This window comes from Nocardia speluncae NBRC 108251, assembly GCF_001613245.1.
GTDB classification, from domain to species: domain Bacteria; phylum Actinomycetota; class Actinomycetes; order Mycobacteriales; family Mycobacteriaceae; genus Nocardia; species Nocardia speluncae.
The window spans coordinates 403,250-518,592 of the sequence record NZ_BDBZ01000007.1; the positions used below are offsets into that span (position 1 = coordinate 403,250).

Sequence of the window (115,343 nt, forward strand, 5' to 3'; positions counted from 1 at the left end):
CCCTGATGCACCACCTGGAGAACGTCCATGTCGCTTCCGACCGCGATCTGGTGACCTCGAGGTTCCCGGTGCAGTACGTGATCCGCCCCAAGTCGGACGACTTCCACGACTACCGTGGCTATGCCGGACAGCTGGCGGGCGGGGTGCTGAAAAAGGGCGATGACGTGATCGTCCTACCCAGTGGCATGACATCGAAGGTTGCTTCGATCGACCTGTACGACAACGAGATCGACCAGGCTTTCCCGCCTATGTCGGTCACCGTGCGCCTCACCGACGACGTGGATGTCTCCCGTGGCGACATGATTGCACGGGCGAACAATGCGCCGAAGCCTTCCCAGGACATCGACGCAATGATCTGCTGGATGACCAACGAGCCACTGCGCGCGCGCCGGAAGTTGGCGATCAAGCATACGACCCGCACGGGCCGGGCCGTAATCAAGGAGATCGGCTATCGCCTCGACGTGAACAGCCTGCACCGTGACCTGGACACCGGCGAACTGGGGCTGAACGAGATCGGCCGGGTGAAGCTGCGCACGACGGTTCCGCTGCTGTGTGACCCGTACTCGAAGAACCGGACCACGGGGTCGTTCATCCTGGTAGACGAGGCCACCGGGGTCACCGTCGGTGCCGGGATGATCAACGACGCCGACTGAATGACGAGCGAGGAAGTGGCGATGGGAAAGCTCGACGGAAGGGTCGCGATCGTTAGCGGCGGAGCCCGAGGCATGGGCGCGTCCCATGTACGCGGGTTGCTGCGTGAGGGCGCCCAGGTTGTCTTCGGCGATGTATTGGAGGACGAGGGGCGGCTGCTGGAGAAGGAGCTGGGGCAGGATTGCCGGTTCCTGCCGCACGATGCCACCTCGGAGGACGGCTGGTCGGCGATCGTCGACCTCACCGTGACGACGTTCGGTAAAGTCGACATCTTGGTCAACAATGCCGGGATCCTCGGTTTCGGCGCCCTGGATACGATGACCCTCGCGGATTTCCGCCGGATAATCGAGGTCAACCTGGTCTCTCAGTGGCTCGGGCTGAAGTATGTGAGTGCGGTGATGGCACGGGGTGGGTCGATCGTCAATATCTCCTCACTGAACGGGCTTGTCGGGGGGATGAATCTGACCGGCTACAGTGCCAGTAAGTTCGGTGTCACCGGACTGACCAAATCGGCGGCGATCGAATTGGGGCCCAAGGGAATCCGGGTCAACTCCGTGCACCCGGGCGGCGTCGCGACACCCATGCTCGGCAAGGGCGAGGACGAGGTCGAAGCCCCCGACGGCCCGATGTCGAAGATCGCGATTCCACGCCTTGCGAAGGCGAGCGAGGTCACCGAGATGGTGCTGTTCCTGGCGAGCGACAGTTCGAGTTTCTCGACCGGTTCGGAGTTCGTGATCGACGGCGGCATGAGCGCCGGCGCGGGGTTCTGAGCCACTCGGATTCCCGCCGATCGGGAAGATCTCCAAGCCCCGTGGCAACCCGCAAGACCGGAAAGGGCCCGAAATCCCGATCATCAGGATTTCGGGCCCTGGTTCTGTCTACGGCATTTATCGTTCCCGGACGAGTAGCAGGAGCACGACGAGAGTCGTTGCCCGCGAACACAGGAGGATAGCCGACATGTCGGTTGCCGAGATCAATCCGGACGAAGTTCGCAACATCGAAGCTGCGGATATCGAGACCCGTTTCGCGCGAGGCTGGCACTGCCTGGGCCTGGCGAAGAAATTCCGCGACGGTGAACCCCATTCGATCCAGGCCTTCGGCCAGAAACTGGTGGTCTTCACCGGCATGGACGCCACGATCAACGTGCTCGACGCGTACTGCCGCCATATGGGCGGTGACCTGTCCCAGGGCACCGTCAAGGGCAACGAGATCGCGTGCCCGTTCCACGACTGGCGCTGGGGCGGCGACGGTCGCTGCAAGCAGATCCCCTACGCCCGACGTGTTCCCTTGCTTGCCCGTACGGCCACCTGGCCGACCCTGGAGCAGGACGGCATGCTCTTCGTGTGGAACGACCCCGAGGGCAACCCACCGCCTGCGGAGGTGACCATCCCGGTCATCGGCAAATTCGATGACGGCGAGTGGACCGACTGGGTGTGGAACGAGATGGTCGTGCACACCAACGCCCGCGAGGTGATCGACAACGTCGTGGACATGGCGCATTTCTTCTACGTCCACAAGAGCTTCCCGACGTACTTCAAGAACATTTTCGAGGGACACGTCGCGACGCAGTATTTCGACGGCGTGCAGCGTGCGGACGTCCTGCACCAGGTGGACGAGGCGCGGGACCCCGACGCGCCGAAGTTCATCGGCTCCACGTCCGAGGCCGCCTACTTCGGGCCTTCGTTCATGATCGACTACCTCGACCACGAATTCGAGGACGGGTCCAACCCCTCGGTCCTGATCAACGCCCACTATCCGATCGACAACAACAGCTTCATGCTGCACTTCGGGTTGCGGGTGAAACGTCGTCCGGGCATGTCGGCGGAAGCCGCGGAGGCCGGTGCGCAGAAGACCGGACAGGGCATCCTGGCCGGATTCATGCAGGACGTCGAGATCTGGCGCAACAAGACCCGGATCGACAACCCGCTGCTGTGCGAGGAGGACGGGCCGGTCTATCAGCTGCGTCGCTGGTATCAGCAGTTCTACGTCGACGTCGCCGATATCACCCCCGAGATGACCGACCGGTTCGAGTTCGAGATCGACACCACGATGCCGGTCGAGGCCTGGCGCGCCGAGGTCGCTGCGAACATCGCCCAGCGGGAGACCGCGATCTCGCCCGCGTGAGCAGCCGTCCGGGCGCGGTGTCCGCGCCCGGACAGGGGGCGAATCGAAAGCTTCGAGGTTCAGGATTACTCGGTGAATAGTGTTTCGAGAGCATCATTTTCAACCAGTGGGACAGAGCGGTCCGGTAAATGGTCAGCTCATGACGGTACTGCCGTGGTCAGCGCGCGAACATCCGGAGCGGGTGGTCTGGATGGTCCCGCTGATCGAGAAAGTTCCGGTTTCGCCGCGGGGGCATAACTAGCTTCAACGGCTATGGACGGAACCTGGGATCATGAGGCCGACTTCGTCGTCGTCGGTAGCGGTGGTGGCGGCATGGCAGCTGCCTTGACGGCGGCGGACTCCGGGCTCGACGCCCTGGTGGTGGAGAAGGGTGCCCGCTTCGGTGGCACCACCGGCATCTCGGGCGGCGGCATCTGGATCCCGAACAACCCCACGCTGCGGCGCGCCGGCCACGACGACAGCCGCGAATCGATCCGGACATATCTCGCCGCGATCACCGAAGGCAAGGTTTCGCAGGAGCGGATCGATGCCTTCGTCGATAACGGCCCGGCCGCGATGCAGTTGCTCGAGAAGAGCAGATGGCTGGATTTCTTCTGGGTCAAGGGCTACGCCGACTATCACCCCGAGCTCGAGGGTGGGCGGCCGCTCGGCCGGTCCATCGAGGCCAAGGCCTTCGATACCCGCAAACTCCGTGCCGCCGAGCAACATCTGCCCCCGAACGGGATGGCCGGCCCGCTCGGACTCTGGGTCAGTGCCAAGGACTATCACGACCTCGCGATGGTCAAGCGGACCTGGCGCGGCCGGTGGATGTCGGTTGTCGCCGCCTGGCGGGTCTCCTCGAACCTCGTACGCCGTCGGCATATGGCGACCACCGGTCGAGCCCTCGTGTCGAGGCTCCGGATGGCGCTGGAGGATGCGGGCGTGCCGCTCTGGCTGAACAGCCCGATGATCGAGCTTCTCGCCGAAAACGGGGTTGTCACAGGGCTGGTCGTCGAGCGTGACGGAAAGCCGACGCGGATCCGCGCCAGGCGTGGCGTGCTGCTGGCCACCGGCGGGTTCGACCACAACTCGGCGATGCGTGAGCAGTATCTGCCCGACGGTGGCAAGGAAGACATCAGCGGTGGCGTCGGGGAGAACACCGGCGACGGCATCGTCGCCGGCGAACGGCTCGGCGCGGCAACGGCGTTCATGGACGATGCCTGGTGGATGCCCTCGGTCGCGCACCCATCCGGCGCCGTCATCCCGCTGGTCTCCGAGCGCTCCATCCCGCCGTCGGTGATCGTCTCGGCTCGTACCGGTGAGCGGTTCACCAACGAGGCGGCGCCGTACGTGAACTTCGTGCACGACCAGCTCGATGGCGGGCACGTCCCGGTATGGTTCGTAATGGATGCCAAGGCCCGCGCACGTTACCCGTTCGCCCGGGTCCTGCCCGGCGCCGACTTCCCCGAGGACTGGTACAAGGCAGGAATCGTGCACAGGGCGGAAACACCGACCGGTCTCGCCGGAAAGATCGGTGTCCCGGCCGATGCACTGATCAGGACGATCGAACGGTTCAACGGGTTCGCTCGCCACGGCAAAGACCTCGACTACGACCGCGGTGTCAGCGCCTACGACCGTTACTACGGCGACCCGACGCTGGCGAACCCCGCCATGGACACGCTGGAGAAGGCGCCGTACTACGCGATCCGTGTCGAAGCCGGGGACCTGGGCACCAAGGGCGGCCTGATCTGCGACGAGAACTCCCGAGTGTTGCGCGCGGACGGTTCGGTGATCGAGGGCCTGTACGCGACCGGCAACACCTCGGCCTCGGTGATGGCCAACGAGTACCCGGGTGCGGGCGGCACGATCGGTCCCTCGATCGTCTTCGGCTACATCGCCGCCCGCCATGCCATACGCAGTCCGGCCGCCGTGGCCGACCGCCCCTCATAGGCTCACGGAGTTACCGATGTCAGCACCACATTCCTTCCGGCTCCGGGTGGTCGAGGTGGTCCGGGAAACCGCTGATGCACACTCGCTCGTCCTCGAACCCGACCCGGCCGACGAACTCCACTTCACCCCTCGGCCCGGCCAGTTCCTGACGCTCAATATCCCTACCGAGCGAGCGGGTGGCGCCGCGCGGTGTTACTCGCTGTCGAGCGCGCACCTGCTCGGAGAGAAGCTGAAGATCACGGTCAAGCGCACAACGGGCGGCTACGGATCGAATTGGGTCTGCGACCACCTCGCCGCGGGTGACGAGGTCGAAGTGCTGGCGCCGTCGGGCACGTTCACGCCCAGGTCGCTCGATGTGGACTTTCTGCTGTTCGCCGGCGGCAGCGGAATCACCCCGGTGATGGCGATCCTCAAGTCGGCGCTGCACGCGGGGACCGGCAAGGTGGCGCTGGTGTACGCCAACAGGGACGAACGGTCGGTGATCTTCCGCAATGAGCTGATCACCCTGGAGCAGCAGTACGGCGACCGATTGCACGTGGCCCACCTGCTCGAGTCCGTGCAAGGGCTGCCACGGGCGGAGACGCTGGAGACATTGGCGCGGCCGTGGGCCGACCGGGACGTTTTCATCTGCGGACCCGCTCCCTTCATGGATGCTGTCACCGGTGCGGTCGGCGCGGTGGGTGTGGCACGCGACCGGGTTCACCACGAGAAGTTCCTCTCGCTGGGCAACGACCCGTTCTCGGACGCAGCCGTCGAGCTCGACGGCGAGGGCCCGATGAGCACGCTGGACGTGCTGCTCGACGGCGTCACCACGAGCCTGGCCTGGCCACGGAGCAACACGCTCCTCGACGTCCTGCTCGCCGCGGGCCTGGATGCGCCGTACTCCTGCCGCGAAGGCAATTGCAGTGCGTGCGCCTGCATCGTGCTGGAGGGTGATGTGGAAATGGAGCGCAACGAGATCCTCGAGGCCGAGGATCTCGCCGACGGGATCGTGCTGGGCTGCCAAGCCATCCCACTCAGCGACCGCGTCCGGGTGAGCTATGACGAGTGACGGCCCGTCGGCTCACCGGTCACTCCCGATGGGCGGGAGCGGACACATGCGGGGACGCCGAGTTTGCGACCTTGGTGCACGACCGCGCCGGCCCGCCCACCACATCGAGCAGCCACCGGAATTCCGGCCCAACCGCCAACCTCCTCGACAGGACAGGACAACGCAATGACTGAGCTTCGTGGACTCGGATACCTCAAAGTGCAGGCCACCGATGTGGAGCGCTGGCGCGAACTGGCGGTCGGTGCGCTCGGCTTCGCCGAGGGAACCGGACCCGATCCGGACGGGCTCTACCTGCGTATGGACGAACGCACCTCGCGGGTGATCGTGCTGCCCGGCGACACCGATGAGGTACTCGCCGTCGGCTGGGAGGTACGCGATCAGTTCGCTCTTGCCGCCGTCGGCAGGGCGGTCGAGGCTTCGGGTTTCGCGGTCAAGATGCTCTCGCCCGGCGAGGCGTCGGACCGCTCGGCCGAGCAGGTAATCACGTTCACGGACCCGGCGGGCATGCCCGTGGAAGTGTTCTTCGGTCCTGCGCTCGACCACTCGCCGGTGTTGACCGGTGCTGGTCAGAGGTTCGTTACCGGTCGGTGCGGGCTCGGACACGTGGTGTTACCGACCACGGACGTGGAGGAGACCCTCACGTTCTACACCGAGGTGCTGGGCTTCCTGCCCCGCGGCGCGATGAAGGTCGGTCCGCCGGCCGAGGACGGATCCTCGGCCCGGATCCGCTTCCTGGGCATCAACCAGCGCCATCACAGCCTGGCCATCTGCCCGGCGCCGCGCGGCGGCGCCCCGGGCCTGATCCACCTGATGGTGGAGGTGGATTCTCTCGATGCGGTGGGCCGCGCGCTCGACAACGTCAACAAGGCCGGCTTCTCGCTGTCCTCGACACTGGGCCGCCACACCAACGACAAGATGGTCTCCTTCTACGTCCGCGCGCCGGGCGGCTGGGATATCGAGTACGGCTGCGACGGGATGCTCGTCGACGAGACCTGGTACACGTCCGAGGAGATCACCGCCGACTCCTACTGGGGCCACGACTGGTCCGGGTCCGAGCCCCTGGCCGCCTTCGCGCCCGCACAGTCATGACCGCACACCTTCGCGAACGGAATTGAGCAGATGACTCCGACCGACGGCCCCGGCCTGTCCACCGCATCCGACAGCGCTCCCAACGTTGTACTGGTCCTGCTCGACGATGTCGGCTTCGGGGCGTCCGCATCCTTCGGCGGGCCGGTCGAAACGCCGGCCGTCGCGAAAATGGCAGCGGACGGCTTGCGCTACAACCGATTCCACACCACGGCGATCTGCTCGCCCACCCGGGCTTCGCTACTGACCGGTCGCGACCCGCACGTTACGGGCGTCGGTACGGTGATGAACTCCGCCAACAAACATCCCGGCTACGACGGCATCATGCGCGACAGTACGGCCACGATCGCCACCGTGCTGAAGAAAAACGGCTACAGCACGGCCTGTTTCGGCAAATGGCATCTCGCTCCGGCCTGGGAGACGTCCCAGATCGGTCCGTTCGACCGGTGGCCGACCGGTCGTGGGTTCGATACCTTCTACGGGTTCCTCGGTGGCGAAACCCACCAGTACGAGCCGACGCTCTACTCTGGGACCACGCCGGTGCACCGGCCCGAGGGGGACGACTACCATCTGACCGAAGACCTGGTGGATCGCTCGATCGACTGGATCAGGATGCAGAATGCGGTGGCGCCGGAGCGGCCGTTCTTGATGTACCTCGCACCGGGGGCGACGCATGCGCCGTTACACGTACCGGAGGAATTCTCCGCGAAGTACCGCGGCCGGTTCGCGCAGGGCTGGGACGCCGTACGGGAGGAGATCCTGGCGCGGCAGAAGGACCTCGGAATCGCGCCACCGGACACCGTGCTGACGCCGCGACCGGACGAGTTGCCGGCGTGGGAAACGTTGAGCGACGGCGAGAAGCAGGTCGCCCAGCGGATGATGGAGGTGTACGCGGGTTTCCTCGAGCACACCGATGTACAGATCGCCCGGCTGATCGCAGCGCTCGAGGAGAGCGGCCAATACGACAACACGCTGTTCGTCTATGTGGTCGGAGACAACGGCAGCAGTGCCGAGGGTGGCCTGGCGGGCAGTATCAACTACTTCGGTGCACTCCAGGGGATGCCGGAACCTCTGGAGACGCAGCTCGAGCGGCTCGACGAGATCGGTGGGAAGAAATCCTATCCGCAGTATCCGGCCGGCTGGGCGTGGGCGATGACCTCACCGTTCCAGTGGGTGAAGCAGGTCGCGTCGCACTTCGGCGGCACCCGCAACGCGATGGTTGTCACGTGGCCGGCAGGGATCGAGGATGCCGGCGGTCTGCGTACCCAGTTCGGGCATGTCAACGATATCGTGCCGACGATTCTGGAGGTGGCCGGGATCGAGGCGCCGACGGTGGTCGACGGGGTGGAGCAGGCGCCGATGGACGGGACCAGCCTGGTCTACAGCTTCGCCGATGCCGATGCGCCGGAGCGGCATACGACGCAGTACTTCGAGGTGTTCGGGCATCGGTCGATCTATCACCAGGGTTGGATCGCCTCCGCCTTCCACCGGGCGGGGATGCCGTGGACGGTAGGACTGCCACCGGTCGACGCGCCGTTCGAGGACGATATCTGGGAGCTCTACGACACCACCCGCGACTTCAGCCAGGCCCATGACCTGGCAGCGACCGAACCGGACAAGCTCGCCGAGTTGCAGCAACTGTTCACGGCGGAAGCCGCTCGGGTGGAGATCCTGCCGCTGCGCGACGCCCGGACCAACCGGACGCTGATGCCCAATCTCGCCGGCGACCGGACCGAGTTCACCTATCACCGGGGCGCGATCGGGATCCCGGAGACCAACGGTCCGTCGTTGCGGGGCAGGTCGTGGACTATGCGCGCGTACATCGACGTGCCCGAGCAGGGCAGTCGAGGGGTGCTCGCCACCATGGGCGGGAATACCGGCGGCTGGGCGCTCTTCGTGACCCTGGACGGACGGCCCGAACTCGTCTACCGCGCCTTCGAGGCCGGCACTGTCCACCTTGCCGGAGAGCATCCGCTCACCGCCGGCGGCCGGGTACTCGAGGTGAACCTCGCCTACGACGGTGGCGGAATCGGTAAAGGCGCCACGATCACGCTGTCACTCGACGGCGTCGAACTCGGCAGCGGCCGGACCGAGCGGACCCCGCCCGGATTCTTTTCGATCGACGAGACATTCGACATCGGCGAGACCACCGGTTCGCCGGTGGGGAACTACCCGCATGTGTACCCGTTCGAAGGCGGACTCGACCGTGTCGAGTTCTCCCTTCACTGAGTGGAAGCGGACATCATGGCAACACTGCAAGGCAAGGTCGCGCTGGTCACGGGCGCAGGACAAGGCGTGGGGCAGGGCATCGCGCTCGCCTTGGCCGGCGCCGGTGCGGATATCGCCGTCGTCGGGCGTACAGCCGGCAAGCTCGAGACCACCTGTGCACGCCTGCGCGCGCTCGGAGTGAAGGCGGAGCCGTTCACCTGCGACGTCTCGGACACCGATGCCATCCCCACGGTCGTGGGCCAGGTCGCAGATACTTTCGGTGGGCTCGACATCCTGGTGAACAACGCCTATACCGGTGTCCTCGGGTCACTGTTGTCGATGGATGACGAGAAGTTCCGACGAGGTTTCGAGAGCGGGCCGTTCGCGACCTTCGCCTTCATGAAAGCCGCCCACCCGTTCCTCGCGCAACGTGCGGGATCGAGCATAGTCAACCTGGTGACCTCGGCAATGGTTCGGTGGGACCAGAGCGGGTACGGCGCCTATGCTGCTGCGAAGGTTTCGGTTCAGTCGTTGACCCGTACGGCAGCCTCGGAATGGGGCAAGGACGGGATTCGCGTCAATTGCATTGCGCCGTTGGCGCTTTCGACCGGGCTGGCGGGCTGGATCGAAGCTCGTCCCGAGGAAGCCGCAGCCTTCCTGGACACAGTGCCGCTCGGCCGTGTCGGCGATTGCGAGGACGACATCGGTCGCGGCGTGCTGATGCTGGTCGGCCCGGACGCCCACTACCTCACGGGAGCGACGATCCCGCTCGACGGCGGCCAGGCGCGGTTCTGATGACGGTCGAGAACAGACCGATCGCCCAGATCGGTTGTGTGGTAACTGATCTCGACGCAGCCGAGCGTGTCTACGCGGAAAGCTTCGGAGGGAGCAAGTGGACCAGGTTCACCGAGGTCGCTATCACGCCGGACACAGCCTCGACCTCGCTGTATGGGATCACACCCTCGAGGTGGCCCTGCGTGGCTCCATGCTGACGATTCGAGGCGCCGTGCCCCGCATGCTCGAAAGCGGCGGCGGCAGGATCGTGAATACCAGTTCCGGTGCTGCGTTCGTGGGCGAGGCGCAGCGGCCGGCGTACGCCGTGGCCAAGGCCGGTGTGGGCGCGCTGACCCGCCATGTGGCTTCCCGCTGGGGAAAGCACGGCATCCGGTGCAATGCAGTCGCTCCCGGTTTGGTGGACACGCCCCGGGCACGTGCGAACTCCAAGGACTTCTGGGAAGCGGCTCTGGCCGCCATTCCGAGCGGCCGACTCGGTGACGTCCTCGATATCGCTTCCGCAGTGGCCTTCCTGCTCTCCGAAGAGTCGAGCTGGGTCAACGGGCAGGTGATCAACGTCGACGGTGGCAGTGTGATGCGCTGAGCGTGGCGTCTCGATGATCCACCGGATCGATCGGCGCGCTCAGCCGGATCGCCGCCAACTGTTGGCGCAGCAGGACTTCCTTCTCGCTGCCCGGCGCCACCGACTTCACCGGGGCGCTGCCGGCCGGCAAGACGACCCAGACCACCTGCTGGTCGATGAAATGCACTGCGCCCTTTGTCCAGTGGGCAAGGGAGCATGTGTGCGGGGGGCTGGTCAGCGCAGCTTGATGCTGCCGCCGTCGACCATCAGGGTCCGTCCGGTCATGTCGCTCGCGTCGGCGAGGAACACCGCGACCCCGATATCGGATTCTGGATCGCCGAACCGGTGCAGCGGGGCCTTGGCGAGCAGCACGTTCTCGACCCCGGGGTTCGCCTCGATGCCCTCGGTCGGTGCCGGCGGCGAGATGATGTTGACATTGATGTTGTCGGGCGCCCACTCGTTGGCCGCGACTCGGCTGATGGCGCGGATCGCTTCCTTCGCCGCGGCGTACGCACCCTGGGTCTGCTGGCCTTCGAGACCGGCACCGGAGGCGAAGTCGATTACCGATCCCTGGGCGGTCGGCACCAAGGGCGTCCAAGGTGACCATCAGCGTTTCATCGTCGTTCAGCATGAAGTGACCGCCGGTGGACAACCTGCGGTTGCCGGGCCGGACTCGGGGTGCGAGTACGAGATTCCGGGGACGCGCCCCGGTGCCTGTAGCGGTTGAAATGATCGAGCCAGAACGGCGCGATGGTGTGCAGAATCGCGGCGGCACGTCGGCGAGCTGCCGAATGTCTGCCGCGGAGCGGGTTCCAGCTGGGGCGGACGGTGGTTGGGCGAGTCGGTCGTTTGTCGTGACTCGTCTCGGTGGTCGCCGGACACCGTCGCATTCCGGTACATGTTCTCCGGGCGGACGCTGTGCGCGTAAGCGCAATCGATAATGGTTATCATTATCCAATAGTTGGTACTCGGCGTGTCGGCGGCCTGCCGGCCGCCCGTAATCGGAGGTGGCAATGGCCGCGATGGATGTTCTGGTGGATCGCATGTTGCGGAGGCCGTCCGGGGTGTTGGCGCGCCGCTGGTGGCGGGATATGAAATCTCACCACGACATATTCCGGGATGCGCTCGCGGCGTTACGGCCTGTGTCCGACGATCATGTGATCGAGATCGGGTGCGGTGGGGGAACGTTCGCGAGTTGGATGCTGAGGAGCGGTTGTCGGGTGACGGCGGTCGATCACAGCGCGGACATGGTGGCGCTGACCCGGCGTAACAATGCCGAGGCGGTGGCGGCGGGGCGGCTCGCGGTGGCGACCGCTTCCGCGGGCGAATTGCCTTTTCCGGCAGGGAAGTTCAGTGCTGCGGTGATGACGAACGTCTTCTTCTTTCTCGACGCCGCGCCTGTCGTGGCGGAGTTGGTGCGGGTGCTTGCGCCGGGTGGGCGCGTGGTGGTGCACACCCTGGCGGCGGACCGGCCTGCCGCGGTAGTGCCGCGGCCGGTTGTGCGGCGGATGCGGCTGTACAGCGACGACGAGCTGGCCGGGTTGTTCGAAACTGCGGGATTCACCTCGGTTTCCGTGGGGCGCGTCGGTGGTGGGTCGTTCCAGCTCGTGACGGCGATCCGTGGTGACATCGAGCACTGAGCCGTGGGGCTATTGAAAATGACAACCAATATCAATTAGTCTCGTCGAGGTAACTCTCGGCGGAAGGGCTCGTTGATGGTGGTTGTAGCGGAGGAAGTCCGTCGATGTATCGAGGCGGTACTCTCGGTCGATCCTGCGGAATGTGTGCCGGACAAGCGATTACATGAGCTCGGATTGGAGTCGTTTCTCGCGGTGCGGCTGCACCTGCGGATCGCGGAACGGACCGGGATCCGAGTGCCGCTGGAGTCGTTCGTCGGCGCGACAGTGGGGTCGTTGACCGCCGCCGTCGCCGATCGGATCGCCGATACGGAGCCCGGCGATGCGCCGGGTGAGCCGCCGGTGCACCCGGAGCCCAGGGCCGCGGAGGTGACCGAAGCGGCACTCACGCCGATCCAGGCGTCGTATTGGGTGGGCCGCGAAGCGGGGCTTCCGCTGGGTGGGGTGGCGACTCACTACTATCACGAATACGAGCGCATCCCAGCGCAATTCGTCACCGGCGACCCGGAGGCGGAGATAGCGGCACTCGAATCGGCATGGAACCGGGTCGTCGAGCGGCACGAGATGCTGCGCGCGGTGATCACCGACGAGGGGCGCCAGCGGGTTATCGTGCCGGGTTCGTGGTACTCGATCGGCGTCACCGACCTGCGCGGACACACCGACCCGGACGCGGCCTCCGCCGCCCTGCGGGACGAGAAGTCACATCAGGTGCGCGATACCGGTAGCTGGCCGCTGTTCGATATCCATGCCGCGATCCTGCCGGAGGGCGGACTCCGCCTCTTCGTGGGTTTCGACATCATCGTGCTGGATATGGCGAGCTGGATTCTGCTGATGCGTCAGTGGGGTGCCACGCTCGCCGACCCCACCACCGAATTGCCCCGATCGACCACCACATTCCCGCAATACCTGGTGGGCCGGGAGTCGGCGGAGCAGCGGCGGCGGTGGGAACGGGACCGGGCCTACTGGCTGGAACGGGCTCCGTCGCTGCCACCAGGGCCCGCGCTGCCGTATGCGGTTGCTCCGGAGGCTGTCGGCCGACCACGATTCCGCCGGCACGAGGCGCGGCTGGAGCCGTCGGTCTGGTCGGCGCTCACCGATCGCGCGGCAGCGCACGGACTGAGCCCGACCGCAGTCCTGCTGGCGGCATTCGGGCTCACCCTGACCCGATGGGGCGCCGGCGACCCGTACTGCCTCAACGTCACGCTGTTCGATCGGCCGGACTCCACCGGCGACGAGCACCTCATCGTCGGCGACTTCAGCACCACGGCGCTCGTCGAAGTTCCCGATACGGGGGCGGCATGCACTTTCACCGAATTCGCGACCAGCGTCAATACCAGATTCTGGTCGGATCTCGAGCATCGGTCGTTCAGCGGCGTCGAGGTCCAGCGGAACCACAGCGCCGACCTCGTGCCACGGTACCCGGTGGTCTTCACCAGCGGGGTCGGGTTGGGGCAAGCCGACGGCGCGGCAGCGGCCTGGCTGGGAGATGAGGTTTTCGGCCTGTCACAAACCCCTCAGGTGGTGCTGGACCATATCGTCTGGGACGAGGCCGGCGCGCTCCGCATCGCCTGGGACGTGGTGACGGAAGTCTTCCCGGCCGGTTTCGTCGACGGGATGCTCACCGCCTGTCAACGGCTGCTCACCCGGCTGGCCGAGGACGAGACCAGCTGGAGCCGAGCCGATCTCGGATGGGACCCGTACTTCGTCGAACCGGAACCGCTGCCCGCCGCGGCCGTCCCGATGTGCGGTCCGCTGCTCGACGACCCGCAACGCCGGATCGCCCGCACCCGGGCGCAGGATCCGGCGATCCTGGCCGACGGGGTGACGCTGAGCCACGGCGAACTCTCGGCTGCGGCGGAGGCCGTGGCGACCCGGCTGCGCGCCGCCGGTGTCCGGCCCGGAGACCGGGTCGCGGTGGCGATCGCCAAATCGCCGCGGCAACTCGTCGCGGCCTACGGTGTGCTGCGGGCTGGCGCGACCTTCGTGCCGGTGGAACCGGACTGGCCCGCGCTGCGTATCGCCTCGGTCTGCGCCCGCGCCGAGATCGCGCACGCGCTGGTCGCACCGGATGTGGCGGTGGGTCTGCCCGATACCGTGTCCGTGCACTCACTCGAAGATATTCACACCGGCGCAGCCGATCCTGTCGCTACTGCCGTGCTCGACCCGGCAGAACTGGCCTACATCATCTTCACCTCGGGTTCGACCGGTGAGCCCAAGGGTGTGGCCATCGAGCACCGGGCCGCGCGCATCACCATCGACGACATCAACGATCGATTCGAGGTGGGGCCGGCCGACCGGGTGCTGGCGCTGTCGGCGCTGAGCTTCGATTTGTCCATCTACGACGCGTTCGGTGTACTGGGCGCGGGTGGGGCGCTGGTCCTGCCCGATCCGGCGCGGTTACGCGATCCAGCCCATTGGTGCGACCTGATCTCCCAGCACGGCGTGACGGTCTGGAACACCGCGCCCGCGGTGGCCGAAATGCTGGTGGAATACGCCGAAGCCGACCCGGTGGCCGCCGCCGGGCTTGCATCACTGCGCGTGATGCTGTTGTCGGGCGACTGGATCCCGATCACCCTGGCGCAGCGGTTGCGTGCGGTCATCGGTGCCGTCGACATCATCAGCCTCGGTGGTGCGACAGAGGCCGCGATCTGGTCCATCTGCTATCCCATCGGCACGGTGCCCGCCGAGTGGGCCAGCATTCCGTACGGGCGGGCCCTGCGCGACCAGTACTTCCTCATCCTGGACGAGAACGGTGCACCGTGCCCGGTGGGCGAACCGGGAGAACTGCATATCGGCGGAGCCGGATTGGCCCGTGGGTACGTGGGTGATCCCGCGCAGACCGAACACCGGTTCGCCGTGCACCCGGCGTTGGGACAACGGCTGTACCGGACCGGCGATCTCGGCCGCTGGCGCGTCGACGGCACCATTGAATTCCTCGGCCGCGTCGACCGGCAGGTCAAGATCCGAGGGCATCGGATCGAACTCGGTGAAATCGAGGCCGTTGCCGCACGTCTCCCAGGGGTGCGGCAATGTGTGGTGGCCACCGTACCGGGTGCCGACGACCGCCCACGCCTGGTCGGCTATCTGAGTGTCAGCGGCAACGCGCCCGAACCGGCGGCCCTGTCGACGTCGATCCGCGACCACCTGCCGGAGTACATGGTGCCCGCACGATGGGTGATCCTGGACCGCATCCCGTTGACCGCCAATGGGAAGGTCGATAAAGCACGGTTGCCGAACCCGTTCCGCGCCGAGACCGCCGCAGCCGGCGCCTCGACGGCCGGTCCCGACGCGCTGCGCAATGCATTATCGGATTCGGGCGCGACCACGTCCGCCCCACCCGCCGGCGGAGATGCGCAACCGCTGGATGGTCGGCGGCCCTTCACCGAATCGACATCGGCTGCGGCTCGGCCCGCCGCGATGAGCACCGAAAGGGAGGGGACCGAAGGTGCCGGCGATCGACATTGGCTTCGGGACGCGGCCGCCGACCTCGGGCAGCGCGGGCTGGGACTCACGGTCCGGGTGGATGCGGGCCGATCAGGCGCAGGCGAAGCCCTGTCGCAGGTCGTGACCTGGTTGCGGGATCTACGGCCGCTGCTGGCAGACCAGGGGGTGCGCATCACCGAAACTCTGTGCGACGGAGACGGAATCATCGAACTCGGCGTCGAGGCCGCCGCGCCGCCCGCTCCGTCACCGCCCACTCCGGTACCGGCCGAACCGGAAACCGCTGACCGTCCGCGACCGGAGATCGAACGCGCGGTGGCCGCGGTTTTCGCCGAGTTGCTCGGTACCGAGGTCGCGGTCACCACACCGTTTCACGATCTGGGGGCCACATCGATGACCCTGGTGGTCGCGCATCGCAAACTGCGTGCCCTTGCCCCCGCGCTCACCGTCGTTGATCTGTTCGATCACGGATCGGTGCGGGAGCTGGCACGTTTTCTGACCAGGGCCGCAGGCTCGGCACCGGTGCCCGAGCAGGCGCCGCAGCCGTCGGGACGCCGGCAGCACCACGGCGTCGATCTAGCGGCCGCGGCCGCCCGAGGCCGGCGTCGCGGACGTCGGCTGGCGGAAAGCCAGGTACCGCATGCCGCTTGCTGATACCGTCCGGCGGCTGCATGCCGCCATCCGCGGGCGCGGGGACGGGCGGCAGCCCTTCGCCGCCCGAGCCCGATGGCACCCGGAGACCACCACCCGGGTCGGTGTCCGATTCGACGGCCACACCATGACCGTCGACGAACCCGCCGCGGCGGGGGGAACCGACAGCGGCCCCAACCCGATCGAACTCGCCCTCGCCGCGCTGGGCAGCTGCCAGATCATCACCTATCGATTCCAGGCGGCGCGGCTGGGGATCGCGGTCACCGCTATCGAGGCCGAGGTGCGCGCCCACCTCGACATGAGCCCGGTCTTCGGGCTCACGGACCTGGCCCGATACCCGGAGGCGATCCGCATCCGGATACGGGTCGAGGGCCCGGCTACGGCTGCCGATTATCGCGAACTGCAACGGCTGGTGGACGACTCGTGTCCGGTGCTGGCCATCGCGCACGGGCGCGTTCCCGTGCACAGTGAACTGGAGGTTGGCTCATGAGCGCCGACAATATGATCGCCGTCGTCGGCATGGCCTGCCGCTTTCCCGGCGCGCCCGATGTGGCCGCGTTCTGGGACCTCATCGAGTCCGGCCGTGAGGGCCTGACCCGATTCGACGAGGCCGCGGCCGCCGCGCGCGGCGTACCCGCTGCACTGCGCCGAGACCCGAACTACGTACCGGTGGCCGGAATCATCGACGGTTACGACGAATTCGACGCCGCACACTTCGGTTTCACTGCCGCCGAAGCCGCATTGCTCGACCCACAGCTGCGGGTACTGCTGGAGTGCTGCCGCCATGCCTGCGACGATGCCGGGCACGGCGGCGGCGCAGATCTGGGCGCTGTCGGCGTGTTCACCGGCGCCGCGCACAGCGTGTACCTGGAGCACAATCTGGCCGGCTATCGCAGGCGCGCCGAACTCGACCCGATGGGCCACCTGCAGGCCACGATGGGCGCCCTGACCGATTACTATCCGCAGCAGATCGCCTACCGGCTCGGATTCACCGGGCCCGCGTTCGCGGTACAGGCCACCTGCTCGTCATCGCTGGTAGCGGTCCACCTGGCCGCGCAGTCGCTGCTGCTCGGTGAATGCGATGCGGCGCTGGCGGGCGGTGTGTCGCTGATCGTGCCGCAAGGGCGTGGCTATCTGCACGTGCCGGACGCGGTGTTCGCGGCGGACGGGCACACTCGGTCGTTCGGCGCGAACGCGTCGGGCATGGTGCACACACCAGGCGCCGGTGTCGTCGTACTGCGTCGGCTGGCCGACGCGCTGGCCGATGGCGATCCCGTGTACGCGGTGCTGCGCGGTAGCGCGGCCAACAACGACGGCGCTGCGAAAGCAGGGTTCACTGCCCCTTCGGTCGCGGGACAGGCCCGGGTCGTCATCGAGGCACTCGCCGTCGCCGATATCGACCCCGGTGAGGTCGGTTTGATCGAGGCGCACGGCACTGGCACGGTCCTCGGCGACCGCATCGAATTGACCGCACTGGCCACGGTTTTCGGTGACCGGCGACGCAGGCCGCTTGCCATCGGCTCGGTGAAAAGCAATATCGGGCATACGAATACCGCGGCCGGTATCGCCGCGCTGATCAAGGCGGTGCTCGCGGTACAGCACGGCAAGCTGCCCGCGACACTGCACGCCGATCCGGCCGATCCGGAGCCGGACCGGCATGCCGGGCTCTTCGAGATCGTTGCCCAGACCAGGGACTGGCCGGGCGAACAGGCGCGGATCGCGGGCGTCAGCTCGTTCGGAATCGGCGGCACGAACTGTCACGTCATGGTGGCGCAGGCACCGGCGCCGCCCGCACCTACCGCGCCCGATCCGCGGGCCCAGCTGATACCCGTATCGGCAACCGACGCGGCGGCCTGCCAGGCCCAGGTGGATGCGTATGCCGCGGCCGGTGCACCGGCCGATCTCGCCTACACCGCGGCCGTGGCCCGGCATCCGGACACCGGCTACCGGGCGGCGCTCGTCCGCACGAACGGGGCGGCCGAGGGCGATCACCTGGTTGCGGTGCGGCCCGTGCCACAGCAGCGGCCGCGCATCCTGTTCGCCTTCCCCGGAGCCGGATCGCAGTACCCGGGTATGGGCGCCGAACTGTACCGGGACGAACCAGTATTCGCCGCCGTCGTCGACGAATGCGCGCAGGCAATGCGGCCGGTGCTCGGTGTCGATATCCGCGAGATCATCACCGCGGCGCAGCCACATCGCGACGCCGAGGATCCGCGCCTGCACCAGCCTGCGCTGTTCGCGGTATCGTTGGCGACCGCCGCGACCCTGCGGGCCTGCGGCATCGAACCCGACGGGGTGCTCGGCCACAGCCTGGGGGAGTTCGCCGCGGCGGTGTCGGCGGGAATGCTGGCCGTCTCGGACGCAGCGCGGCTGGTAGCGGTCCGGGCGAGCGCCCTGGCCGAGACCGCGTCCGGAGCCATGCTCGCCGTGACGCTCGACGCCACCGGCAGCGACGCATTGCTGGCCCGCTACTCGGCCCTCACGCTCGCCGCGGTGAACGCTGCGGAGGAACGAGTGCTCGCAGGTCCGGCCAGCGTCGTTGCCGAGGTGGCGGCCGATCTGGCCGCGCGCGGTGTCCGGCACAGCCGGGTGCGGATCGGGCTGGCCCTGCATTCGCCCGCGGTCGAGGCCGCCGTACCGCCGGTGCGGGCCGCTGCCGCCATCGGATACGCGCCCGCCACGATCCCCTTCTACAGCACCCACACCGGCGCCGAGACGACCACGGTCGATGCCGAGTACTGGGCCCGGCAACTGCGTGAGCCGGTGCTCTTCGCGGCGGCGCTGGATGCGGCCACGGCCGCCGGGCCGACGATTCTGATCCAGATCGGACCGGGTGCCGCGGTCGCGGCGGCCGCACGCCGTGACAACCGGGAGAACCTGGTCGCGGCGGTGACGACGTTCCCCGACGCGCGCGAGGCCGCGACCGGCGAACGCGCTGCCCTGCTGACCGCCGTCGGTCACCTGTGGTGTGCGGGTACGCCCTTCGATCCGGCGGCCCTGCACCGCCGACGGCACCGGGTGCGCCTGCCCGGATACCCGTTTCAGCGCAGCCGCTACTGGATCGACCCACCCGCGACCGAGGAACCCGAACCCGACCCGACCTCGGTACTGCAATTGCCCACGTGGACGCGGATCGGGCCGCCGACCACCCCGCTCGAAACATTGCACGGCACCACCTGGATGCTCACCGGACTGTCCGGCCCGAGCGCATCGGTCGCCGTGGCGGCGCTCACCGATGCCGGGGCCACTGTCAGCACGGCGGATTCGGCCGAGCCCACGGAGCCCATCGACGGCGTGGTGGTGTCGCTGGATCCACTGCGGTCCGAGCCGGTGGTCACCGAGGGCACGGTCGACGACCCGGCGGTCGCACGAATCGGGGCCGCCCTGGCGGTGGCCGGTGACGCGGTCCGGCGCGTGAACGGTCTGCGTGCGGCGCCGCGCGCGGTGCTGGTGGTGAACAGCTCTTCGGCGAGCCTGCCGGGCGAGTCGCCACGACCGGAGGATGCGGCCACCAGCGCGCTCGGGCGGGTCATCGCGGATGAGACAACGATCCGCTGTCGCACCGTCGACCTGGCCGCCGAGACCGCGCCGCTCGACCTGCGTGCCCTGGCCGCCGAGGCCGCCGACCTGCTCGGCCGGCCCGCCGACGCGCCCTATGCGGAGATCGCGCACCGAGCGGGTATCCGGTGGCGTTGGAGCTGGACCCGCTGGGAGCCGATGGCCGGGCCCAGGTCCGCACCGCTGCGTCTGGTAGTGATACTCGGCGGGTTCGGGCGGCTCGGCACCCTGCTGGCCGAGCATTTCGCGGCAGCGGGCGCGCAGGTCGTGCGTGCCGGGCGGAGCGCGCCGCAAGGCACCGCCGCTGCCACGACCTCATACACCGATCGGATCGTCGATATCACCGATTGTGGCGCGCTCGGTGCCCTGTTCACCGATATCGCCACCGAACACGGTGGCATCGATCTGGTCGTGCACGCCGCCGGCTCGGTCGGCGCCCAGGCGATCGCCGGGCTGTCCGAATACACCGGAGCCCCGGGCGTGAACCTGCGGGCGAAGGTCGAGGGCACGCGGGCGCTCGCCGAGGCCGTCGCCGCCTGCGCGGACCGGCACCGGCCGCGCCGGGTGCTGCTGATGTCGAGCGTCGCCGGGGCACTGGGCGGTGTCGGACTCGCCGAATACGCTGTCGCGAACCGGTTTCTGGACGAATGGTCGCAGGCAAGCCCGGCCGCTGACGGCACCCGATGGTCGTCGGTGGTGTGGGACACCTGGGACGGCGACGATCGGGTGAACGCGTCCGCGCTCGCCGCGGTACGCGCGGCGATGCTCGCGGTACCGGATGCGCTCACCGCGCTCGACCGCCTGCTCGCACTCGGCGAGCTACCGCAGGCACCGGCGGTGCTCGCGGTGTCACCGCGTTCGCTGGACGAAGCGGCCCGCAGACCGGCTGCCGGTGGGCCGGCGATCACCGATCCGACCACCCCGGCGATCGTGTCGACCGGGGACCTCACCGAGGATCAGCAGGTCGTCGCCGCATTGTGGAGCGAACTGCTCGGCGTCCCGGTGACCGGGCCGGATGCCGATTTCTTCGCCCTCGGTGGGCATTCTGTGCTGGCCACTCGCATGCTCGATCTACTACGTACCCGGGAACAAGCCGAAATACGCCTGCGCGACCTGATCGCCGAACCGACCCTGTTCGCTGTGGCCGATCTGATGCGCCGTCGACGACAGCCGGGCGTGGACACCGCGGCGGAGCCGGCCCGGCAGCCCGCCACGGCAGCCGACGGCACCTTCCCGCTGACCCGCGTGCAGCATGCCTACTGGATCGGCCGCAGCGGCGGCTTCGGTCTCGGCGACGTCGCATGCCACTTCTACTTCGAACACGACTGCGTCGACCTCGATCTGGACCGCTATGAACGCGCATGGAACCGTGTCATCGACCGGCACGACATGCTGCGCACCGTTATCACCGACGACGGCTGCAACCGGGTGCTGGAGGCGGTGCCCGAATATCGCATCCGCCGCCACAACCTGGCTGCGGCCCCGGCCTCCGAACGCGCGGACCGGCTCGCGGAGCTGCGCCGCCAGCTTTCGCATCGGGTGCAGCGCCCCGACCGCTGGCCGCTGTTCGACGTGCGAGCGGTGCGCCTCGACGACACCACGGTGCGGCTGTGTATCGGCATCGACGCGCTGATCTGCGATTCGGCAAGCTACTTCCTACTCGACCGCGACCTGCGCCGGTACTACCGTGAGCCCGAGGCCGAACTACCTACGCCGCGTACCCGGTTTGCCGACTACGTCGCCCATATCGGCTGGCGCGAAGACAGCACCGACTATGCCCGAGCGGCGGCCTACTGGCGTCGACGGCTGCCCGAACTGCCCGGCGCGCCCGCCCTGCCGACGCGCACCCGGGCCCAGGCGCGCCCGTGGTTCGGCCGGCGCCGCGCCGCCCTGCCACCGCAGCGGTGGACTCGGCTGCGGGAACTGGCCGTCGAGCACGGGGTCACTGTCTCGGCGGTCCTGCTCACCGCCTATGCCGACGTGCTGGCCGCCTGGTCGGGTGATGAGCGGTTCGCGGTGATGCTCACCCTCGTCGATCGGCCGGTCGCGCTGCCCGATATCGATCAGGTGGTGGGCGATTTCACGGCGTTGATCGTGCATGAGGTCGACAGTGGCGCGGGCGGTAGTTTCGCCGATCGGGTCAAACGCACCCAGGCCAGGTTGTTCGACGATCTCGATCACCGGGCTTATTCGGCGCTCGACGGGCTGGCCGAGCTCGCCACCGGTACCGGCACGCGCACCTTACTGCCAGTGGTGTTCACCAGCGCGCTCGATGTGGCCGAACTCGTCGGCGGCGAACCCGACCTGGAATGGGCGGGGCGTATCGTGCACGGCGTCAGCCAGACCCCGCAGGTGTGGCTGGATCACCAGGTGTTCGTGCAGGCCGGCGCGCTGCAATTGCAGTGGGACGTGCTCGAGACCGTGCTCGACCCGGCCGCAGCCGACACCGCGTTCGGTACCTACGTCGATTGGGTCGGCCGGCTGTCGGCGGGTCCGCAGGCGTGGACCGCTGTCGAGGACGGGCCGAATGCGGGTACCGATCCACAGGCGGAGATCACCACGACGGTCACCGGTATCTGGTGCCGGGTACTCGGCCTGGAGGCGGGCACGATCGCACCGGAGTCGACGTTCGTGGCGATCGGCGGTGATTCGGTGCTCGCCGTGCGGATGGCCGCCATGGTGCGCACCGAACTCGGTGTGACGGTGCCTGTGACGGATCTGGTCGGCGATCTGACGCTGGCGCAGCTGGTGTCGCGGGTGCTCGAACACCGGTCCGGGCCGGTCGCCGCACCGGCGGCGACCACGGAACTGGTGCACGTCACCGACGCTTATGCGCCGTTCGCGTTGACGCCGCTGCAGCAGGCGTACTGGGTCGGCCAGCATGACGGGTGGGCGCTGAGCTACGAATCCGCCCACATGTACGTCGATTTCTTGCTCACCGGTGTCGACGGTGACGGCGTGCGGACCGCGGTGCAGCGTCTGGTGCAGCGCCAGCCGATGCTGCGTGCGGTCTTCTCGGCCGACGGAAACCAGCAGGTTCTGCCCGTCGACGAGGCACGTCTGGCCCAGCTGCCGGTCACCGAGATCGATCTGCGAACTGCGCCGGTCGGCGACATCGACGCTGCCGTCATCGCGACCCGCACCGAATTGCAGCACAGCGGACCGAATCTGGATCCCTGGCCATTTCGGGTCGTGGCGCTGCGACTGCCCGACGAGGCGCTGCGGCTGCATATCGTCACCAGCCTGCTGGTCGCCGACGGTTGGTCGTTCCAGTTGATCTTCACCGAGCTGTTCACGTACCTGGACGAACCGAACGCGGTGCTGCCACCGCTGACCGCCCAGTTCGGCGACTATGTCGAGACCGTGCGCAGGCAGCGGGGCGAGGCGAGCTGGCTGGCCCAGCGCGACTGGTGGTGGGAACAGATCGACGATCTGCCCGCCGCACCGGCGCTGCCGCTGGCGATGCCGGTGCACGAGGCACGGCCGGAGGCGATGGTGCGCCGTGAGTTGCGCCTGCCGGGCGACCGGATGGACGTGCTGCGGGCGCGGTGCACCGAATTCGGTATCACGCCATCGACGCTGTTCGCCACCTGCTACGCGCTGGCATTGGCCAGGCTGGCCGGGCACCGGCGGTTCCTGCTGAATGTGCTGTACCTGAACCGGCTGCATCTGCCCGCGGATCTCGACCACGCCGTCGGTCCGTACGCCGGCACCGTACTGGTCGATATCGATGTGCCGGCCGACGCCACCTTCGTCGCCGCGGCGCGCCGGGTCCAGGCCGCGATGGGCCGTACCCTCGATCACGGTCAGGTGACCGGTGTCGAGGTGGTGCGCGAGCTGGCGCGTCGGCGGCGCGACCATGCACCGCAGGCTCCGGTGGTGTTCCACAGCACGCTCGGCCTGCATCCGCCGACGGGCACACCTGAGGCAGTGCGGGTCCGAGACTTCTTCCAACGAGTGCGTACCCCACAGGTGGCGTTGGATATGCAGGTGTTCGAATGGGATTGGGACGACGAGGTCGTGGTCAATCTGGATGCCGTTGCGGAATTGTTCGCTCCCGGTGTTCTCGACGAGCTGTTCGCCGATATCACCGGGCGGTTGGCGGTATTGGCCGACTCGACCGCCGGCTGGACCCGCCCGCTCACCCTTCCTGCTGCCGAACAGCCTGCCGCCGCGACGGCCACCGCCGCACCCGCCGCGCTCGCCGGACCACTGCGGACCCCTGTCGAACATGCAGTGGCCGAGATCTGGGCCGACCTGCTCGCCGATACCGGTGTCCTCGACCCGGTGGCAGTGGACCGCGGCACCGACTTCTTCGCCCTCGGTGGTGATTCGGTCCTCGCCATCCGCATGCTCGGTAGGCTGCGGGCCCGCCTCGGTGCCACCGTTGCCCCGCGCGAGTTCCTGCGTGATCCGACCCTCGCCGCCACAGCCGTCGCGCTCGAGGCGCGAATCGAGGTCGAGCCCGCACCCGCACTCGCCGAGGAGACCGATGCTGCGATTACCATTCGCGACGGTGCAGGCGCGCCGCTTTTCCTGATTCACCCGACCGGCGGCGACGTGTCCTGCTACCTCGACTTGTCGAGCCGGTTGGACACCGACCGGCCGGTTATCGCGATCCAGGATCCGGCGCTGGCCGGTCACCCCGGCCCGGAGGGCATCGACGGGCTCGCCACGGTTTATGAGCGCACCATCCGCGCCCAGCAGCCGCACGGCCCCTACCTGCTGGGCGGGTGGTCCATGGGCGGGATCGTCGCCCACGAGGTGGCGCGCCGGCTGCGGGCGGGCGGCAGCGAGATCGCGCTCCTGGTGCTGATCGACTCGAATATCGCCGACCGTATCCACGACGCCGACGGTGCGCGGTTCTGGTCGCGCTATCTCGGCTCGCTGGAGTCATTCCTCGACATCGATCTCGGATCGGCCACGCTCGACAGCGATTTCGCGGCGGCGACCGCGGAACAACAGCGCGCACGGATGGCAGCGGTACTTGCCGAGGCCGGCCTGCTGCGGCAGCCCGACCCGGCCGAACTCGCCCCGCGCGAGGAGGTGTTCCGGCGACACCTGCGGGCGCTCGGCGCGCACCGGACCGGCCGACTGACGCTGGGGCAGGGGCAGGGGCGGCTGGTCATCGTAGCGGCCGGTGCCGAGGCGCCACGGAATTCCGGTGTCGGCATGGGGGTCGACGACTGCGGCGACCTCACCGACCTCGGCTGGAGCGCGTACACCGACGCCCCCCTCGATACCGCGACGGTCGCCGCTCACCACTACGCGCTGCTGCGGGAGCCCGCCGTAGCCGACCTGGCGCGGGTGGTGTCGCGGGCACTGTCCGCTGTGCCCACCGTGCCAACGCTCGAGAGGAGCGCCGATGCCTGAGCAGCCGATGCCTGAGCATACGAATGCCGACACCTATTCCGTCACCGCTGAGTTCTACGACCTGATGGCCACCCCGTACTGGGCGCAGGTCGACCCGCTGCTACCGGACCTGCTGGCCGAGGTCGACACGCTGGCCGGTCCGGTCGTCGATATCGGAGCGGGCACCGGTCTGTCCACTATGGCCGTCGCGGACGCGCTGCCGGATGCCGAGATCATCGCGGTCGAGCCGTCCGGTGCGATGCGTGCGGTGCTGATGTCGCGACTGGCCGCACGGAAGGATCTGCGGGAGCGGATCACCGTGCTGCCCAGCGGGTTCCTCGATGCGGGCCTGGCCGGTCCGTGCGCGGCAGTCGTCGCGCTCGGCGTGCTCGGGCACTTCGACGGCCTCGCCCGGGCCCGGGTGTGGACGGCGATCGCGGATCTGCTCGCACCGGGTGCTCTCGCCGTGGTGGAGGTGCAGCAACCCGGGCAGGTCGTCGAGGTTTCCGAGCGCTGCTATACCCGGGCCCGAGCCGGTGCACTGCGATACGAGGGGTGGAGCCGGGCGCTGCCCGTCGACGACGAATCGCTGATCTGGCGGATGACCTATCGCGCGTACCGGGATACGGAATTACTGCGCGAACACCGCACCGAACACCAGGTCTGGCCGGTGCCCGCCGACCGGGTCGTCGCGGAGGCCGCGGCCGCCGGGTTGACGGCGCGGTCGGCGGAGGTCGGTCCCGGACTGCTGTGTTTCGGTCGGCCGGAGGTGGCTCATGCATACTGAGACACCGCGAATCGCCACCGCGCCCGCACTCGCGCTCATCGTCGCGGCGACCGCGCTCATCGTCATCGACACCACCATCATGGGTGTGGCCATCCCGGCCATCGGCACCGATCTCGAGGTCGAGCTGGTTGCTGCACAGTGGACGATTGTCGGGTACGCCGTCACCTTCGGTGCGTTCATCCTGCCCACCGGCAGCCTGTCCGACCGGATCGGGCACCGCAGGCTGTTCACTGCCGGGGTGTCCGTATTCACGGTGGCTTCGGCAGGCTGCGCGATCGCATCGGATATCAGCATCCTCAACGTATTCCGCACCGTGCAGGGCGCGGGTGCGGGCATGATCTTCGCGACCGCGGTGCCGCTGGTCGTCGCGATCACCGACGACAGCGCGCGGCCCCGCGCCTTGGCGCTGTGGGCGGCGGCAGCCGGTGCGTTCAGTGCGGTCGGCCCACTGCTGGGCGGAGCGCTGATCTCGCTGGGGGACTGGTGGTTGATCTTCGCCGTGAACATACCGGTCGGGCTGGCGGTGCTGGCCGCGACGCCGCGCGTGCTGCCACCGGATCGAGCCCTGCGGCCGGCGACGGTCACCAGCGGTGAAGTGCTGGCCGCTGCCGGGATCACGGCCGGACTGCTCGGCATCTTCTACCTGCTCGACACCGCGCGTCAGGAGTGGACGGCGGGCAGGGTGACACTCGGCGCTGTAGCCCTCGCGATCGTCGCGGGCACACTCGCCACCCAGGGACGATCGGGCGCGCCCTTGGTCGATCTCACTGTGCTGCGCAACCGCTGCTTCAGCGGCGCAGCGGCCCTGTCCATGCTCAGCCGGTTCGTCACCATGGCACCTCCGGTGTTCCTGGTGATCTATCTCCAGCAGCAGCTCAGCGCGAGCCCCTTCGCCGCGGGCGTCGTGCTGGTGCCGATGTTCATAGCCGCGTTCACCGGTGGCTTGGTCGCGCGCCGCGTGACCGGCCGCTATCCGGTGGCGTGGGTCGTCGCGGGCGGATTCGCGCTCGGCGCGCTGGGTGCCGCGACGACCGCGGCGCTGATCGGCCCCGCCACCTCGTTACCAGTGATCGCCGCCGCCCTGATCCCGGCCGGTTTCGGGTTCGGTATCTCCTCCACACCGCTGATAGCGGTGGCCGTATCCACCGTGCCCGCCGCGCGTTCGGGTATGGCGTCGGGCCTGGCCAACTGCTTCATCCCGATGGGCACGGCCGCCGGCACCGCGCTGCTCGGCGTGGTATTCACCGCCACCGATCGGCTGGAAACCGCCGCCGCGGCCGTGCTGGCGACCGCGGCAGGTGCCGGCAGCATCGCCGCCGTGCTCGCCGTCGGCACGCTGCGGCCCAGCTCCCCGCACGCGAACGAGAAACGAAGGCAGGCCTCGTGAACGACTCCGTACTGTCCCTGCTGGCCGAGCATCCGTTCATAGCCGGCGCCACCCGGGACCACGATTCGGGCGATATCACCGTTATCCCGGACACGGCGGCGATCGCTGTCCGACCGGTACCCGGCCCCCTGCTCGCGGAACATCTGCGGCATTGGCAGCAGGTCTATGAATTCGTCTACGCTGGGGCGACTGACCGGCACGCCGACGATCTGGACCTGTCGGGGTGGCGCGCCTCCGATACGGGTGCGCCGCTGCCGCGTGAGCATATGCTCGAGTGGATCGACCACGCGGTTCGGCTGACCCTGAGCTCGCGGCCCCGGTTTGTGCTCGAAGTCGGCTGCGGCAGCGGCCTGCTCGCGCATCGAGTCCGCGACCGGGTCCGCCACTATGTGGGGCTCGATGTGGCGGCACCGGTGGTTGAACGGCTGGCGCGGCAATTGCCGTCGGCGCGGATCGCGCGGGCCGCCGCACACGAACTCGGTACCGCCGCCGTCCGGCAGCTGCTCGACGAGACCGCCCCACCCGATTGCCTCGTCCTCAACAGCGTCACCCAATGCTTCCCGAACGAGGACTATCTCACCGCTGTGGTCGACGCCGCCCTGGACCGGGTCGCGCCCGGCGGCACGGTGGTGGTCGGAGACGTCCGCAACTCGACTGTGCTCGACCACTATGCACGCTGGGTGGAGCGGGCCCGCGACCGCACTGTCGGCGACGCCGAACTAGAACAGCGGGTAGCGCGCCGGGCCGCTGCAGACGAGGAACTGGTGTGCGATCCACGGGTATTCGCGCGTATCGCCGATCGGCATCCCCGCACGGTACATCCGGCATGCTATGCCAAGCCGATGCGGGCCGATACCGAGCTCACCCGCTACCGGTACGACATCGTCTACACCGTCGACGTGCCCGCGCCGCGCCCCTGCCCAGTGGTGACCTGGCCCGAATGGGCCGACGGTGACCTGCGGGTATTGGCCGCGCACCCGCCGCAGGACGAGCTGCTCGTGCGGGACATCCCCAACGCGCTGCTGGCACCTGGGGTAGCCGGCGCGGTCACCCCAGCCACGCTCACCGCTGCGGTCCCGGCCGGATGGTCGGTACTCCTCGACTCCGTCGACGGGCGCAGGCTCGCCGTCGGACCCGCATCGCAAGCCCACCGGCTGCCCGCGGTCGACCCGAACATCGAGACATCCGGCTGTAACGACCCGTTCGCCGGGTTCCTACGTCGCAGACTCCCGGAATTACTCGCCGACCACCTCGAACAGCGACTGCCCGGGACGATACCGCCGCGGATCACTGTCGCTGCGGGGGTGACGGTCCGGTGAACGCCCCCGCAGGCACCCTCGCGGCGGATCTCGCGGCCGCGTGCCGAGGCGAGATCCTCGTGCCCGGTTCCACCGCCTACGATCTCGCTCGCCGCGGCTGGAACGGCGCGGTCGATCATCGTCCGGCGGTGATCGTGCGATGTGCAGGCCGCGCGGATATCGCTGCGGCCGTGCGCATCGCGAGCCGGCAGGGCAGCGCCGTGGCACTCAAAGGCGGCGGGCACGGTATCTCCCGGTTCGCCGCCGCCGACGGGGCGGTACTGCTCGATCTGACCGCCCTCGACGCGGTACACGTGGATCCCGACGGGCGTCGTGCCGTGGTCGGACCCGGTGTCACGTGGGCGCGGCTGGACCGGGCTACCCAGGCGCACGGGCTCGCGGTCACCGGCGCCGACGTGTCCAGTGTCGGCGTCATCGGCTCGGCGTTGGCCGGTGGCAGCGGTTGGTTGCAACGATCGTTCGGGCTCACCTGTGACAACCTCGTATCGGCCCGGATGGTCGTCGCCGACGGACGCGAACTCACGGTGGGCCCGGACCAGCATCCCGATCTGTGGTGGGCGCTGCGTGGTGCCGGCGTGAACTTCGGGGTGGTGGTCGAGGCCGAACTGCGCTTGTACCCGGTCGGCACCGTGCACGCGGGCACGCTGGTGTTTCAGTACCGGCACGCCCGCACAGTCCTCGCCGCCTACCGGCGGCTGTGTGCGAGCGCACCGGACGGCCTCGCGCTCCAGGCGGCACTACTGCACTGGCCACCGGGCGCACCGGAGGGACCCCCGATGGCGGCGATCAGCGCTGTCTACGCCGGTCCGGCCGAACAGAGCCATTCCGTCCTCGCACCACTGCGAGCGATCGCCGAACCCGAACTCGACCTGCTGCGCCCGCTCGACTACCCGAGCGTGCAACGCCAATCCGAGCAGGCCTTCATCGACGGATACGCCACCACCACCGGTAGTAGATGGTTGCATGCCCTCGACGACACCACCATAGATCGCCTGGTGGCGGCCGGCGCCCGGATGCCTACACCGCACACGATGATCTCGCTGCATCAGCAGGGCGGTGCGTTGAGCCGGATTGCACCGGCGGCCACCGCTTTCGGATTCCGTGGCGCCGAACATCACCTCGCCCTGTTCGTCAGTGCGCCGGCGGCGCACCTGCTCGCACCGGGACGCGACTGGATCGCCGCCCTCTGCCGCGCTGTCCGGCCGAGTGCCGCGGGCGGACCGTATATCGGCCTCCTCGACGGGGACGCGCCGGAGCTTGTGCAGACCGCCTACCTGCCGGACAGTTACCGCCGCTTACGGACGCTCAAGACCGTCTATGACCCCGGCAACACCTTCCGGGCCAATCACAACATCGTCCCGGCCCGCACCAGGACGCCACAGGAGCCATCATGGACACCGACACCCTGATCGATGCCACCCAGCATGCGGGCGAGACGGCTGCCGGACCGCTCGACGGCGCCCGTTTCCATTCCGCCCGAGCCGATCTCGATACCTTCGGCCTGCAGGCGATGGCCGATGCTCTCGCCTCGATCTTCACCGAGGGTTCCGTCCGTACCGCCGCCGAGGCCGCCGACCGGCTGGAGGTGGCATCCCGGCACCGCTGGCTGCTGCGACGGTGGCTGCGCACCCTGACCGAACACGCCTGGCTCACCGGTGATCCCGACGGCGGTTACCACACCCTGCACCGCGGGCCCGCGCCCACTCGCGCCGACCTGCGCAGCGTATGTGCCGACCTGGGGTACCCGCCTGCGCTCGCGACCTTCTTCGCGCAGGCCAACGCCCGCTCGCTACCTCTCTTACGCGACCGTGTCCTGGTGCAGGAGTTGCTGTTCCCCGACGGTGATTTCCTCACCGCCGAAGTCGCCTACCGCGACAACACCGTCAACCGATACCTCAACGCCGCCGCGGCGCACCTGGTCGCCGAAACGGTCCGCCATCGCGCATCCGAGGGCACTGTACGCATCCTCGAACTGGGTGCGGGGATCGGCGGGACGACCGCCGATATCGTCGGACAGCTGGACGGTTACGACGTCGACTATCGCTTCACCGATCTGTCGACGTTCTTCCTCACCGCCGCCCGCGAACGTTTCGCGGCCCACCCGTGGCTGCGTTACGACCTGCTGGACCTGAACACCGACCTGCCCGGCCAGGAGCCCAGCGACATCATCGTGGCGGCCAATGTGCTGCACAACGCCCACCACGCCGGGGAAACACTGCGACGGATTCATGATGCGTTGACCCCGGGCGGGCTGCTGGTCTTCCTCGAATCGTGTCAGGAGCACAGTCAGCTGCTGACCTCCATGCATTTTCTGATGTCGGCACGATTCGGGCTACCCCACCCCGGGCGAGCAGATGTGCGGGCCGGTTCGGATCGCATCTTCCTCGATGGCGCTGAATGGCTCGGTGAAATGACGACCGCCGGTTTGCGGCCCCTGCCGGCGATTCCGCGACCGGACCATCCGCTGGCCGCGCTCGGCCAGTTCCTTTTCGCCGCTTTCCGGCCACAATGAGCTGAGATGCCCGCGACGGGGACCGCCGACCTCGACACGACCCTTGAAGCGCTGCTTCCGATGCGGGTCGAACAGGGCTGCGACCTGGTCGCGATCAAGCCGGCCTGTTTCATCGACGATCCAGATGAGATGGCCGGCTTCTGTCGCGCAGTTGTCGACCGAATAGATGCCATGTTCTGAGTCCTGCCGGCTCCCGCGGTGCACGGTACCGCGGATTGCTTGCGTGGGTCGGCGACCCGATATGTATTTGGCGCCAACAGGACTGATGCGCTGGGCCCGCCGGTCTTCAGAGCTTGACGACCTTGCAGGTCGGTAGCGGGTGGCTGTCGGCCTTGACCCAGCGCAGCAGTGCGGTGCCCTCGTTATGGAAGCCTGTGGAGATCCAGTTGCCGTAGCCGGGGTCTTCGGCGGAGACCACGATTGTCAGGGTGCCGTCGTCGTTGAGTTCGGCGGTGTGGTTGTTGATGTAGATGTTCATCCGGTCGTGGTCGAGCGATTCCATCCACCAGTTCTGTAGGACGAAGTTCCAGTATTCGCAGTCGGGGACTTCGGTGTCGATGACCCAGGCTTCGCCGGGTGCGAGCTTCCAGTAGCCGTGGATATAGAAGATCGTCGGGTCGCCACCGGCCTGCTGGAAGAAGTCCTGGCCCCAGTCGGGCAGCTCGTTCGGCCGCTGCATGAACATCTTGGTCCACCGCTGGAACGTGGCGGCCGTGCCCTTGACCAAGTCTGTGGTGGTTTTCAGCTGCCGGGCGAAAACCTCGGGGTCGAGTGGTTGCGGTGCGGGGATCTCGTCGATCAGCTCGATGTGCACCTGTGCCGCGGTTTCGGTGCTGCGATCCTGGAAGGATTGGCGACCGACCAGATTGGTGGTGTCCGGCCCGAGCGGGAGCCAAGCGCCCTCCGCGGGTTTGTCGACGCTGGCGATGATGCTGAACCGGCCGTCGTCGTCGACGGGGATCTCGTCGTTGCCGATCTCACCGGTGGACGCCATGGTGCCGTCGATGTGATACCGGCTGGCCTTCGAGCCGAAGGTCAGTAGTGGAACAGTGCCGCGCGTTCCACTGATCCGGTAGCGGTACTTGGGCGAGATCCGCGCGCCCATATAGATATTGTCCGGATTATCGGCGCCGATCTTGCACTTGAGATGGGGGTCCAGCGCGTTGGTGATCGCGGGGTAGAGGGGGTCGGAGTTCTCGATCGAGTTGAGCGAGGCGTAGCGGAGCAGGCGGATCAGGTAGCGAACCCCTTCGGCCTGATTCAGCGGGTCCTGCGGGGCCGCCTCGTCGATCAGTGACTGCCCTGCTTCCCGTAGCTCGTCGCAGAAGTCGTTCCATGCCTTGTTCACGGTCATCCCGATCCTCCCGGTCGTCGGCGGCTGCTCCGGAAGGTACCGGCTGCGAAGGGAGCATGCGGCCCGGGCATCCCGGTGACCGGGACCACCCGGTGGTCAGGTCAGGTGTGCACAAGCTCTTGCCCAGATTTAGCCACTTGGCTAAAGTGGAATGTGCCGGCCCGTTGCCGAGGATGCAGTTCTACTGCGGCCCTTGTGATCAAAGCCCAGCGAGGCCGTTCAGATCGTGACCTCAGAGAGGTGAACATGAACAATTTTGATCTCGTTGTTCGCAACGGCACTGTTATCGACGGCTCCGGCGGCCTGCCTCGGCAGGCGGATATCGCTGTCCGTGGCGGCGTTATCGCCGCGGTAGGCAACATCAACGGCGCTGGACGTGAAGAGATCGATGCGCACGGCCGGCTCGTAACCCCGGGCTTCATCGATGTCCACACCCACTACGACGGCCAAGTCACGTGGGAGAACAACCTGGTGCCGTCGACCAATCATGGTGTGACAACTGTCGTCATGGGCAACTGCGGTGTGGGATTCGCGCCGTGTAAACCCGAACACCGCGATATGTTGATCGAACTCATGGAGGGTGTGGAGGACATTCCCAATGTTGTGCTGAGCGAGGGTGTGGACTGGCAATGGACCAGCTACCCCGAGTATCTCGACTACCTGGGTCGGCGTCAGTTCGACGCCGATATCTGTAGCTACGTTCCCCACGCCGCCCTGCGCACGTTCGTCATGGGCGAGCGAGCCTTCCACCGGGAACCTGCCACTTCGGAAGAGATCGAGACAATGGCCTCTCTTCTGGAGGAGTCGATTCGAGCCGGCGCCTTCGGTTTCGGCACCTCGCAGACGATGTTCCACCGATCCAGCGACGGCCGGCCGACGCCGACCCTGGCCGCGACAGAAGAAGAGTACGCAGGTCTGGCCGCGGCCCTCGATCGTGCCGGTGCAGGTCTTATCCAGTTCGTCATCGAGTACAACGACGACTGGGAGCAGGTCGTGGACATGGGCCTGCGCCAGGCACGGGCGTTCGGCCGGCCCTTCACCATGTCACTGGTTCAAAGCCACGGTCGCCCCGGCATCTGGCGCTCGATCCTGGACAAGTTCGACGAATTCAACGCCACTGGCGGCGAAGCCACGCTGCAGGCCCTACCGAGGCCGCTGGGGGTCCTGCTGGGGCTCGAGCTGACCCTGAACCCCTTCTATTCCACCCCGGCTTATCTGGCGCTGGCCGATATGGCGCTGGCCGACCGCGTCCGCGAACTGCGGCGACCGGAGGTCAAGGAGCGCATCCTGTCCGAGGCAAACGATCCCGATCCGGACATCCAGATCGGGATGCGGGTGCGCGACTTCGACCAGCTCTATGAGATGGGTGAAGGTTTCGACTACGAGCCTCCCGCAGACAGCAGCATCGGTGCGCAGGCCGAACGCCTCGGGGTTTCTCCCGAAAGTCTGGTCTACGACAAGTTGTTGGATAAGGATGGCCGCAACATTCTCTATCTCGCCTTCTCGAACTATGCCGACTTCTCCCTGGAACCGGCCCGCGAGATGCTGCTCAATCAGCACGCTGTTCCGGGGCTGGGTGACGGCGGGGCACACCTCGGGGTCATCTGCGACGGCAGCATTTACACCCACCTGCTCACGCACTGGGGCCGCGACCGCACGCAGGGCGAGAAAGTTCCCCTGCCTCATCTGATCCATCTGATGACCGAGCGGTGCGCAGAGATGATGGGCTTGCGGGATCGTGGGTTGATCGCACCGGGCTACCGTGCCGACCTGAACGTGATCGATCTGGACAACCTCGCGGTGGAGCTGCCACGCGTCGTCCGCGATCTGCCTGCCGGCGGCCGGCGCCTGATGCAGGCCGCGCGCGGCTACACCGCCACCATCGTCAACGGTGTCACCGTGTCCCGAGACGGAAAGCCGACGGGCGCCTTGCCGGGTCACCTCGTTCGAGGCCCGCAACCAGCGCCTTCACCGTGCCGAACGTGATGTTGCCCGCATGAGGCGCACGAATGGCCCTGTCCTGCGAGAAGAATCCCCGCTCCCTCCCGGAGGAACAATGAACGACATTCGCACACCGGTCGGCGGCCGCTCCGCCTGGCTCGGCAGCACGCTGGACTACCGTCGGGACGGCCTCTGGCAGTTGTCCACGGCAGAGCTCGGCGAGATCGATGCGGCACTGACCACGCTGAAGCGGGGTGGTGATCTCGACCTGCCCGAGATCACACCGGAAAATTTCGCGCTGCCCACCGTCGGGCGGTTCCTGACCCGGCTGCGCGACGAGCTGTGGTCGGGGCGCGGCTTCGTGCTGATCCGGGGACTGTCCCGCGAGCGGTACAGCGACGACGATCTGGCCCGGATCTATTGCGGCCTGGGCGTTCACCTGGGTGACATCATTCCCCAGTCGGGCAACGGCGAGCTCCTGGGACACGTGCTGAACGTGGCCGACCTTGTCGACGAACCGGTTCGCGGCTACCGGTCCGCGCAGGCGCAGAACATGCACAGCGACGGTCACGACGTGGTCTCGCTGCTCTGCCTGCGCGAGGCGAAATCCGGCGGCGCCAGCCGTATCGCCAGCGCGGCCGCGATCCACGACCGCATGATCGAAACGAATCCCGAACTGGCCCGCGTGCTCTACGGCGGCATGCCGGTGATGCGCAGCCGGCTGGACGCCGAACGTGGCGACGGCAAAATCGTGACGCCCCGCAACGTCGCGCTGTTCACCAAGACCGACGGTGTTTTCAGCTCATGCGTCCACGTCGCCCAGACCCGCGACGCCGCCCGAGCCGGTTATTTCGACATCACGCCCGAACAGGAAGCCGCGTTGGACCTGTTCTGTGAACTGTCGTCCTCGCCCGAGTTCTACCTCGATATGGACATCGCGCCCGGCGATATCCAATTCCTCAACAACCGTCTGATCGTGCACGGCCGCACCGCCTACCAGGATCACGAGGATGTCAACCGGCGTCGTCATCTGATGCGGCTCTGGGTGCACGTCCCGTCGTGGCCGCGGCGTCCTACCGACCAGCAGGACATCTATTCGATGGACGACCTGCCGCTCTGGGCCCGGTTCCGCACACCTTTCATGGAGATGCCGCAACGCTACATGGCCAAGATGACGGCCAGACAGTAGCGGGCGCGGCCCGGCTGGAGTGGCGATGGCATTGCGACCGAAGAGAAGATGGATACGGTACCGATGTGACAGAAACAACGACCTCGGCAGCCCGCGAGCGAGTGATCGCCCGTCTCGTTGCGGCCGCCCGCCCACTCTTCGCGGAGAAAGGCACGAGTGCGGTTTCGCTGCGCGAAGTAGCAGCGGCAGCCGGCGTCAACTACGGACTGATCCACCACTACATCGGGACCAAGGGCGATCTTCTCGAGCTCGTTCTGCAACGAGCATCGGCCGAATGGGTCGACTATTTCGTAGAGGCACCGACAGCCGACGATGCGGTCACCCACATCATGAGACCGAAATCTTCCGAATACGCTCGCATCGTCGCACGGTCGATCCTCGCCGGGGAGACACCCGAGGCCCTCCTCGGCCGGTCCCCGGCGTTGGCGGCGCTGAGCCGGCGCATCGCAGACGATATCGACAGCCCGTCCGACTCGGACCACGACGCTCGGATCGCCGTGGCCGCGATAACGGGCATGGCTCTCGGCTGGGGCATATTCGGGCGATACGTTCAGGATATCGCCGGCCTCGGTGATGTGGCCGAGGACGAGGTCACCGAGGCGGTGTACGCGCTGCTGCGCCGAGGTATCGACCACAGGTAGGGATCTGTCCGGGGGTTCGTGCACCGAATTCACGCCGACCGGTCGCCGAATGCGCCCGGATCACGTGGTCGGAGTTTTCGGGTCGGCGGCCGTAGTCGACAGCGAGGACGTCGATCTCGGCGATCGAATCGAGCGGGCCTTCCCGAACGCGGGCCGGTGACGCAGTCCTCACCTGAACGACGCGGTCGCACAACCGAATCCGAACCCCGCGGCTTCCAGCTCCCGGGCCATGGTGCCGAAACGCGCTCGAGGACAGGCATGTCCTCGAGCGGGCATCGTTGTGCCGGTCGTCAGAGCGTGATCACCTTGCAGGTGGGCAGCGGGTGGTGGTCGGCCTTCACCCAGCGCAGCAGCGCGGTTCCTTCGGCGTGGCCCGCGGTGCTCAGCCAGTTGCCGTAGCCGGGATCTTCGGCGGAGACCACGATCGTCAGGGTGCCGTCGTCGTTGAGTGTGGCAGTGTGGTTGTTGATGTAGATGTTCATCCGGTCGTGGTCCAGTGATTCCATCCACCAGTTCTGTAGGACGAAGTTCCAGTATTCGCAGTCGGGGACTTCGGTGTCGATGACCCAGGCTTCGCCGGGTGCGAGCTTCCAGTAGCCGTGGATATAGAAGATTGCCGGGTCCCCACCGGTTTTCGCGAAGACCTCCTGCCCCCAATCGGGCAGCTCGTTGGGCTTCTCCATGAACCACTTGGTCCAGTGCAGGAACGTGGCGGCCGTGCCCTTGACCAAGTTGGTGGTCGTTTTCAGCTGCCGGGCGAAGATTTCGGGGTCGAGTGGTTGCGGTGCGGGGATCTCGTCGATCAGCTCGATGTGCACCTGGGCCGCGGTTTCGGTGCTGCGATCCTGGAAGGATTGTCTCCCGACGATGTTGGTGGTGTCCTCGGCCAGGGGGAGCCAGGCTCCCTCGGCAGGCTTGTCGACGCTGGCGATGATGCTGAACCGGCCGTCTTCGTCGACGGGGATCTCGTCGTTGCCGATCTCACCGGTCGACCTCAAGGTCCCATCGGTGCCGAAGCCGTTGATCTTCGACCCGAACGTCAGCAGTGGCACGGTGCCACGGGTACCACTGATCCGGTAACGGTGCTTTCCGGAAACCGCGGCCCGCATGTAGATATTGTCCGGATTGTCGGCGCCGATCTTGCACTTGAGATGTGGGTCGAGCGCGTTGGTGATTGCGGGGTAGAGGGGGTCGGAGTTCTCGATCGAGTTGAGCGAGGCGTAGCGGAGCAGGCGGATCAGGTAGCGAACCCCTTCGGCCTGATTCATGGCGTCCTGCGGCGCATCGGGGTCCATCAGTGACTGCCCGGCCTCGCGCAGGTCGTCACAGAAGTCGTTCCATGCCTTGTTCACGGTCATCGGATCCTCCACGGTCGATGGGTGCCGGTCCCTTCGTCACAACGTAGGACCGGTGTATCGGGGCGCGGTGAGACATCTCAGTGTGCAGGACGCCGCAGTTCGATCACCTGCACGCTGGTTCTGACCCCGAACCCGGACACCACTTGCGTACGGATTGCGACACCACCTGTTGGAGCGCGATGTTCGTGATCGCGAAATTCGACACCACTGAAAGGCCGGTGGTGGCGCGATGATCGTGCTTCACCGATCGCTTTCCACGCCACCGGCCCCTCACCGGAAAGCGTCGACGTTCTCCTCGGCCCATTGCGCGAAGGTCCTGGCCGCTGAGCCCGTCACCCGCGGGACCGTGTCGCGCACCCGTAACAGAGCGTCGTTGACGTCGCCGCCGGTCACGTCCAGGACGGCGTCGGCGGCGTCTTCACCGAAGACCGCGATCATGCTCGCGCGGGCGTCCTCCCGGGCGACCTCGGCGAACTCTATGTCCCGGTTCAGCAGCCCGGCGATTGTTCCGACCTGCTGACGCGCGCTGACCGGTGCGGGACCGGTCAGCGCATACCGTTGCCCCCGGTGGCCGGGCTCGGTCAGCGCGACCCGGACCACCGACGCAATGTCAGCGGGGTGAATCGTGGGCAGCCCGGTGTCGGCATAAGGCACCTGAACGGGCTGCCCCGCTTGAATAGTCGATGCCCACATCAGGGCATTGGACGCGAACTGCGTCGGCCGCAGGATTGTCCAGTCCATTCCGCTGGCCTCGAGGAGCTTTTCGACCGCCGCATTGTCGGCAGCGGGACCGAGATGGGGATGGGTCTCCACGGTAATCGACGACACCAGCACCATATGCTCGACACCGGCCCGGCGGGCGCGGTCGATGATCTCGGCATCCGGCCCGAGCCGCGGAACGAGGAACATCGACCGCACCCCGTCCAGAGCGGCCGTCAGCGAGGAGATATCGGCCAGATCACCCTCGACAGCGTCGACACCGGCTGGGAAGGCGGCCCCAGCGGCATCACGGGTGAGTGCTTTGATCGGCACTGCGCCGAACGCGCGCAACTCCTTCAGCAACGAGCTTCCGATGTTCCCGGTGGCTCCCGTGACCAGAATCATGAGCATGTCCTCTCGCGTGGGATCAACTGCCGCTCACGCTAAGACCTCAACTTAAGTCGAGGTCAAGGTGGGGCGGAATCGCTGATCCAGCCGTGCAACCCTCGCTGCAATTCGCTCGCGCGGGGGTCGCACACGCGGCTCCGGCGACCCGAGCTTCTCCTCGGTCACAGTGTTGCCCTCCGCGAGGGGCGGGCCCTGGCCGCTGTCGAGGCCGGACAGGCTTGTCCCGAGACGAACTCGGAAAGGGTCACCTCGGCGGTCAGGTGCGCGCCCGCGCACCCACTCTGCGCCCTCGGTGTCAACCGTGTGGGGGAATCTCAGAGGCTCTGATCCGGCCGCCGGGAATGTCGAGACGCGCTGAGGGTGTGGGAGAGAGCGGCTCCGGTGCAGATCGGTGCTCGTGTTCCGTGGGGACGGGCGTGATCACGTAGAACGGCTCGTAGAAGACATGTAGCCCACCCGCGTGGTGATCACGTCGGGACCGCCTGTGGGGCATCGACGGCAAGCGCTATCTCCCGGATGACGCAGGAGTCCGCGAATCGGATCGTGTCACGGCAGGCTCCGCAGAGGGACGTACCGGTCTCGATAACTGCAACTGTGATAGTTTCAGTTCAACGTAGATCGAGGCCGAAGGTGGCAGGCGTGCGGACTGTAGTCGTGCAGGGTGGGGCCGACGGGGTCGGGAATGGCCTGGCCTCGGCGTGCCTGCGGCGAGGTTCGAGTCGAGGAAGGTAGAGCACTGATGGCAGTCAGCACCCGTACCGCGGTCGCCGCCCACGCGTTGACGTTCCTGGCTCGCTGGCGCGATGACGGGTGGCAGTCCTCGGCGAAGATCGCCGAAAGCCTGGAGAGCAACCCGGTCCTGGTCCGCCGCGTCCTGGGGATGCTCCGGGCCAGGGGCCTGGTCGCCTCCGCCGAGGGCAGCGGGGGCGGCTGGCAACTGGCTCGTCCAGCTGAGCAGATCACGCTCTTCGACGCCTACGCCGCCGTCGAGGACGGCACCAGCGTCCTGCCGACCCACGCTCATCCACCCAACCAGAGCTGTGTGATCGGACGTCACATGCAAGCTCTCCTGGAAGACGAATTCACTGCCGCGCAACGCGCGGTGGAGGAGCGCCTGTCCCAAACCAGTGTCGCCGATCTGCTCCGCACCATCCTGGGCCGCGACCACACCACCACCGGCTCGTAGCGCCTCACCACCGCGGCCCCCGGTCGCGGGCTTTTCGCGACCAAAACTGCAACCACGACGATTACAGATTTCGGCATGATCGGAGCTTTCATGAACTCACCTTCGCCCCGGCCCGACGGCGTCGTGTCGCTGGCACGCCTGCTACTCGTGCTGGTCCCGGCGATGCTGCTGGTCCCGGTCGCCAGCGACATGGTCTCCCTTGTCCTGCCGCGCATCGCGGGCCGGTTCGATGCCTCGACGCCTCAGGTGGCCTGGGTGGTGACCGGGTTCTTGCTGGCGTGTGCGATCGGCATCCCGATCTACGGCCGGATGGCCGACAGCTACAGCCTGCGCCGGCTCTTCGTCATCGCGCTGGCCGTGTTCGGGATCGGGAACCTGATCAGTGCCCTCGCACCGAATCTGCTGCTCCTGGTGGCCGCGCGTATCGCGTCCGGCGCAGGGGGCGCCGCGATCCCCGTGCTCGCCATCGTGGCCGCCACCCGGCTTCTGCCCCGGGGCCAGGCCGCGATCGGGGTCGGGTTCATCGCCGCCGCCGGAGGTCTGGGCACCGCGCTCGGCCCAGCCATCGGCGGCGGCCTCGGACAGGCACTCGGCTGGCGGGCATTGTTCTGGCTGCTCGCTGTCTGGGCGGTCGGCCTCATCCCCGCCGTCCTGCGCGTCATCACCGACACACAGCCGGCCGATACCCGCCGTATCGACCTTCTCGGCGGCATCCTGCTCGGCGCCGGCGCAGGCCTGCTGCTGTTCGGCATCACCCGAGCCGAAGGCACCCACGGGTTCACCGCCCCCTCGTCATGGGGCGCACTGCTGGCCGGAGCAGCCACGGCGGCGCTCTTCGCGTGGCGCACTCGTTCCGCTACGGACCCATTCGTGCCACCGTCGCTGTTCACCCACCGCGGCTACCTCGCCGCGGCCTCGGTGATCTTCCTGGCGATGATGGTCAACCTCACCACCCTTGTGCTCGTCCCCCTTCTCCTCATCGACGTCAACGGGCTCACCCTCGGCCAAGGCGCGCTGGTCATGATCCCCGGCGGACTGGCACTGGCCGCCCTCGCACCACTGGCCGGACGCATCGGCGCCAAAGGCGCCAACGAGGGCACCGTCGCACTGGCCGGACTGAGCATCATCGCGGCCTCGATGCTGTTCCTGTCCACCTTCGCCGTCGGAGCCTCCGCCGTGTGGGCCGGTGTGGCGGTGTTCGCGCTCGGTGCCGGATTCGCACTCGTCGTCACGCTCACGACCAGCGCGCTCGGCCACCTCCTCCCACCGGACCAGTTCGGCGCCGGAGTCGGCATCTTCCAGGGTGCCCAGTTCCTCGGCGCAGGCACCGGCCCCGCATTGTTCGGCGTCCTGCTCTCGGTCCGCCAGGCCGGCGACACCGAGCCGATCAATCCGCTCTACACCGGGAACGCGTCCGCCTACTCCGACACCTTCCTCATCCTGACCCTGATCACCGTGCCGGCCGCGGTCGCCGCACTGCGCCTGCGAAACGCGCGAGCGGATCACCCGACCCGACTCGCCGCGGCGCTCAGGACTTCCCGGTGGCCGGGATCACGGCTGCCCGAGCATGCGGGCGCCGATAGCGTGGACCGGTGACGTCGACAGAGCGCACTGTGCCGCAACTGCGGATCGAGCGATGAGACTGGGGCTGTCCACACCCGTGGTCATCAAGGTCCCCGGCCACACTGCGGCCTGGGAGGACACTGCGGGAATCGCGGAGATCACCCGGGTGGCCGAGCTGGCCGACAGGTTGGGCTTCCACTTCCTCACCTGTAGCGAACATATCGCGATGCCACCAGGTATTCCGTCGCCGCAATTGCCACAGGGCCGGGGCACCCGCTACTGGGATCCGCTGGCGACGTTGTCCTGGCTGGCCGCTCGTACGGACAACATTCGGCTGCTGACCAATGTTCTCGTGCTCGGATACCACCATCCGCTCGCCATCGCCAAACGCTACGGAACCCTCGACCGGATGAGTGGCGGCCGGGTCCGGCTCGGCCTCGGTGTCGGCACGGCCGAAGAGGAGTTCCGGACGCTGGGGGCGGAGTTCGAGGACCGAGGTGCCCGGGCCGACGACGCGATCCGGGCGTTGCGGGCGGCGCTGTCTCGAACCGATCCCGAATACCACGGCGAGTTCTACGATTTCGCCGGTCTGGTGGTCGATCCGTGCGCGGTACAGCGCCGGGTGCCACTATGGGTGGGCGGACATTCCGAACGCGCACTCCGCCGGGCCGTTACGCTGGCGGACGGATGGATTCCCGGCGCCCCGAACGCCGATACCGTTCGGACGATGCTGGCCTCCTACCCCGACCGGCCCGCCGGCTTCGAGGTCGTCTCGGGCGCCGGTGGCGCGATGGATCCACTGAAAAGTCCCGGCCGGGTGGCGGATACGCTCGGTGCGCTGGCGCAGGCGGGCGTCACGATGGTGCCTTTCCGGCCGGTGAACCGGTCGCTGGAGCACTACTGTGAACAGCTCGAGGCCGTCGCTGCGCTGGACATCTTCGAGCCGCTCGTTCCGGCATCCCGGTGACCGGGATCCTTGCCGGTTCCGGCGCGACCGGTCCCTAGGTTGAGGACACACACCAGCCCCAGGGGAGAAGTCACCATGCCACGTCAGGTCGTCGTCACCGGAGCTGCTTCGGGGATCGGTGCGGCCACGGCCGCGATGCTCACCGCACAGGGTGACGAGGTGATCCGCGTCGACCAGCGCAACGCCGATATCGTCGCCGATCTTTCGGCCCGTGGTGGGCGTGCGCAGGCAGTGGCGGGAGTACTCGAGCGGACCGGTGGGGTGGTCGATGCCGTGGTCGCCTGTGCGGGGACTTCGTCGCTGTCGCCGCAGGACATCACCGTGAACTTCTTCGGTGTGGTGGAGATCCTCGAAGGCCTGCGGCCGGCGCTGGCCGAAGCGTCCGCGCCCCGGGTGGCGGTCACCGCCTCGATCTCCTCCACTCAGCAGACCGACCCCGATGTGGTCGCGGCCTGCCTCGACCTCGACGAGCAGCGTGCGGTGGCCATCGCGCAGAAGGTACATGCCGAGGGCCGCGGGAACCAGCTGTACGCGAGTTCCAAGAACGCGCTGGCCCGCTGGCTGCGCCGGACGGCGATCACCGACGAATGGGCCGCCGCCGGTATCCCGTTGAACGCCGTCGGTCCCGGTGTGGTCTGCACACCGATGACTGCGGAACTGCGGTCCTCGGCGCAGGGCAGGGCGATGATGAAACGGGCGGTGCCTTCCAAACTCGGTGGCTGGATGGAGCCGGAGGTGATCGCCGACGTACTGGTCTGGCTGGTCCGTCCCGGGAACACTCATACGACCGCCCAGCTGATTTTCATCGACGGCGGCGCCGAGGCCGTCGTACGTGGAGAGGAGGCCTTCTGATGAAGTGGGCATTGTCCGGCGCGATGATCGGTGCGCGTGAGCTGCTCGAACTCGCTCCCGCAGCCGAGGAAGCCGGCTATCACAGCATCGCCCTGCCCGACTCGGTGTTCTACCCGGAAAAGGTCTCGGCGGACTACCCCTACACCCCCGACGGTAAGCGGATGTGGCCCGCAGAGATGCCGATGCCCGACCCGTTCATCACGATGTCGGCGATGGCCGCCGTCACGGAGCGGCTGGAGTTCTCCACGAACGTGCTCAAGCTGCCACTGCGTGACCCGCTGCTCACCGCCAAGCAGATCGCGACGATGGCGGTACTGTCCGGCAACCGGATCGGTATCGGGGTCGGGCTCTCCTGGATTCCGGAAGAGTTCGCCTTTACCCGGACCGAGATGCGTACCCGTGGCGCGCGCACCGACGAGGCCATCGAGATCATCAAAGCCGTATGCGCCGGCAACGGTCCGGAGTGGGTCGAATACCACGGTAAGCACTACGATTTCGACCGGTTGATGATCAGTCCTGCACCCGACCGGCCTGTGCCGGTGTACGTCGGTGGCCACAGCGAGCCCGGCCTCCGGCGTGCTGCGCGGGCCGGTGACGGCTGGATCTCGGTAAATGTTCCGGCCGATCAGCTGAAGGTGGCCATCGGCCGGCTGGCCGAGCTCCGCGCCGGATACGGCCGTTCGGAGCTGCCGTTCGAGATCGACGTGTCACCGACCGACGTCGGCGACGTCGCCGGCTACCGCGAGATCGAGTCGGCCGGCGCGACCATCTGCCGGGTCACACCCTGGCGGATCTTCGACGCGGAGCAGACCACCGCCGGCCGGATCGGCGCACTACGCCGGTTCGCCGACGAGGTGATAGCGAAGTACTGAGGTACAGGCATCGGACGAGGTTGCAGCCCCGGTCGTCACGCGACGACAGGTGTTTCGCGACGTACCCACCTGTCCGATCGGTTCGTCGGCGCGATATGAGGAACGGACGCGCGGCCCACCCCGCCGTCCTGTCGACCGGATCGGTGGGGTCGTGGCTCAGCCCCAGCGGTCGCCCCGGCCCCAGGCATCGGGAGCAGGCGCATCGGGTTCGTTGTTGTCGACGCCGAACTTTCCGCGGAAGAAGATCATCGGCCGGTTCGCCTCGTCGGGTCCATCGATGGCGAGTACCCGTCCGATGACGACATCGTGGTCACCGGCTACGTGGACATCCGCGACCTCGCAGTGCACTCGGAGCAGTCCGTCATCGAACAGTGGGGTTCCCCACACAGATTCGTGCCAGACCAGACCGCCGAACTTCTCTCCTCGGCTGGACCCGAAGCGCGCGCAGATATCGCCCTGGTCCTCACCGAGAACGCTGACATTGAACCGGCCGGACTTACGGATCCGCGGCCATGCCCGGCCGCGATGGTCGGCGCAGAAAAGCACCAGCGGCGGGTCGAGGGAGACGCTGGCGAAGGACTGGCAGGCGAAGCCGACCGGCTCCCCGTCGTCGATTCCCGATACGATCGTGACGCCGCTCGCGAAGGTGCCCATTGCCCGGCGCATCTCGAGGGGAGTCGGTATGCCGCGATCGGTTTGTGCCGGTGCGGTCGTGGTGGTCTGCATCGCGCCTCCTCAGAGGCTCTCGGGCGCCGTCGGGCGCACTGATCGGCAATCGACAATGTAGGTGCGGTCTGCTCCCGGCCTCCGGTATTTCCCGGTCAACGGGATCGTTTCCGGGCGCCCCCGGATGCTCGGTGAACTTCCGTTCGATGACCAGTACCCATTCGTTGCTGCGCAGCTGTGAGCGCCCGTCGGCGCATCCGCCGACATTGTCGCGGCCCGGTCTGTTCATCAACTGGGCGGCGCCGGGTCTCATGGGGAGAGGTTTCTCACTGGCCGAGACATGGTGCACCGATACGGCGCGGAAAAGCCCACGATCCGGGTGTCGCCTGCGGGTCGGTTTGAGGACGGAGAACGATGACCAACGAGATTCTCGACAAGGTTCGGCCGCTGTTACCCAAGATCACCGAACGCGCCAAGGCAACGGATATCGACGGCGCAGTATCGCCCGAGGCCATCGCCGAACTCAAGGAGACGGGGGTCTTCCGGATGCTCCAGCCGCGGCGCTTCGGTGGGCTCGAGTGCGACCCGGTGCAGTTCTACGAGGTCGTCCGGGCGATTTCGGGTGCGTGTGGTTCGACCGGATGGGTGACCTCGGTTCTCGGCGTTCATCCGTGGCAACTGGGTCTGTTCGACGCCCGGGCCCAAACAGAGGTATGGGGCGAGGATCCGGACACACTGATCTCGTCGGCGTACGCGCCCGTGGGGCGCCTCAAACAGGTCGAGGGCGGCTTCGAACTCAGCGGCCACTGGAGCTTTTCTTCGGGCTGCGCTCATGCGTCGTGGGCCGTGCTGGGTGGACTGGTGACCGGCGCCGGGGGTAAACCCGTCGACGTCATCACACTGCTGGTGCCGCAGACGGATTACCGCATCGACGAGGTCTGGGATGTGACCGGCCTACGAGGCACGGCGAGCAACGATATCGTCGTGGACAAAGCGTTCGTACCCGATCATCGCACGATCCGGAATTACGAACAGGCACACCTGCGGGGTCCGGGACAGAAGGTCAATACCGGCCCGCTCTACCGGATGCCGTTCGCCTCGATCTTCACCTCGACGATCACCGCGCCGGTAATCGGTGGGGTCGCCGGTTGTTATACGGCCTATATCGCCGAGATGCGGAACCGGATCCGCCTCAGTTTCGGCGGCGGCCGCTACTCCGAGGATCAGTTCGCTCACGTTGCCGTGGCGCGCGCCGCGTCCGAGATCGATGCCGCAATATTACAAATGGACCGCAACATCAGCGAGCTCTACGCCTATGCCGTCCGGGGTGCCGACATTCCCGCCGAGCTGCGGTTGCGTACGCGTCGTGACCAGGTCCGCGGCACCGAACGGGCCCTGGAGGCGATCGACATTTTGTTCAAGACCGCGGGCGGCAATTCCCTCAAGCGGGGAAATCCGATCGAGCGTTCCTGGCGGGACGCGCATGCCGGAAGTGTGCACGTGGCAAACGATGTGGAGCGGGCTCTGGCGATGTACGGACGAGGCGAATTCGGCTTCACGGTCGAGGACACCTTTGTGTGAGTGCCCGGCCCGGCCACTTGCGCGACTCACCTTGCCGGAGCGGCTGATCGATGATTCTGCCGAAAACCCTCCTGCACGTGTGGTTCGGCTGCTACCGTCACCTTCCAAGCGCTTGTTTGGTGACTTATCCGCCGGAATATCGCCCGTTGGTGGGTTTTTCGGACCGGAATCATCAGGCGCCCAGAAACGCGAGAGGACCTGCGTCCATGAGCGGACCGGACGTGCAGACCGAATCGAAAATCGAGGCCGAGGCCATCGTGCCCGGCCGGGGAGCGGCTGGTCGTGTGGCCGCGACCGCGGCCGGTACCCACCCGCTGGACGCGGGGTCCTACTACACCTGCACCGCGGCTCCGAGGGGTACCCGGAGCGCCCGGGGGACGCAGTGTGACGAGTACTGCCGGGGGCTCGGTCCGCTCGGCGCCACCGAACCAGGGCCGGCCCCAGCGAGGGCCTTCGGCCCCAACAGCAGTCGGCACAAGGACGGCGGTCTGCACATTGCCGAAGCACTCGCCTTCGGTCCGATCGTCGACAAGATCGCAGCAGCGGCGACAACAGGAGGATCCTCATGACAACACTGATCCAGGATGCCGGGTGCGCCACCCCGGCGCCCGCGCCGTCGTCGATGCTCGACCGGATGACGCTGATCATGGAATGCTTCACCTCGGGCCCGGCGCAGCTGGCCCTCGAGGACGTCGTCGCGGCCACCCAACTGCCGAGATCCACCACCCATCGGATCCTCGTGGACCTGGTGCGCTTGGGTTGGCTGGGGCGAACCCGGGACGGCTACGGTCTGGGTATTCGGCCGCTGGCGCTCCAGGGCAACAACGTACACGGACGCCTCCGTGAGGCGACCGCCGAAACCTTGCACGACCTCGCCATCCGCACCGGGATGGTGGTCCACCTGGCCGTCCTGGTCGACACCGAGATCCTCTACCTCGACAAGGTGGGCGGTCGTTTCGCTACCCGGGTTCCCTCCCGGGTCGGTGGACGCGCGCCCGCGCACTCGACCGGCGCCGGGAAGGCGATGCTCGCGTGGCTGCCGCCGGAGCAGGTCGATCGCCAGCTGGAGGGGGCCATCGGGCGGCTCACCGCCCGGACCATCTGCCGTATCTCGACACTGCACCAGGAACTCGCACGTATCCGCAACCGTGTCGGCGGCCTGACTTTCGAACGCGGCGAATGCTTTCCGGAGGTAGCGTGCGTAGCCGCCGCCATCCGCTCGCCCGAAGGACCCGTCGCCGGCATTTCGTTGTGCGGAAATATCGATTCGAATCTGGAGATCGTGGCACCGTTGGTAGCACAGGCGGCACGTGCGGTGTCGGAGGAGCTGTTCCCACGCCGCAAGTCTTCCTGCGGCCCGGCAGCCGCGCCGGTGGCCGAGGGTTGGTCTGCCGAAGCATTGGACTCGTTGCTGACCGTCGGAACGGGCTCGGACTGGATCTGAAGGCGGCAGGCCGAACCTCTGCCGATACTGCGCGACCACACACTCCCGGTCACTGGGAACGTGGAATGTGACCTGTATCGCTCAACTTATATTCGTCCTGCGGAGGCGCCGCCGCAGCTCAGACGCTCGGAACAGGCATCGACGATGGCTGGCCCTGCATAACGATGGTGGAGTGCTATGACCCGATTCATCACCAAACGCCTGCTATTGGCGGTGCCGACGATCATTCTGGTGACCCTGCTGGTGTTCGTACTCATGGAGCTTTCTCCCACGGACCCGGCGGCGGCGTTGGCAGGCGACAACCCGACACCGGAACGTCTCGCGGAGTTGCACCAGATGCTCGGGCTGGATAAGCCGTTCCATACCCGCTACTTCGAATGGGGATGGAACGCACTCCAGGGCGACTTCGGGGTCTCGGCGGTGACGCACCAGTCGGTGGTATCGGACCTGATGTTCCGCCTCCCGATCACCGCTTCGTTGGTGATCCTGGCGCTGATCTTCAGTCTCGTGATGGGCGTCGGCCTGGGCGCGGCCGCAGCCCTGAACAAAGGGGGTGTCATCGACTGGATCATGAACGGGATCGCCAACCTGCTGATGGCGATCCCACCGTTCGTGGCCGCCGTTCTCCTGGTGCTCTTCCTGGCGATCATGTCCCCGGTATTTCCGGCCACCGGTTATGCCAACCTGTCCGAGGGGATCGGTCCGTGGCTTCAATCCAGCACCCTCCCTGCGCTTTCGCTCGCGATCATCCCCGGCGCATTGCTGATGCGACAGGTGCGCGGCGCCCTGGTGGACGCCCTCGAGGAAGACTACGTGCGCACCGCCCGAGCCAAGGGCCTGCAGCGCCGGATGGTGGTCGGCAAGCATGCCGCGAAAAATGCCGCGGTGCCGGTCGTTACGGTTCTCGGCCTGGTGGTCACCAGTATGTTGAGCGGCGCCGTCGTCGTCGAGAAGATCTTCGCTATCCCGGGGCTGGGGTCCTTGAGCGTGGAGTCCGTGCTCAACGGTGACCTGATCACCCTGCAGGGCATGGTCCTGCTCGTCGCGGTGATCGTGACCCTCGTCAATCTGCTGATCGACGCTTCCTACGGCTACTTCAACCCGAGACTGAGGACCCGATGACTACTCGCCGAACTCCAGGTGCCCCCGTGCGGGTCCTGCGTTTCAAGGTGCGCCGGCGGTTGAAGAGCCGAGTGCTGAAACGACTGTTGCACAACAAGATTGCAGTCGCCTCCATGGTGGTCCTGTTCTTGCTGATTGTGGTTGCGGCTGTGGGGCCGCTGCTGGCACCCCACGACCCGAACGCAGTCTCGCTGTCACAGCGGCTCATGGGTCCGTCCGGTGCGCACTGGCTCGGCACCGACGAACTGGGTCGCGATGTGCTGAGCCGGGTGATCGTCGCGACCAGGGTCGACCTGCTCGCCTCCGCCCAGGCTGTCGGTCTGGCGCTGCTGATCGGGGTACCGCTCGGTATCGTCGCGGGGTACGCCGGCGGGGTGGCCGACGCCTTGTTGAGCCGAATCATCGACGCACTCATGACGTTGCCGCCGCTGATTCTCGCGGTCGTCGTCGTCGCCATTCTCGGTCCGGGTCTGCACAATGCGATGCTTGCGATCGCGATTCTCATCGTGCCGAGTTTCTATCGCATCGTCCGGGCCTCCACGGAGGGGGCACGTAGCGAGCTCTACATCGAGAGTGCCCGAGCGAGTGGTTGCAGTAGCTGGCGCATTCTGTGGCGACACATCTTGCCCGCGGTTTCGCCGCCACTGCTGGTGCAGGCGTCGTTCTCTGCGTCGGTGGTGATCGTGGCCGAGGCCAGCCTGTCGTTTCTGGGACTGGGTGCCCGTGCGCCGCAGGCGACGTGGGGGCTGATGCTCAGCGATGCGTCGGCGAACATCACCACGAGCAGTTACCTGATTTATCCGCCGGCCGTCATGGTCGCAATCACGATCCTGGCCTTCTCACTTCTGGGTGACGGCCTCCGCGACGCCCTCGGGCGCCAGACCACGGATGGGCGATGACGATGACTGCGATTGATACTGCGGGTACCGTCGGCACGGGCGAAATCGTCGTACAGGCGAGAGATCTGACGGTCGAGGTCGGCACCGAGCGTGGCCCGGTGACGATCGTCGACGGCGTCGATCTCGCCGTACGCCGCAACGAGGTGGTCGGTGTGGTCGGCGAGTCCGGCTCGGGCAAGACCGTCACTTCGCTCGCGGTGATGGGGCTGCTGCCCAAGAACGGCCGGATCAGCAGGGGGTCGGTGGAGCTGATGGGCCGGCGGATCTCGGACCTCGACGAGCGCGAGCTCGCCGACGTGCGTGGTGTGCAGGTGGCGATGATCTTTCAAGAGCCGCGACGCTGTCTCAACCCGGCCTTCACGGTCGGTGATCAGGTTGCGGAGTCGCTGCGGCGGCACCGAGGCTGGTCCCGCAAGCGGGCTATGGAGCGCACGGTGGAACTGTTCGAACTGGTCGAGATCCCACAGGCACGACATCGGGTGAAGCAGTATCCGCACGAGTTCAGTGGTGGCATGTGCCAGCGAGTGATGCTGGCGATGGCGCTCGCCTGTGACCCGATGATGCTTATCGCCGACGAACCGACCACCGCGCTCGATGTGACCGTACAACGCCAGGTGCTCGAGCTCATCCGCCGGCTTCAGGCCGAGCTCGGGCTGGGGCTGATGCTGATCACCCACGACCTCGGAGTGGTTGCCGAGATGTGTGACCGGGTCTCGGTGATGTACGCCGGACAGGTTGTCGAGGAAGCCGATGTCGACACGTTGTTCCACCACCCTGCGCACCCCTACACCAGCGCGCTTCTGCAATCGATGCTGGAGCCCACCCGTAGGGGCGAGCCGCTCGGCTATATCTCCGGTGTGGTGCCGGCGCCGCACCAGTTCCCGGCCGGCTGCCGATTCCAGGATCGATGTGGGCATGCCGCTGGGGATCCGTGCCGACGGCCCATTGCGCTACAGCCCGCCACCTCCGGTCATCTGAGCCGGTGCGCGCGGGTCGACGAACTCGTCTTGCCGGGGGTGGGAGCATGAACGCCCTCGGCCCCACACTGTCGGTAAAGGGGCTCACGAAGGTGTACGGCCGCCGCCCCACGTTGCTGCGTCGTAATCCGCACCGGCTGACCGCTGTCGACCACGTCGACTTCGACGTCGCCGCGGGTGAGACGCTGGGCCTGGTCGGCGAGAGCGGTGCCGGCAAGTCGACTGTCGGCCGGTTGGTTCTGCGATTGATCGAGGCCGATGAGGGGTCGATCAACCTGCTCGGCACCGATATCGCCGAGCTGTCGCGGATGGGGCTGCGCCGAATGCGATCGCACGCCACGATGATCTTTCAGGACCCGTATACCTCCCTGGATCCGAGAATGCTGATCAAGGACTCGGTGGCCGAGCCACTGATCGTTCACACCGACGATTCCCGGGCCACCAGGTACGAGAAGGCATTCGAGTTGCTCCAGCGCGTGGGGCTCGATCCCGCACATATGGAGCGCTTCCCCTATGAGATGTCGGGCGGCCAGCTGCAACGGGTGGCCATCGCCCGCGCACTGATCACCGATCCGTCGTTCATCGTGTGCGACGAGCCGGTCGCCGCTCTGGACGTCTCCACGCAGGCCCAGGTGATCAACCTACTCAATGAGCTACAGCAGGAGCGGGGCATTTCCTACTTGTTCATCTCCCACGACCTTCGGCTGGTTCGGCTGATCGCCGACGAAGTCGCGGTGATGCGCCACGGCCGGCTGCTGGAGATCGGTTCCGCGGAAAAGGTATTCACCGATCCTGAGGATGCCTACACACGTGAGCTCCTGGCCGCGATTCCCGGCCGTAGTCCGCGGCAACGCCGCTTCACCGCCGCGTCGTTCACCTGACCCGGTGGGCCGGCTCTTCACAGGATCGTGGGGTCGGCGCCGCGTTCGCAGATAGCCTCGGCGCCAAATCGGTTCCGGCGCTGATGATCAGCAACAGACGCCCGTAGCAAATACGGTTCACATTGCTAGGGTGCACGACAGGCTCATCAGGGGTCTGTCGATTCGGATCGATGAGCGGAGATGTCATGTCGCACGATGCGGAGCCGGCAGCCTCGATGCCGGGCCACGGCCTACTGAGCGGATCCTCCGTCCTCGTCACCGGAGCCGCCGGTACCGGAATCGGGATCGCGACCGCCCGACGATGTGCCGAAGAGGGGGCCCGGGTGGCGATCTCCGGACGTCACGAGGGTCGCCTGGCGGCCGCTGCGGACACGATGGAGGCGGCCGTGGGGCAGCGCCCTCTCACTGTGCGCTGCGACGTCACCGTGGAATCGGACGTACGCCGGCTGCTCGACACCGTCGCGGACCGCTTCGACGGACTCGATGTGCTCGTCAACAACGCCGGTGTCGGCGGAGCGGTGCCGGTCGCCCAGATGACCGACGAGCAATGGGACGAGGTCTTCGACAGCACCCTCAAGGGCACTTTCCGATGCACCCGCGCCGCGCTGGCACACATGCTCCCCCGCGGGAAGGGGGTGATTGTCAACAACGCCTCGGTAGTCGGCTGGAAGGCCGCACCGGGCATGGCGCACTACGCGGCGGCGAAGGCCGGCGTGATGGCATTCACCCGGTCCGTGGCGCTCGAGGCGGCTGCCGCCGGTATCCGCGTCAACGCAGTAGCTCCGACGCTGGCAGCCCACGAGGACCTCGGGCGCAAGCTGCCACCGGGGATGATGGAGCAGCTCGGGACCCAGCAGGCTCTCGGCCGGGCTGCAGAACCATGGGAGGTCGCCAATGTGATCGTCTTCCTGGCCAGTGACTACTCGTCGTACATGACCGGTGAGGTCGTGTCCGTGAGCGGACAACACGCCTGATGGGGTATCCGGACCGTCGCCAGGAGATCCTCGACGGAGCTGCCCGGCTGCTCGCCCAGCGCGGAATCACCGGGTGCACGGTCCGCGGCATCGCGGAGGATGTCGGAATCCTCGCCGGCAGCCTCTATTACCACTTCGATTCCAAGGACGCGATCGTCGAAGAGATCGTTGCGGGTTACCTCACCCAGCTCGCGGACAGGTGCGCGGAGGTGGCCACGACCCGCACCGACGGACGCACCAGGTTGCAGGCGTTGGTGGCGGCCTCGCTCGAGGTCTGCCATGCCAATGCGGACGCGAGCGATATCTATCAGGCCAACCGCGGCTACTTCACCCGGGACGAGCGGTTCGCGAAGATCCGTTTACTGGCTGCCCAGGTGCAGCAGTCCTGGAACGACGTCATCGAGGCCGGTATCCGGGAAGGTGCGTTCCGCGGCGATATCGACAAGCGTGTCTTTCATCGTTACCTCAGGGACGCGGTCTTCCTCTCCTCACGCTGGTTCACGCCCACCGCGCAGTACCTCCTGCCCGACCTCGCGGCCGACACTGCGCGGATCTTCCTCGACGGGTTCACACGGGCGCCGGGGGAGCCGGCGCCATGAGCGTTCACGAGATCGCGGTCCCGCTACACGGGATCCGTGCTCGCCGGCAGTGATCGGCGGGCCAGCCTGGACAAGCGCGGCGATCGACGCCGTGGCCGGAAGGGACTGGTGCGCAATGGGTAGGACCGGCAGCGACGCGATTGCGAATGCCCTGGAGGCGCTCGGTGTCACCACAGTCTTCAGTATCCCGAGCGCGCACAACCTGCCGATCTTGCGCGCCATCGAGGCGCGCGCAACGATCCGGATCGTCGGTTGCCGCCACGAGCAGGGCGTCGCGCACGCTGCCGATGCCTATGCCCGTACGACCGGATCGCTCGGGGTGGGTGTCGTCAGTGGCGGTCCGGGCACCGCGAACGCCATGGGCGGGATGTACGAGGCGCACTTCGCCTCGTCGCCGGTACTGCTGATCACCAGCCAGGTCGAGTCGGGACATCTCGGCCGGGGGCGCGGCTACGTGCACGAGGCGGAGAATCAGAGCGCGATGCTCGCCGCCGTCACTCGCGAGGTCGTTACCGAGACTTCGGCGGACGACCTCGCCGACACCGTGGTGCGGTTGGCCGGGCAGGCGCGTAAAGGCCGGCCTCGACCGGTCGCGCTCGAGGTCCCGCTCGACGTCCAGCTCGCGTCGGTGTCCTCCCTCGACTCGAAGGGACTGGGTGTTCGTGCGGGTGTGCCGCTACGGCGAGCCCGGCCACCGGCGGGTCCGCTCGACGAGGCCGCACGGTTGATGGCGACGGCTCGGCGCCCGGTGATCTGGGCCGGCGGTGGCGTGATCCGCTCCGGGGCGACCCGGGAACTACTCGACCTGGCTCGCCGCTGGAACGCGCCGGTGCTGACCAGCCGTGAGGGGCGCGGTGCGATCAGTGAGCTCGATCCGATGAACATCGGCGCATATGCCACTCTGCCTCCAGTCCGTGACTTCCTCGGCGAGTGCGACGTCATGCTGGCTGTCGGCACGCGCTTCCAGATGTATCCGACCGCCCGATGGCAGCTCCCGATCCCCGAAGCGCTTGTGCATCTCGACATCGATCCGACGGTGATAGGCCGCAGCTACCGCGCCGGCGTCGGCCTGGTCGCAGACGCGAAGACCGGTCTGGCCGAGCTTGCCGCAGTGCTCGCCGACGGGTCCGGTGACAGCTGTCGTTCGGCGCATCTCGAGGCCGGGCAACGCGCAGCAGCCGCGGCACGTGAGATCGTCGCGGCCCAGGCCGGACCCGATCATTTGCGGATCAGCCGGGCCGTGGCCAGGCACCGGCCGCCGGACGGTGTGCTGGTCTGCGATGCGACCGTGCCGGCGTACGTCTGGGGCGACCGGCTGGTGCCGATCCACGCGCCGCGCACGTCGATCCGGTCGACGGCCGCCGGGATCGGTCCCGGTATGGCATTGGCACTGGGCGCCGCGGCCGGATCGACCGCTCATACAGTGCTCCTGCAGGGTGACGGCGGCTTCATGCTCGGGCTCGGCGAGCTGGCCAGTGCCGTCCAGGCGAAGTCGAGGATCGTGGTCTGCCTTTTCGACGACGGCGGCTACGGGATGCTGCGAGCGATCGAGTCCGAGAACGGGGGCACCCCCGCAGACTCCTTTGCCCTTGCCACCCCCGATTTCGCTGCGGTCGCGTCCGCGTTCGGTGCGCGGAGTGCGCGGGTCGCCGACCCGGACCAGTTCGAGAAGGCGTTCCGGACCGCGCTCGACCACGACGGTCCGAGCCTGATTCACGTCGATATGAACGCGATGGCTCCGCTCCAGCGCACACTCGGGACCTGATCGGGCCACGTCCCGCTGAGCAGGAGAACCGGTCGCACCGGCTCGGCTGTGCTCGACACTGATTTTTCGATCATCTACAGCCCGTTCACAACCAGGAGTTCGATGTGTGGGACGCCGAAGTCGCCGACCAGCTCGAGGTGCTCGACGTAGGTTTTCCGGAGGTCGAGTCGATGTCAGGAGCCGAGGCGCGCGCGGCCGTGGCCGCGCGCCGGGTTCCCGTCACGAATCCGGATGACGTGGCCGGCGCCGAGGATGTCGATATTCCCGCGCCGCACGGGTCGGTCCGTGCCCGGGTTTACCAACCGCACCGTGCCGGCGGTGTGGCCGGTTCGCGGCCGGTCGTCGTCTTCTTCCACGGCGGCGGATTCGTCTTCTGCGATCTCGAGTCCCATGACGCCTTCTGCCGGGCGATGACCAGGGCGACCGAAGCGATCGTCGTCTCGGTCGACTATCGGCGGGCGCCCGAGCACCGGGCTCCGGCCGCCGCCGAGGATGCGCTGACGGCGACGATGTGGGCGATGGAAAATGCGGCCGATCTCGGCGGTGACCCCAGCCGGGTAGTGACGATGGGAGACAGCGCCGGAGGGAACCTGGCTGCCGTCGTCTGCCTGATGGCGCGCGACGCCGGAGGCCCGCTCCCTGCCGCGCAGGTGTTGATCTACCCGGTGATCGATCCGAGCTGCGACTCCGACAGCGCGCGGGCTTACCGCACCGGCTACTTCAACACCCTTGCCGCGATGAAATGGTATTGGCAGCAGTACCTTCCGGAGGACGGTGTGCTGCCGGTACCCACGGCCCATATCGCGCCACTGACCGCGGCAACCCTGGTGGGGCTTCCGCCGGCGGTAGTCGTGACAGCCGGCCTCGACCCGCTTGCGAGTGAGGGGCGGCACTATGCGCAGGCACTACGAGGTGACGGTGTAGCGGTCCTGCACCGCGAGTACGGCGGGCTGTTCCACGGCTTCCTCACAATCCTTCCACTACGGGCCGCCGAAGCGGCCCGCGAGCTGTTGTGGCATGACCTCGCAGGTCTGCTTCGCTCGACCACCGAGAACCGAGGAGAGATCGCATGACTGCAGCAACCGAACGGGATGTACTCGATGTCCTGGTGATAGGCGCGGGTTTCGCGGGAATGTACGCGGTGCACGCCGCCCGGCAGGCCGGGCTCGAGGTGCTCTGCCTGGAGGCGGGCGCGGGTGTGGGCGGGACCTGGTACTTCAACCGTTATCCCGGCGCACGGTGTGATGTGGAGAGCATCGACTACTCCTATTCCTTCGATGAGGATCTGCAGAACGATTGGGTCTGGAGTGAGCGTTACGCCACCCAGCCCGAGATCCTGGCCTACATCAACCACGTCGCCGAGCGGTTCGACCTGTTGCGCAGCATCCGGCTCGGGACCCGGGTCGCGACCGCAGAATGGGACGAGGCTGCAGCAGTCTGGCGGGTGGCCACCGAAGCCGCGGATGTCCACATTGCGCGTCATGTGATCTGTGCGACGGGGTCGCTGTCGATCCCCAACAAGCCGGCCATCCCGGGGGTGGACGACTTCGAGGGGGAGGTGCTGTTCACAGCCCAATGGCCGGACACGCAACCGTCGTTCGGTGGCAAGCGGGTAGGAGTGGTCGGCACCGGATCCTCCGGCATCCAGTCGATTCCGTTGATCGCACAGGAGGCGGCCGAGTTGACCGTGTTCCAGCGTACTCCGAACTACAGTGTGCCCGCCTTCAATCGGAAGCTGACCGAAGAGGACCAGCGCCGGATCCGGGAGGAATACCCCGAGCGTCGCCGCAAGTCACGGCTGAGTGGGGGCGGTTCGCCGTATGTGGCATACCCGAAGACCGCCGCCGACTGCACCCCCGAGGAACGCGATGCGGCCCTCGAGAACGGTTGGCAGACCGGTGGAGTGCTATTCGGCAAGACCTTCCCGGACCAGTACACCGATATCGCCGCAAACGATTACGCACGCGAGTTCGCCGAGGCCAAGATCGCCTCGATTATCGACGACCCCGAGGTCGCGCGTCATCTGATTCCCCGGAACCAGCCCCTCGGTGCCAAGCGGATCTGTACCGACTCAGGATATTTCGAGACCTTCAACCGCGACAACGTATCGCTGGTCGACCTCAGGGAGGAGCCGATATCGTCGATCGCCACCTGGGGAATCAAAACCGGTTCCGCTTCCTACGAGCTCGATGTCATCGTCTTCGCCACCGGGTTCGACGCCCTGACCGGGGCACTGGCACGTATTGATCTGCGTGGGGTCGGCGGCGTCCGGATCCAGGACGTATGGGCGGACGGGCCGCTCACCTATCTCGGTGTTCAGGTGCCGGGCTTCCCGAATCTCCACCTCGTCAACGGTCCCGGGTCTCCCGGAGTTCTTGCCAACATGGTGATGCACGCGGAGCTCCAGGTCGATTGGATCCTCGGCCTCATCCGTGCCGCCGACGACCGGGGAGCAGACCGGGTGGAACCCCGCACGGATGTGGCGCAGAAGTGGACCGCCGAGGTCGGCGAAGCGGCCGCGGGAACTGTTTTCGTCCGGACCGACTCCTGGTATCTCGGGTCGAACATCGAGGGAAAGCCCCGGCGTTTCATGCTTTACACCCGTGGGCTCGGGACCTACATGAGCATTTGCGAGGAAATCGCTGCCTCCGACTACGAGGGATTCGTTTTCACGAGCCGGTGATCTCCGGGGCCCACTGGCCGAGCAGGTCCGATGGTCGTGCCCACCGCTCGGTACGCTACGACACAGCCGGATCCGCTCGCCAGACAAGGTCTTCAACGTGCCCGACACCGATCGCCGATCTTCGATCATGGAACACGCCGCGGCGTTGTTCGCCGAGAAGGGGATCAACGCCAGCACCGTTCGGGAGATCGCCGGTGCCGCCGGTATTCTCTCGGGCAGCCTGTACCACCATTTCGACTCCAAGGACGCGATAGTCGAGACGATCGTGGCCGAGTACCTGCGGGCCCTCACTCAGCGCTATACCGACGTAGTCCTGGCCCACTCGGACCCGGGGGCGCGGCTGCACGATCTGGTGCTGGTCTCGCTCCAGGTCATGCATGACCATCCGCATGCCAGCGAGATCTACCAGGACAATCGCGACTCCTTCGAGGGCCGGGAACGATTCCGGGCTGTGCGCGAGCTCGCTTCGTCCGTGCACCGCACCTGGGCGGAGGTGATCGACTCCGGTGTCGCGGCAGGTGTCTTCCGGTCCGATGTCAACCCGCGAGTCTTCCACCGTTTCCTCCGCGACGCGGTGTTCCTGGCCGCGCGCTGGCACCTGCCCACCGAGATCTACAGGATCGAGGACCTCGCCGACGACACGGCCCGCATCTTCCTGGACGGGTTCAGCGCCCGGGCGCAACCGGCCGGGCGGCCGCCCGTTGGACGTGGGAACGGTTGAGGTCGGCCACGTCGTCGACGCCCATCAGAGTGAGGGTCCGAACGATCTCCTGACGGAAGATCTCCAGGACATGCTCGACGCCCGCCTGCCCGCGAGCAGCCAGCCCGTAGACGTACGGTCGTCCGATACCGACGGCGGTGGCTCCGAGGGCGAGCGCCTTGACCACGTCGGTGCCCCGGCGCACGCCGCCGTCGAGGAAGACCGGGACACGGCTGCCGACACGGTCGACCACCGCCGGCAGTGCGTCCAGGGCGGCCGGAGCGCCGTCCAGTTGCCGCCCGCCGTGGTTGGAGACCAACACTCCGTCTGCGCCCAGATCGACAGCCCGGCAGGCATCCTCGGCATCGAGGATGCCCTTGATGTACACCGGCCCCGGCCACAGGTCTCGGATTCGGCCGAAGTCGTCCCATACGAGGTCCGGTCGTAACAGGTTCTGCTGGGTCCGGGCCGACGCTACCGCGGCTTTCGTGCCCCGCTCGTCGACCAGCATCCGTGCGGAGATTCGCTGGTGGCGCAGGAAGCCGTAGGCCCAACGCGGGCGGACGGCGGCACTCAGCGCCCGGCCCGGTGTCAGCGTGGGCGGAATCCCCATTCCGTGCTTGCGTTCGCCGATCCGGTTCCCTGCGGTGGGCACGTCCACCGTGACGAACAGTGCCGTGTACCCCGCTGTCCGCGCGCGATCGATGAACTTACCCGAAAGGGGTTCCCCTGTGGTCCGGCTCGTCCACGGGTAGAGCTGGAAGAAGTGGTCGTCCGCGGTTGCCTCGGCCACTTCCTCGACGGTGTAGCTCGATGCGGTGCTGATCACTGCGCGAGTACCGGCCGCCTCGGCTGCGCGTGCAGCCGCCCGCTCGCCCTGCCAGTGGGCCAGCCCGGTCATCCCGGTGGGGGACAAGAACACCGGGAGGGATAGCGCGGTCCCTGCGACGGTGGTGTCCAGTTTCGTGCCGCTGTTGCCGGTGAGGACGCGGGAGCGAAGTGTCCAGCGGTCGAAGGCGGCGCAGTTGTCCGCCATCGTCAGCCCTGTTTCCGCGCCGCCGTCGACGTAGGCCCACACCATTGCGGGCAGAGCGCGCCGTGCGCTCCGGCGGTAATCCGCGATGGTGATCGGACCTTCGCTGCGCGCGGTCAGGGCGAAGCGGAGACCCTCGCTCATGGCGACATCCGGAGGGTGATCTTGTGTATCTGCGTGAATGATCTCGGGGCAGTCAGTGGCTGGGCCCACATCGTGGTCATCGCGCCGCTGCCGAGAAACGGGATCGGCCGGCGCGGGAAAACATGTCGGTCATGGCCGGGTCTGTTCGGTGTCGACGGGAAGCGGGTCTCCGGACTGCACGGTGAGCGTTCCGCTCGCGGCCGCGGCACGTATCGACTCACCCAGGCTCGAGCATCCGGCAAACGTCACGCCGTCCGCTGTGCCACCTGCTTCGCGACGCCGGTGACAGGCCGCGAGTGCCGAGGCGTGCCACTGGATACTGGTCTGTTCCCAGCTGCTCTTGCGGACCTCGACAGTGGCACCGCACGCCGTGCAACCGACCGCCTGCATCGGCCCGTCATCGAGTCGGATATCGGGCCGGATCGCCACGCGCTCGTTCATCGGCACTCCTGAATCGGCCGGGGAGGATGATCCCGGCCAGTCTGGCTGCCGCGATGGCCGGTAGTCCGGCCGTTCTCACTGACTGGAAAGGCTGACCCGACACCGGCCTCAGGAACCTCGGTACTTGCCGGCTCGGTTGCGTCGATGCGCTTTCGGATACGCGCCGGTCCCGTTGGACGGGATCGGCGCGATGAGCAGATGCGCTGCGCCCGACCATGAACACATGTCTCATGACTTGCCTGCCCAGTACTGCCCTGGCGAGCGCACCTTGGCCGACCTGGTGCTGATGGCGGACGGCGTGATAGCGCCGGTGTTCGAACCGCCCGGCGGGTATGTGGTGCTGGACGCCGGTGGGGTCACAGCCACCCAGCTCGAACTCGTCGATCCGGAAGGCGTCCCGGTCGCGCGGGTCGAGATGACGGGAAACGACGGCACACATGTCTGGGGACCGGTTACGCTGCTCGCCCGTCCGGAGCACGGCGCGTTCCGGCACCTGCATCTCGGTCCCGACCGGCTCGACGAGCAGTACCGAGGGTGGCCGACCGTCCCGGTCTCCGGCCCGCTCACCAGTACTGATCTCGCCACGATCCGCGCCCTGAACGGATCCGTCGTGCTGCTGGTCCTCTGCGACCCCGGCGACGTCCGCACCGTGACTACGGTGGGACTGGTCCGGGCCACCCAGGCGGCAGCCGAGCTGCTGGGCAATGCCGTCGTCGTCGCTGTGACCGTCGTTTCGCGCGGCGATCCAGCGGCGGACCGGCTGTTTCGTGAACGGGTGGTCACGGCGTATGCCCCGGGGCAGGTCCATCGAGTCGCGGGGAAAGGCGAACTGCCTCCCGCGATCGCAGAAGTAGTCGAATTCGACCGGCCACCGCCACATCGGCGCGGCCTGGTCCTCTTCCTCACGGGCCTCTCGGGCAGTGGAAAATCGACGCTCGCCCGCGCCCTGCACGACCGTCTTCTCGAACAGGGCCGGCGCACGGTGACCTCGCTCGACGGTGACAGCGTACGGCGCACCCTGTCCGCTGGGCTGACGTTCTCCCGGCGCGACCGCGAGGTCAACATCTCCCGGATCGGCTGGGTGGCGGCAGAGATCAGCCGGCACGGCGGCGTGGCGATCTGCTCGCCGATCGCACCCTTCGAACAGACTCGTCGGCAGGTCCGCGAGATGGTTGCCGAAGCGGGTGGTGCCTTCTTCCTGGTCCACGTCGCCACATCGCTCGAGGAATGCGAGCAGCGCGACCGGAAGGGCCTCTATGCCAAGGCTCGGCGCGGCGAGATCCCCGACTTCACCGGTATCTCCTCACCGTACGAGGAACCGCCGGATCCCGATGTCCGGGTGGATACGGCCGGCCGAACGATCGAAGAGGCTGCGGAAACGGTGCTCGAGGCACTCGAATCGGCGGGATTCCTCGAGCGAGTAACGCCGGCAAGCGCACTCCGGAAGCAGGTATAGACCAGCTTCCGCTGTCCCACTCCGCGGTACGCCGGCCACGACGCAGTGGGGAGTGTGCGGAGATCACAGTGTCCCTGATCCGAGCCGTGGAGGCTTATCGTGTTCCAGCACTGCATATCGTTCGAAAGCCGTACTCCGGGGTGGAGTTCTCCGGGAACCGGGTTGCTCGCCGGTGCAATCTCACCCGGCCGGACACACATCGGGATTGCTCGATGACCGCCCTGCCTGTTTGCCCGGACAGCGTCGCAGGAGGCGACGATACGTTCGCGCGCTGGCTGGCGGAGCGGACCGGTGATCTGCTGTTGCGGGTGCGCGTCACCGGCCTGGAAGGATCCGCCCTCGCGAACGCAGGTGATGCCGCCGCACATGACCTGCTGATCGAGCTGTTTGCGCGGTACCGCCCCCATGACGCAGTGCTCAGCGAGGAGGGGCGCGACGACCGGGCGCGGACAGCGGCGCACCGGGTCTGGATCGTGGATCCGGTCGACGGAACGCGAGAGTTCTCCGAGCCGCCCCGGCAGGACTGGGCGGTCCACGTCGCCCTGTGGGAGGGCGGGAACCTGGTGGCCGGGGCAGTCGCACTGCCGGCTGCCGGAATCACCTACGCGACAGATATTCCGCCGCGAGTCGCCGCCCGCACGCCGGGACCGCTGCGGATAGCGGTCAGCCGCTCACGCCCGCCCGCGTTCGTAGCCGAACTGGCCGGCGAACTCGGTGCAGAACTCGTGCCCATGGGTTCCGCTGGTGTCAAGGCGATCTCGGTCGTCCGCAATCTGACGGACGCCTACGTTCACGCGGGTGGCCAGTACGAGTGGGACTCGGCCGCACCCGTCGCCGTGGCGCGTGCCGCAGGGCTGCACACCAGCCGTGCCGACGGTTCGCCGCTGCGCTACAACCAGGCCGATGTGTTGTTGCCCGACCTGCTGGTCTGCCGGCCCGAAGTCGCGCAACAAATCTCCTCGTTCATCCGTTCGCGCAAAGACCCGATGCCCGCAGACTGAAGGTTCCGGGAGTCGGTGCGGGCCCGCCGCCCTTCGGCAGCATGTGCTGCCGAAGGGCGGCCGTGCTCATACGTGAGGGATCGCCAGCAACCCGGCCGTTCCCCCGTCGACCGGTACGGTTACCCCGTTCACGTAGGCCGAATAGTCACTGGCGAGGAAGCACGCAACCCTGGCAATGTCCTCCGCGGCGCCGAGGCGACCCGACGGTATCTGCTCGAAGTAGTCGCGGTCCGATCCGGGCAGTGTGTCGAGCCAGCCCCGGAATCCCGCAGTGTCCATCGACCCGGGGGAGATGACGTTGGCGCGGATGCCGAGACCGCCGTACTCCGCGGCGATACTGCGAGTCAGCGCGATCATCCCGGCCTTCGCGGCGCCGTACACGGCGAGACCTCGAACGGCACCGAGCCCGGCGCCGGACGTGGTCGAGACGATGGTGCCCCCGCCCTGATCGATCATGACCGGCAATGCTGCGCGGACACCGTAGAACATCGAACCGAGGTTGAGATCGACGATATGCCGGTAACTCTCGACGGACACCTCGTGCAGCGGGCCTACGCGGGATCCGCCGGCATGGTTGAAAAGGATATCGAGCCTGCCATAGGTCTCCTCGGCCGCGCGGACGAGGGCGCCGACCTGCTCCGCGGAGGTGACGTCGCACGGCATCGCGAGAGCCCGCCCACCGGCTGCCGCGATCTCGCCCGCCACACCGGACACCGAATCGCCGTCCACGTCGCCCAGTACCACGGTGGCGCCGGCTGCCGCGAACTCGAGGGCGCTGGCACGTCCGATTCCATGGCCCGCTGCGGTGATGACGGCAATCTTGTTTTCGAGGGTGATCGACATGGCCGGACTGTAGGGTCGGGCCCCGGGCCCCGCGGAAGGATTCCTGGACAGCGGGACAGCCGGGACCCATACCTCGGATCTCGATCACGCGGCACGTCGGGATCGAGTGACTGTCGGCCGTCACTCAGCAGCCGCGCGGTGCCCTCGCGATGACCTGCGGTGCTGAGCCGGTTTCCGAAACCCGGGCCCTCGGCCGCGACCACGATGGTGACCGTGCCGCCGACCGTCTCGCGTTTATGTTGTCCGGCAAGATAGTTCACGGAGTAGTGTGCGAAACGCGCACGCGCGCAATGATGTCTCGCCGACCGGCAACCACACCGGTCCGGGAAAACTGAAGCTCGGCGAGTCGCCTCCGCGCACCGATGAGCTCGTGACATCAACCGAGCTGGAGCGATTTGAGGGAGGGAACAGAAACTTCTGCGGCGTAGTCGTCGGCAGCGTCCGACCGCATCACGCCCAGTCACCCTCGACCAGGCAGCTGCCGGCTCGCCATGTAGTTGAACCGAACCGCTGTGTCCCGTCCGCAGCGTCTCATCGAAAGGCAGATCCCACGATGACAACGACCTCGCAGCATTCCGGAATCCCGACCGGAAAGGAGGCTCGCGAGATCGACGCAGTCGTCGTCGGAGCCGGCCTCGCCGGCCTCCATATGCTGCACAAATTGCGCGAACTCGGACTCTCGGTGCAGGTGTACGAAGCGGGTGGCGGGCTCGGCGGCACGTGGTACTGGAACCGCTACCCGGGCGCACGCGTCGATGTGAAAAGCATGTACTACAACTACTCCTTCGACCCGGAGCTCGAGCAGGAGTGGGAGTGGACGGAGAAGCTGCCGCCGCAGCCGGAGTTGCTTCGCTACATCAACCACGTCGCGGATCGTTTCGATCTGCGTAAGGACGTGCAGTTGCGGACCCGGGTCACCAGCGCGGTCTACGACGACGCCGCCGCGCGGTGGCGGATCACGACCGATCGTGGCGACGCCGTCTCGGCGCGATTCGCGATCATGGCGACGGGCTGCCTGTCGGCGCCGAAGATGGTGGAAATTCCGGGTATCGAGACGTTCCGGGGCCGCAGCTTCCACACCGGCAACTGGCCCGAGCAGGACGTCGACTTCACCGGTCGGCGGGTTGCGGTGATCGGCACGGGTTCCTCCGGGGTACAGGTGATTCCGCTCGTTGCCGAGGCGGCGGCCGCGCTCACCGTGTTCCAGCGGACCGCGAACTATGTCCTGCCCGCCGGCAATCACGCCATCGATCCCGAATTCCAGCGTGACATCAAGTCGCGCTATCGCGAGGTGCGCAAGGCCAACCGGGAATCGTCGTTCGGTATCGCGCGACCCGTTGCCACCACGGGAGCGCTCGAGGTGAGCGAAGACGAGCGAAATGCTTTCTACCGCTCGGTATGGGAAGACAAGGACAGCGAGCTGGTCAGCATGCTGACCGGATACACGGATACGCTCACCGACGAAGTCGCCAACGAGACCGCCGCCCAATTCATCCGGGATCGTATTGCCGAGATCGTGTCGGATCCGGCCGTCGCCCGGCTACTTCAGCCTTCCGGTTTGTTCGGCGTCAAGCGCCCGGTTCTGGGTACGAACTACTACGAAACCTACAATCGTGACGATGTGCGGCTCGTGGACGCCGCCGCGACCCCACTCACCGCGGTCACCGCGTCCGGCCTCGAGACGACACACGAGAGTTTCGAGTTCGACGACATCATCTACGCCACCGGGTACGACGCGATGACCGGTGCGCTGGCGGCGATCGACATTCGCGGCCGGGGTGGTGCGTCACTGCGGGAGAAGTGGGCCGACGGCCCGGTGACCTACCTCGGTCTCGCCGTGGCGGGGTTTCCGAACCTCTTCACGATCACCGGACCGGGGAGCCCCTCGGTCCTGTCCAACATGGCGGTGTCGATCGAGCAGCATGTGGACTGGATCACGGACGCGATCGAAGTGATGCGGTCCGCGGGCGTCACGACCATGGAGGCCGAGAGCGACGCGGAGCAGGAATGGACGCGGCATGTCGGCGAAGCCGGCGATATGACGCTCTATCCGAAGGTGGACTCCTGGTACGTGGGATCGAATGTGCCGGGCAAGCCGAGGGTGATGTACGCATACATCGGTGGCGTCGGAGCATATCGCGAGAAATGCGACCAGGTCGCCGCCGACGGCTACGACGGTTTCACTTTGACGCAGTGACCGAAAACCGGGGGTGGCGGGCGCCGCACCGCGCCCGCCACCCGGGCGGCTCTCCTGTTTCCGGACCCGCCGAGACCCGTGTCCGTGTCCGGATTCAGTGCTGGTCGAGTGGTTTCGATCGGGTGAGGTCTATCAGACGAGACGCATCGGCGGGCACGCCGGAAACCGAACCGGCAGTGCTGCCAATGCGCGGTGGAACTGTCCCTGCCGCCAAGGTAGTTGCTGCGCAGATATTTGCGGGTGGATCTCCGGCAGGGCGTCGAGCAGCAGGTCGATGCCCTGCGCGGCGATTGTCTGGGCAAGGGTCTGGGCCGGGCAGCCGTGCGGGCCGCCTCCCCAGGCGAGGTGCGACCGGTTGCCCTTGCGGTCACCGCCGACAACGGTGGGGTCGTTGTTGCACGCGGCCAAGCTGACGACCACCGGTTGATCGGCAGGCAGCCACGTATCGCCGACGAGTTGCGGCTGCCTGGGATAGCTCACGCACCAGTTTGCCAGCGGCGGATCCTCGAACAGCACCTCATCGATCGCGTCGCGGGTGGATATGGCGCCGCTGAGGAGTTCACCCCCGTATTGATCGTCGGTCATCAACAGCAGCAACGCATTGAGGATGAGATTGCAGGTCGGCTCCGTACCCATCGAAAACAGGAGAGCGGCCTGATTCACCATTTCCATGGCATCGAGCCCATCCGGGTGCTTCAACAGCTCCGAGGTCAGATCGTCGCCCGGTTCGGCCTGCTTCTGCTGGACAACTCCGATCAGTGCCTCGACGAATCGCTGCTGCCCCTCTTCTGCGCCGACTCCCTCCAGCATCGCCGCCATCCCTTCGTAAGCCGCGGCCGCAGCGTCCTCGGGAAATCCCATGAGTTCACTGAGGACGCGGAAGGTCAACGGATACGCGTAGTCCGTTCGAAGGTCCGCAGTGCCGCGTTCGCAGAAGTTGTTGATCAGCGCGTCGGCGGCGCGAGCGACTGTGTCGTGAACCTTGTGCAGGTCGACGGTGTCCAGCGCCGCGATGATGGTGCGCCGGTAACGCTCGTGTTCCACACCGGCGGTTCGCAGGGCATTCTGGCGATAGCCCAGCATCGGCAACATCGGGGAGTCCGAGGGAGCGTTCTTCTCCCATCGGCGTGGGTCGGCAGGGAAATGGAGCTCGTCGTTGAGGATTTGCATTGCCACCTGGTAGCCGATCACGAGCGTCGCCGGCACACCCGGGCAAAGCTCGACCGGCACCAGCGGGCCGTGACGCCGCATCTCTTCGTAGGTGCGGTGCGGATCGGCCGCGAACGAGGGGGTATCCAGTCGAGCGTGCGGGCCGACAGTCACGGGGGGCTTGTGCGCGATCGAGGATTCCCCCGGCGAACCCGAAGCTGTATCGCTCAACGCGTGGCTCCTCCGCGTGGTGCTGCGGTGTATCCCTTTCGGCCTGGCGAGGGGCTGCCTGCCGTTCGTTGTGTGGGCATGCTGGCATGATACCGGGAGTTGTTTCAGGCCAATAGAATTGGTGAATTCGGCATCGTAATATGTTGCCCATGAATGGCTATCGGTGAGTCCGTGCATCGTGGCGGCGTCGATTCCGTATATCGGCGATCCGGTCGGCGGCCGTCGCTGATGCGGCGCAACAGCATCCTCACCAGTGCGAACACCAGATCGTCGCTGCGTCCAGAAACTGGGCGGCCACCCGGCGCTCGGGCGCGACGCGGCCGCCACGGCCGGATCGATGGCGGCTCCAGCAACCAGCGCAGCCCGTGTGCTCGATCTGTCGACAGCAGTGAACCTCGAGGGCCGTACTGGCATCGGTTCCCGGATGCGGCTCGGCCGCTCGACTATCCGGGTCGGAGTCGTAAGCCCGGCGGCGAGTTCGTGCAGCACGCGGTGCGTTCCGCGCTCGGCACGTGGGCCTCTGTGAGCATCGGCAGCTCCAGGGTTTGACGTTGCAATACCCGCGAAGGTAACTTCCATTACGCACCGGTACGTAATGGAAGGCGTGGTCGGGATGCGTGATGAGTTGGAAGTCCCGCTGACACGGTGTGCGGTGAGCGGTTCGCCCGGGCGGCCGGGGCCGCCCGTAACTTCTTCCTGGCGGCACTCACCGACCGTTGACGATCCGATTCGCACGATATCCCGGCCGGACCGGCTTCTCACCTCGTCCGGCTGCCGCGGCGCGAGCGATGAGCCGTTGATCAGGAAGAATAGGTTGGCCGCGTGCTGCACGGTCGAGATGATGTCATCGAACAGATCACAACACTCATCGACGACAGCCGAGAAGGTCGCGGCAATTCGCTGCTGATCACAGGCGGACCCGGCCAGGGCAAGACCGCACTGCTGGACCATGTGGCCGACACGTTCGGAAAAGACTGGAATCTCCTTCGTTGCTGCGGAACCGAGCGTGAAGCAGGCTTGCGGTACGGCGGACTGCATCAGTTGCTCGCGCCGATACCGGACGCGGCAGGGACAGTGCCGGAACCCACCCGCGCAGCTTCGGCTACGGCGAGTGGCACCGACCCACTCGAGCAGGACGACAACAGCCACCAGGTAGGCCTCGGGCTCCTCGCGCTCTGGTCGAGGCTTTCGACCGAACGCCCGGTGCTCTTGCTGATCGACGACGCTCACTGGTGGGATCAGCCCTCGATCCACGCATTGGCCTTCGCTACCCGGCGGCTGATCGCGCACCGGGTGGCTGTACTCGTGACATCCCGTGCCCGAGGCAACACCCACGGACTTCCCGAGAAGGAGCTGATGCCACTGAGCAGAGACGAATCGAAAGCCTTGCTGGTCGAGCGGATGCCCGGGCTACCGGCCGATACACGTGAACGAGTTCTCGACACCGCGGCAGGCAACCCGTCGGCCCTGCTTCAACTGCCCGGCGCGAACAGCGATTTCCCGACGCTGGGACCGCTGGCGCTGAGCGCCCGCCTGCAATGCGAGTACGAACGCGGCCTCGCCGCCCTACCCGAAGACACCCGGCTCGCCCTGCTGGTAGTAGCCGCCGATTGCAGTGGAAGCCTGACCGTCGCTGTGCAGGTACTCGCCGAACTCGGTTCCACCGCCGCAGCGCTGGATGCCGCGGAACGAGTCGGCGTTGTCAATATTTCGGGACTTTCGATCACTTTCCGGCATCCGCTCGAACGAGCGGCGGCCTATCGGATGGCTCCGTACAGCATGCGGCTGTTCATCCACGCCACCATTGCGGCGAGTATCGACGACCCGGAGTTGCGGGCTTGGCACCTGGCCGCCGCCGCGACAGCGCCCGACGAAACCGCGGCGGCTGCTCTGGACGCGGTCGCCGACAGCGCGCGGCGCAACACCGACTATCGGCGCGCGGCACTCGCCTCCGAACACGCGGGCCGCCTCTCACCCGCCCAGAACGATCGTCACACCCGGCTTCTGACGGCCTTGGAGGCCAATATCGAAGCCGGGCAGACGGCCCGAGCCCTCGGCTTGGCAGCTGAAATTGCGTCACGCGAGGTCGATTTCGCGGTCGGTGCGCGCCTGTCCGCGGCGCGTGGCCGTATTCTCTCCGCTCAGGGTGACCCGCGCGGCGCGTACGACGCATTCACCCACGCCGCACACCTGTACTCCGCGGATCCGGATGCTGCGGCACGAATGCACATCTACGCGGCGGGAGCTGTGTGGCCGGACCCGGACCCGTCCAGGATGCTCAGCACTCGGGCCGCACTGCACACCCTTGCCCTCGGTACCGAACGCGACGGATACCTGGCTGTGCTGGACGGCCAGATCGCTCTGCACGGTGGTGATGGGGACCGAGCGCAGGCGGTTCGAACCGTCCGCAGCGGCGTCCGGTTCGGCCGGGCTCGGTTTGCCGAGGACCATTCGATCCGGTTCGTTCTCGCCGTGCAGGCGATGAGCGCGGGCGAGGTCGATGATGCGCGCACCTATTTGGTCGAACTGAACACGAAGTGCCGCGAACACGGAATGGCGGGGCGTCTTCCCCTCGTCGGTATCGCACTCGGCACCGCCGAAACACTGCTCGGCCACTTCCAGAAGGCCGAAGCGGCCTTTTCCGAGAGTCTGCGGACGGCACAGGAAATCGGCCAGCCCGACCGCGCCGGTCGCGCCGGTGCCGGCCTGGCTGTCCTCGCCGCCGTGCGCGGGGAGCGCGACCGCTGCCGAAAACTGGCCGAGGAGAGCCTTCCCGGGGCAGCTTCTCGCTTCGACACGACCAGTTCGGTGAACGCTCGGTGGGCGCTGGGCCTTCTCGACTTGGGTTACGGACGTCACGAGGCGGCGATGGCCCACTTCGAAGCAGCGGCCGACCATCGAGACCGGGCTATCGGCTGCTGGATTCCCCTGATCAGCGATCATATCGAGGCGGCAGCTCGTTGCGACCCGGCGCAGGCTGCCGAACCGATGTCACTTCTAGAAGGCTGGTTCGCCGCCAACTCCGCCCCCTGGATCGAAGCCCAGCTCCTGCGTTGCCGCGGACTGCTCGAGCAGGACGGCGCCGCATTCGCCCAGGCACTGCCCCTGCACGCCGAGGCGCACCGCTGGTTCGACCATGCCCGCACCGGTCTCCTTTACGGCGAATGGCTGCGACGTGAGCGCTGCACGTTGAAGGCGCGCACAGTACTGCATGCGGCAATGCGCACTTTCCAACGTCTCGGTGCCGTATCCTGGGCCGATAGAGCGCGAACGGAACTGCGTGCCGCGGGCGAGGGGACAGGAAGTCACGCGGGCGCCACGTCCGCACAGTTGACTCCGCAAGAACTACAGGTCGTGCGCCTCGCTGCCGGCGGGGCAACCAACCGGCAGATCGCCGCCCGGTTGCAGATCAGCCCCAAGACTGTCTCTCATCACCTCTACCGAGCCTTTCCCAAACTCGGTGTCAGCAATCGACGAGCATTGGCCCGGCTTCCTCTCGGCCTCGACGATCCGTCGAATGTCTGAGGCGGAGCCGGTCAACAGTCCGATACAACCGCTCCGGCGACCGGGTGTATGACCGATACCGCCGCCAGGGGTATCGCCGTAGCGTTATCGGCGGGCGCTACATCGCAGACTCTCGGACACCACAAGGATTCCCGGCCGCGGATGGGCCCCAACCGATTCGGGCAGCCTCACCCATTTCCACGCCGCTCAGTAACAACTGTGCGTTTATGGACCGGCGCGGGCCGTCCAGCAGTTCCCACAGAAAGGCATATTATGCCCCTCCTCACCCTCCCCGTCGGCGCCCCCGTCGGTGCCGGCCTCGCCGAGCTCGGCGGCCAGTGGACCGGATCGACCTCCGTGCCGGATGTCCTACGGGCGCACCTGGCCTCCTCGGATGCACGGAAACGTGGAAACTTCAGCTCCTTCATCGAGAACAAGGGCAACTTCAGCTCGTTCATCGAACCGGGCGCCTGAACCCTGTCCAGCTTGCCCCGGCGCTCGCCCGCGCCGGGGCTCCGGACGCCGGAAACGGCGAGGAAGTCGGTATGAACTCGAGCGTGGAATTCACCCAGGGCCCAGCGGCAGACGAGTGGCCGGCCGGCGAGCGGCATGCGCGAGCGATCCGCGAGGCCCGTCGGCAGAGTCTGCCGTTCACTCAGTTCGTCATGAAGATCCACAGCCGTTGCAATCTCGCCTGTGACTACTGCTACGTCTACGAGATGTCCGATCAGAGCTGGAAAGACCAGCCCAAAACCATGTCGGATCAGATCTTCGACTACGCCTGCCTCATGATCCGCGACCACGCCGCACAATTCGAGGTACCCGAGGTCAGCCTGGTCCTCCACGGCGGCGAACCGCTGCTCGTCGGGCATGCGTCGCTGGAGCATTTCGCGCGACGCGCCCGTGAGATAGTCGAACCGGCCACGCGAATCCGGCTGGGAATGCAGACCAACGGCGTCCTGCTCGACACCGAATTCCTCGATACCTGTTCTCGGCACAACGTGCAGATCGGCGTAAGCCTCGACGGTGACGAGCGCGGCCACGACCGGCACCGGAAGTACCGGCGGGGCGCCGGCAGCTACGCCGATGTCACTGCCGGACTGCAACTCCTGAACCAGCCGGCGTATCGGCACCTGTACTCGGGCCTGCTCTGCACGATCGATATCGCCAATGATCCACTCGACACCTACGCGGCCCTTGTCGACTTCGCACCGCCCGCCCTCGATCTGCTGCTACCGCACGGCAACTGGACCACCCCGCCCCCGGGACGGACTACGGATCAGTCCCGGACACCGTACGCGGATTGGCTCATCGCGATCTTCGATCGATGGTACGGCGCCCCGGTCGCCGAAACCCGCATCAGGCTTTTCGACGAGGTGATCGAGTTGCTGTTCGGCGGCACCGGCGCCTCGGAATCGGTGGGACTCGCGCCGGTCCAGCTTGCGGTGATCGAGACCGATGGCAGCCTGGAACAGGTCGACGCCTTGAAGTCCGCCTTCGCAGGCGCCGCCCGGATCGAGGGCGGAACCCGCGGGAACGCACTGGACCGGGCGGTTCACGAACCCGCGGTGATCGCCCGGCAGATCGGTATCGAGGCACTGGGTGAGGGCTGCCGAGCCTGTCCGATCCACCGCGTCTGCGGCGCCGGACATTACGCACATCGCTACCGTGCCGGAAGCGGGTTCCGGAACCCCTCGGTGTACTGCGCCGACCTCGAAAAGCTGATCAGGCATATCGAATCCCGGATACGGGCCGACCTACAGACCGCGACGGGCCGGTGACCGGTTCCGGTATCTTCGGAAACCGGAATTTCGTACTGCTGTGGTCCGGTAATGCGATATCGCTCATCGGCTTCCACGGGGTCCGCATCGCCTACCCACTACTGGCACTTGCGATAACCGGGTCGGCGGCTCTCGCCGGTTGGGTCGGATTCGCGATCTCACTCCCCGCCCTGATATTCCAGATCCCGGCCGGAATCGCGGCCGACCGGTGGGATCGCCGGACCATCATGATCGCCTGTCAGACAGCTGGACTCGCCGCGGCCTGCTCGGCGTGGCTGGTCATCGTGCTCGATCTGCCCGAGCCGGGCTTGCTACTGATAGCCGCTGCGTTCGTGGAGGGCACCGCCTTCGTCTTCTTCGGAATGAGCGAACTGGCCATGATCCGCGATATCGTCGATATCTCTCAACGGCCGACGGCCTTCTCGCTTTTCGAGGCCGAACAACCGATCGCCCTGGTCATCGGCCGGGCCGTCGGCGCCGCGGCTTACGGTCTCGCCCGATGGGTGCCGTTCGTTGCCGACGCCGTCACCTATCTGGTCTGCCTGTGCACCTTGGCCTCGATCAAGGTTGCCCCGGCGCGGCCGCGCCGCGATCGCGGGTCACCGGAATCCACCCCGGCGACGCTGCGGACCGGGGCTCATCTGGTTTTCAGCGAGCCCTTTCTCCGCAGTTCCACGGTGATCAGCGGATTGTCGAATATCGTCATTCAAGTCGTCATCCTTCTGACCATCGTCGATATCGAACGATCAGAGCAGCCGGTCTGGGTGGCCGGCGTCGTGCTGGGGGCCGCCGGAGTGGGTGGCATCATCGGATCCGCTGTTGCGGCCGGGCTGGCGAGGCGATTCGGCGCGCAGCAGCTGTACCGGTGGTCGCTGTGGTGCTGGTCAGTATTGCTGATCCCCGTCGCGCTGAGCCCACATCCGCTGGTGGTCGGTGCGGCGTGGTTCGGAATCGGCGCGGTCGGTGTCGTGGTGAATATCGCACTGACTTTGTTTCGGGTGGAACGGATTCCCGAAGAAGTATTGGGTCGGGCGGTCGGGATGGTGTCGATGCTGACCGACGGTGCGGTCGCCTTCGGTGCGATGATCGCGGGTTACCTGCTCAGCGTCTTCGACACGTCGGCCACCGGATGGATGATGGTCACAGTTATGTGCGCGCTCGCAGTTGCCGGCAGTACAACAGGAACAGCGCCCGACCGGACGACTGTGAAGTCGCCGTGACGGCGACGCGTCATGCCGTGGCGAAGAAGCGGGTCTCGTCGCTCACCTCGGAATTCGTCGTTCGTCAGCTCGTGTGGTGGTAGCACTCACCTGCCCGTGATCGCATGATGAATGATCTGTGCCATGACCTTCTGTGTTTCTGCGGTGGCGATGCCCTCGGTCTGCATCCCCGTTTGATGTGCTGCGACGTGTGCGAGCATCGACACCAGAACTGCTCCGACGGCTCGCGGCTCCGCCGAGCCGGCTTCACCGCTGTGCGTGCGGTACCTGCCGGCGGCATGGGTGATCTCGTCGGTGACCTCGCTGAGAAACCGGAGTCGCAATTCGTAGAAGCGCCGATCCCCTTCGGCGAGGAAAAGGTCGAGCACGCGCAGTATTGCCATGTGCTCTGCCCAGAACGAGAGGAATTCGGATGCGAGGGCCTCGGAGCCGGTATACGCCGACGGCCCGCTCCAGTCGGTTTCCCGGACGATCTTGGTCATACGCCCCCCCTCGTCGATGACGAGCCTGACCAGTTCCAGTGCGGCCGAGGCTATATCGGGGAAGTACTGATAGAACGTCGCGGTACTCGTCTGCGCCTCGCCGGCGATATCCGCTACCGTGATGTCGTGATATCTGTGCACCTGAAGTAACGCGGATGTCGACTGCAACAGCTTCGTGCGCGTCGCCAGCCCCCGCGCCTGGGGTACACGACCATCGCTGGCCTTGACGTGTTGGATATCGAGGCCAGAGGTGTCCGGCGACATACTGAAATGCTCCCTTCGATCGGCCGCACTACTCTTGCACGACGTAGGCGGGTGGATTCTGACATAGACGGAACCTCGGCAGCGTGGCGCCGTCGTCGGGCTGCTCGTCGAAGAACACCTCTACCCGCATGCCTATTTCTGCACGGGTGGTGTCCTCGGCGGGCAGATCGCTGACCATACGAACTCCCTCATCGAGTTCGATGGTGGCACAGACATACGGCACCCGATCCGCCCAGGCGGGATGGAAGGCCCGGTGCGTGACGGTGAGGGTGAAGATCGTGCCGCGACCGCTGACCGGGGTCCATTGCCACTCGGGACTGTGGCAGTCCGGGCACAGCACCCGAGGGTAGTGGCGGTACACGCCACAGGCGCTACATTTCTGTACCACCAATTCGTGACGGCCCGCAGCCTCCCAGAAGCCGCGGGTCAGAGCTGTGGGCTCCGGCGCCGGACGCGGGATCATGACGCACGCCGCAAGGACAGGACGGCACCGTCGAAGAAGTTGCCCTCGTTCACCACCAGGATGTTCTCGCATCCGGTGATCTGCCGGGCCGGCTCCACCTCGTCTCTGAGTTGGCGCACACCCTCGATGATGTGGTTCATACCCGATACGTGTGCTTCCGAGAGGGCACCTCCATGGGGGTTGACGGGGGTGGCTCCGTCCAGGCGGATGTGGCCTTCCTCTACATAGGGTCCGCCTTCGCCCGTGCCGACCACCCCGAGCGCCTCCAGTGCGGCGATTACATACCAGGTGAATCCCTCGTGAATTATCAGACAGTCTGCATCCGTTATGTGAATACCCGCCATCCTCAGTGCGCGGCCCGCAGCCACCCCTATCGCGGGCACACCGGCGATATGCGGCTTCTGCGTGATCGATGTCGGCGAATCGCTATGGGATACTCCCACTCCCGATATCAGAACAGGCGGCTTTCGAAGATCCCGGCCGCGCTCGGCGCTGACGATCACGAGCGCTCCCGCCCCGTCGGATTCCAATGAACAGTCGAACAAGCGGAACGGTGAGGTGATCATCCTCGAGTTCTGGTGATCGGCCAGCGTCATAGGCTTGCCGTACATGACCGCATGTTCGTTCAAATTGGCGTTGGCGCGGCTGTTCACCGCCACGTGGCCGAGCTGTTCACTGGTTGTGCCGAACTCGTGCATATGACGCTGGGCCGCCTGCGCAAACCATTGTGCAGCGCCGATGTTTCCGAGCGGGAACTCGAACTCGCGGACAGTCGCCATCGACGCCGCTGTGACGGCCTTGCCGGTCGACACCCGTTCACCGGAATATCCACGTCGACCTGCCGGAATCAGGACGCACGAGGCCACACCGGTCGAGATCGCCATGCAGGCGTTCTGCACCGAGGCGATCAGGCTTGCGCCGCCGAGCTGGATCGAGGTGCTGAACGCCAGGTCCCGCAAGCCGAGGTTGACGATGAAGTCCTCGACCGTGCCCTCGGCCAGCGAACTGGGAATTACCCCGTCGACGTCGGCTACGGTCAGTCCGGCATCGTCCAGCGCGCGCCGGCACGCCTCCAAGTGCAGTTCGAGCGTCGACCTGTCTGTTCCTCGGGTGTACACCGTATGCCCGACTCCGGCGATTGCGCACTGAAGGGCCGGATTCACAGCGCCTGCCCCTCGGTAACGTCGACCCCCGGAGTCGTCAGCCGCACCAGCGCGTCCAGCCCGATGACCCCATCGGCGCGCGCGAGCAAGGGATTGATATCCAGTTCCGCTACCTCGCCGGTCGCCGCGAGCTCGGCGAGGCGTAGTAGGGCGTCCACCACAGCGGTCCTGTCGGCAGGCTGTGCGCCTCGCCAGCCGTCGAGCAGTGGAGAGATCCGCAGGCCTGCCACCATCTTCTCCGCCCGTGAACGGGTGAGAGGCAGAACGGCGCGGGCAACATCACGATATAATTCGGTGTTGACTCCGCCTGCGCCGATGAGGACAACGGGGCCGAGTACAGGATCGACGCTGATACCGGCCAGCAGCTCGATCCCCTCCGACACCTGCTGTGCGATCAGGAAACCCTCGGCACCACGTGATCGCATATCTTCGGCGGCCGAACGCACGGCTTCCGGGCCGTCGAGTCCTGTTCGAACGAATCCGTGCTCGCTCTTGTGGGAATGGCCACGGCCTTTCACCACGACGGGATAGCCGATCTCGTCCGCGGCTGCGCAGGCATCCGCGACCGTGTCGGCCGTTCGATGAGCGGCGAACTCGAAACCTCGATCTTCCAACCAGCGAGTCGACCGGCTCTCATCCAACAGGGTGGTCGACCGGGCCGGTTGGGGGGGACCGGGCAATGCACGCGCGAGCCGGACGACCTCGCGAAGCTCCTGGTTTCGTGCCGGGTGCCCGAGCAACGCCCGCGCCGCGCCGACAGCATTACGAACATTCCGGAATACCGGCAGACCAGCGGCCCAGAGCTCCCGATACACCGGATGATCGGCGGATGCCCCATTCCAGATCGGCAGGATCGGTTTCTTCGCGGTTCGCGCGAACTCGACGAGGCCGGCCCCGACTGCTTCGGTGAGTCCACCGCCCGGGGCCGGGACGGGGCAGAGCATCACACCGATGGAATCGTCGCGCAGACATAATTCCAAGATGCGGGTCCCGTGGCCGGCCAGCACGGCCACGCCGCCATTGTCCACCGGGTTCGAGATGTTCAATTCCGCAGGAACCACCTCGCGTAGCAGGGTTTGCGTCGCGGAACTGAGCGATGGAAGAGGCAAACCGCCCACCGTGGCGAGATCACCGACATGAGCTGCCGAGCCGCCGGATACGCTGCATACTACGACCCCGTCCGCGATGGGGAGCGGACAGCGGGCCAGCGCCGCACCGATCTCGATGAGTTCGTCGAAATCATCGACGCGCACGATACCGAACTGCTCGAAGAAGGCGTCCCACACTTCGTCGGTGCCGACCAGATGCCCGGTGTGGGACTGGGCCATCGCCCGGCCGACCTCACTGCGCCCGACCTTCACCAGAACGATTGGTGTGTCGTTCTCGATCGCGGCCACCGCGGCGTCTCGTAAGCGCCGGCCCGAGGTGAACCCTTCGATATACGCAGAGATGACGGCGGTCTCGGGATCCTGTGCCAGGAACTCGACAAAGTCCGCCGCAGCCAGGTCTGCTTCATTTCCTGTCGGCGCCCAGTAACTCAATGCGACGCCGAGCTCTTGGGCATGAGTCAGCGGCCGCCCCTGAGCGCCGCTCTGAGAAATCACTCCTATCCGCCGCCCCGGTAGCTCGTCGAGCGGGTCCCATGCGTTCGCATTCGTATTGGGTCCGATCAGCCGGGCGCCCGCGCTGTGCACCGCCCTGACCAGAGACCTCTCCCGTTCGATACCCTCATCTGTGCCGAGTTCCGAATAGCCGTTCGCGAACACCAGAAAGAAGCTCACGTCGAGCCCGGCGTCTCTCGCGGAATTCACCACGGCCTCGGCATCTCGCACCAGAACCAGAACGACGTCGATCGGCCCCGATAGGGCGGCGAGGTCTGCCACCGAGGGGATGTCGAAGACTTTGTCCTTGGTCGGATTCACCGGATAGAAGGCGGCGTCGATTCGGTTGGCATGGGCCAATGCGCGGCTGGTGACGCTGGCCAGACCCGCGCGCGTGTCATGGGCACCTACCACCGCGATGGACCGCGGCCGATAAAAAGTCCTGAGATTCAATGGATCCGAAGAATCGGTATTCGAATCCAGCACCGAATGTGTGGGCTCCGTTTCCGGCCCGGTACTCACCATTTAACACTCCTTGGTGCCACTACTCTGGAAGAAAGGCGGCCGGCCTACTGACCGGCGGGCTTTCCCACTGCCTCTTCGTAATACGAACGATCCACGACCTCGGACTCCGGCAGAATCTGACTCGCCTTGAATACACCGGTCTCCTGGAAACTCTGTTGCAGGCGGTCGGAAGTTCCTTCGCGGATCTCCCAGTCGAATACCATCGACGGGGTTTGCCTGATGATGTCCAGCGGAAGTTCGATCGCCTCGGCCACACTCTCGGCCATCTTCGGATCGGCCTTGTAGTCGCCGGCCAGGTACGTGTTGACCGTCCGGACGAGAGCCCTGACGAAGGCGACGCCCGCATCGCCCTTCTCCTCGAGCATGTTCGGCCCGAAGATGATCCCGCCGAACGGCTCGGCGGGCGGCTGTCCGATCGCAAATGTGTAACCACTGCGGCCGCTGATCCGGGTCCAGTAGGGGTCACTCAGCCATGCTGCGGGTATCGCGCCGTTCTCCAGCGATGTGACCAGGTCGGCGGCGGGCAGCGACTGGAATTTCACGTCGTCGATATCCACACCCGCTTCGGCGAACCCCTGCGTGATCGGATACATCGCCACGCTGCCCGAGCCCACGATCGCGCCGATATTCTTGCCTTTCAGGTCGGATATCGCCCCCGGACGCCCGTCCACGTCCCGGATCCATAATCCTGCCTTGGAGTCGTCGGCGGAGAAGTAATTTCCCAGGACCCAGCGCAGGTCGATTCCGGCTGTCAGCCCGTTGAAGAACGCCGAATCGGGTGCCCCGACAGAGATATCGGACTTTCCCGAGGCCAAGAGATTGATACTGTCCGCCGCAGGGACCTGTTTGAGTTCGACTTCGAGGTTCTCTTTTTCGAACTCGCCGTTCGCTATCGCGAGACGAACATTGGCCATGAACTCACTCTGTAGTGTCGAGGAAGTCACCAGCAGCTTGGTCTTGCCCGGTAACGGTTGCGGTTGGGGAGAATTCGCCTCACATCGCGCGGGTGACCTGTCCGGTGTGCGGTCGGCGGGGTCGGTCCAGCCGCCCGCACAGCCGGCTACGGGAAGACCGGCCGGGGCCCTGGGAGTTACCGGTCCCGCAGATCGAGAGGCATCCGAGTCACCACTCCCGCAGGCGGATACGGCCAGAGTGAGCACTGTGGCGAAGATGAGCCCCAATGACGTACGTGTTCTTCTCATGCTGTCCTCAGCATTCTTGTAAGGGGGGACAAGGCCGGCCGTCAGGCATTCGTGGCAGCGCCGTCGTGCGGTGCCCATTTCGTCAACCGCCGGCCGATGAATCGGACGATCTCGGTGAAGATCACACCGCCGATGGCGACGACAACGATGCCGACGAACATGTGGCCATTGAGGAACAGTGCGCGAGAGTTGAATATAAGGTATCCGAGCCCGTCCGTTCCCACAATGAATTCAGCGGCGACGATCACCAGGAAGGCTATCCCGGCGCCTACCCGCATGGCGACGAATATTTGTGGTAGCGAAGCGGGCATGAGAACATGCCGAAACATGTCCCACCGGTTGGCGCCGAAGCACTGCGCTGCCTCTCGGTAGCCCTCGGGAACCGAAATAACAGCCGACATGGTGGAGATCCAGACAAAGAAGAATACGGTCGTGGCAACCAGAGCTATCTTCGGCCCCTCGCCCAGCCCGAATATATTCAACAGAATGGGGAGAAGAGCGAGTTTCGGTACCACATACAACGCATCGAGTGTCGATTCGAGCATCTTTCGAATCCACCGGATGGAACCCATGACCAGACCGACAACAATGCCGGCGAATGCGCCGATGACGAATCCGTAGAAGACCCGCATGGTCGTTACCTGAATATCAGGCCAGAGTGTCCCATCCACGATGAGGCCCCAGGCGTCTCGGATGATATCCGTGGGTGCCGGATAGAGACGACTGTCTATCAAGCCCATGGTGCTGGACAATTGCCATAGCGCGAGCAGTAGTACCGGGAAGCCGATAGCCAGTGCGGCATCGATTCCTCTGCGGCGTCGAATGGCGCCGGCCGAGTTTATTTCCGCCCGGCCCGGTAGGCGCACCAATACGCGATCGGTAGAGCTTTTGGAAATCTCTGACATCTCAACTTCTCCTGCCGGCGGAACCCTGCCCCGCTTCTACCTCATCGCGGAGCAACTCCCACAGCTCCGCCTTGAATGCCGCGAACTCCGGAGCATCCCGGACGGCGGCGGACCGGGGACGAGGGAACGGAGAACGCCGCTCCGCCAGGATCCGCCCCGGTCGGGCGCTCATCACCACCACTCTGTCACCGAGGATGATCGCCTCCTCGAGGCTGTGTGTGACAAAGAGAACCGTGCGGCGCTCGGCTTGACACAGTTCGAGCAGCTCTTCCTGCAAGATCGTACGAAGTTGGGCATCCAGTGCGGCGAAGGGCTCGTCCATCAAAAGGATTTCAGGTTCCGATGCCAGGGCTCGGGCGATCGAAACCCGCTGGCGCATTCCGCCGGAGAGCTGAGCTGGATAAACATCGGCGAACTCGGCTATTCGCATCTTCTCCAGCCATGAACGCGCACGTCTACGTCCCTCCGACTTACGCACTCCCTGGACGTCGAGACCGAAACGCACATTGGCCTCGACCGTCTTCCACGGGTAGATTCCGTAATCCTGGAATATCATCGACGCCGGGTGGGCCGATTTCGCTGCGACACTGACCTTTCCCATGGAAGGTGGTAGCAGGCCGGCCACAATCCTCAGGAAAGTGGATTTACCACAGCCGGAGGGGCCGACGATGCAAACGAACTCACCCTCGTCGATACTGATATCCATCGGGCCGAGGGCGTGGACGCTGCCCTTACCCGACCCAAAAGAACGTTCGACACCATCAGCGACGATTTTCGGAAGCGGACTATCGGAGAGATCGGTGGTCCGGACCTGTTCTCGGGTCTCGGAAGCGATCGAGCTGTTTGTGGTCATTTTGTTGGCCTTCGAAGTGAATTGGTACTCCGTGTTCTACGGAACTCGGTGTCACCGGACGGTCCACGACCGATATGTGGACGAAGGTTCGGTCGCGCTAGGCGTAACACTCCAATCAATAGCCGTGGAGATTCTGGATTGCGGTCCGGTACTCAGCCGGGGGTGATGCGGCGGTGGGTGATCTTCCAGCCGTCGTCGCCACGGCAGAGCTCGTCGGAGTACCGCATGATCAGTGCCAGTACCGGAGTGGCGTGAGTGTTGCGGTAGAACTGCAGATAACTGACCGCCTGCGCCTTCGGGCCGTCGATGGTCACGGCGAGCGTGGTGATCACGTGGCGTGTGTGTGAGCCCGGTCCGCTGACGCCTGTCCTGCGCCGCTCGACCGCGGCAGCGACCAACTCGGCGATGCCGGCTTGCCGCGTATCGCCGGTCTCCCAGACCGCATCCTCACTGTAGAAGTTCCGGTACTCCTCGGCGTGGCCCTCATCGGCACAGAGGGCGCAGCGGCCGAGGAGGTCGCGGACCTCCAGCTCTGCCGCCGTCGAGTCCGGGTGCGCAATCGTCATGACCGGTCTTTCCTTCCTGCCGAACCTCGTGGTGCCCGAATCACTCCACCCATGGTTCGGTGCGATCCTCTCGGCGCGGCTGCCGGCCGGTCCGGAACGGAGAGAGCGGGGCATCGACGAGGAGATATCGATTGAAGGCAGTGGTCAGCTCGTTGTTTTGCATGCGCCATGCCGAGAGGGCGGGATCTGTGCGTAGAGCTTTCTCCAGCTCGGCCCATTGAGCCCACGACGGTATTGCCCAGAGCACGAAGGCCTCACTGTCGTTGGTCATCAATGTCTCCCAGGCTCCGGCGAGCCGCCAACCGAAGCGCTCGCAGAGCGGTACGGCGATCTCACGTACTTTGCGCAGGTATTCGGATGCTTGTCCGGGAGCGACGTGCACCTCGTCCTGGGCGTAGACATCGCCGGTCACTCCGGCACCGCAGAGATCCGCGGAAGTGGGGCTCCAGGGCGCAGGAAGCAGAAGACGATCGCGACCTCCCGAACGAAAATTTGCTGCGGTGGCCCACCATTTTGCGAGCTTCGGATCTTGCAGGGTTTCGTGTTGAAGCTCGTGCCGAAAGGATTCGGCGAGGCCGGAAAGTCCGTCTTCTTCCCAGATATTCACCACTTGCGGCCAGTATCCGGTACTTCCCACCACGCCCCAGACTCCGTAGCAACTCTGGTTGCGTTCTTCCTGTCCGATGGGGCTGAAATTGGCAGTCATATGGTACATGTACTTGTCACGGTTGTGGCCGATTATGTCGATGTACTCGTGGATGTAGATTTTGTCGTTCATCTCGACCTTTCAAATGCGACCGTCCTGATATCTGATCGGTCCCATTCGATTCCGAACTGGATGGCAATATCGTTACGGCTGCCGGTGCCGTCGCCCCGGGAAGTGGTTCGGGGTAGGGGAGTCCGCGATCCCGTTCAGACCCTGTCCAGGCTCAACATTCGGATGGCATTGCCTCGAAGTATTTTGTATTTCTCTTCGTCACTCAATCCGAGGAGATGCTTCTCGGCAACAGTCTTCGACTCCGGCCACGTGGAATCGGTATGCGGGTAGTCGGTCTCGAAGGTGATGTTATCGATTCCGATAACATCGCGCGAGGCGATTCCGTGGTAGTCCTTGAAGAAGCAGCCGAATACGTTGCGCCGAAAATACTCCGAGGGCGGTTCCGGAGTGATTCCGTCGCGTCCCACCCATGCTCGGTGCTCTTCCCAGACGGTATCTGCGCGCTCGAGGAGGTACGGCAGCCAGCCGATCTGCCCCTCGGAATAGGCAAGTTTGAGCTGGGGGAATTGGACGAGCTTTCCGGAGAACAGCCAGTCTGCCAGCGATGTCATGGAGTTGTTGAAGGAGAGCGTGGCAGCAACGCCGTCCGGTGCATCCGCCGAGGTCGCAGGCATTCTCGACGAGGACCCGATATGCATGTTGATCACGGTGGACGTCTCTTCGCAGGCCTGGAAGAACGGATCCCAGAACCCACTGTGGATACTCGGCAAGCCCAGATGTGCCGGAATTTCACTGAAGCACACAGCACGGACGCCGCGTTCGGCGTTACGCCGGACTTCGGCGGCAGCCAATTCGGCATCCCACAACGGCACAATGATCAGCGGAATCAGCACCCCGTTGCTGTCGCCACACCATTCCTCGACCATGTAGTTGTTGTAGGCCTTGATGCATTCCAGCCCCAACTCCCTGTCCGAGTTCTCGGTGAATGTCTGTCCACAGAACCGGGGAAAGGTCGGGAACGAGAGCGATCCGTCGACGTGGTTCGCGAGCATGTCTTTAGTGCGTTCGGCCGGGTCGTAGCATCCGGGGCGCATCTCGTCGTATGTCATCGGGGTCATGGTCATTTCCTCGCGGCTGAACCCGACACCCGCTACGTGGCGTTTATGAACATATACGAGATCTTCGAACACCCAGCAGTCTGCCATCGGCCCGTCCGGGTCGAATGTCTGCTCGTATCGCCCGCCTCCGGTGTGCCGGATTTCGCCGATTCCACGACGCTCGACGCGGGGACCGTGCTCGCGATATTTTTTCGGCAGCCAGGTCTGCCATAAATGAGCGGGCTCGACGATGTGGTCGTCGACGCTGATGATTTTCGGGAGGTCTGACATATGAGTTCTATGCCTCTCTGACTCAATCTGACTGATCGTCAGATCGCAGTTTGGCATAGAGTGAGCTGTGTGTCCAGCCTCACTTTTCCGTGAGCCCGCCTCGGCCGTGGGTGGACCGGTGCGGTGACCCACTCGCGGGAGTGCGGAAACGCCCCCGTTTCGTCGAAAGAAGAGCGTGGATCGGGTCGGCCGCTACTGCGCCGCAATAGCGCCCGGGTGGCCTGGGTAGGAGACCGGAACTGTAGCTCTCGATCGAATCCTCGGTCACCGGATGTGGGCCCAAAGAGGCGGAATTGCATTCAATGCAATATTCGGCAGGTTGGTGAAACCACGGTTTGCGCTGGTGGCGGCCGTCCAATCGGGTTGGGGGACAGCTGAGGCGGTGGGGGTGACCTGGGGCTGACCTCTGATGCATCGTTGTTGCGCTGGATACAACAGTGGGGTGACTTCGATTGCTCCTGGTTCGGCGCATCTGATGTTGGTGGACAACGTTGTGCATCTCGATCCGGCGCCGGCGGTGTTCGCGGCCATGTTGGAGGGGTGGCGGCGCCAGCAGTCGGCGCGGTTTCTCCGGGTGTCGACGATCGGGCCGCGGATCCAGCTCATCGAGCGGCTGGTGCGGTTTTCCGGGTTGTATCCGTGGCAGTGGACGGCCGAGGAAGGTGAGGCGTTCATCGACTCGACCGGCTCATCGCCTCCGACGCCATCCACACGATGATCAGGCCCGCAGGACCCGGGCCCGCCTACCTGTTTCCCGGCCGGCCACCGAGCCGCCCGCGCCACCCCCACTCCTTGCGAGACGTGCTCACCGAGCACGGGCTTCCGATCCGGCCGGCCCGCAACACCGCCATGATCACCGCTGCCGGAGAACTCCCACCCATGGTCATGAGCGACCTGTTCGGGATCGACCCCGGCACCGCCCAGAAATGGGCCCACTGCGCTCAGGCCGGCTGGGCAGACTACCTCGCCCACGTACACCCTTAAGGCTGCTGGGTTGGTGCCGGCTATCGGCAGCAGTTGGGGTCGAGGACCACGCAGAGCGCGGAGAGCGCGTCGCGGTGAACGCGGTGGATCACATTCATACCCTGGCGTTCGGAGTTCACGAGCCCGGCTTTGCGAAGTTGACCGAGATGGTGACTGACCGTCGATTCCGACAGCCCGACCGCGTCAGCGAGCTCCCCGCCGTTGCGTCCATCCTCGGGGCTGGCCAGCAGTAGCGACATCAGCTTGACCCGGACCGGATCCGCCAGGGCCTTCAGCCGGAGGGCGACATGCAGGGCGGCCTCATCATCGACCGGGCCCGCGGCTACGGGTGGGCAGCACAGGGGTGTGGTCATGTCGATCACGGGCAGTGCTTTGGGCATGAAATCCATCCTACCTACTATGTTGACTTATGTCGAAAAGGTGGCAAACTAGGCGCTGTCAATCCTTCGATATATGTCACACAGGTGGTGGTCATGATGTCACGTGTTCAGCTCGCACTCAACGTCGACGATCTGGAGCAGGCCGTCGAGTTCTACTCGACCCTGTTCGGAGTTCAGCCGGCGAAGCGCAAGCCCGGTTATGCGAACTTTGCGGTCACCGAGCCGCCGCTGAAGCTGGTCCTGCTCGAGAACCCCGGTCAGGGCGGCAGCGTGAATCACCTCGGGGTGGAGGTGGAGTCTTCGGAGAAGGTGCACGCCGAGATCGCGCGTCTGTCGGAGGCGGGCCTGTTCACCGAGGAGCAGATCGCGACCACGTGTTGCTTTGCCACCCAGGACAAGGTGTGGGTGACCGGCCCGAACTCCGAGCGGTGGGAGGTCTACACCGTGCTGGCCGATACCGAGCATTTCGGCACCGAGCCCCGGTTCGCCGACAAGGACGACGCTGAGGCGGTGCAGGCATGCTGCGGAACCGGCAGCAGCGATTCCACACCGGAGACGGAGTCGACGGTGGCGTGCTGCGCGCCGGCCGCCGCTCAGTAGACGCCAGAGTCTCGGCGTGACCGATGTGGAGACCGCGCCCGCGGCAGCGGTAGGTGGGTTGTCGCGGGCGGGGCGCCGCCGGGTGCTGGCGGTGCTGTGCCTGACCCAGATATCGAGCTGGGGGATTCTGTATTACGCGTTTCCGGTGTTGTCGGTGTCGATCACCCGGAATACGGGGTGGTCGGCGCCGGTGATCACCGCCGCGTTCTCGCTCGGCCAGCTCGCGACCGCGCTCACCGGGATCCCGGTCGGCGCGATCATCGACCGGGCCGGCCCGCGGAAAGTGATGACGGCCGGATCGATCCTCGCCGTGGCCGCGCTGGTCGCGATCGCGTCCGCGCCGAATCTGGCCGTGTTCTACCTCGGCTGGCTGGCGGCGGGTGTGGCGATGGGAGCGGTGTTGTATCCGCCGGCGTTCGCGGCGTTGACCCGCTGGTGGGGGCCGCAGAGTGTGACCGCGCTGATGATCCTCACCCTCGCCGGTGGCTTGGCATCCACGGTGTTCGCGCCGCTCACTTCCGCTCTGGACACCAGTATCGAGTGGCGCGGCGCCTATCTCGTCCTCGCTGCGGTCCTGGCGGTGCTGACGATCCCGGCGCATTGGTTCGGGTTACGGGCGCTGTGGCCGGAGCCACCGGCCCCGACCGTGGCTGCGCATGCCGACCACTCGCAGATTGCGCGCAGCCCACGCTTCGCTGCGCTGGTGGTGACCATGTGCCTGGCGGCGTTCGCGAGCTTCGCCGGCATCTTCAACCTCGTCGCTCTCCTCCAGGAACGAGGCTTCAGCCCCGGGCTCGCCGCGACCGCGCTCGGGCTCGGCGGTGCCGGGCAGGTGTTGGGCCGCATCGGATATCTGCCGCTGGCCCGATACACCGGGGCCACCGCCCGCACCGTGGTGGTGCTGGCCGCGCTCGCCGCCTCGACCGCGCTGCTCGGGGTGGTGTCGGCGGCGATCGTGTTGATCGCGGTCGCGATCGGTGCCGGGCTGGTGCGCGGGATCTTCACGCTGATCCAGGCCACCGCGATCACCGACCGCTGGGGCACCACCCACTACGGCCGGCTCAACGGCCTGCTGTCCGCTCCCGTGGTGATCGTGTCCGCGCTGGCCCCGTGGGCGGGCACCGTGCTCTCGGCGTGGACCGGCAGCTACGCCCACACCTACCTCATCCTCGGCGCCGTCGCCGCCCTCGCCGCGGTGATCGCGCCTCTCACCGGAATCCGTGTTTCGAAGAAAGAGATGTTGTGACAAGCGAATACGACTATGACGCGGTGGTCATCGGCGGCGGCCAATCCGGCCTGGCCGCCACTCACCACCTCACCGCTCGCCGCCTGAACACCGCGATCCTCGAAGCCACTGGGGAGGCGACCGGATCGTGGCCGCGGTACTACGACAGCCTGACCCTGTTCTCCCCGGCCCGCTACAGCGCCCTACCCGGGCGCCGATTCCCCGGTAATCCGGACCGGTACCCGCACCGCGACGAAGTGATCGACTATCTGCGCTCCTACGCCGCGGCCCTGGACGCGGAGATCCACACCAGCACTCCCGTCGAATCCGTCACGTCCACCGGCGGTGAGGGATTCGCGGTCACCACCGGTACAGGTGCGGTGTTCACCGCACCGCGGGTGATCGCGGCGACCGGGTCGTTCGGGTCCCCGTTCCTGCCCGCCGTGCCTGGCCGGGACGAGTTCGGCGGCCGGGTCCTGCACGCCAGCGAATACCGTCACCCGGCTGAGTTCGCCGACCAGCAGGTGGTCGTGGTGGGCGCGGGGAACTCCGCAGTGCAGATCGCCGCCGAACTCGCCGGCCACGCGCAGGTGGTGCTGGCCAGTAGGGCGCCGGTGAAATTCGTGCCGCAACGTCCCCTGGGCCGGGATGTGCATTTCTGGTTCACCCTCACCGGATTCGACGCCGCCCCGCTGGGCCGGATCGTGAAACAGGCGCCGACCCAGCCGGTGCTCGACGAAGGCCGCTACCGCGCGGCCCTCGCCGCCGGGAAACCGGAACGGCGAGAAATGTTCACCGCCTTCACCTCCGAGGGGGTGGTGTGGCCGGACAGCACTCGGACCCCGGTAGATGCGGTCGTCTTCGCCACCGGCTACCGCCCGCACCTGCCCTATCTCGCCGGAACCGGGGCGCTGGCCGATACCGGGGTGGCGCGGCAGCGCCAAGGCATGTCGCTCACCCATCCTGGGCTGGGTTTCCTCGGGTTGGAGTGGCAGCGCACCCCGTCGTCGAACTCGCTGCGCGGGGTCGGCCGGGACGCGGCCTATCTGGTGCGGCGGCTCCGGCCGGCGACGGCACAGCAGCGGGAGCACGCGCGGTGACCCCCGCACCGCTGAGTACCGCCCCGCAGACGCTGGTCCGCGGCGGCCGCGCGATATCCGCAGATGGCACTCCGATCACCTATCTGACCCGCGGTGTCGGGCCGATGCTGCTGGCGGTGCACGGTGGCTTGGGCAGCGCGGTGAGCATGCTGGCGCTGGCCGGCCACCTCGCCGAGCACTACACGGTGGTCGCAGTGAATTGCCGTGGTCACGGTACCTCTGGTGTTCCGCAGTCACCGCCGGGTATTGGGCACGAGGTCGCCGACATCACCGCGGTGATCGACGCACTCGGACCGATCGAAGTGCTGTTCGGCTACTCCTTCGGCGCGGTCCTGGCCCTGGAAACCGCACTGCGCGCACCGGATCGGGTGCCGCGTCTGGCGGTCTACGAGCCACCGTTGCCGGTCACCTACCCGATCCCGGATTTCGCGGCGGTGGACGCGGCGATCACGGGCGGGGACTACGAACGCCTGATCCTGGACGCCTCCGCAGAATCCGGCGGACTCTCCCCGGCCGAGCTGGCCGCGCTGCGCAGCGATCCATTGTGGTGGCACAAGGTCGCCCAGGCCCCGACTCTGGCGGCGACGTTGCGGGTGCTGGCCGATCTGGATCCCGACGTGAGCCGCTACACCGCGATCACCGCCCCGACCACAGTGATCACCGGCACCACCAGCGCCGACTACCTCCTCGACGCCGCCGACCGGCTCACCGGCGCGCTGCCGACCGCGACACGGAAAACCCTGCCGGGACAAGGCCATCACGTCGACCCCGGCGCCCTGGCCCACGCCCTGCTCCCGGACTAGACAGTGAGTGTGTCGAGGCGACGGCCGATATCCGGCCACAAGGCGGTGGCGACCCCGTAGCCGACGAGGCAACCACCCAGCTGACAGACCACGGGCACCAACCCGGTCGCCGGATCCAGTCCGAGCACGACCGCACCCGTGACCACGACAGGGTTACCGAGGAAACCCGCCCCCGACACCAGGAACACCGCGGCAGCCAGTGCGCTGGCACCGGCCGCGGACATTCTCAAGGTCGGGGTGCGGGCGGCAGCGAAGAAGCGAGATGACCGCCGCCGCGGCGGCGGTCATCTCGCTCAACGCGTGCACACCGCCCGGGGCGGGCACCGCCGGCAGGGGGATCCCGGCCAGGAGGTACCCCGCGACTACACCACCGGCCACGGCTGTCGCTGCACCTACCTGGATGAGGAGGTGGCCGGCGAGCTGAGCGCCGGAAAGGCTTCGGCGGCGTTCGAGTAGGGCATCGGCCACCATCAGCAGCGGGTTCCACTGTGGGGCCCGGCTCCGGAAAAGCCCGGTGCCCACAGCCAGGAACGTGACCGTCACGGCTGCGGCGAGCCCTGCCCGTGCCGGCCCAGTGCCGACCAGATGCGCTGCCCACCAGCCCGTCACCGGCGCCGCCATCACCGCACCGGTACCGAGCAGGTCCGCGCTATATCGCGTAGCCGCCCATGCATCGAGGCTCGGTGCGGGCGTGGCGCTGGTCATCACCTTCTCCCTCGACCGTGGCCGGCGAGTGTGGTTCAGGCGTGGGCGGGCAGCAACTCGGCGATGAGCGCCTCGACGCGGGCGCGGATCTCGTCCCGGATCGGGCGCACCGCCTCCACGCCTTTGCCGGCGGGATCTTCCAGGTCCCAGTCGCGGTAGCTGATACCGGGGAATACCGGGCAGGTGTCACCGCAACCCATGGTGATCACCACCGTGGACGATTCCACCGCGTCGGAGGTGAGGATCTTCGGTGCCTGGGCAGTGATGTCGATCCCGACCTCGGCCATGGCCTCGACAGCGGCGGGATTCAGGTGTTCGGCGGGCGCGCTGCCCGCGGAGCGGACCTCGATCGCGCCATCGGCGAGGTGGGTGAGGAACCCGGCGGCCATCTGGGAGCGCCCGGCATTGTGGACGCAGACGAACAACACACTCGGTGTGGTCACAGGGACAGCTTCTTTCACACGATGGGGACGTCGAGCTCGGCGAGCAGGGCGCGGACACGGGTTTCGATCTCTGCGCGGATCGGCCGGATCGCGGCGACATCGAGGCCGGCGGGGTCATACCCTCGATCCCGCGCTGTGACGGTTCTTCGGTCTCCCACCGCCGCACCGGCACACCGGGCGGGGTATCGAGGTCGGCTTCCCGGCCGAGAACGACGACCAGGTCTGCGGTGTGCAGCAGCAGCGGATCCACCGGTTTCGGCGATTCGCCCGCAATGTCGACGCCGACCTCGGCCCCGGCGGCCACCGACAACGCATTGAGCTTCGTAGACGGGTCGGTGCCCGCTGAGAGCGCGACGACCCGGCCGGCCGCGGCATGGTGCATCAGCCCGGCCGCCATCTGCGATTTGCCGCTGTTGCGGGCGCAGACGAACAGCACCGTCGGGGCCGTGGTCATCGCGAACCCGCTTCGGTTACAGCCGCGGAGGTGCGGAACCGGTTGCGCAGGGCCAGAGACACATACACCAAGGCGACCAGGACGGGGACCTCGATCAGCGGGCCCACCACCCCGGCCAAGGCTTGGCCCGAGGTGGCGCCGTAGGTGGCGATCGCGACCGCGATGGCGAGCTCGAAATTGTTACCGGCCGCGGTGAACGCCAGCGTCGTCGTCCGCTCGTACCCCAAGCCCATGGCGGCGCCGAGCAGGTAGCCGCCGCCCCACATGATCGCGAAGTACGCGAGCAGCGGGACCGCGATCCGGACCACGTCGAGGGGTTGGGAGGTGATGCGGTCGCCTTGCAGCGCGAACAGCACGACGATGGTGAACAGCAACCCGTAGAGCGCCCACGGCCCGATCCGCGGAATCAACTTGGTCTCGTACCAGTCGCGGCCCTTCGCGCGTTCCCCGAATCGGCGGGTGAGATATCCCGCGAGCAGCGGGATCCCGAGGAAGATCAGCACCGATTTCGCGATCTGCCACGGCGAGGCCTCGATCGTGGTCTGCTCCAGGCCCAGCCATCCGGGCAAGACCGAGAGGTAGAACCAGCCCAGGACCGCGAACATGATCACCTGGAAGATCGAGTTCAACGCCACCAGCACCGCGGCGGCTTCCCGGTCACCGCAGGCCAGGTCGTTCCAGATGATCACCATCGCGATACAGCGCGCCAGCCCGACGATGATCAATCCGGTCCGGTACTCCGGTAGGTCCGGCAGCAGCAGCCACGCCAGCGCGAACATCAGCGCCGGGCCCAGCACCCAGTTCAGGACCAGTGACCCGATGAGGAGGCGCCGGTCGCCGGTCACGCTGTCGAGGCGGTCGTAGCGGACCTTGGCCAGCACCGGGTACATCATGATCAGCAGGCCGATCGCGATCGGCAGCGAGATACCGTCGATCTCCACTGCGGCCAGCGCGTCGCCGAGGCCGGGGATCAGCCGGCCCAGCAGGAGACCGGCGGCCATGGCCACGCCGATCCAGACCGGCAGGAACCGGTCGAGCGTGGACAGCTTGCCCACCACACCCTGCTCGCCGACCGTGGTGGTGTCCGTGGCGTTCACGCGGTCACCTCGGCGGCCTCGCCGCTTTCCAGCAGCAACGCATCGGAGACCCGCGCCAACGCCTGCGGGACGACGCGGTAGTACACCCAGGATGCGCGGCGTTCGCTGGTCAGCAGCCCAGCGGAGCGCAGCACCTTCAGGTGATGGGAGATGGTCGGCTGAGTGAGGTCGATGCCCTCGGACAGATCACACACGCACGCCTCCATCCCGGACCGCGACGCGATCGAGCTGAGCAATCGCAGCCGTACCGGATCCGACAGGGCCTTGAACACCGACGCCAACTTCACCGCGGCTTCCGCCGACAAGGGTTCCCGTACGCGCGGGGCGGGGTGGCAGGCCTCGACCGGTATCACCGGCAACTGCGGATTAGACATGCATCGATATTGACGTGTATCTATTCAGATTGGCAAACGAACACCTGGTGAACACCCGTCACACAGGCCTTCTATCCGGCCGCGGAGGCATCGAGAACCTCGATATAGGCGGCCGGGACCCCCACGCCCATCACCGTGCCCTCGGCACTGGTGGTGAAGTCGAAGGTGAAGAACGAGCAGCAACTCGACTCCCGCGCGGCCAGGTCCCGGGCCGAAGGTTCGGCGCCACCGGTGAGCACAAGTTCCAACCGCTCCGGATCCAGTCGGCGGATATCGCGGACGGAGCCGGTGAAGAACCGCTCGAACTCGGCGGTCCGAATCGGCTGCGCCACGGAGGCAGCGTGCACGCATCCGGCACCCAGTCCCCGAGCATTGGTGAGGTCGCCATTTCTCGACGGTAAGCCTGGACCCCCAGCCCCGAATACCGCAAGCATCGAATGAATACCCTCCACCAGTTGCAGTCAACGCCGGTGAGGCGTCCGAATACGCAGGGCCGGAGCCGAAATGGAAGGAGCCTACTGGCTGGGCTCTCGAAGATCTGCGCATCGCGACAGGTTTGCCGACCGTGGTCGGCGAAGCCGGCCGGACACTGGTGACTGCGGAGGAAAGTGGGCTGAAATGCCCCACTGACCGCTGCGCAGCAATGCCATCTCGGCACTGCGCCCACCCGCATCGCGGACACCGTCCGTCGGCACGGGGGTCGATGAAACGGTCGGAGAACTGCCACACGATCGCCGGTCGGAAGGGCAACCATCGAGTGGAAAGGACCGGTCGCTACCACGAGATCGTCCAGTTCCGGAACATCCGGCCGAGGTCGCCCGGAGTCGCAGGCCCGACTCGACCGCGAGACGCAGGGTTGTGAGTAGGTCCCGCTCTGCACGTGGCGCGAGACCGTTGGCGGATCCTTTCCCTGGGCCGGTTCCGGCGACCGGCGACAGCGATTCGACAGCGATCCGGCAGGCCGCTTCGAGATGCTGCGCGGGGAGGTGATCGACGATGATGTTCGTCGAATTGTTCTTGTCCGAAGGCGCGCTCGATCCGGAACGACGGCGGCGCGCAGCCCGGCGCCTGGGCACGATCCATGAGTTGGGGGCCGGCGAACCCGGTGGCGGAGAAGAGATGGCGCCGCGTTCCGCGGCCGTGTTCGCGTCGATGTATCAGGTGGTAGTGCACGAGCCGCAGATCTGGGTCGCCGGGGAGCAAGTCCTCACCGAGCAGGATCCCCCCCACTGTCTGGTGCGAATTCATGTTCCGGGACCGTGGCGCAAGGATATGAGCGAGACACTGATCTCCTATGCGACACGCATCGTCTGCGACGAGTTCGACGACCCGGAACTGCCCTACCGCCGGCCGACGGTGCAGGTACATGTTCTCGGCATCTCGGAGGGAAGCATCGGGATGCTCGGAAAGGTGGCGAAGTCCGCAGACCTCGTCGAGATGTTGAGTGATCCGTATCGGGACGACCTGGAGACAGGGAAGGCGTTGAAGGACCCTATGTGCGGAGTGCTCGTTCCGTTGGACGAGGACACCGCCACCCTCGAGATCGATGGTGAACTGTACGCGTTCTGTTGCCGCGGCTGTCGCGCCGAGTACGTGGCGAAACGGGAGAAGGCCGCGCGGTCGTGACAGCAGTCGGGATCAATATGCCCGGATCTCGGCGAGAGCGCTCGCGGGATCGAGGCCACATCCGCGCTCGTACTCGTCTCTGAATCCGCTCAGAGCATCCGCCAACCGCGCGACGTCGGGGTGACCGGAGTTGGGGCCGCCCCGTAATGCGTGGGCCACGCCGAGAATCTCCGACGCCCGATCGGGCTCGCCGCGCCGGTGGGCCAGGTCGGCCATCCCGACAGCCACATGGGCCGACATCGGCATATCGGGCAGGCCGACGGCGATGTCTCGCGCTTCGCGCAGGTATCGCGCGGCGGCGATGAAATCCCCGGTAGCCGCGGCGAGATATCCCGCACCGGCGGCGTACAAGGCGCGTTCAGGTGGATCGGCGGCATCCGCGGCGTACCCGAGGTGTCGCTTCGCCTTGGCGAGGTCGCCGTCGTGGCGAGCCAGGTCGGCGAGGGAGATCCGGGCAAGGGTGATCTCGTGCCCGGCGGTGCCCCCGGTGAGAACCTCCGACAACTGCTTGCGCGCGTTATCGATATCCCCGGCGTCGATACGGACCATCGCCAGCCACGCCTGCTGTCCGTCGTGGGTGCCGAGCTCGCGGGAGAGCAGCGCCGCCTCGTCCAGCGTAATCAGGGCCTCGGCGGTGTCACCGCCGGCGGTCGAAGCGGCTGCCAGCGACATCAACGACAGCGACAACGCCCAACGCTCACCGCAGCCGCGGAAACCCTCGATGGCTGCGGTGATATCGAGTCGGCTGCTGTCGGTCCGGCCCGCTGCACCGTGCAACAGGGAGCGTGTGAACCACAACATTCCTCGCATCCACGGATCGGGGTGTGGCAGGTGCGGTTCCAGCGCTGCCAATCCGTCATCGGTGTTGCCGGTGGCCAAGGCGAGCAGGGCACAGATGAACGCAGCGGTCGGGTCGTGTGTGGGGTCGGGGCGCTCCACGGTGGCTGCGGCGGCGCCGAGACTGCCCGCGAATGTCGCGTTGAGCAGGTAGGCCGCGATCGCACGCAGTCGTGCCTCGGCCGGGGCCGGACCAGACATCGAAAGGACTGTATGCAGTTTTCCGGTGGCTTCCGCGTGATCACCGTGAACAGCCCAGAACTGACCGAGTGCGGCGCCCAAACGGATGGCTGTATCGGAATCTTCTTCGTCCGCGGCACACGCGAGTGCCGCGTTGAAGTTGTCCCGTTCCGCATCCAGGCGCGTGAGCCACGAGAGCTGTCCGGAGCCGCGTAAGTGCAGTTCTGCCCGTTCGGCCAGCTCGAGGAAATAGGCGGCATGGGCGGCGTGAGCGGCAGCCATGCGGCCGGTCGTGGCCAGCTGCTCGACGCCGAACTCGCGGATGGTGTCGAGCATCCGGTACCGGCCGCCGGCGTACTCCAGCAGCGATTTATCGACCAGGGCATGCAGGGCATCTGCGGTGAGACCGACATATTCGGCGGCCTCACCGGAGAAGCTCCCCGGGAAGACGGCCGCTTGGTCCGCCGCGGCGCGTTCGGTGTCGGTCAGCAGGTCCCAACTCCACTCCACTACGGCCCGCAATGTCCGGTGCCGGGGAGGGGCGGTGCGGCTGCCGCCGGTCAGTAGCCGGAATCGGTCGTCCAGCCCGGCGGTGAGCGTTTCGATCGACATCGATCGCAGGCGAACGGCGGCCAGCTCGATGGCCAGTGGCATGCAATCCAAGCGACGACAGATCCGATCGACATCGTCGTTCGGCACAAAATCGGGTCGCACGGCTCGCGCCCGTTCGGTGAACAGCTGCGTCGCGGGACCCGCTTCGAGCGGCGCCACCGCAAACAGCACCTCGCCGGTGATGCCGAGCGGTTCGCGGCTGGTGGCCAGTACCCGCAGGCGCGGGCAACGGCCGAGTAGCTCTGCTGTCAGTTGTGCCGCCGCCTCGACCACATGCTCGCAACCATCGAGGATGACGGCCGTTTCACGGTTCGCGAGCGTTTCGACCAGGCGAGATATCGCATCCGCCGCGTCCCGCAGGCCGAGTGCGGCGAGCACCGCGCGGGGCACGTCATCGGGACGTGCCACCGGCCCGAGCTCCACCAGCCATACCGGAATATCCAGCCTGGCGCCGGTCGCGGTGGCGAGGCGGGTCTTACCTACCCCGCCGGGCCCGACCAAGGTCACCAGCCGATTGTCCAGGAAGTGCCGGCCGACCTGACGCCGATCGGCCTCGCGGCCGACGACATTTGTCAACGGCTTGCGTAGGTTCCCGCGGACGTGCGACCACTCCGTGTCTCCGCGTAGCATTCGCAGATGTAGCTCGCGCAGTTCCGGCCCGGGATCGGTACCCAATTGCGTTGCGAGCACAGTTCGGTAGTCCTCGTACGCGGATAACGCCTCCGCCTGTCTGCCACTGGCAACCAGAGCGCGAATGAGAAGGCTGCGCAACCGTTCTCGCAGCGGGTTGGCGGCAATCAGCTGATTCAGCTCTACCGACAGCGCAGATCGCTGCGGGAAGGATCCGCTCAGCACCGCCTCGATCCTGTCTTCGGTGGCAGCCAGCCGCAGTTCGTCCAGTCGCACGGCCACCGCGGCCGCGAACGGCAGATGAACGACGTCAGCGAGCGGATCGCCCCGCCACAATCCCAGTGCCCCGGTGAGCAATTCCTGAGCTGCGCCGTAGCGCCCGGCCTCGAGATCCCGGCGCCCTGCCTCGGCCAGCCGCTCGAAACGTACGGCGTCGACCGCCTCGGCGGGAACGTTCAGCCGGTATCCCGCTGTCTCCGCACGCAGCATCGTCGATTCGGGCAACGCCCGCCGTAACCTCGCCACCAGAGAATGGAGAGCGGCATCCGGATGATCCGGAATATCTTCCGGCCATACCGATTCCACCAGTGTCCGTGCGGCCACCACACGGCCCGCCTCCAGCGCCAGCCGTATCAGTAGCGCTCGCGCCCGCGCACCGCCTACACCGACGCATCGGTCACCGGCCACCACCCGCAGCGGACCCAGAACTTCGATGCGCACATTTCGATTATCCAGGGTCGGTGACAGGCATCTGACACCGGTTCGGCAGGGCCACGAGACACAGTCGGTCCCACTGACCACCTCGCACAAGGAGAACCCCTGATGGCCGAAATCAGCAACACCGAGCAGTTCCAGGTATGGAACGGAGCCGACGGACACCACTGGGCCGAGCACCACGCCCGATGAAGCCGGGCGGCCGGCTCGTGTTCACCTGTCACCGGGAGCCGGGCGACTCCGTTGCTGCGATCTTCGCGGCGCTGGCCGAACACTTGCCCACTCCCCGCTTTGTCGATCTCGCCCCCGGGGTCACCGACTTCGCCGATCCCGATCAGGTTCGCGGCGTACTTACCGCCGCGGGCTTCACGGCCCTCACAGTGACCGGTTTCGAAACGCCTTCCGTTCTCGGCCGAGACCGCCGCGATGCGACCGAATTCCTGTTCGACGCCCAGCTACGTTCGTTCGTCGCGGGCGCCGACGCGACCGTTGTCCGCAAAGCCAAGGCCGCCGTCGAAGCGACGTTGCGGCCACACGAGACCGATCTCGTGCGGATTCCCGCCCGGGGATGGCTGTATACCGCGCGTCGAGAACCCCGATGACCACGGGGGTGCTGGGCAGAGATCGCGGACACCGGCACGGTTCTCACGGCCGACGCCCCGGCGGACTCGGCCAGCGAATTGGTCACAGCCGATCACGCCATTGCACTACGCCGGCCCAGCGCAACGAGGCTTCCCCATCGGCTCACGGCTTCTGGGGTCAACCGGCCTCGGGCCGGGCGTGTGTGGTCGCCGCTTCGGGCCGGCAAGCGTGGACGCGGGCTGGCTATAGTGACCGAAATGAGTCATGGTCATGACCCGCGAAAAGTACTGGCGAGTGCGGGATACAGCATCGAAGACTGGTCACCTGTCACTTCGGGCGAGTCGGGGGCCGCGGTCTTTCGTGACGAGGACGCCACCCGATACGCCAAATGCGTTCCGGCTGCGGAGGCTGCCGCGCTGAAAACAGAACACGACCGGGTGCAGTGGCTGGCCGGCCGGCGCGTGCCGGGCCCGCAGGTACTCGACTGGCACTCCGGCGAGGCGGGGGCACTGCTGATAACCACCGCCGTCCCCGGCGTTCCCGCGGATCAACTCTCGGCTACCGACCTCCGCGCGGCTTGGGAACATATTGCCGACGCAGTGCGTGGCCTGCACGCACTACCGGCGCAAAACTGCCCGTTCGACCGCGGTCTGGACATGATGGTCCCCCTTGCGCGTGACGTCGTCGGCCGCGATGCCGTGAACCCGGAATTCCTTTCTGTCGAGCAGCAGCACACACCACCCCACGAGCTGCTGGCCCGCCTCGAACCCGAGATCGCGCGGATGCTGGCCTACGAGGCGGCGGATACCGTCGTCTGTCACGGAGACCTGTGCCTGCCCAACATCGTTGTGGACCCGGAAACGCTGAAGGTGTCCGGATTCATCGATTTGGGCCGTCTCGGGACCGCCGATCGTTACGCCGATCTGTCGCTCCTGCTTGCCAACGCGCGGGAGGCCTGGGAGGACGAGGAGCAGGCATTGGCCGCGGACACACTGTTCGCGGCCCGGTACGGCCTCGCGCTGGACCGTGACCGTTTGGACTTCTACCTGCACCTCGACCCCCTCACCTGGGGATGAGGACGAGGCGGATCGGTCCACGGGGGTAGTGACTGCACCGCCGTTGGGAAACCCGGCCGGCCACCAGCGGGGAAACAACGGGCCGCCTACGGAGAGGTCCTACCGCCATTGACATCAGGTCAGGAATATCGTGTCGACCAGTACATACGCGGCCACGGCGAACACCAGATAAGCGAACCATCGCTGCAACCGTTCGGTGTTCGTCTTGGTGCCGAAATGCCCGGCGATCAGCGATCCGGCGAGGGCGGCCCCGGCGAAAAGGCCGGTGACGGCCCAGTCGATTCCGCCGGCACCGAGATGCGCGACGAGACCTGCCGCCGAATTCGCGACGATGATGAGAAGTGAGGTGCCCACCGCGAGAGGCATCTGCACGCCGAGCATCAGTACCAGGGCGGGAACGATGAGGAATCCGCCGCCGACACCGAACATCCCGGTGAGCAATCCCACGCCGATCCCTACCGGTATCGACCGCGAAGCGCAGCGCCGCCAGTCGATCCCGGTGTCCGTGCGCTTGCAAGCGATCCCGCTCCCTTCGGTACCGCGCAGCATGCGCACCGCGGCGAACACCATGACCGCGGCGAAGCCGATCAGAAGCAATGGTTGCGGTAGCAGCCGGCCGAGGGCGCTCCCGGCGAACGTGGCAGGTATTCCGGCGGCGGCGAAGACCGCGGCGAGCCGCCACTCGACGTGCCGGGCCCGGACCCTCGGCAGCGCTCCGACCGCGGCCGCTGTACCGACCACGATCAGCGAAACCGGTATCGCCTGCTCGATATCGAGCCCGATCCCGTAGACGAGGGCCGGCACGGCCAGAATTGATCCGCCACCGCCGAGCAGGCCGAGCAGTACTCCGATGATCGCGCCCAGCGCCAGAGCGATCGCCGATGTCATGTGCTACGACTCCGTTGGCAAGTCAGCGGCCGAAAAACGAGGAGAGGAATCCTTTCCTCGCCGGGCGGCGGTCGCCGGTGCAAGTGCACCTTTGGGCGGCAGGTACGGACTTCATCACGCTGTCGGCGTGCTGCCCGCACCCGCCCCAGGTCGTCCTGCGGCAGCTCGAGCAGGTCGTCTGGTAACACACGGTTGTCTCCTTGTGGGGGTCGGTATCGAGAGGGGTCAGATTCGTGCCGCGTCAGCTGATCGCGCGGCCCATTCGTCGTATCCGCCGGCCAGGTCGCTGACTTGTCGGATGCCGTGCGCACGCAGCAGCGACGCCGCCACGCTCGATCGCCATCCGCCGGCACAGTGCATCACCAGCGGGCGGTCGTCGGGTAGCTCGCCCACACGGGTGCGCAGCTGCGCCAGCGGAATCGATACTGCGCCCGGGATCACCCCGAACTCGCGCTCGCTCGGGTTACGGATATCGACAACGGTGACAGCGTCCGTAGTGAGCAGGTGTTCGAGTTCGGCGACCGAGGTCCGTGGCGTCGACCGCACCAGATCGGTCAGTTCGTCCGGGAACGCGCCGTCTGCGCCGACGTTGAAGTATCCCACAGTGTGATCGGAGCCGATCCGCGCGAGCCGCATGGCCGCCGTCTGTTCCTCTTCGGGATAAGTGATCAGGACGGTCCGGTCACCGATCTCGGCGACCATACCGCCCGTTTCGGCGAACCGGCCGTCGAATCCGACGTTGACCGCGCCCTCGAGGTGCCTCTTTGCGAAGTCATCGGGGGTGCGGGCATCGAGGACATGCGTTCCGGAATCGAGTTCGGACCGTAGCTGCGCGGCCGACATCGCGGGTACCCGGCGTTGCGCGTCGAAGAGGGGCCGGTTGGCTTTGTTCAAGGCCGCATCCACCGCGAAATACGCCGGTACCGTCGGCTGGCCGTCGGTGATCAGGGCAACGAACTCGTCCTCGCTCATCGGCTGTACCGCATAGTTGCTACGGCGCTGTTCACCGATGGTGGAGGACAGTTCGCTGGACAGGTTTTTTCCGCAGGAGGAGCCCGCGCCGTGCGCGGGGAGGACTGTGACCGAATCGGGAAGGACCAGCAGCGTCTCGTGGATGGTGTGGTACATCGCCCGGGCCAGGTCGGTGTTCGTGCCGTCACCCAAATTGACCAGGTCGGGGCGGCCGACGTCACCGATGAACAGGGAATCGCCGGTCAGCACGGCCGACGGCATCTCCCCGGCGTGTTCTCGTATCAAGAGGCCGATCGATTCCCAGGTGTGACCGGGGGTGGACAAGATCTCGATGTCCACTTCGCCGAGGTCGAGATGGTCACCGTGCCGGAGACGGCGAATCGGATAGTCGGTTCGCGCGGCTTCTCCGAAGCCGATCCACGCTCCGGTCGCTTCCAGAAGTTCCAGGTGCCCTGAGACGAAGTCCGCATGGAAGTGGGTGTTGACGACCGCTTCGATAGTCAAGCCGTGCCGGCGCGCATCGGTGAGGTATTCGGTCACGTCGCGGCGTGGGTCGACCACGACGGCGCGTCCGGTGCTCTCGTCGCCGATCAGGTACGAGGCATGCGAAAGGCACTCGATGTAGTACTGCTCGAGAATCATGGCGGGTTCCTCCAAATGGTTGCCGCGTGCGCACCCAGGATGACATATACCCCGGGGGGTATGCAAATACCCTAGGGGGTATGCAAACTCTTCGAGGTCGAGAGGTTGGGTCCGCCGGGGTGCGGTGACAATACCGTTGAACAGCAGTCGGCCATGTCGGGGAGTGGGCGAACGAAGCGCCGTCCACCGATCGGATTTCTCACGCAACCGCGCGCCAGGACTTCGGCGATGAACCGGCAGCTCGCTTCCGTGGCGGGTGATTCGCCCGTGCAAGCAAAGACGTTGCGGCCTAGAGGAGCTCGCTCGTCTGCTCGAGTTCCGCGCCCCCTACGCTTCTGCTCGCGGATCGATTGTGCCGCTGTGTCGTCTTCCCGTCAGCGAGAAATTGCGCTGGGGCGGTGCATCAGATGGAAGTGCCGCGTCAGCCGGAAAGCATACCGGCCACTCTGAGCAGTGCAGGAAGGATGAAAAGGGTGCTGCCCAGTACCAGCGGCCCCCCGCATATACCCAGCAGGACTTCGCGTTTCCCCAGGCCGGCGCGTCTGGCGTAGGAGAGCGCGAGGATTCCGAATCCCGCAGACGCGAGAAGAAAGGCGAACACATAGCCTCCCGATGCGAGATCGAGGTGTTCTGCATCGCCCGCCACCCCGGTCAGCATGACTGCCGCCTGGGTGAGACTCCCCACCACGTAGATGACCACCGTCGAGAAGGCGGCCCACAGTATGGTGCCCACGACTTTCGGCTGGAGGAACTTCGGCGGCTGGGTAACGGCGAGCACCGCCACGGCTACGCCGAGAAGCTTCAGGGCGGCGACATACCAGTTCATCACCGAGATCGCGTCCGCGTTCGCTGCATGCGGACCGGTAGCGAACTTTTCGGTGAACTCGAACCAGAAGCTGATCGCTGCGAATATTGCGCACCACACCGCGACCAGCGCGCCTACGGTTGCCACGATCTTGGTGGGCGCAGCGATGCGTTGGGGGGCGTTGTCGATAGGCGTCAGTGCCATGGGTGAGTCCTTCCGGTCGCGGTCCGAGTCGGGCCCCTGAAGGAGAGGAGGAAGCGAGACGCGAAGCTGATTAGCATCATCGTTCTAGACCCTAGATTCTAGAATGGGAATTCGTCAACGCTGTAGCCTGGTGTTGTGCCTCCTGCCAAGTTCACCTCCGACGGAATCCTCGACGCCTGCGCCCAAGAAGTGCTCCTGCGCGGCGCGGACGTGCGGATCGTAGACATCGCTCACCGGCTGGAGGCTCCCACTGGGTCGATCTATCATCGGTTCCGGTCGCGCGAGGAACTACTCGTCCGTCTGTGGCTCCGGAGCATCCGGCGCTTTCACGTCGATTACCTCGCCGCCGGAGATCATGAAGACCCGGAACGTGCGCTCCTCGGCATGGCCGAGTGTGTGGTCACGTTCACCCGAGACCATCCGCAGGAGGCTGTCGCGATGACGCTGTACCGGCAGTCACGGCTGGTGCAGACGGCGCCCGAGTCCTGTCGGGAGGAGGTCGAGAAGGTGAACGAAGGGATCCATCGCCGTCTCGCAGAGCTGACCGAAATGCGTTATCCGCAGCCGACCGATCGCCACCGGTCCCTCGTGCGCGTCGCAGCGGCCGAAGGGCCCTACGGGCTGGTGCGGCCGTACCTGCGGAACTCGGTGCCCGACTGGATGCCCGAGGTCACCGTGGCGAGCTCGAGGGCCATCCTTGCGCTGGGCACGTGAAAGGAATTCCTCAGGGCCGGCCGATTAGGCCGTGACCACACGGTGGCGCCGGCCGGACATGCCACTTTCCGGTGGAGGCGCCGAAACCCTCGACGGATACGTGCGGGTGTAAGCCGTTGGGGCACTGAAGGTTTCTCCCAGGGCCTTCGGATATCGACGGTGAGTTCACGAGCAAGGCGCAGTTGGGTGTAAGTGGTGAGGAGCGGCCGGGTCGGCGCGCCGCCTCGGACATCACATATCGCCGAAACCGTCGATTCGCCTGTGCCGGAACGATGTTCCGGCAGCAGACATATCAGAAATCGTTGTCGCGGGTGCGCTCGTTGTCGCGTAAGCGATCATAGTCGGTTCGGGCGTTCGGCGACCACAGGATCGGGTGGGCGCCGGGACCGCAGTCCTCGCTCCATCGGATGGTCGATTCGGGGCGCATCCGTTCTGCCGGCCGATGCAGGATGCGCAGGTTGGTGCACAGTCCCAAGACTCCGGCGGTGGCCGCGCCCACATCGGTATTCGTGCATTCGATATCGAGCCGACTGCCGACCGGAACCGCTGAGCAGAACGCGTCACCGGGCGGCAGTGCCCGAGCGGCCCCCGCGCCGACGGTCGTCGATACCGCCACGACCGCGGAACCGGATATCACCGCGCCCGCTATCAATAGCCGTCGGGCGGTTCTCTTGGGGACAGACACCGTATTTCTCTCTTTCCCTGCACTGCCGAACAATTCAGAAAAGCATAGGTATCCGGAACCGACTTCTCATCGGAAGGAACTACCGAAGGCGCCCGGCGCCGAGGCGGCGGTGAACAGTCCGGCCACCAGCAGGATCGGGATGATCGCCGCGGCGACGACCACCAGCCCCACCAGCAGACGGCCGAACATCTGCGGTGCGAGTCCCAGTGGCAGCAGCATCTGCTGGTCGGATTCGGCCAAGCCGCCGCTGGTGACGATCTCCACGACCGCGGTCATCCGCACCGGGGCGGCGCGCACGTATTCCAGGTTCGAGCGGATGTAGGCGCGCAACCGGCCGGTGGGCGTGGTTTCGGCGTCGATCATCGGTGCCGTGCAGGCGGCCTAGACACAAGGTCCATCCACACGGCGTCCGGTTCGGTGGTGGAGTGTGACCAAGGCGCTCGAGAGCACGGCGGTGGCGGCGAAAGAGACTGCGAGGACGGTGAACTGGGTAGATCCCGGCGCGGTGGTTCCGAGCAGTGCAGTGCCGGCCGCGGTGCCGGCGTAGAGCGCGGAGTTGTTCCAGGAGACCGCAGGGGCGCGGAGATCGCCCATTGTCGCGGTGAGGTATTCCTGGCCGGTGCCGACATACGCCGCGCCGGCCGCGAAGGTGACGACCCACCCCGCGACACAGACCCAGGCGATAGTCGAGCTTGTTGCGGCGTACAACCCCACGATCATCAGCGACCCGTAGCCGATGTTCAGGATGAACTGGTCGTGATCCCTTCGGTGGAAGAGATCGACGAGGTACCCGGCCACCAGCGCGCCGATCATCGACCCGAATCCGACCGCCGCGCCGACGAGGCCGAGCCGGGAGGTGTCGAAACCGAACCGGTGCAGGAGCAGGGCACCGGCAAAAGTGTAGGTCGCGTACCGGGCGGCCTGGGCGAAGAAGTTCGCGGACACCACCAGGGTGAAGTCGTGGTTACGCCACAGCCCGGCCGATGCCGCCAGCACCCGCCGTGGACTGCGGTTTCGTGGCGGAACCCGGGTCTCGCCGGTCAGCGCGAGGCCCACCAGTACGGTAGCGACGGCCGCGGCGATCGCGATGGCGGCGAATACCCACCGCCAGCTCACGGTATCGGCGACGACCGCACCGGCGGGGACACCCAGGATCTGGCCCGCCGCGAAGAACGCGGAGACGCGCGATACCGCGCGACCGCGTTGTGTCGCGGCGGCGGTCTCCGTGACATAGGACCACACCGCGGGACCCATCAGCGCGGCGCCGGCACCGGCGAGTACTCGTCCCGCGATGAGGAACTCGTACGACGGCGCCAGCGCGCTGAGCGTTTCGCCGGCGACGAATACGCAGGCTCCGGCCACGATCGTCGTCCTGCGGGTCCACCTGTCGGCCAGGGCCGCTACCAGCGGACTGACGGTGGCGTAAGTCAGCGCGAAGGCGGAGACCGACATGGCCGCGCGGGCAGTGGAAATGCCGAACTCGTTCGCCAGCACGGGGAGCAGCGGGGACAGGACGAACATTTCCGAACCCAGCAGGAAGAACAGCACGCTCGCCAGTGCGTGTTTGCCCCACGGGGTCCGGACGACAGCGGCCCGTCCACCGGCGACTTCCACTTCGCTGGACAGCGATTCGGTAGCCATACCTTTCCCTCCATCGCTCGGTATCGCCCGGCGGAAGGCGTCTGTGGGCAAACCGCCGGATACACCGCATCGGTGTGCTCGAGTACGTGGACGACGCTGCCCGGCCCCGGCCGGGGTGGAATTCGCCCGATTCCGTTACGGGTGGCGCGCCCGGGCGTCGACCGCCCACGGCCCGATCATCGGGATCCACTCCGTGATCTCATACGAGGCGATGTATCCGTGCCGGTAGAACGGGTCTTCTTCGACGACAGCGACGATGTCGTCCTTCCGGTGGGCCGAATAGATCATCGCCGCGCCGGCGTTCTCACCAGCGGCGAAGGGCCCGGACCCGAGGATCAGCCCCCGGTCCGCTGCCGCGGCGAGGTAATCCTTGTGCTCGGGGCGTCGCGCGTCGCGGCCCGCGTGGTCGTCGGTATAGCGATACCGGACCAGGAAGAACGCCACGTCACGCACCCTTCGAGGTCTCGGTGGCCGCGGGACCGTGGGACTGCCGGGCGAGGCCGGCGGCGTCGCGGCCGATGGTGTAGCCGAAGACGAGGGCGGGCCCGATGTTCGCGCCGTATCCGGGGTAACCGCCACCGAATATGCTCACCGCCGCCGAACCGGCTGCGAACAGTCCGGGGATGGGCCGGTCGTCCTGATCGAGTACCCGGCTGTGTGGGTCGACGGCGAGACCCGAGTAGGCGCCGAGGTCGCCCATCTGGATCCGCGCCGCGTAATAGGGTCCCTTGTCGATCGGTTCGAGGTTGGGGTTCGGGGTATGGGCCATATCGCCCTTGAAGTGATGGAACCAGTTGGAGCCCCGGTTGAATTTCGGGTCCTCGCCTCGTGCTGCGCCGCTGTTGAACTCCGCGAGCGTCTTCTTCAGGCCCCGCGCGTCGACGCCGATCTTGTCCGCGAGTTCCTCGACCGTGTCCGCGCGGTGCAGGAATCCGGTCTTCTTGAAATAACCCTGCGGGATCGGCCACGGCTTGGCATAGCCGATACCGTACTTCCGCATCGCTTTCGAGTCGGCGATGATATAGCCGACCGTATCGTCGGCGCCGGTATTGTCCCGGATCATCGCCACCCCGAAATCGTGGTACGAGCTCGATTCGTTGGCGAAACGCTCGCCGCGGCGGTTCACCGCTATCAGACCCGGCAATCCGAAGGCGCGCAGGTGCGGGAAGATGCGCTGCTGCCCGCGCAGTCCCGTGAATACGGTGACCGGTGCCCAGGCGGCGGGTTCGTGCACTGCGGTATCGACGTGCCCACCGAGCGGCGCGGCGAGCCGGACATTGTCTCCGTCGTGACCCACCGTCGGCGTGAAGTGGTTGTGGCCCTGTGGGTCGTGCCGCCAGTGCTGGCCGCGCAGTGCGGCGTCCGCCGAGTATCCACCCGCGGCGATCACCACGCCGAGCCGCGCCTCCACGGTGCATGCCTGCGCGCCGCCGAGTACGGCTCCGGTCACGCTGCCGTGCTCGTTGCGGACGATCTTCGTCACGGGGGTCCCGGTCCACATCCGAATGCCGAGCTTCGCGGCCGACGAGACCATCCGCACCATGAGCGAGTTGCCGTTGGTGCGATCGAAGGAGCGTCGGAATACCGCAGTCTCGGCCCATGTCTTCAGCAGCTTCTTCGTCACATAGACGAACGACTTCCAGGATTGGTTCGCGTGCAGGAATTCCCCGATATCGGGACCGACCTCGGGCATGTAGCCGAACACAGTATAGGTGTCGAGGTAGGGGCGCAGGCGCAGTCGGTTCGTGCCGAGCATGCGCGCGTCCGCCATCTTGCCGGAGATCGCCCGGCCGGAGGCTTTGGCGCCGGGGACATCCATCTGATAGTCGGGTGCCATTTCGGGGTAGACGAATTCGACATCGGTTTCCCGCTCCAGCCAGTCGATGGCTTCCGGTACTTCGTCGAGAAAGGTCTCCACCATTTCGGCCTTGAAGCAGTCCTCGGCGAGCGCCCTGATGTAGGTCTCGATCTCTTCTCGGGTGTCACCTTCGGCAACACCCTGTTTGTTGCCGGGAACCCATGCCCAGCCACCGGAGATCGCGGTGGTGCCGCCGAGCCACTGCGATTTCTCGGCGACGATCACGCTGTGGCCTTCGCTCGCCGCCTTGAGCGCCGCGGCCATCCCGGCCGCGCCGGATCCGGCGATCAACAGATCGCATTTGACGGTTTTCGGGCTCATACTTCGTTTCCTTTCCGCTGAGCGTTGTCCGGGCGCCGCCGTGGTTCGTGTGGCGTTGCCGGATGAGGGAGTACTCGGAGTGGATGGGATTCCGGGCCGGTCCGGGCCTGCGGTTACCGGGCTGGTGTGGGCCTGTCGCCGGTGCCGACGGGGCGTGCGCCGAAGGACATCCGGTCGGTGTAACGGAGGGCGACGATTTCGACTCGATCGTCGGGCCGGACCTCGGTGTCGCCCCACAGGCGGGTAGCCAGTCGCAGCCCTTCGTCGAGGTCGACGACGCACACGCGGTAGGGGACCTCGTCGACGAACGCGGTGGGCGCGGCGTGGATCGTGGTGAACGAGTAGAGGGTGCCCAGGCCGGACAGGTCGATCCAGGTGACCTGGCGATCCCAGGTGTGTGGGTCGATCGGTTTCGGTGGAAAGGTGGGCCGGCCGGTGGCAATACTCGCGGTCGTGATCAACCGCCCTTCGCGGAGCGCGGTCCAGAACGGCTCGGTGGCCTCGGTGATGCGCGGGGGGTAGGGATGGCGAGCGGGGATATCGACTATCGGGATCATCAGTGCACGCCTTCCAGAACATGAACCAGCGCCGCGTTGTAATTGCCGAGTTCGGCGCTGGTGAGCGCGAGTTCCACGTCGTGGACCTGGCGTGCGCCGGCTGCTCCGCACAGTTGCTCGAATGCTTCGACGAAGCTGTAGAGCGGGGTGATGTAGGCGGGGTGCCCGCGTGAAGTGAGACCGCCCGAGGTGCAGATCGGAATATCGCCGCCGAGGCCGGTGCGACCCTCGGCGGCGTATTTCGCGCCCATCCCCCGGGGCATCAGGCCGAGGGCCTCCGCCGCCAACACCTCGACTATGGTGCACGGCGCGTAGATTTCGGCCAGGTCGATATCGGACGCAGTGACCCCGGCGTCGTCGTAGGCCTGTCGGCCGGCGACCCGGGCGGCCTCGAGTGCGGTCATATCGTTGGGTGTTTCGCTGATCTGGTGTGCTCCCTCGTGGTAAAAGCCGCGCGAGCGAACGCGCACATACGGTCGGCCCGTAGATCGGGCGACCTCTTCTTCGGCAAGGACGAGGCAGACGGCGCCATCACTGCGTGGTGGTACCTCGTAGAGTCCGAGCGGTTCGACGATCATGGGCTGGGCCAGTACCTCGTCGAGGGTGATCGGAGTGCGGAACTGCGCCAACGGGTTCAATTCGGCGTGGCGGCGATTTTTCACCGCGACGGTGGCCAGCTCCGCCCGCGACGAACCGTGGTCGTGGATGTAGCGCGTGGCATCCATCGCGTACCAGGCGATCGGCGTGATCCCGAACGGGGCCTGGAAGTCGACATCGCCCACGGCGCGCATCGAACTCATCATGTGTTCGCGTGCGGGAATCGCCGTTTCGAAGTTCACTCCCAGTGCCAGAGAGACTTTCGAGCGTCCGAGCAGGATGTCGTTGGCGGCGTGCTCGAAGGCGAAGCCGCCGGTCATCCCGTTGCCCAGTACTTCGCAGACGTTGCCCGCGCAGGGTAGCTGCAGGTAGTGCGCCATGAAGGTGGCGAAGTACTTCTGCGCGGTATAGGGCCGGGGCTGCGCGAAAGCCATTCCTTGCACATCACTTTTATCTATTCCGGCGGCCGTGGTGGCTTGCAATACCAGCCGGGCCAGGACCTCGTGTTCGAGTACCTGGACAGCCGACTCGGGCGGGCTCTGCCACTTGCCGACGGGCAGGGCGGCGGCCCCGATGATGGTCACGGTTTTCTCCACGGGCGAGTCCCTACTTCTCAACGGCCTGAAAGCACCGTCGGTGTGATGCGGCCTCTTGACAGATCGGTTTGTGACTCACAACATATCAATGGAAGGACCAATGCGCCACTTGGTCAGAAGGAGGATTCTGTGACCCAGCCGAACGGGAGAAGTCTGTTTCTCCACGATGAACTGGACAAACTCATCGATCCCGCGGTGATCGCGGTGGTCGGGGCCTCGACGACCCCGGGTGGGTTCGGTCATCGCACGATGGAGAACCTGCGAGGCTTCACCGGCCGCGTCTACGGAGTGAACCCCCGCTACGACAGTGTCGAAGGCCGGGTCTGCGTACCTACGCTGGGTGATCTACCCGAAGTGCCCGACTGCGTAATCGTCTGTGTGGCACGGCAGCTGGTGTTGGAAACACTGGAGGAAGCCGCTCGGATCGGTGCTCGCGGCGCCGTTGTCTACGCCTCGGGCTTCAGCGAAACCGGCCGCGACGACGGCATCGCCGCGCAGCACGCCATCGCCGAACTCTCCCGGCGCACCGGTCTGCGGGTCGCGGGACCGAACTGTGTGGGCCTGGTCAACGTCGCCACCGGCGGCGCCATGAACTTCATGACCGACTCGGGGGCGATCACCGCGGGCGCGGACGGGGGAATCGCGATCGTGTCCCAGAGCGGCGCACTCGGCTACACCGTCCTACAGGCTGTGGTGCGCGGCGTCGGTATCAGCCACTACCTCGCCGCGGGGAATTCCGCCGATGTCGATGTCTGCGACTACATCGCCTATCTGGCGGAAGAACCCACGGCCGAGGTGATCATCTGCCTGCTGGAAGGGGTAGAGAGCGGCGAGCGCTTCCTACAGGCCGCCGGACTCGCCGAGGCCGCCGGCAAACCGCTCATCGTCTACAAGGCGGGTAACAACGAGAAGAGCGGCCGGGCCGCGCTGTCGCACACCGGCACCCTGACCGGTTCGACCGCGGCGTACCGAGCGGCCTGCGAACAGGTCGGTGCCATCTGGCTGGACGACCTCGAGGCGCTGACCGAAACCGCCGCGTTCTTCGCGAAGAATCCGTTGGGTCCCGATACGCCCGGGGTCGGCATCATGTCCACCTCCGGGGGCGCCGGCGTGATCAACGCCGATAAAGCGGAGGACAACGAGCTCGACCTACCCGATCTGCACAAGAGCACCCGCGATGTCCTCACCGAGGTCGTACCGGTGTTCGGGTCGATCGGCAACCCGGCCGATCTGACCGCCGAAGTGCTCAAGGACGCGGCAACCTTCTCCCGCTGCCTGGACGCGTTCGCCGCCGATCCGGGCCTCGGCGTGGTCGTGGTGCCACTGGTATTCGTGCACGAGTCGACGACCGGTGTGCGCGCGCCGCTGCTCAGCGCGGCCGGGGCCCGCACCGATACCGCCCTCGCCGCGGTGTGGATGAACGATTGGCTGGAGGGTCCGGGCAGCCGCGTTCTCGACGGCGATCCGAACGTCACACTGTTCCGTTCCCCGGCACGGTGTATGCGGGCGATCCGGTTGTGGCAGGACTGGCACGCGCGACGCCGGCACCTGGCCGGCACCCGCCGCGCGAAGCGCGTCTCGGATCCCGCCGCTGCGGTAACCGCCCGTGGCATTCTCACCGCGAGTGGTATCGGTGCGTCGGCGCTGACCGAACAGCAGGCGAAGGCCATCCTGTCGGCCTATGGGATCGCCGTCCCCCGGGATGTGGCGGTCCGCACCCCGGACGAGGCGGCGCAGGCAGCGGACCGTATCGGCTACCCGGTGGTGCTCAAGGTCGCCTCGCCCGATATCCAGCACAAAACCGAAATCGGCGCGGTCCGGCTGGATCTCACCTCCGCCGAGGAAGTGCGGCAGGCAGCGGCGGAAATTCTCGACAACGCAAGCCTGCTCGTGCCCGGCGCGCGGATCGAGGGTCTCAGTGTGCAGACAATGCTGGACAGCGGGGCGGAGGTCCTGCTCGGCGCCCGGATCGATCTACAGTTCGGGCCGCTGATCACCGTCGGTTCCGGCGGCATCCTGGTGGAGCTGCATCGTGATATCTCGACCCGGCTGGCGCCGGTATCGGTGGACGATGCCCGCCGGATGATCGAATCACTGCGGCTGCACCAGATCCTGACCGGTGTGCGGGGCGACCCCGGCTACGACATGGGGGCCCTGGTCGACGCCGCCGCCCGATTCTCGGAAATGGTGGGCGATCTCGCGGACATTCTCGCCGAGGTGGATGTGAACCCCTTGATCGTCGGCCGTTCCGGCGCTACCGCCGCCGACGCCCTCGTCGCCGTACGCGATACCGAAGCAGTGACCGTTTAGGAGGACAACAGAACATGGGCAAATGTGTCGAAGAATTCGTTATCGGTGAGGTATCCGTCAGCCCGGGTCGCACCGTCACCGAAACCGACGTGGTCCAGTATTCCTGGGTTTCCGGCGATACGAACCCCATGCACACCGACGCCGAATACGCCGCTCGCTCGCCGCTCGGCCGGCGCATCGCGCACGGAACCCTGGGCATGTCCATCTGCACGGGACTCAGCGCTCGGATGGGGCAGTTCGACGGCACCTCCATCGCCGCCCTCGGCGTCGACGAATGGCAATTCCTCGCACCAGTTTTCATCGGCGACACGGTCCACCTGCGAACCACCGTCGTATCGAGCCGGGTGAGCTCGACCAAACCCGATCGCGGGGTGGTGGTCCGGCGGATGGAGCTGCTCGATCAAAACTCGCAGATCGTCCAGCGCGGGCTGATGAAAACCATGGTGTACACCAAGGCCGGTCTCGCGGCCGCCGAATCCGGCAACAACCCTCGCTGAACCGAACAGACCACAAGGAGTAACCGCATGACCACCGCAGTCATCCGCCAGAACGGCGGTCTCGTCAACACCGCCGGGCTGTCCGAGGAGCAAGTCATGATCCGCGACAGTGTGCTGGACATTCTGCACCGCACTCTGCCCCTCCACAGTATTCGTGAACTCGACGAGAACCGGCAGTTCCCGGAAGAGGCGTACCAGGCGCTCGCCGCCTCCGGATTCCTCGGTATTGCGTTCGAGGAGAAATACGGCGGGGCCGACGGATCGTTCAAGGATCTGACGGTTCTCATGGAAACCCTCGGGTACCACTACACCGGTATCGGCCAGGGCGTGATGACCACCTCGATCTACGCGGGTGGCCACGTCGCCAAGTTCGGCTCCGACGAACTGAAGAGCCGCATCATCCCGCAGATCATCGAGGGCAAGGTCAAGCTCGCGCTGGCCATGTCGGAACCGGGGACCGGCTCCGATGTGGCGGGTCTGAAGACGAAAGCGGTCCGCCGCGACGACGGATACGTGCTGTCCGGGACGAAGGTGTGGATCACCTGCGGTCATCTGGCCGACTATCTCGTCGTCATCGCCAAGACCGATCCGTCCGCGCCCCGCCATCAGGGGCTGAGTACGTTCCTCGTCGACGCCCGAGCCGCGGGCGTGAGGATCAACCCGCTCGCGATGCTCGGCCGGCGCACCACACACGCGAACGAAGTGATACTCGACGAGGTCTTCGTGCCCGCGGCGAACCTGATCGGCGAGGAGAACAAGACCTGGAAGAATCTCATGAAATGCCTGGCCGTCGAGCGCCTGGCGCTGGCATCGATCTCGGCCGGGCACTGTTTCCGGATCACCGAGTACGCTCAGGAATACGCGAAAAACCGTATCCAGTTCGACCGGCCGATTTCGAATTTCCAAGTGACTCAGCACAAGCTGGTCGATATGCGGATCATGGCCGAAACCGCACGGCAATCGGTCTACCGGGTCGCCGAACTCCTCGATGCGGGCCACGACGCGATCGAGGAGACATCGATCGCGAAAATCGTCTGCACCGAGAACAACTTCAAATGTGCCGATATGGGATTACAGATTCTCGGTGGCGCCGGTTATTCCATGGAATACGATATGCAAATGTTCTTCCGCGACTCCCGGGTCGGTCCCATCGGTGGCGGCACGAACGAGATACAGCGCAATGTCATAGCAAAACGAATGGGACTCTGAGCCCCCGTGACGAGAGGTATCACAATGGGGCGAAGAATACCCGCTGCCCGACTCGGGAGGTACCTCCGTCGGGGTGCCGTGGCAGCGGCGATTCTGCTGCTCGTCTCGGGCTGCGGCGCCGCGGTCGGGAAGCGGTCCGGCGAGGCGCTGGTCCTGCGATACGCGGACTACACGAGTGCGCAGTCGGGGGAGGGTTTCCGTGCCTTCGCCGCCGAGGTCACCGACCGCACCGCCGGCCGGATCACCTTCGACGCGTATTGGGGCGGGAGCCTGCTGTCGGGTACGGATATGGCCTCGGGTGTGCGCGGCGGGGTCGCGGATCTCGGTATGTTCACCGCCACCTATTACCCGAGTGAATTTCCGGTCACCGACTGGCTTTCGCGTCTCGGCAACTCGGCCGATACCGACTATCCCCGAGGTGTCATGCAAGCGAATGCTGCCCAGTCCGATTTCGCGATGTCCAGCGAGGACGTGAATCGGCAATTCGAGAATCGCGGAATGAAGCTGCTTTTCTCGGCGCATCCCATCACCAACTACGACATCCTCTGCAAGACTCCGGTCACCACCCTCGCGGATGCGGCCGGCAAACGTGTCCGCTCCGGTGGCGGAATGTGGGACGACGAGGTCCGGGCGCTGGGGATGACCCCGGTCGGCCTGTCCATCGGCGAAACCTACGAGGGACTCGAGCGCGGGGTCATCGACTGTGCGCTCGCCTCTCCCAAAACGGTGACCTCCTACGGATTCTGGGAGGTTGCCAAGCATTACACCCGCCTGCCGCTGACCGGTATCAACGCCCAGTACGTCGTGATGAATCAAGAGGTCTGGGATGCATTGCCGGTCGACGATCAGCGGGTGATCTGGGATGCCGCGTACCTGTGGTTCCAAGGCTACCTCGAATACGAAGGGCTGGGCCTGGAAAAGGTTCTCGTCGATGCCGGCATCTCGAAACACGGACTGAATTTCCACGATCCGGCCGACGAACTATCGACAGTTCTGAAAGACCAGCAGGCAGCGGTGCGAGCGGAATTACCTGCCGTCGCTCCGGACCGGGTCGAATCGCCGGAAACGATCGTCCGCGACTACGCGAACACCATGCGCATCTGGCACGATCGGCTGGCCGCAATGGATCTGGGTGCCGCCGGTGACAACGGAGATATCGATCTCACCGAGTATGCCGCCGAAGTACGTCGGGAAGTTTTCGACCGCCATCGTCCATAGAATTCCCGTTCTCCGAACCACCGGGTGGCCGGTCTGCCCCGGCCGGCCCCCGAAATCTTCATCGCCCGAACCGCATCGTTGCGGAAAGTGAGCCTGCCATGGAAGCCCCTACCACGAGTTTGTCCCCCTTGAGCGCCTTATCGCGCAGCCTGGCTCGGTTTGCGGGGGTCGTGGCGGGAGTCATCGTCTTGCTGATGACCGTCCAGATCACCGCCGACGTCGTGTCCCGGAACCTATTCAACGAGCCGATCCCGGGAACGCTCGAGCTGACGGCGTACCTGTTCATGCCGTTGATCGTCTTCCTGGCACTGGCCTATGCCGAGTACGCCGAGGAACACATCCGGGCGACGATCGTCGTCGCCCGGTTGAGCGGGCGGATCGCGCAGGCCACCGAACTCGCCGGCCGGATCGTCACGCTGGTGGTGGTACTGGTGCTGACCTACTACGCCGTGATAGGTGCGATCTATGCCACCGAGATCCGGCTCGAGGCGCTCGGCGCCATCACTTTGCCGGTATGGCCGGTGAAGATCCTCACGGCCGTCGGATGGGCACTGTTCGCATTGCAACAGACCGTCTCGACCGCCACTCTGTTCATCCGCTCGACGACGAGGAACGATCATGGCTGACAGCCTGACAACCGAAACCCGCGCGGCGAAAACCACGCCCGAGGAAACAGCGGGTGCCGCGAACCGGGGGCCACGCGCCGACCACGTGATCCTCGTCGTCGCCGCGGCCACGGTGGCAGCGCTGGTGGCGCTCGGGCTGATTCCGATGGCCGACTCGGTGGTGGGTCTCGTCGTGCTCGCCATGACCGTACTTCTCATGCTGGCCGGAGTACCTGTCGGGATCGCGATCCTCGCGGCGGGTGGGGTGGGGCTGTGGCGACTGGCCGGATTCGACGCCATGGCAGTGACTTTCGAAGATGTGCCGTTCGCGACAGCGGCCAGTTGGAGCCTGAGCGTCATTCCCCTGTTCATTTTCATGGGCATCGCGCTGGGGAAGTTCAACCTCACCACCAAACTGTTCGACGCGGCCCAGCAGTGGATGGGCAAGTTACCCGGGGGACTGGCCATAGCGACGAACTTCGCCGGGGCCGGACTCGCGGCCGCCAGCGGCAGTTCCATCGCAATCTCCTACGCCCTCGGCCGGATCACCATCCCGGAGATGCTGCGTGCGAACTACAAGCCCTCGCTCGCCGTGGGCGTGGTCGCCATGGCCGGCACTCTCGGAATGCTCATCCCACCCAGCGTCGTCCTCGTCATCTACGCCGGGGCGGCCGGTACCGCGATCGGGCCGCAACTCCTCGCCGCGCTGGTGCCGGGGCTCATCCTGGCAGTGGCATTCGCGGCACTCATCCTGATCCGTTCGGTGCTCGATCCCGGCCTGGCGCCCCGCGTGAAGTCCACCGAGGTCACCTGGCGCTCGCGGATCGCTTCGCTGCGCGGCGTCGCTCCGATGGCGGTCATCATCGCCGCGATCATCGGCGGCATGTACACGGGGTTGTTCACCCCGACCGAGGCCGGCGCCTTCGGGGCGCTGCTGGCCGTACTGCTGGGCTGGTTGTTCGGCGGCGACCGCAGCGTCCGCACACTCGGCGTCACCCTGGCCGCCTGCCTGCGCGAGACCGTCGCCGGGGTGGCCTCCATCTTCCTGCTGCTGATCGGTGTGCACGTCCTGACCCGGGTGGTCGCGCTCTCGGGCCTCGC

The 115,343-nt window shown here is 66.4% G+C and carries 101 protein-coding genes and 3 pseudogenes (2 of these 104 running past the window's edge); 64 read left to right on the top strand and 40 right to left on the bottom strand.

Annotated features, from left to right (window positions below; translation table 11 throughout):
• The 9 genes and pseudogenes from NS6_RS11305 to NS6_RS11345 form a co-directional block, all read left to right on the top strand.
• Nucleotides 1–638: pseudogene (locus tag NS6_RS11305) on the top strand (sulfate adenylyltransferase subunit 1) (its annotated part extends 640 nt beyond the left edge of the window); the annotation flags it as partial.
• A 36-nt stretch (nt 639–674) separates the two neighbouring features.
• A complete protein-coding gene (locus NS6_RS11310) occupies nt 675–1,421 on the top strand; it encodes an SDR family oxidoreductase (RefSeq protein WP_068040632.1) in 747 nt (248 codons plus the stop codon).
• Between the two features lie 187 nt (nt 1,422–1,608).
• Entirely contained in the window at nt 1,609–2,775 is a 1,167-nt protein-coding gene (locus NS6_RS11315; protein ID WP_068040331.1) for a 3-ketosteroid-9-alpha-monooxygenase, oxygenase component, read from the top strand.
• Between the two features lie 252 nt (nt 2,776–3,027).
• Nucleotides 3,028–4,704 carry an FAD-binding protein gene (locus tag NS6_RS11320; protein ID WP_068040333.1) on the top strand — a complete coding sequence of 559 codons (1,677 nt, stop codon included), beginning with the start codon at nt 3,028–3,030 and terminating at the stop codon, nt 4,702–4,704.
• 16 nt (nt 4,705–4,720) lie between these two features.
• Nucleotides 4,721–5,755, top strand: coding sequence for a ferredoxin--NADP reductase (locus NS6_RS11325; RefSeq protein ID WP_068040335.1), 1,035 nt, complete (start codon nt 4,721–4,723; stop codon nt 5,753–5,755).
• Between the two features lie 165 nt (nt 5,756–5,920).
• On the top strand, nt 5,921–6,844 hold the full coding sequence (locus tag NS6_RS11330) for a VOC family protein (RefSeq protein WP_068040337.1): 924 nt from the start codon (nt 5,921–5,923) through the stop codon (nt 6,842–6,844).
• 30 nt (nt 6,845–6,874) lie between these two features.
• The gene (locus NS6_RS11335) at nt 6,875–9,070 is read left to right on the top strand and encodes an arylsulfatase (RefSeq protein WP_068040340.1); all 2,196 of its coding nucleotides are present in this window, start codon (nt 6,875–6,877) and stop codon (nt 9,068–9,070) included.
• Between the two features lie 15 nt (nt 9,071–9,085).
• Complete coding sequence (locus NS6_RS11340) at nt 9,086–9,844, top strand: SDR family NAD(P)-dependent oxidoreductase (RefSeq protein ID WP_068040634.1); 759 nt, start codon at nt 9,086–9,088, stop codon at nt 9,842–9,844.
• A gap of 97 nt (nt 9,845–9,941) precedes the next feature.
• Nucleotides 9,942–10,427 carry an SDR family NAD(P)-dependent oxidoreductase gene (locus tag NS6_RS11345; protein WP_068040342.1) on the top strand — a complete coding sequence of 162 codons (486 nt, stop codon included), beginning with the start codon at nt 9,942–9,944 and terminating at the stop codon, nt 10,425–10,427.
• Here NS6_RS11345 and NS6_RS11350 read toward each other — a convergent pair.
• Complete coding sequence (locus NS6_RS11350; protein ID WP_068040344.1) at nt 10,396–10,593, bottom strand: hypothetical protein; 198 nt, start codon at nt 10,591–10,593, stop codon at nt 10,396–10,398. The two genes, NS6_RS11345 and NS6_RS11350, sit on opposite strands and share 32 nt — an antisense overlap.
• Before the next feature lie 47 nt (nt 10,594–10,640).
• Nucleotides 10,641–10,982 (bottom strand): annotated as a pseudogene (locus tag NS6_RS11355) (SDR family oxidoreductase); the annotation flags it as partial.
• 515 nt (nt 10,983–11,497) lie between these two features.
• Here NS6_RS11355 and NS6_RS11360 point away from each other — a divergent pair.
• The 10 genes from NS6_RS11360 to NS6_RS34640 all read left to right on the top strand — a co-directional run bounded on the left by NS6_RS11360 (nt 11,498) and on the right by NS6_RS34640 (nt 31,230).
• Nucleotides 11,498–12,046, top strand: a complete 549-nt coding sequence (locus NS6_RS11360; protein ID WP_245669269.1) for a class I SAM-dependent methyltransferase — start codon at nt 11,498–11,500, stop codon at nt 12,044–12,046.
• A 75-nt stretch (nt 12,047–12,121) separates the two neighbouring features.
• On the top strand, nt 12,122–16,138 hold the full coding sequence (locus NS6_RS11365; RefSeq protein WP_068040348.1) for a non-ribosomal peptide synthetase: 4,017 nt from the start codon (nt 12,122–12,124) through the stop codon (nt 16,136–16,138).
• On the top strand, nt 16,125–16,625 hold the full coding sequence (locus tag NS6_RS11370; protein ID WP_068040350.1) for an OsmC family protein: 501 nt from the start codon (nt 16,125–16,127) through the stop codon (nt 16,623–16,625). The genes NS6_RS11365 and NS6_RS11370 overlap by 14 nt, the downstream gene beginning before the upstream one ends.
• Complete coding sequence (locus NS6_RS11375; protein WP_068040352.1) at nt 16,622–25,066, top strand: type I polyketide synthase; 8,445 nt, start codon at nt 16,622–16,624, stop codon at nt 25,064–25,066. Before NS6_RS11370 ends, NS6_RS11375 begins: the two co-directional genes overlap by 4 nt.
• Nucleotides 25,059–25,832, top strand: a complete 774-nt coding sequence (locus NS6_RS11380) for a class I SAM-dependent methyltransferase (protein WP_084470945.1) — start codon at nt 25,059–25,061, stop codon at nt 25,830–25,832. The genes NS6_RS11375 and NS6_RS11380 overlap by 8 nt, the downstream gene beginning before the upstream one ends.
• Nucleotides 25,822–27,219 (top strand): MFS transporter, encoded by a 1,398-nt coding sequence (locus NS6_RS11385; protein WP_068040356.1) that lies wholly within the window; start codon nt 25,822–25,824, stop codon nt 27,217–27,219. Before NS6_RS11380 ends, NS6_RS11385 begins: the two co-directional genes overlap by 11 nt.
• Nucleotides 27,216–28,538, top strand: a complete 1,323-nt coding sequence (locus NS6_RS11390) for a methyltransferase (protein WP_068040359.1) — start codon at nt 27,216–27,218, stop codon at nt 28,536–28,538. Before NS6_RS11385 ends, NS6_RS11390 begins: the two co-directional genes overlap by 4 nt.
• A complete protein-coding gene (locus NS6_RS11395; RefSeq protein WP_068040361.1) occupies nt 28,535–29,947 on the top strand; it encodes an FAD-binding oxidoreductase in 1,413 nt (470 codons plus the stop codon). Before NS6_RS11390 ends, NS6_RS11395 begins: the two co-directional genes overlap by 4 nt.
• A complete protein-coding gene (locus NS6_RS11400; RefSeq protein ID WP_068040363.1) occupies nt 29,929–31,050 on the top strand; it encodes a class I SAM-dependent methyltransferase in 1,122 nt (373 codons plus the stop codon). Before NS6_RS11395 ends, NS6_RS11400 begins: the two co-directional genes overlap by 19 nt.
• A gap of 6 nt (nt 31,051–31,056) precedes the next feature.
• The gene (locus NS6_RS34640) at nt 31,057–31,230 is read left to right on the top strand and encodes a hypothetical protein (protein WP_157112692.1); all 174 of its coding nucleotides are present in this window, start codon (nt 31,057–31,059) and stop codon (nt 31,228–31,230) included.
• A gap of 106 nt (nt 31,231–31,336) precedes the next feature.
• On the opposite strand, the gene NS6_RS11405 is transcribed toward NS6_RS34640, so the two are convergent.
• Complete coding sequence (locus NS6_RS11405) at nt 31,337–32,404, bottom strand: DUF1214 domain-containing protein (protein WP_157112693.1); 1,068 nt, start codon at nt 32,402–32,404, stop codon at nt 31,337–31,339.
• Between the two features lie 195 nt (nt 32,405–32,599).
• On the opposite strand from NS6_RS11405, the gene NS6_RS11410 reads away from it, so the two are divergent.
• The 3 genes from NS6_RS11410 to NS6_RS11420 all read left to right on the top strand — a co-directional run bounded on the left by NS6_RS11410 (nt 32,600) and on the right by NS6_RS11420 (nt 36,175).
• Nucleotides 32,600–34,390 (top strand): N-acyl-D-amino-acid deacylase family protein, encoded by a 1,791-nt coding sequence (locus NS6_RS11410; RefSeq protein WP_245669251.1) that lies wholly within the window; start codon nt 32,600–32,602, stop codon nt 34,388–34,390.
• A 70-nt stretch (nt 34,391–34,460) separates the two neighbouring features.
• A complete protein-coding gene (locus tag NS6_RS11415) occupies nt 34,461–35,534 on the top strand; it encodes a TauD/TfdA family dioxygenase (RefSeq protein WP_068040367.1) in 1,074 nt (357 codons plus the stop codon).
• Nucleotides 35,535–35,599: 65 nt separating this feature from the next.
• Nucleotides 35,600–36,175, top strand: a complete 576-nt coding sequence (locus NS6_RS11420; RefSeq protein WP_068040369.1) for a TetR/AcrR family transcriptional regulator — start codon at nt 35,600–35,602, stop codon at nt 36,173–36,175.
• Between the two features lie 290 nt (nt 36,176–36,465).
• Here the strand turns inward: NS6_RS11420 and NS6_RS11425 are convergent, their stop codons facing one another.
• Complete coding sequence (locus tag NS6_RS11425) at nt 36,466–37,533, bottom strand: DUF1214 domain-containing protein (RefSeq protein WP_157112694.1); 1,068 nt, start codon at nt 37,531–37,533, stop codon at nt 36,466–36,468.
• Between the two features lie 270 nt (nt 37,534–37,803).
• Entirely contained in the window at nt 37,804–38,637 is an 834-nt protein-coding gene (locus NS6_RS11430; RefSeq protein WP_068040640.1) for an NAD(P)H-binding protein, read from the bottom strand.
• Nucleotides 38,638–39,379: 742 nt separating this feature from the next.
• Here NS6_RS11430 and NS6_RS11435 point away from each other — a divergent pair.
• From NS6_RS11435 to NS6_RS11455, 5 genes are all read left to right on the top strand, one after another.
• Complete coding sequence (locus NS6_RS11435) at nt 39,380–39,826, top strand: Rrf2 family transcriptional regulator (protein ID WP_068040372.1); 447 nt, start codon at nt 39,380–39,382, stop codon at nt 39,824–39,826.
• Between the two features lie 90 nt (nt 39,827–39,916).
• Complete coding sequence (locus tag NS6_RS11440; protein ID WP_084470968.1) at nt 39,917–41,422, top strand: MFS transporter; 1,506 nt, start codon at nt 39,917–39,919, stop codon at nt 41,420–41,422.
• A gap of 40 nt (nt 41,423–41,462) precedes the next feature.
• Complete coding sequence (locus NS6_RS11445; RefSeq protein WP_068040376.1) at nt 41,463–42,356, top strand: LLM class F420-dependent oxidoreductase; 894 nt, start codon at nt 41,463–41,465, stop codon at nt 42,354–42,356.
• Between the two features lie 75 nt (nt 42,357–42,431).
• Nucleotides 42,432–43,208, top strand: coding sequence for an SDR family oxidoreductase (locus NS6_RS11450; RefSeq protein ID WP_068040378.1), 777 nt, complete (start codon nt 42,432–42,434; stop codon nt 43,206–43,208).
• Nucleotides 43,208–44,080, top strand: coding sequence for a TIGR03619 family F420-dependent LLM class oxidoreductase (locus tag NS6_RS11455; protein WP_068040380.1), 873 nt, complete (start codon nt 43,208–43,210; stop codon nt 44,078–44,080). The genes NS6_RS11450 and NS6_RS11455 overlap by 1 nt, the downstream gene beginning before the upstream one ends.
• A 156-nt stretch (nt 44,081–44,236) precedes the next feature.
• On the opposite strand, the gene NS6_RS11460 is transcribed toward NS6_RS11455, so the two are convergent.
• Complete coding sequence (locus NS6_RS11460) at nt 44,237–44,806, bottom strand: flavin reductase family protein (protein WP_068040382.1); 570 nt, start codon at nt 44,804–44,806, stop codon at nt 44,237–44,239.
• Between the two features lie 354 nt (nt 44,807–45,160).
• Here NS6_RS11460 and hsaA point away from each other — a divergent pair, with 354 nt between their 5' ends.
• The 13 genes from hsaA to NS6_RS11525 all read left to right on the top strand — a co-directional run bounded on the left by hsaA (nt 45,161) and on the right by NS6_RS11525 (nt 58,392).
• Nucleotides 45,161–46,327: a 3-hydroxy-9,10-secoandrosta-1,3,5(10)-triene-9,17-dione monooxygenase oxygenase subunit gene (gene hsaA / locus NS6_RS11465; protein ID WP_068040384.1), complete on the top strand. Its 1,167-nt coding sequence runs from the start codon at nt 45,161–45,163 to the stop codon at nt 46,325–46,327.
• 206 nt (nt 46,328–46,533) lie between these two features.
• Nucleotides 46,534–46,896 carry a hypothetical protein gene (locus NS6_RS11470; RefSeq protein WP_157112695.1) on the top strand — a complete coding sequence of 121 codons (363 nt, stop codon included), beginning with the start codon at nt 46,534–46,536 and terminating at the stop codon, nt 46,894–46,896.
• The gene (locus NS6_RS11475; protein ID WP_068040388.1) at nt 46,893–47,771 is read left to right on the top strand and encodes an IclR family transcriptional regulator; all 879 of its coding nucleotides are present in this window, start codon (nt 46,893–46,895) and stop codon (nt 47,769–47,771) included. The genes NS6_RS11470 and NS6_RS11475 overlap by 4 nt, the downstream gene beginning before the upstream one ends.
• A gap of 177 nt (nt 47,772–47,948) precedes the next feature.
• Complete coding sequence (locus tag NS6_RS11480; protein ID WP_068040390.1) at nt 47,949–48,893, top strand: ABC transporter permease; 945 nt, start codon at nt 47,949–47,951, stop codon at nt 48,891–48,893.
• On the top strand, nt 48,890–49,792 hold the full coding sequence (locus NS6_RS11485) for an ABC transporter permease (RefSeq protein ID WP_068040391.1): 903 nt from the start codon (nt 48,890–48,892) through the stop codon (nt 49,790–49,792). Before NS6_RS11480 ends, NS6_RS11485 begins: the two co-directional genes overlap by 4 nt.
• A gap of 2 nt (nt 49,793–49,794) precedes the next feature.
• Nucleotides 49,795–50,820, top strand: coding sequence for an ABC transporter ATP-binding protein (locus NS6_RS11490; protein WP_068040393.1), 1,026 nt, complete (start codon nt 49,795–49,797; stop codon nt 50,818–50,820).
• Nucleotides 50,817–51,650, top strand: a complete 834-nt coding sequence (locus NS6_RS11495; RefSeq protein ID WP_068040396.1) for an ATP-binding cassette domain-containing protein — start codon at nt 50,817–50,819, stop codon at nt 51,648–51,650. Before NS6_RS11490 ends, NS6_RS11495 begins: the two co-directional genes overlap by 4 nt.
• Before the next feature lie 170 nt (nt 51,651–51,820).
• On the top strand, nt 51,821–52,624 hold the full coding sequence (locus NS6_RS11500) for an SDR family oxidoreductase (protein WP_245669252.1): 804 nt from the start codon (nt 51,821–51,823) through the stop codon (nt 52,622–52,624).
• Nucleotides 52,624–53,223: a TetR/AcrR family transcriptional regulator gene (locus NS6_RS35180; protein ID WP_068040399.1), complete on the top strand. Its 600-nt coding sequence runs from the start codon at nt 52,624–52,626 to the stop codon at nt 53,221–53,223. The genes NS6_RS11500 and NS6_RS35180 overlap by 1 nt, the downstream gene beginning before the upstream one ends.
• A gap of 115 nt (nt 53,224–53,338) precedes the next feature.
• On the top strand, nt 53,339–54,988 hold the full coding sequence (locus NS6_RS34645; RefSeq protein ID WP_068040401.1) for a thiamine pyrophosphate-binding protein: 1,650 nt from the start codon (nt 53,339–53,341) through the stop codon (nt 54,986–54,988).
• A 104-nt stretch (nt 54,989–55,092) separates the two neighbouring features.
• Nucleotides 55,093–56,061 (top strand): alpha/beta hydrolase, encoded by a 969-nt coding sequence (locus NS6_RS11515; RefSeq protein ID WP_068040402.1) that lies wholly within the window; start codon nt 55,093–55,095, stop codon nt 56,059–56,061.
• Nucleotides 56,058–57,671, top strand: coding sequence for a flavin-containing monooxygenase (locus NS6_RS11520; RefSeq protein ID WP_068040404.1), 1,614 nt, complete (start codon nt 56,058–56,060; stop codon nt 57,669–57,671). The genes NS6_RS11515 and NS6_RS11520 overlap by 4 nt, the downstream gene beginning before the upstream one ends.
• Nucleotides 57,672–57,768: 97 nt before the next feature.
• Nucleotides 57,769–58,392, top strand: a complete 624-nt coding sequence (locus NS6_RS11525) for a TetR/AcrR family transcriptional regulator (protein WP_157112698.1) — start codon at nt 57,769–57,771, stop codon at nt 58,390–58,392.
• Here NS6_RS11525 and NS6_RS11530 read toward each other — a convergent pair.
• Nucleotides 58,337–59,548, bottom strand: coding sequence for an alpha-hydroxy acid oxidase (locus NS6_RS11530; RefSeq protein WP_068040408.1), 1,212 nt, complete (start codon nt 59,546–59,548; stop codon nt 58,337–58,339). The genes NS6_RS11525 and NS6_RS11530 overlap by 56 nt on opposite strands.
• 129 nt (nt 59,549–59,677) lie before the next feature.
• Nucleotides 59,678–59,989, bottom strand: a complete 312-nt coding sequence (locus NS6_RS11535) for a ferredoxin (RefSeq protein ID WP_174552582.1) — start codon at nt 59,987–59,989, stop codon at nt 59,678–59,680.
• A gap of 223 nt (nt 59,990–60,212) precedes the next feature.
• Here NS6_RS11535 and cysC point away from each other — a divergent pair, with 223 nt between their 5' ends.
• The gene (gene cysC, locus NS6_RS11540; protein ID WP_157112699.1) at nt 60,213–61,445 is read left to right on the top strand and encodes an adenylyl-sulfate kinase; all 1,233 of its coding nucleotides are present in this window, start codon (nt 60,213–60,215) and stop codon (nt 61,443–61,445) included.
• Nucleotides 61,446–61,657: 212 nt separating this feature from the next.
• Complete coding sequence (locus NS6_RS11545; RefSeq protein ID WP_068040644.1) at nt 61,658–62,446, top strand: 3'(2'),5'-bisphosphate nucleotidase CysQ; 789 nt, start codon at nt 61,658–61,660, stop codon at nt 62,444–62,446.
• Between the two features lie 66 nt (nt 62,447–62,512).
• Here NS6_RS11545 and NS6_RS11550 read toward each other — a convergent pair whose 3' ends face one another.
• Nucleotides 62,513–63,289, bottom strand: a complete 777-nt coding sequence (locus tag NS6_RS11550) for an SDR family NAD(P)-dependent oxidoreductase (RefSeq protein ID WP_068040412.1) — start codon at nt 63,287–63,289, stop codon at nt 62,513–62,515.
• Between the two features lie 553 nt (nt 63,290–63,842).
• Between NS6_RS11550 and NS6_RS11555 the strand changes: the two genes are divergently transcribed.
• Nucleotides 63,843–65,486 (top strand): flavin-containing monooxygenase, encoded by a 1,644-nt coding sequence (locus NS6_RS11555; RefSeq protein WP_068040413.1) that lies wholly within the window; start codon nt 63,843–63,845, stop codon nt 65,484–65,486.
• 132 nt (nt 65,487–65,618) lie between these two features.
• Here NS6_RS11555 and NS6_RS11560 read toward each other — a convergent pair whose 3' ends face one another.
• Nucleotides 65,619–67,043: a cytochrome P450 family protein gene (locus NS6_RS11560; protein WP_245669253.1), complete on the bottom strand. Its 1,425-nt coding sequence runs from the start codon at nt 67,041–67,043 to the stop codon at nt 65,619–65,621.
• Between the two features lie 645 nt (nt 67,044–67,688).
• Here NS6_RS11560 and NS6_RS11565 point away from each other — a divergent pair.
• The 4 genes from NS6_RS11565 (at nt 67,689) to NS6_RS11580 (ending at nt 73,371) form a co-directional block, all read left to right on the top strand.
• Nucleotides 67,689–70,391: an AAA family ATPase gene (locus NS6_RS11565; RefSeq protein ID WP_068040417.1), complete on the top strand. Its 2,703-nt coding sequence runs from the start codon at nt 67,689–67,691 to the stop codon at nt 70,389–70,391.
• A 252-nt stretch (nt 70,392–70,643) separates the two neighbouring features.
• Nucleotides 70,644–70,844 carry a hypothetical protein gene (locus tag NS6_RS11570; protein WP_068040419.1) on the top strand — a complete coding sequence of 67 codons (201 nt, stop codon included), beginning with the start codon at nt 70,644–70,646 and terminating at the stop codon, nt 70,842–70,844.
• Nucleotides 70,845–70,915: 71 nt separating this feature from the next.
• Nucleotides 70,916–72,151, top strand: coding sequence for an FxsB family cyclophane-forming radical SAM/SPASM peptide maturase (locus NS6_RS11575; RefSeq protein WP_068040420.1), 1,236 nt, complete (start codon nt 70,916–70,918; stop codon nt 72,149–72,151).
• Nucleotides 72,148–73,371, top strand: a complete 1,224-nt coding sequence (locus NS6_RS11580) for an MFS transporter (RefSeq protein ID WP_068040422.1) — start codon at nt 72,148–72,150, stop codon at nt 73,369–73,371. The genes NS6_RS11575 and NS6_RS11580 overlap by 4 nt, the downstream gene beginning before the upstream one ends.
• Nucleotides 73,372–73,457: 86 nt before the next feature.
• On the opposite strand, the gene NS6_RS11585 is transcribed toward NS6_RS11580, so the two are convergent.
• The 10 genes from NS6_RS11585 to NS6_RS11630 all read right to left on the bottom strand — a co-directional run bounded on the left by NS6_RS11585 (nt 73,458) and on the right by NS6_RS11630 (nt 83,558).
• On the bottom strand, nt 73,458–74,117 hold the full coding sequence (locus NS6_RS11585) for a TetR family transcriptional regulator (protein WP_068040424.1): 660 nt from the start codon (nt 74,115–74,117) through the stop codon (nt 73,458–73,460).
• A 28-nt stretch (nt 74,118–74,145) separates the two neighbouring features.
• Nucleotides 74,146–74,580 (bottom strand): Zn-ribbon domain-containing OB-fold protein, encoded by a 435-nt coding sequence (locus NS6_RS11590; protein WP_068040426.1) that lies wholly within the window; start codon nt 74,578–74,580, stop codon nt 74,146–74,148.
• Complete coding sequence (locus NS6_RS11595; RefSeq protein WP_068040428.1) at nt 74,577–75,743, bottom strand: thiolase C-terminal domain-containing protein; 1,167 nt, start codon at nt 75,741–75,743, stop codon at nt 74,577–74,579. Before NS6_RS11595 ends, NS6_RS11590 begins: the two co-directional genes overlap by 4 nt.
• A complete protein-coding gene (locus NS6_RS11600) occupies nt 75,740–77,869 on the bottom strand; it encodes an acetate--CoA ligase family protein (protein ID WP_084470949.1) in 2,130 nt (709 codons plus the stop codon). The genes NS6_RS11595 and NS6_RS11600 overlap by 4 nt, the downstream gene beginning before the upstream one ends.
• 44 nt (nt 77,870–77,913) lie before the next feature.
• Nucleotides 77,914–78,783 (bottom strand): ABC transporter substrate-binding protein, encoded by an 870-nt coding sequence (locus tag NS6_RS11605; protein WP_168443409.1) that lies wholly within the window; start codon nt 78,781–78,783, stop codon nt 77,914–77,916.
• A 329-nt stretch (nt 78,784–79,112) separates the two neighbouring features.
• Nucleotides 79,113–79,976 (bottom strand): ABC transporter permease, encoded by an 864-nt coding sequence (locus NS6_RS11610; protein WP_068040432.1) that lies wholly within the window; start codon nt 79,974–79,976, stop codon nt 79,113–79,115.
• 1 nt (nt 79,977) lies between these two features.
• Complete coding sequence (locus tag NS6_RS11615) at nt 79,978–80,829, bottom strand: ABC transporter ATP-binding protein (RefSeq protein WP_084470951.1); 852 nt, start codon at nt 80,827–80,829, stop codon at nt 79,978–79,980.
• 152 nt (nt 80,830–80,981) lie between these two features.
• Nucleotides 80,982–81,395, bottom strand: coding sequence for a nuclear transport factor 2 family protein (locus NS6_RS11620; protein WP_068040434.1), 414 nt, complete (start codon nt 81,393–81,395; stop codon nt 80,982–80,984).
• 40 nt (nt 81,396–81,435) lie between these two features.
• The gene (locus NS6_RS11625) at nt 81,436–82,173 is read right to left on the bottom strand and encodes an NIPSNAP family protein (protein ID WP_068040436.1); all 738 of its coding nucleotides are present in this window, start codon (nt 82,171–82,173) and stop codon (nt 81,436–81,438) included.
• A 134-nt stretch (nt 82,174–82,307) separates the two neighbouring features.
• Complete coding sequence (locus tag NS6_RS11630) at nt 82,308–83,558, bottom strand: amidohydrolase family protein (RefSeq protein WP_245669255.1); 1,251 nt, start codon at nt 83,556–83,558, stop codon at nt 82,308–82,310.
• A 385-nt stretch (nt 83,559–83,943) separates the two neighbouring features.
• Between NS6_RS11630 and NS6_RS11635 the strand changes: the two genes are divergently transcribed.
• Together NS6_RS11635 and NS6_RS11640 are read left to right on the top strand one after the other, a co-directional pair.
• Entirely contained in the window at nt 83,944–84,219 is a 276-nt protein-coding gene (locus NS6_RS11635; protein ID WP_245669256.1) for a hypothetical protein, read from the top strand.
• Entirely contained in the window at nt 84,216–84,485 is a 270-nt protein-coding gene (locus NS6_RS11640) for a hypothetical protein (protein ID WP_157112700.1), read from the top strand. The genes NS6_RS11635 and NS6_RS11640 overlap by 4 nt, the downstream gene beginning before the upstream one ends.
• A gap of 20 nt (nt 84,486–84,505) precedes the next feature.
• Here the strand turns inward: NS6_RS11640 and NS6_RS11645 are convergent, their stop codons facing one another.
• Nucleotides 84,506–84,865, bottom strand: a complete 360-nt coding sequence (locus NS6_RS11645) for an Rv2640c family ArsR-like transcriptional regulator (protein WP_068040443.1) — start codon at nt 84,863–84,865, stop codon at nt 84,506–84,508.
• Nucleotides 84,866–84,961: 96 nt separating this feature from the next.
• Here NS6_RS11645 and NS6_RS11650 point away from each other — a divergent pair, with 96 nt between their 5' ends.
• From NS6_RS11650 to NS6_RS11665, 4 genes are read left to right on the top strand one after another with little or no spacing between them, the layout of a single operon-like run.
• Nucleotides 84,962–85,465 (top strand): ArsI/CadI family heavy metal resistance metalloenzyme, encoded by a 504-nt coding sequence (locus NS6_RS11650; protein WP_084470972.1) that lies wholly within the window; start codon nt 84,962–84,964, stop codon nt 85,463–85,465.
• 16 nt (nt 85,466–85,481) lie between these two features.
• Entirely contained in the window at nt 85,482–86,711 is a 1,230-nt protein-coding gene (locus tag NS6_RS11655) for an MFS transporter (protein ID WP_084470953.1), read from the top strand.
• Nucleotides 86,708–87,790 (top strand): flavin-containing monooxygenase, encoded by a 1,083-nt coding sequence (locus tag NS6_RS11660; protein WP_068040445.1) that lies wholly within the window; start codon nt 86,708–86,710, stop codon nt 87,788–87,790. Before NS6_RS11655 ends, NS6_RS11660 begins: the two co-directional genes overlap by 4 nt.
• Nucleotides 87,787–88,593: an alpha/beta fold hydrolase gene (locus tag NS6_RS11665; RefSeq protein WP_245669257.1), complete on the top strand. Its 807-nt coding sequence runs from the start codon at nt 87,787–87,789 to the stop codon at nt 88,591–88,593. Before NS6_RS11660 ends, NS6_RS11665 begins: the two co-directional genes overlap by 4 nt.
• Here the strand turns inward: NS6_RS11665 and NS6_RS11670 are convergent.
• Nucleotides 88,590–88,817 (bottom strand): hypothetical protein, encoded by a 228-nt coding sequence (locus NS6_RS11670; protein WP_068040447.1) that lies wholly within the window; start codon nt 88,815–88,817, stop codon nt 88,590–88,592. The two genes, NS6_RS11665 and NS6_RS11670, sit on opposite strands and share 4 nt — an antisense overlap.
• A 13-nt stretch (nt 88,818–88,830) precedes the next feature.
• Between NS6_RS11670 and NS6_RS35185 the strand changes: the two genes are divergently transcribed.
• On the top strand, nt 88,831–89,049 hold the full coding sequence (locus NS6_RS35185) for a hypothetical protein (RefSeq protein WP_068040449.1): 219 nt from the start codon (nt 88,831–88,833) through the stop codon (nt 89,047–89,049).
• Nucleotides 89,050–89,333: 284 nt separating this feature from the next.
• On the opposite strand, the gene NS6_RS11680 is transcribed toward NS6_RS35185, so the two are convergent.
• From NS6_RS11680 to NS6_RS11700, 6 genes and pseudogenes are all read right to left on the bottom strand, one after another.
• Nucleotides 89,334–89,687, bottom strand: coding sequence for an arsenate reductase ArsC (locus tag NS6_RS11680; protein WP_068040655.1), 354 nt, complete (start codon nt 89,685–89,687; stop codon nt 89,334–89,336).
• A gap of 68 nt (nt 89,688–89,755) precedes the next feature.
• Entirely contained in the window at nt 89,756–89,899 is a 144-nt protein-coding gene (locus NS6_RS36320) for a hypothetical protein (RefSeq protein ID WP_307647376.1), read from the bottom strand.
• A gap of 95 nt (nt 89,900–89,994) precedes the next feature.
• Nucleotides 89,995–90,195 (bottom strand): annotated as a pseudogene (locus tag NS6_RS36325) (arsenate-mycothiol transferase ArsC); the annotation flags it as partial.
• Nucleotides 90,192–91,292 (bottom strand): ACR3 family arsenite efflux transporter, encoded by a 1,101-nt coding sequence (arsB, locus tag NS6_RS11690; protein ID WP_068040450.1) that lies wholly within the window; start codon nt 91,290–91,292, stop codon nt 90,192–90,194. The pseudogene NS6_RS36325 and the gene arsB, both read right to left, overlap by 4 nt.
• A complete protein-coding gene (locus tag NS6_RS11695) occupies nt 91,289–91,666 on the bottom strand; it encodes an ArsR/SmtB family transcription factor (RefSeq protein WP_068040452.1) in 378 nt (125 codons plus the stop codon). The genes arsB and NS6_RS11695 overlap by 4 nt, the downstream gene beginning before the upstream one ends.
• 71 nt (nt 91,667–91,737) lie before the next feature.
• On the bottom strand, nt 91,738–91,998 hold the full coding sequence (locus NS6_RS11700) for a hypothetical protein (protein ID WP_245669259.1): 261 nt from the start codon (nt 91,996–91,998) through the stop codon (nt 91,738–91,740).
• Nucleotides 91,999–92,662: 664 nt separating this feature from the next.
• Here NS6_RS11700 and NS6_RS11705 point away from each other — a divergent pair.
• Nucleotides 92,663–93,292, top strand: coding sequence for a YHS domain protein (locus tag NS6_RS11705; RefSeq protein ID WP_068040454.1), 630 nt, complete (start codon nt 92,663–92,665; stop codon nt 93,290–93,292).
• Between the two features lie 12 nt (nt 93,293–93,304).
• Here the strand turns inward: NS6_RS11705 and NS6_RS11710 are convergent, their stop codons facing one another.
• Nucleotides 93,305–96,271 (bottom strand): ATP-binding protein, encoded by a 2,967-nt coding sequence (locus NS6_RS11710; RefSeq protein ID WP_068040456.1) that lies wholly within the window; start codon nt 96,269–96,271, stop codon nt 93,305–93,307.
• Between the two features lie 137 nt (nt 96,272–96,408).
• Between NS6_RS11710 and NS6_RS11715 the strand changes: the two genes are divergently transcribed.
• Nucleotides 96,409–96,867, top strand: coding sequence for a hypothetical protein (locus NS6_RS11715; RefSeq protein WP_157112703.1), 459 nt, complete (start codon nt 96,409–96,411; stop codon nt 96,865–96,867).
• Between the two features lie 237 nt (nt 96,868–97,104).
• Nucleotides 97,105–97,923 (top strand): APH(3'') family aminoglycoside O-phosphotransferase, encoded by an 819-nt coding sequence (locus NS6_RS11720; protein WP_068040460.1) that lies wholly within the window; start codon nt 97,105–97,107, stop codon nt 97,921–97,923.
• A gap of 114 nt (nt 97,924–98,037) precedes the next feature.
• On the opposite strand, the gene NS6_RS11725 is transcribed toward NS6_RS11720, so the two are convergent.
• The 4 genes from NS6_RS11725 to NS6_RS11735 all read right to left on the bottom strand — a co-directional run bounded on the left by NS6_RS11725 (nt 98,038) and on the right by NS6_RS11735 (nt 101,434).
• A complete protein-coding gene (locus tag NS6_RS11725) occupies nt 98,038–98,811 on the bottom strand; it encodes a sulfite exporter TauE/SafE family protein (RefSeq protein WP_068040462.1) in 774 nt (257 codons plus the stop codon).
• Nucleotides 98,812–98,833: 22 nt separating this feature from the next.
• A complete protein-coding gene (locus NS6_RS36555; protein WP_503826298.1) occupies nt 98,834–99,001 on the bottom strand; it encodes a DUF8730 family Cys-rich protein in 168 nt (55 codons plus the stop codon).
• A 35-nt stretch (nt 99,002–99,036) separates the two neighbouring features.
• Nucleotides 99,037–100,425 (bottom strand): MBL fold metallo-hydrolase, encoded by a 1,389-nt coding sequence (locus NS6_RS11730; protein WP_068040464.1) that lies wholly within the window; start codon nt 100,423–100,425, stop codon nt 99,037–99,039.
• A gap of 421 nt (nt 100,426–100,846) precedes the next feature.
• Nucleotides 100,847–101,434 (bottom strand): hypothetical protein, encoded by a 588-nt coding sequence (locus NS6_RS11735; RefSeq protein ID WP_068040466.1) that lies wholly within the window; start codon nt 101,432–101,434, stop codon nt 100,847–100,849.
• A gap of 135 nt (nt 101,435–101,569) precedes the next feature.
• Between NS6_RS11735 and NS6_RS11740 the strand changes: the two genes are divergently transcribed.
• Nucleotides 101,570–102,148, top strand: coding sequence for a TetR/AcrR family transcriptional regulator (locus NS6_RS11740; protein ID WP_068040468.1), 579 nt, complete (start codon nt 101,570–101,572; stop codon nt 102,146–102,148).
• Nucleotides 102,149–102,440: 292 nt separating this feature from the next.
• Here NS6_RS11740 and NS6_RS11745 read toward each other — a convergent pair whose 3' ends face one another.
• From NS6_RS11745 to NS6_RS11775, 7 genes are all read right to left on the bottom strand, one after another.
• Nucleotides 102,441–102,833 carry a hypothetical protein gene (locus NS6_RS11745; protein ID WP_157112704.1) on the bottom strand — a complete coding sequence of 131 codons (393 nt, stop codon included), beginning with the start codon at nt 102,831–102,833 and terminating at the stop codon, nt 102,441–102,443.
• Between the two features lie 66 nt (nt 102,834–102,899).
• Nucleotides 102,900–103,196, bottom strand: a complete 297-nt coding sequence (locus NS6_RS11750) for a hypothetical protein (RefSeq protein WP_068040471.1) — start codon at nt 103,194–103,196, stop codon at nt 102,900–102,902.
• A gap of 18 nt (nt 103,197–103,214) precedes the next feature.
• Complete coding sequence (locus tag NS6_RS11755; RefSeq protein WP_068040474.1) at nt 103,215–104,474, bottom strand: MFS transporter; 1,260 nt, start codon at nt 104,472–104,474, stop codon at nt 103,215–103,217.
• 135 nt (nt 104,475–104,609) lie between these two features.
• On the bottom strand, nt 104,610–104,927 hold the full coding sequence (locus NS6_RS11760; protein ID WP_245669260.1) for a YciI family protein: 318 nt from the start codon (nt 104,925–104,927) through the stop codon (nt 104,610–104,612).
• A complete protein-coding gene (gene chcC2, locus NS6_RS11765; RefSeq protein WP_068040478.1) occupies nt 104,920–106,653 on the bottom strand; it encodes a 4-oxocyclohex-2-ene-1-carboxylate 5-dehydrogenase in 1,734 nt (577 codons plus the stop codon). Before chcC2 ends, NS6_RS11760 begins: the two co-directional genes overlap by 8 nt.
• Before the next feature lie 113 nt (nt 106,654–106,766).
• Nucleotides 106,767–107,210: a Zn-ribbon domain-containing OB-fold protein gene (locus NS6_RS11770; RefSeq protein ID WP_068040480.1), complete on the bottom strand. Its 444-nt coding sequence runs from the start codon at nt 107,208–107,210 to the stop codon at nt 106,767–106,769.
• Nucleotides 107,210–108,391, bottom strand: coding sequence for a thiolase family protein (locus NS6_RS11775; RefSeq protein ID WP_084470974.1), 1,182 nt, complete (start codon nt 108,389–108,391; stop codon nt 107,210–107,212). The genes NS6_RS11770 and NS6_RS11775 overlap by 1 nt, the downstream gene beginning before the upstream one ends.
• Before the next feature lie 141 nt (nt 108,392–108,532).
• Between NS6_RS11775 and NS6_RS11780 the strand changes: the two genes are divergently transcribed.
• The 6 genes from NS6_RS11780 to NS6_RS11805 form a co-directional block, all read left to right on the top strand.
• Nucleotides 108,533–110,713: an acetate--CoA ligase family protein gene (locus NS6_RS11780; RefSeq protein ID WP_068040484.1), complete on the top strand. Its 2,181-nt coding sequence runs from the start codon at nt 108,533–108,535 to the stop codon at nt 110,711–110,713.
• A gap of 14 nt (nt 110,714–110,727) precedes the next feature.
• A complete protein-coding gene (locus tag NS6_RS11785) occupies nt 110,728–111,210 on the top strand; it encodes a MaoC/PaaZ C-terminal domain-containing protein (RefSeq protein WP_068040485.1) in 483 nt (160 codons plus the stop codon).
• A gap of 27 nt (nt 111,211–111,237) precedes the next feature.
• Entirely contained in the window at nt 111,238–112,419 is a 1,182-nt protein-coding gene (locus NS6_RS11790; protein WP_068040487.1) for an acyl-CoA dehydrogenase family protein, read from the top strand.
• A 78-nt stretch (nt 112,420–112,497) separates the two neighbouring features.
• The gene (locus NS6_RS11795; protein WP_068040489.1) at nt 112,498–113,637 is read left to right on the top strand and encodes a C4-dicarboxylate TRAP transporter substrate-binding protein; all 1,140 of its coding nucleotides are present in this window, start codon (nt 112,498–112,500) and stop codon (nt 113,635–113,637) included.
• 128 nt (nt 113,638–113,765) lie between these two features.
• Complete coding sequence (locus tag NS6_RS11800; protein ID WP_245669261.1) at nt 113,766–114,263, top strand: TRAP transporter small permease subunit; 498 nt, start codon at nt 113,766–113,768, stop codon at nt 114,261–114,263.
• A protein-coding gene (locus NS6_RS11805; RefSeq protein ID WP_210746797.1) for a TRAP transporter large permease crosses the window boundary here: on the top strand, nt 114,256–115,343 show its 5' portion. Its footprint extends 418 nt past the window's final position; the window shows 1,088 of its 1,506 coding nt (coding positions 1–1,088); it begins with the start codon at nt 114,256–114,258; its stop codon lies off the right edge, out of view. Before NS6_RS11800 ends, NS6_RS11805 begins: the two co-directional genes overlap by 8 nt.

What these genes read in the sequence shown, in the direction of transcription:
- NS6_RS11310 (WP_068040632.1), top strand. Translation starts at nt 675, where the DNA reads ATGGGAAAGCTCGACGGAAGGGTCGCGATCGTTAGCGGCGGAGCCCGA.
- NS6_RS11315 (WP_068040331.1), top strand. Translation starts at nt 1,609, where the DNA reads ATGTCGGTTGCCGAGATCAATCCGGACGAAGTTCGCAACATCGAAGCT.
- NS6_RS11320 (WP_068040333.1), top strand. Translation starts at nt 3,028, where the DNA reads ATGGACGGAACCTGGGATCATGAGGCCGACTTCGTCGTCGTCGGTAGC.
- NS6_RS11325 (WP_068040335.1), top strand. Translation starts at nt 4,721, where the DNA reads ATGTCAGCACCACATTCCTTCCGGCTCCGGGTGGTCGAGGTGGTCCGG.
- NS6_RS11330 (WP_068040337.1), top strand. Translation starts at nt 5,921, where the DNA reads ATGACTGAGCTTCGTGGACTCGGATACCTCAAAGTGCAGGCCACCGAT.
- NS6_RS11335 (WP_068040340.1), top strand. Translation starts at nt 6,875, where the DNA reads ATGACTCCGACCGACGGCCCCGGCCTGTCCACCGCATCCGACAGCGCT.
- NS6_RS11340 (WP_068040634.1), top strand. Translation starts at nt 9,086, where the DNA reads ATGGCAACACTGCAAGGCAAGGTCGCGCTGGTCACGGGCGCAGGACAA.
- NS6_RS11360 (WP_245669269.1), top strand. Translation starts at nt 11,498, where the DNA reads ATGAAATCTCACCACGACATATTCCGGGATGCGCTCGCGGCGTTACGG.
- NS6_RS11365 (WP_068040348.1), top strand. Translation starts at nt 12,122, where the DNA reads ATGGTGGTTGTAGCGGAGGAAGTCCGTCGATGTATCGAGGCGGTACTC.
- NS6_RS11370 (WP_068040350.1), top strand. Translation starts at nt 16,125, where the DNA reads ATGCCGCTTGCTGATACCGTCCGGCGGCTGCATGCCGCCATCCGCGGG.
- NS6_RS11375 (WP_068040352.1), top strand. Translation starts at nt 16,622, where the DNA reads ATGAGCGCCGACAATATGATCGCCGTCGTCGGCATGGCCTGCCGCTTT.
- NS6_RS11380 (WP_084470945.1), top strand. Translation starts at nt 25,059, where the DNA reads ATGCCTGAGCAGCCGATGCCTGAGCATACGAATGCCGACACCTATTCC.
- NS6_RS11385 (WP_068040356.1), top strand. Translation starts at nt 25,822, where the DNA reads ATGCATACTGAGACACCGCGAATCGCCACCGCGCCCGCACTCGCGCTC.
- NS6_RS11400 (WP_068040363.1), top strand. Translation starts at nt 29,929, where the DNA reads ATGGACACCGACACCCTGATCGATGCCACCCAGCATGCGGGCGAGACG.
- NS6_RS34640 (WP_157112692.1), top strand. Translation starts at nt 31,057, where the DNA reads ATGCCCGCGACGGGGACCGCCGACCTCGACACGACCCTTGAAGCGCTG.
- NS6_RS11405 (WP_157112693.1), bottom strand. Translation starts at nt 32,404, where the DNA reads ATGACCGTGAACAAGGCATGGAACGACTTCTGCGACGAGCTACGGGAA.
- NS6_RS11415 (WP_068040367.1), top strand. Translation starts at nt 34,461, where the DNA reads ATGAACGACATTCGCACACCGGTCGGCGGCCGCTCCGCCTGGCTCGGC.
- NS6_RS11425 (WP_157112694.1), bottom strand. Translation starts at nt 37,533, where the DNA reads ATGACCGTGAACAAGGCATGGAACGACTTCTGTGACGACCTGCGCGAG.
- NS6_RS11430 (WP_068040640.1), bottom strand. Translation starts at nt 38,637, where the DNA reads ATGATTCTGGTCACGGGAGCCACCGGGAACATCGGAAGCTCGTTGCTG.
- NS6_RS11435 (WP_068040372.1), top strand. Translation starts at nt 39,380, where the DNA reads ATGGCAGTCAGCACCCGTACCGCGGTCGCCGCCCACGCGTTGACGTTC.
- NS6_RS11440 (WP_084470968.1), top strand. Translation starts at nt 39,917, where the DNA reads ATGAACTCACCTTCGCCCCGGCCCGACGGCGTCGTGTCGCTGGCACGC.
- NS6_RS11445 (WP_068040376.1), top strand. Translation starts at nt 41,463, where the DNA reads ATGAGACTGGGGCTGTCCACACCCGTGGTCATCAAGGTCCCCGGCCAC.
- NS6_RS11450 (WP_068040378.1), top strand. Translation starts at nt 42,432, where the DNA reads ATGCCACGTCAGGTCGTCGTCACCGGAGCTGCTTCGGGGATCGGTGCG.
- NS6_RS11455 (WP_068040380.1), top strand. Translation starts at nt 43,208, where the DNA reads ATGAAGTGGGCATTGTCCGGCGCGATGATCGGTGCGCGTGAGCTGCTC.
- NS6_RS11460 (WP_068040382.1), bottom strand. Translation starts at nt 44,806, where the DNA reads ATGCAGACCACCACGACCGCACCGGCACAAACCGATCGCGGCATACCG.
- hsaA (WP_068040384.1), top strand. Translation starts at nt 45,161, where the DNA reads ATGACCAACGAGATTCTCGACAAGGTTCGGCCGCTGTTACCCAAGATC.
- NS6_RS11470 (WP_157112695.1), top strand. Translation starts at nt 46,534, where the DNA reads ATGAGCGGACCGGACGTGCAGACCGAATCGAAAATCGAGGCCGAGGCC.
- NS6_RS11475 (WP_068040388.1), top strand. Translation starts at nt 46,893, where the DNA reads ATGACAACACTGATCCAGGATGCCGGGTGCGCCACCCCGGCGCCCGCG.
- NS6_RS11480 (WP_068040390.1), top strand. Translation starts at nt 47,949, where the DNA reads ATGACCCGATTCATCACCAAACGCCTGCTATTGGCGGTGCCGACGATC.
- NS6_RS11485 (WP_068040391.1), top strand. Translation starts at nt 48,890, where the DNA reads ATGACTACTCGCCGAACTCCAGGTGCCCCCGTGCGGGTCCTGCGTTTC.
- NS6_RS11490 (WP_068040393.1), top strand. Translation starts at nt 49,795, where the DNA reads ATGACTGCGATTGATACTGCGGGTACCGTCGGCACGGGCGAAATCGTC.
- NS6_RS11495 (WP_068040396.1), top strand. Translation starts at nt 50,817, where the DNA reads ATGAACGCCCTCGGCCCCACACTGTCGGTAAAGGGGCTCACGAAGGTG.
- NS6_RS11500 (WP_245669252.1), top strand. Translation starts at nt 51,821, where the DNA reads ATGAGCGGAGATGTCATGTCGCACGATGCGGAGCCGGCAGCCTCGATG.
- NS6_RS35180 (WP_068040399.1), top strand. Translation starts at nt 52,624, where the DNA reads ATGGGGTATCCGGACCGTCGCCAGGAGATCCTCGACGGAGCTGCCCGG.
- NS6_RS34645 (WP_068040401.1), top strand. Translation starts at nt 53,339, where the DNA reads ATGGGTAGGACCGGCAGCGACGCGATTGCGAATGCCCTGGAGGCGCTC.
- NS6_RS11520 (WP_068040404.1), top strand. Translation starts at nt 56,058, where the DNA reads ATGACTGCAGCAACCGAACGGGATGTACTCGATGTCCTGGTGATAGGC.
- NS6_RS11530 (WP_068040408.1), bottom strand. Translation starts at nt 59,548, where the DNA reads ATGAGCGAGGGTCTCCGCTTCGCCCTGACCGCGCGCAGCGAAGGTCCG.
- NS6_RS11535 (WP_174552582.1), bottom strand. Translation starts at nt 59,989, where the DNA reads ATGAACGAGCGCGTGGCGATCCGGCCCGATATCCGACTCGATGACGGG.
- cysC (WP_157112699.1), top strand. Translation starts at nt 60,213, where the DNA reads ATGTCTCATGACTTGCCTGCCCAGTACTGCCCTGGCGAGCGCACCTTG.
- NS6_RS11545 (WP_068040644.1), top strand. Translation starts at nt 61,658, where the DNA reads ATGACCGCCCTGCCTGTTTGCCCGGACAGCGTCGCAGGAGGCGACGAT.
- NS6_RS11550 (WP_068040412.1), bottom strand. Translation starts at nt 63,289, where the DNA reads ATGTCGATCACCCTCGAAAACAAGATTGCCGTCATCACCGCAGCGGGC.
- NS6_RS11555 (WP_068040413.1), top strand. Translation starts at nt 63,843, where the DNA reads ATGACAACGACCTCGCAGCATTCCGGAATCCCGACCGGAAAGGAGGCT.
- NS6_RS11560 (WP_245669253.1), bottom strand. Translation starts at nt 67,043, where the DNA reads ATGCACGGACTCACCGATAGCCATTCATGGGCAACATATTACGATGCC.
- NS6_RS11570 (WP_068040419.1), top strand. Translation starts at nt 70,644, where the DNA reads ATGCCCCTCCTCACCCTCCCCGTCGGCGCCCCCGTCGGTGCCGGCCTC.
- NS6_RS11575 (WP_068040420.1), top strand. Translation starts at nt 70,916, where the DNA reads ATGAACTCGAGCGTGGAATTCACCCAGGGCCCAGCGGCAGACGAGTGG.
- NS6_RS11585 (WP_068040424.1), bottom strand. Translation starts at nt 74,117, where the DNA reads ATGTCGCCGGACACCTCTGGCCTCGATATCCAACACGTCAAGGCCAGC.
- NS6_RS11590 (WP_068040426.1), bottom strand. Translation starts at nt 74,580, where the DNA reads ATGATCCCGCGTCCGGCGCCGGAGCCCACAGCTCTGACCCGCGGCTTC.
- NS6_RS11600 (WP_084470949.1), bottom strand. Translation starts at nt 77,869, where the DNA reads ATGGTGAGTACCGGGCCGGAAACGGAGCCCACACATTCGGTGCTGGAT.
- NS6_RS11605 (WP_168443409.1), bottom strand. Translation starts at nt 78,783, where the DNA reads ATGGCCAATGTTCGTCTCGCGATAGCGAACGGCGAGTTCGAAAAAGAG.
- NS6_RS11610 (WP_068040432.1), bottom strand. Translation starts at nt 79,976, where the DNA reads ATGTCAGAGATTTCCAAAAGCTCTACCGATCGCGTATTGGTGCGCCTA.
- NS6_RS11615 (WP_084470951.1), bottom strand. Translation starts at nt 80,829, where the DNA reads ATGACCACAAACAGCTCGATCGCTTCCGAGACCCGAGAACAGGTCCGG.
- NS6_RS11620 (WP_068040434.1), bottom strand. Translation starts at nt 81,395, where the DNA reads ATGACGATTGCGCACCCGGACTCGACGGCGGCAGAGCTGGAGGTCCGC.
- NS6_RS11625 (WP_068040436.1), bottom strand. Translation starts at nt 82,173, where the DNA reads ATGAACGACAAAATCTACATCCACGAGTACATCGACATAATCGGCCAC.
- NS6_RS11630 (WP_245669255.1), bottom strand. Translation starts at nt 83,558, where the DNA reads ATGCCAAACTGCGATCTGACGATCAGTCAGATTGAGTCAGAGAGGCAT.
- NS6_RS11640 (WP_157112700.1), top strand. Translation starts at nt 84,216, where the DNA reads ATGATCAGGCCCGCAGGACCCGGGCCCGCCTACCTGTTTCCCGGCCGG.
- NS6_RS11645 (WP_068040443.1), bottom strand. Translation starts at nt 84,865, where the DNA reads ATGCCCAAAGCACTGCCCGTGATCGACATGACCACACCCCTGTGCTGC.
- NS6_RS11650 (WP_084470972.1), top strand. Translation starts at nt 84,962, where the DNA reads ATGTCACGTGTTCAGCTCGCACTCAACGTCGACGATCTGGAGCAGGCC.
- NS6_RS11670 (WP_068040447.1), bottom strand. Translation starts at nt 88,817, where the DNA reads ATGTCCGCGGCCGGTGCCAGCGCACTGGCTGCCGCGGTGTTCCTGGTG.
- NS6_RS11680 (WP_068040655.1), bottom strand. Translation starts at nt 89,687, where the DNA reads ATGGCCGCCGGGTTCCTCACCCACCTCGCCGATGGCGCGATCGAGGTC.
- NS6_RS11695 (WP_068040452.1), bottom strand. Translation starts at nt 91,666, where the DNA reads ATGTCTAATCCGCAGTTGCCGGTGATACCGGTCGAGGCCTGCCACCCC.
- NS6_RS11705 (WP_068040454.1), top strand. Translation starts at nt 92,663, where the DNA reads ATGATGTTCGTCGAATTGTTCTTGTCCGAAGGCGCGCTCGATCCGGAA.
- NS6_RS11715 (WP_157112703.1), top strand. Translation starts at nt 96,409, where the DNA reads ATGGAACGGAGCCGACGGACACCACTGGGCCGAGCACCACGCCCGATG.
- NS6_RS11720 (WP_068040460.1), top strand. Translation starts at nt 97,105, where the DNA reads ATGAGTCATGGTCATGACCCGCGAAAAGTACTGGCGAGTGCGGGATAC.
- NS6_RS11725 (WP_068040462.1), bottom strand. Translation starts at nt 98,811, where the DNA reads ATGACATCGGCGATCGCTCTGGCGCTGGGCGCGATCATCGGAGTACTG.
- NS6_RS11730 (WP_068040464.1), bottom strand. Translation starts at nt 100,425, where the DNA reads ATGATTCTCGAGCAGTACTACATCGAGTGCCTTTCGCATGCCTCGTAC.
- NS6_RS11735 (WP_068040466.1), bottom strand. Translation starts at nt 101,434, where the DNA reads ATGGCACTGACGCCTATCGACAACGCCCCCCAACGCATCGCTGCGCCC.
- NS6_RS11750 (WP_068040471.1), bottom strand. Translation starts at nt 103,196, where the DNA reads ATGATCGACGCCGAAACCACGCCCACCGGCCGGTTGCGCGCCTACATC.
- NS6_RS11755 (WP_068040474.1), bottom strand. Translation starts at nt 104,474, where the DNA reads ATGGCTACCGAATCGCTGTCCAGCGAAGTGGAAGTCGCCGGTGGACGG.
- chcC2 (WP_068040478.1), bottom strand. Translation starts at nt 106,653, where the DNA reads ATGAGCCCGAAAACCGTCAAATGCGATCTGTTGATCGCCGGATCCGGC.
- NS6_RS11770 (WP_068040480.1), bottom strand. Translation starts at nt 107,210, where the DNA reads ATGATCCCGATAGTCGATATCCCCGCTCGCCATCCCTACCCCCCGCGC.
- NS6_RS11785 (WP_068040485.1), top strand. Translation starts at nt 110,728, where the DNA reads ATGGGCAAATGTGTCGAAGAATTCGTTATCGGTGAGGTATCCGTCAGC.
- NS6_RS11790 (WP_068040487.1), top strand. Translation starts at nt 111,238, where the DNA reads ATGACCACCGCAGTCATCCGCCAGAACGGCGGTCTCGTCAACACCGCC.